This is a genomic window from Dehalococcoidia bacterium, assembly GCA_025054935.1.
Lineage (GTDB): Bacteria > Chloroflexota > Dehalococcoidia > SpSt-223 > SpSt-223 > JANWZD01.
The window spans coordinates 57,672-139,411 of record JANWZD010000010.1 but is presented as its reverse complement, the minus strand read 5'-3'; the positions used below and the strand labels follow the sequence as shown (position 1 = coordinate 139,411).

Below are 81,740 nucleotides of genomic sequence, written 5' to 3'. Positions count from 1 at the left end.
GGTAAAGGCGCTCAAACAGTCGCTTGTCCAGCCGCAGTACATCGCTCAGGCCAATAAGGGTGTTTTCTGGGTTGTGCTTACGAATGGCCTTGTCTATCAAATCTACAAGCTCAACGAACCGGTTTCGATGGCGAACAAGCTTGTGATGGAGATCGATCTCCGCCAATATGGCGATATGTCGTCTCGTGAAGCGATGATACGCCAACTTGAGCTTCTTTCGAAGGAGCGAGTCGTCTCGGGCGATCTAAGGAGATATACTGAGCTTGTCTTTGCCGTAGAGATCGTTCGAGAGGGCATTCAGCGTCTCCTGAGAGAGCCTACTAGATCGTTCGTACGAGCGGTCCGATCATCGGTTGGCGAGGAGCTTTCAGAAGAACAAATTCGAACCGTTCTGCCGTACCTGATCATTTCTCAGCAAAAAGACAACATCGAGCGTAGTAGTTCCTCTGACGAGAAGATAGTCAATAAGCGGGAGGAGCGGCCTGAAGGGGGCTGGTCGAAGGACACGCTGTTCAAGGGCAAGTCACCACGCATCATAGAGATATACGAGCAGTTGGTGTTGCGATTGAATCGGCTAGAGAATACGGAGATTGTATACACTCAGCAATATGTCCGTTTCTCTGTGGTCGGCGAAGGTTTGACCACACCGAGTGGACGCACCTTCGAAACCTTCCTAACAGTAGTGCCGAGGAATTCCAAACTCTTGTTGTATCTCAATCTGAACTGGGTCGATGTGCCGAAACTTCGGCCTTCGGCAATGCGTGATGTATCAAACATTTGGCATGATGGGCCAGGGGAGGTTGAGTTTAGCCTGGCGAGTTACGACCAACTCGACGATGCTGAGCAGCTCGCTCGCCTCGCCTATCGCCGAGTGCGGGGGGCATAGCTCAGCGGGAAGCCGGTCGCCTCGCCGTCCCGCCTCGGCTCTGCTACTATCCCGGCGGGAGAGGCGCCCATGCAGTTCTTGCGGAACTTCTACGCTCGGCATCCGAATCTCGTGATGTGGTTCGTGCTCGCCGTCGGTATGGTGGCGATGCTCGTCTGGTCTGCCAAAGACGTGGGGCTGCTGCCGACCCAGATGGCCGCGCTCATCGTCAGCACGATCCTCCTCGCCGGTCTGTGCGTCTGGATCATCAACTGGGAATGACCTCTCTCTGACAGCCCCTTCGGCGCGCTCCGAGCGTCCGCCCGGGCTGGCGTTCTGCCCATCCAACGGGATCGTTTCGTGAACCGACTGCGCGCGCTGCTGGTCTTCGTCTTACTGCTGGGCTCGGCGTGCGCGATCGAGGAGCAGGGGCCGGAGGCCGCGCCGACCCCCGCTACCCCCTGCCTGCCGCCGAGCTGCGTCGAGTTCTTCATCGATGGGCTCGATTACGCCTTCAACCCTCCGACGATCACCGCGCGCGCAGGAACCGTCCGCTTCGTCCTGCGCAATGTCGGCCAGAAAGTGCACAACTTGAAAATCCAAGGCGGCGCCGTCGAGGCACGAACGCCGAACCTCGCTCCCGGCGCGACCGGCTTCGTCGACGTCGTCCTCGAACCGCGGCGCTACGACATCTTCTGCACGATCGCCGGTCACGCCGAGCGCGGGATGCGGGGGACGCTCATCGTCACGCCGTGAAACGAGCAGACTGCCGTCTTGCCGACATATCATCCCCCTCGGCGCACAGAGGGCAAGGCATGTCTGGAGAGCATGATGATTTACGAAGGCGGCGCAGTCGATATCTGGTGCAGCCCGTTCACTCCGCCCTTGATGAAGAAAATCTTTCGCGATGCTCCCGAGCTTGCCGAGGAGATCGACCGCTACAACCTCCACGAGAACGTCCGGGGCTGGAGCGTGCCGGAATTTCTCGCCCTGATGGACAGGGCGAATGTGCTGATGGCCGGCATTCCGGCCTATCAGATCTGGTCGTTCGAGCGGCGGGAGCAGCTTGTCGATATCCGGCCGGAAGAGGTCGCGGATCTCGTCCGCCAAGCGCCCGACCGGCTGTATGGCTACTACGGGATCAATCCCTACAAGCGGATGGCCGGGGTGCGCGAACTGGAATGGGCGGTGCGCGAGCTTGGCTTCAAGGGCGCGCATCTCCTGGTCTACGGCTTCGACATGCCGATTAACCATCGCGACCTCTATCCCTACTATGCGAAGTGCGTCGAGCTCGACGTGCCCGTCGTGATCCAGGTCTGCCACTGCGCGCAGACGATGCCGAGCGCTCACGCCCGGCCGATCCTGCTGGACGACATCGCCCTCTACTTCCCTACGCTCAAGATCGTCGGCGGCCATACGGGGTGGCCGTGGACAAGCGAACTGATCGCGATGGCATGGAAGCACCGCAACGTCTATCTCTCGGCTTCGGGGTTTGCGCCGCGGCTGTGGAGCCAGGAACTGGACACCTTCATCAACTTCCAGGGGCGGGGCAAGTGCATGTGGGGAGCCGACCTGCCGATCCTGACCTATGAGGCGAGCGCGCGGCAGCTCGCGCAGAAGCAGTTCCGCGACGATGCGCGTCGGCTGCTCTTTCGCGACACGGCTGACGCCGTGTTCAAGCTCGGGCTTGCCGAGCGGCGCGCCGGCACTTCCGCCGTTTGACCAGATGAGCGCGCCGTGGTATGGTTGTCCAATCAGTCGATCCCGAGAGCCGTTGGGAGCGCGCACATGGGCGAACAAGCATGGGTGTGGGTATTGGCAGCAGGGGTAGCGCTGCTTCTTCCCCTCTTTCTCCGCCGAACCCAGGAGACCCCTGACACCACCCCGGTCGAAGTGCCCGTCGACGAGGAGCGCCGCCGCTAGGGAGCGCGGCGCCGCTCTTTCTCGCGTCTCGTCTTGCGTCGGCCGTGCAGAGCCCGGCGCATTGACGCCGTGATCTCAGCCGGCAGCCAGCGCTTCCGCCATGGTTGCCCGCGCAGCCCGTCGTGCCCGAACCGCTCGCGCGAGGTCTTTCAGCACCGGCACGGTATCCCCCCAGCCGAGACAGGCATCGGTAATGCTCTGGCCGTAGACGAGCGGCTTTCCGAGGTCGACGTCTTGGCGGCCGCCAACGAGGTGGCTCTCCAGCATCACCCCAATGATCGCCCGATTGCCTTCGGCGATCTGGCCGGCAACATCGGCGGCGACGGCAGGCTGGCGCGAGGGGTCTTTGCCGCTGTTGCCGTGGGAGCAGTCGATCATGATCCGGGGCGGCAGCCCGCTCCGCTCGAGGAGGGCGACCGCGGCTGCAACATCTTCCCGATGGTAATTGGGGCCGCGCGTGCTGCCGCGCAGGATGATGTGGCACGCATCGTTGCCGCGCGTCGCGACAATCGCCGCCACCCCTTGCTTCGTAACCGAGAGGAAGTGGTGCGGCAGGGAGGCGGCGCGCACAGCATCGACCGCCAGCTGAATGCTGCCGCCTGTGCCGTTCTTAAAGCCGACCGGCATTGAGAGCCCGGAGGCGAGTTCGCGGTGCACCTGACTTTCGGTCGTTCGCGCGCCGATCGCGCCCCAGGCAACAAGGTCGGCGATGAACTGGGGGGTGATGGTGTCGAGGAATTCGGTGCCCACGGGCATCCCCATCTTGGCAAGGTCGAGGAGGAGGCCGCGGGCAAGGCGGAGGCCGTGATTGATATTGAAACTGCCGTCGAGATGCGGGTCGTTGATCAGCCCTTTCCAGCCGACGGTCGTGCGAGGCTTTTCGAAATACACCCGCATGACGATCAGCAGTTCCTCGGCGAGCTCGTCGGCGACGCCTTTCAGCCGGTTGGCATATTCGCGCGCGGCAGAGACGTCATGAATCGAGCAGGGGCCGACAACAACCAGCAGCCGGTCATCCTCGCCGCGCAGGATCCGTTCGATCGCGTCGCGCGCTTCTGCGACGGTGATGGAGGCTTCCGGCGTCACCGGAAACTCTTCGATCAAGATCGCCGGCGGAATGAGCGGTTTCAGCTTCTCGATGCGTAAATCATCGGTCTGGCGGTACATCGCAGCTCCTCAAGCGTCGTCAGGTAGAAAGGGGGCACGTCGTTGTCCCGCCGTTAATGCAAAGGACCGCGGTTCAGAAGGCCCGCGGTCCGGAGCGTCGTTGCGTGATGGCGAACCGGGGCCTCGCTTGGCCTCCAGCTCGCCTCTCTCGATTTACGACCGAGACAGGCGGCCGGAGGCCCGGGGAAACGCGAAGTATCCCCAAAAGCCGCGGCTGCGCTGTCCGGTCATCATCGCCAATAACCGTAGCACAGGCAGGCCGAGATGGTCAACCTTTCGCCTCCCGCGCGCCGTTTCGGTGCGGGCAAGGAGAGCAGCAGCTTAGCGCCGTTTTCTCGCGCCGCCGACGGTGCTCAGCGGGCGAGCGCGCGATACAGATTCGCTGCGGGCGCGGTCGCCGCTGCCCGCTCCGGACGGATGGCGCGCAGCAAGGCGAGGTCGATCTCGGCGAGCGCGTGGCCTTCATGCGGCCCGGCAAGGTGCGCGCGGAGCGCGCCGTCTGGCCCGGCGATGCAGGCGCCGCCGCCGAACTGGAATTCGATCCGCTCCGCCGCGTCCTCAATGATTTCGGCCGACGGGACGCCGCTCAGCCAGTAGACCCCGTGCAGATAGGCTAGCGTCTGCTGAATTGCCGGCGTCGGCGGGCGACCTGGCCCCGCAAGCTGCGCAGTCGGATGACAGATGATCTCCGCCCCTTTCGCGGCTACGGTCCGCACCGCTTCAGGGATGAGGAACTCTCCCTCCACAAGACAGGCGAGGCGTCCGAGCGGCGTCTCAACGACGGGGAAGAGCGCGTCTGCGCCGAAGGCGGCGAGGTACTCGTCGACAATGTCGCGGAGGAGGGTGATGCCTGCAGAGGTCGGCGCTTGGGTTTTGGGTGAGCGGAGCACCAGCCCCGTGGGACCGATGATATAGCCGGTATGGAAGTAGCGGCCCGGAAAGGCGGGGTGTTTCTCCACATGGGAGGAGGCAACGTAGAGCCCGTGCCGCGCGCAGACATCGCGCACCGGCGCAAGCGCTGGGTCGTCGGCGAGCTGGAGCGCAACGTCATCCCGCTCGATCGGGCGCGCAATGCCTCGATGCCGGAGCGCCGTGCCGATCCCGCTCAGCGCGAGCACGGGAAGAACGACCAGGCGCGGCGGACGATCGCTCAGCTCAACGAGACGGTCGAGCAGGCGCGCAATTCGGTCGGCGTTGCGCCGGATGATATCGCGTGGGTGCTCACGGTCGCTGAAGCCGTAAAGCGGGGTCTGGACGACGGCGGCGGTGTACGACTGCAGGTCGGTCATTGGTGCTCCTCAGCGGCGGCGCGCCCTCGGCTGTCTCGCGGGAGGGGGCGGTTTCCCTCGACGAGGCGGGGCAGCTGCTACGTGAAAGGCCGCAGCCCGGGGGCGTTGCCGTGCCAGTAGAGATACGGCGTGCCGTCGCGCTCAGCGATCGTCGAGAGCCCTTGGGCGTGGTCGACTGGCACCCACGGCTGATCGCCGAGCCGGGTCAGCCAGATCGAGTAGCGAGCGCGCTCCTCATTCGTCAGGGAGGAGCCGGGTGCATCAGCGGGCGCGGCGAAGAGCGCAACTACGAGCGCGCCCTCGCTCTCGCGCACCTCGACACTCAGCCGAAAGCGGTGTCCCTCGCCTACCGAATACTCTCCAAGCGGGATTCGCTCTGCCATCGTCGACCTGCTCAATCCGGAACGCGCCGAAGCATAGGATGGCGGCATCCTAGCCGATCGTGGCCGGCAGTGCCCATCGGGCCGGAAGCGTGAGAGGCGCGAAGCGGAAGAGCATCGCTGCGTTCGGCGGCGCCGTGGGCGGAAGGGGCCTAGAGGCAAGCGTCAGCAGCGCGCCGCTCAGCACACGCTGCGTCGCCATCCATCGAGCTGAGGGCACGCTCAGAAGGACGAACGCTCCCGTCCAACCGATCCCTTGAGCCGTTGCCAGCCTCGTGTGCGCTTTCGAGCATTATGCGATATATTCATAGCGAGTACTCCGGAGGAGACATGCCTCCGGAAGAGGAGGGAGCAATGGACCTCGGAACGCTTCTCCTAATGCTCGGCCTGTCCTACGCGCTCGGAGTGCTCTGGTATGACCTGCTGCCCGGCCAGCTGCCCGAACGGGTGTGGCGTGTAGCGGCGTTTCCTTTCATCGGGATCTACGTCGCGCACAGCCTGCTCCAGCCGGCGTTCAATGTGGACCCGAGTTTCGGGGGACTCCATTTGATCACGACAGTGATCGGTTCGCTGGTTGGGGTGATCATCGACGTGGTCATCACTCGGGCGCGCCGGCCAAGCATGGTTTCCGAGCCGGAGCTGCGCCGCGCGCCAGCGGCGAGCTAACGCGCGCAGCTCGCCGGCGCTTTATTTGAGCGTTCCCACGCGCTGCTGGGGGAGCGCTGGAGTAGAGCGCGGCTCCTTCTGCACCTGCAGCCTGCCCGGAACGTCTTCTCAGGCGCAGCGGTATTGATGAGCGCCGGGGAGGCGCGGTTCTGGGATCACGCGACTACAGCGCGCCGGCGTTCCTCGAGATATTCCGGCGCGCTGTTGACCAAGTCGAGGTCGTGGCGCTCACCAAGCAGGTTGCGGGCAGCGAGGATCCCTGTCTCGACAGAGTGGTCGCTGTTGTTGTAGCGGAACGTCCCGTAGCGCCCCACAATCTGCAAATTTTCGAAGCGGCGGAGATACCGTTTCAGAACGTCGAGGTGCCGCTGATAGCCGAGGGTGTAGACCGGATAGGCGCGGACGGCCCGCACGACAAAGCCGTCGAGCACCTCCTGCCGGTCGAAGAACCCCAGCTCCGCGAACTCCTTGACGGCAAGCTCAATGAGGACGTCATCCGGCGCAGTCCAGAAGGCATCTCCCCGGTTGCAGAAGAGTTCGCACACGAGCGATGTTGTCCCCTCGGGCGCCATCGCCGGGCTCCAGTTGCGCGGCTCGTGGATGCGGGCGAAGGGGATAGCCGGGTCGTGGATGTAGAGCCACGTGTCTGAGGTGACCTGCGGCCGCCGCAGCATCAGGTTGACCGTGATCAGTTCCCGGAACCGCAGCGCATTTGCTGCCGCAATCACCTCTGCCGGCGCAGGCGGCCGAAAGGCGCGGGCGAGTTGCGTGATCGGGATTGAGGAGATGAAGGCGTCGCCTTCAACACGCAGGTCTCCCCGCTCGGTCCGGACAGTGACGCCAGTCACGCGCTGGCCGTCGTGATGAACGCGCACGACGCGGCTGTTGAGCGCGATCTCGCCGCCTCCGGCGCGCACATCCTCTGCCATCCGCTCCGAGAAGCGGCCGATGCCCAGCCGCGGATAGGAGAAGCGCTCGACGAGGCTCTCGATCTCGCCGCGGGAGCGGGTGAGGGCATCTTTGATCGCCGTCGTCAGCGAGAGCCCCTTGCTGCGCTGCGCAACCCAGTCGCCGGAGACTTGGTCGCAGCGCAGGCCCCACACCTTTTCTGAGTACGTCTTGAAAAACTGCTCGTAGAGGGTCCGGCCGAATTGATTGATGTACGCCTGTTCCATCGTCGCTTCGCCGTCAATCCGCAGCGGACGCAGCGTGACAGCGAGCGCATCGGCGAGGGCGCGGATGCTCCGGCGCAATCCCATCCCTGCGAGCGCGTTTCCGATTCTGAGGGGGTAGTAGAAGTACTTCCCCTCGAAATAGATGCGGCTGACGCGGTCAACCTCGATCAGTTCGTCGCCGACGACGGCGACGAAGAACTGATGGATGGCGTCGTTCTTCGTGAACCACCGATGGCCGCCGATGTCGAAGCGGAAACCATCGCGTTCGATCGTTCGCGCTAGACCGCCGACCCACGGCGAGCGCTCGTACACGGTCGGGGGAATTCCGTTGCTGGTGAGGACGTGAGCGGCGGCAAGTCCTGCAGGGCCGGCGCCCATGATGATCACGCGATCTGGCAACCGTCCTCCAACTGATGGCGTCGGCGCACTGTCCGGCAGTATACCTCAGTCGGGCCGGCTGCGCCTATCGCCTTCCCCGGCGTGCTTTGCTCCGGTCAGCACGCTCTCCTTCCCCCCTCTGGGAGAGCAAGAATGGACCTGCTGCCGCGCTCGCGCAGCGAGCGCGGCGGCCGGCTGGGCCTCGCACGCCGAGGACGCTCAGATCAGAATGATCTCGCGCTCGCGCGTGCCCTCGCGGACGATCACGGCGCCGTTCGGCTTCTCCTGCACCGCAATCGCGAGCAGCCCAAGACGGACGAAGCGGAGCACCAGCTGATCGACCGTCGTCTCCCGGGCTGCCGCAAGAGCGCGAAGCTGGGCGACGACATCGGGCGGGAGGGTGACCGTGACATTCCCCGTCTGGCTGGCGGCAGCGCGCGCTTTTGGGGCAGGCGCCGGAGGAAGAGGAGAGGGGCCGACCCGCAAGACGCGGCGTACCCCTTCGTAGTCGACACCGAGCGGCCGAACGAGCCGAGCGCCTGCGCCTCCCGGGTCGCGGAGCGCTGCCAGCAGGAGGTGGATCGGCTCGATGGCAGGGGCCCCCCGGGCGCGGGCATCGTCTTCGGCGAAAGCGAGTGCCTGCTTCAGCCGGCTGGTCAGCCGCGAGGAGCGGAGGATCCGTCGCCAGCGGGGGGTGAGCGGCAGGTCGGGAAGGCTGGTTGCGGTGTCATCGTCGCTGATCGGTCCGCCGCTCGGTGCCCCGCTCCGCCCGCTGCTCGCGCTCGCTGAGTGGCCTGCGGTGAGGAGGGCCTCTTCGAGGGCGCGCGCGCTCGTGTTCAGCTCTCTCAGCACTGCCTCGACAGTGGCGTCGCCCAGCCGGATGACGCCGAGAAGCACGTGGTCGGTGCCGACCGCCGGCGCGCCCGCGCGCGCTGCGACCGCCACCGCCGTATCCAGCGCCTGACGTGCTGCTGTCGAAAGTCGTTCCGACCGGTCTTGCATTGCGACGACCTCCCTCAGCTGAAGATCCCGATCGCTCGCGCCGCGATCACGGAGAGGATGACGATTGAGGCCGAAGCCTGCAGCATCACCAGCATTTTGGTGCGTCATGAAGAAGCAATCGTATCCGATGGGCCGAGGGTCGTGCTGACCCAGCATGCAAGAGCGAGGTAGTCGCAGTAGTTGGGGACCCAGCTTTGGGAGCCGGGCACGGGGGCGCTTCCTGAGGAAGAGAAGATCGACCCGCCGACGTTCCGCTCGGGGTCGTTCCCTTGCCGGAGCGCCGGCATCGAGCATCCAGCTCCAACCGGCGAAGCGGAGGACAGAGGTAAGTCAAAGAAGCGCCGCGTCGACGAGTACGCGCCCCGCTTCTGGCTGGCGGCTCTGGTCGACGCCGAGCGGCAGCTCAGCCAGCGTCACCAGAAAGATAGTAGTGAACAGCCACGCGATCCCCTCCGGGAGGCGGGCAAAGCGCTGCGCCTGCGGGACGGTGCGGGCGATGAGGACGGCAGCAGTGGCGCCAGCCATCACTGCCACCGCGCCGAGGTGAACGAGCCAGGCGAGTGGCGAAAGCCGATAACCGTCGCGAGCACGGTCTCCCAGGAGAAAGACTGGAGAAGGGCAAAGACGAAGAAGGCGAGCCCCGCCCGCACGCTGTCGGCGCGGAAGGGGTGACGCCGTTCAATCCAGGGCCTGGTCGGAGGCGAGAGGCGCCGAGATCAGCGGCCAGCGGCGTTGACCTCCAAGTCGAGCCCCTCAAGATAGCGGATGACGGCGCGGGTCAGTTCGCTCGGCGTCGACGAGCCGGCGGTCACCCCCACGCGGCGCACTCCAACGAGCCATTCAGGGCGAATGTCCTCCACCGTGTCGATGCGGTAGGCCGGCTTCCGCCCGAGCTTCTGAACGACTTCGACGAGGCGGTTGGTGTTGTTCGATTTCTTATCGCCGACGACAAGCACGAGGTCGGCCTGCTGGGAGAAAAAGACCGCCGCCTCTTGGCGCTGCTGGGTGGCCAGGCAAATCTCGTTGTGCACCTCGGCGTGGGGGTATCGCGCGAGGACCGCCGCGATCACTTCCTCGGTATCCCACTTCGAGAGGGTGGTCTGGGTGGTGACGGCGATTTTGTCGGCAACGAGGTCAAGAGCGTGGACATCCTCGACCGTTTCGACGAGATGAACCGCCTCTGGTGCTTCGCCGATCGCCCCCTCAGGCTCGGGGTGCCCGCGCTTGCCGATGTAGATGATCTGGTAGCCCTGCGGGGCGAGCTGGCGGATGAGGGCGTGGGTCCGTTCTACGTCTGGGCAGGTGGCGTCGACGCAGTGGAGCCCTTTGGCGGCCGCGCGCTCCTTGACGGCGGGGGAGACCCCATGGGCGGTGAAAATCACCGTCCCCTCATTCACCTGCTCAAGGAGGGCGAGCCGGTTTGGCCCGTCGAGCGAGATGACGCCAAGGCGCTCCATCTCGGCGACGACATGCTGGTTGTGGACGATCTGGCCGAGGATGTAGATCGGCCGCGGCGTGGCCGGGTCGGCAGCGACCCGCTTCACCAGCTGGATCGCGTCGACGACGCCGTAGCAGTAGCCGCGCGGAGTGATCTTGATAACGTCCATGAGGCTCCTTCCGCTTCTCTCCCAATTCAGTATAGGCGGCCGCTGCGATCAGGGGCGGCCGCGCGGTTGACAGCATCGCGCGCCCCACGCTAGCCTTGACCCGATACTTGATGATTCTGACAGAGAAAGCCCGGAACTGTTTATTTTGTGAGACGGCTCCATGGTGCTGATGGCGGCTCGGCCGGCGCTCGCGCCCCTCATCGACCAGTTTGGTCGGCGCATGGAGAGCCTGCGGCTCTCGGTGATCGATCGCTGCAACTTCCGCTGCGTCTACTGCATGCCCGAAGAGGGGCTGCCTTGGCTGGCGAACGCGAAGCTGATGACGTTCGACGAGATCGAGCGGCTTGCGCGGCTCTTCGTTGCGCTCGGCATTCGGGAGATCCGGCTGACGGGGGGCGAGCCGACCTTGCGCGCCGGCCTGCCGGACCTCGTCCGCCGGCTCGCTGCGATCGACGGGCTAGACGACCTCTCGCTGACGACGAACGGCGTCCTGCTCAACAAACTGGCGGGTCCGCTCGCCGCGGCGGGGCTGCGGCGCGTCAACGTCTCGCTCGACTCGCTCAACCGCGACCGCTTCCACCACCTGACCCGCCGCGATGCGCTCGACCGCGTCCTCGAAGGGCTGCGTGAGGTTGAGAAGTATCCCTCGCTTTGGCCGATCAAGGTGAACGCCGTTACCATGCCCGACATGAGCGAGGAAGATATCCTCGCCTTCTGCGAACTGGCGCGCAGCCGCGCCTACGTCGTTCGCTTTCTTGAATATATGCCGCTCGATGCCGAGGGCAACTGGGAGATGGCGAAGGTGCTTCCCGGCGCGACGGTCCTCGCGATCATCCGCCGCCATTACGCGCTCGAGCCGATCGAGGCGGCGCCCGGCTCGACCTCTCGCCGCTGGCGGTTTGCCGACGGGAAAGGCGAGATCGGGTTCATCAATCCCGTGACTGAGCCGTTTTGCGCCGACTGCAACCGGCTGCGGCTCACTGCCGACGGCCAGCTGCGCACCTGTCTCTTCTCGACTGGCGACTGGGACCTCCTCGGCCCGCTTCGTGCCGGGGCGAGCGATGAGGAGCTGATCGCGATCATTCGGGAGGCGGTCCGCCACAAAGAGAAGAAGCATCGGATCAACGAGGGGGCCGCATTTGTGCGGCCGAACCGCTCGATGTCGCAAATCGGCGGGTAGCTCGCATCGGACGAGCCGGGCGTCAGTGCTCTCCGCGGATGTCCGGCTGCTCAGGAGGCAGCGGTGACGCTGCGCCGCCGCAGCCAGCCGGCGAGCCGCCATCCCGCGAGCGCAAGCAGCGGGATCGCCCACCAGAAGAAGACGACGACCGCGACCACGCCGCTCGCCGCCGCCGCCAGAAAGCGGAGCGAGGCGCCCCACGCGGCGGCGGCCGCGTCGAGCGGGTTCGCGTAGCCGTTCTGCGGCCGCACCGCCGGCGGATAGAGCCCGACGTTGATCGTCGCCATCTCGACCCGGCGCTCAAGGTAGGTGAGCCGGCCTTTGATCCGCTCGATTTGACCGCGGACGGCTGTCAGCTGCTGCTGGACCTTCAGCACTTCATCGATCGACTGGGCGCGCCGCATCAGTTCGAGATATTGCGCCTCGGCAGCTTCGAGGTTCCGCAGCTGCGCGTTCAGGTCGGCATACTCTTCCGACACGTCTTGCGAGGTCGTCTTCTCGGAACGCACCTTATCGCCGACGCGCCGCAGCTGCTCCATGACGTTGCTGTAGTGCTCTGCTGGAACACGTAAGGTCATCGTCACGACGGGCGCATCGCCTTGGGAGGCGGCGTTCGAGCTGGCGACATAGCCGCCGGCATCTTGGACGAGACGCTGGACGCGCGCCATCGTCTCGAGCGGGTTTGCCACCTCGAGCTGGATATCGCCGGTGAAGATAATCCTGCGGAGGCCAAGGATCGCTTGCTCGCTGGGCAGGCTCGTCTCGCCGGTGCTGGGCCTGGCTTCTGTCCCGCGCGGAGCAGTGCTAGGGGAAAGCATCCTTGGCGCCGCGCCTGCCGCCTCGGGGCTTGGCGCCTGCGCGGAAGGAGCGGAGCGCTCGGCGGGCAGGCATCCTCCCGCCATGATCAGGAGACCGAGTGCCGCGCTCGCAATTGCCCATCGCGTTGGGTGTCCCATCCTTCCCCCTCTCGCACGATGCTCTTTGCTGTGTGAAGACGGGCGAAGAGCGGGGTCAGTTCCCCCTTCGGGGCCCGGGGCCGATTGAGGGTGATGAAGAGGCGGTGATACGATTGCAGTAGGGCCATATCGTGGCGCTCGCGTTGGGTGAGGAGAGCGTGCCGGTTATTGTCTCGCACTACTCCCCCGATCTCGACAGCATCACGGCGACATGGATCGTCCGTCGCTTCGGGGGGATGGCAGATGCGCAGTTCGCCTTTGTGCCGGCGGGGTCAACCCTTGGCGGCGCGCCGGTCGACTCCGACCCGGAGGTGATCCACGTCGATACGGGGTTTGGCCGCTTCGACCATCATCAGCCGGAGGCGGCTGACCCCGCTGTCTGCGCTGCGCGCCTCGCTGCGGAGGCGTACGCGCCGGCAGACCGCGCCCTCCAGCGCCTCGTCGCGTGGGTGGTGGAAGTCGACAATGGCCGCGAGCCCCCGGAGCAGGCGCTGCATCCCTTCGGTGTGACCGCGCTCATTCACGGCCTGAATCGGCTGAGCGGCGACCCGTCTTGGGTCATGGAGACGATGCTGCCGCTCCTCGACGCCTGGTACCGCGCTGCCCAAGACCACGTCGCCGCTGAAGAAGAGATCGAGCAGGCGACCTGGTTCGAGACCCCCTGGGGCCCTGGTGTGGCGCTGAGCGAGCGCCGCGCGAGCGCGCAGCAGCTCGCTTACGCCCGCGGGGCAGTGCTCTATCTCGCGCGAACACCCGAGGGATGGCACCGCTTCACGGCGCCGGCGTGGTCGACGGTGGACCTCAGCGAGACGGCGGCGCTGCTGCGCGCTCGAGAGCCGGATGTCGATTGGTATCTCCATCCGAGCCATAAGCTCTTGCTGAATGGAAGCCGCAAAGCGCCGCCACGCGCGCTCTCCCGGCTAACGTTGGACGATCTCATCGCGATAGTGCGTCTGCCGGCGGAGGCCAAAACGTGAGCGCAGGGGCGACCCGAGCGCGCAAGGAGCGGGAACGTGTCGACCGCCTGCTTGTTGCGCGCGGGCTTGCGCCGACGCGCGAGAAGGCGCAGGCGCTGATCCTTGCGGGAGAGGTAGTGGCGGACGGCGCGGTTGTCACCAGCGCCGGGACGCTCCTGCCGCGCGATGCTCAGCTGACGGTGGTGGCGCCGCCCCCGTATGTGAGCCGTGGCGGCCAGAAGCTGGCGGGGGCGCTGGCCGCGTTCCCGATTGATCCTGCGGGGCGGGTCTGCGCCGATGTCGGCGCCTCCACCGGCGGCTTCACCGACGTGCTCCTCCAGCGCGGCGCCGCTAAGGTGTATGCGATCGATGTCGGTTACGGGCAGCTTGCTCCGACGCTTCGCGCTGACCCGCGGGTCGTTGTGCTCGAGCGGACGAACGCCCGCGCTCTGCATGCCTTGCCGGAGCCGGTCTCGCTCGTCACGATCGATGTCTCGTTCATCTCGCTGACCAAGATCCTGCCCGCGGTGCGCCACTGGCTTGCGCCGACGGCTGACATCATCGCGCTGGTCAAACCGCAGTTCGAAGTAGGGCCGCGTCAGGTGGGGAAGGGTGGGGTCGTGCGCGATCCGCAAGCGCGCGCAGGGGCGGTGGTTGCTGTGGCGGAGGCGGCGCGGTCGCTCGGACTGCGGGTGCGCGGGGTCTGCCCTTCCCCGCTGCCGGGGCCGGCAGGCAATCGCGAACTGTTTCTCTGGCTGGCAACCCCAGAAGCGCCAGAGCTTCCCGCGGTGCCGGAGGCGGCGCGCCGGGCGGCAGAGCGGGAGGAGGCGGTGATCGCGTGAGCCGGATTGGGCTGGTCTATCAGCCGCGCACGCCGGCCGCCCTCGAGCTTGCCGAGCAGACGCGGCTGCGGCTGGAGCGCGAGGGCCACCATGTCTGGAAGGCGTCAGCGTGGGCAGAAGAGGAAGTGCTGGCCCAGCTGCGCGACACCGCGCTGCTGATCACCTTTGGGGGCGACGGGACAGTGCTGCGCATCGGCCGCCTCTCGGCGCCATTTGAGGTGCCGATCTTGACGGTCAACTTCGGGCGGCTCGGCTTTTTGACCGAAGTTCCGCCGAGCGAGATCGAGAACGCGCTTGAGGCGTATTTCGGCGGGCGGTTCTGGCTCGAACGCCGTATCCTCCTCGAAGCCCAGATCTTGCCGCCCGCCGGGCGCGATGCGGCGCCGTGGGACGAGCATTATCACCGCCGCTTCTCGGCGTTGAACGAAGTCGTTGTCTCGCGCGGGGGGGCGGCGCGGGTGATCCGGCTTTTGATCGCCATCGACGATGCCCCCTACACGACGTACATCGCCGACGGCGCAATTTTTGCCACGCCAACCGGCAGCACTGCGTACGCCCTCGCTGCCGGCGGCGCGATCCTCGATCCCTCGCTCGAGACGTTGATGATCACCCCGATCGCGGCACATCTCGGCCTGCAGCATTCGGTGGTCCTGCCCGGCGACAGCACCGTCACGGTCGAGGTGCGCAGCGACCACGGCGCGTATCTGTCGGTCGACGGCCAGCACGATGTCTTGCTCCAAGATGGCGACCGCGTCCGAGTAGCGCGCGCTGAAGCGCGGGCTTCGCTCGTCCGCCTTGGGCCGCGGTCGGCGTTCTATGCCCAGTTGGGGGAGCGGCTGACGCGTCGCTTTCTTGAGCCACGGGATGACCATGCTCGTTGAGCTAGAGATTCGTGATTTCGCCATCGTCGAGCGGCTGCGGGTGCCGTTTCAACCGGGACTGAACGTGCTGACCGGCGAGACGGGCGCCGGCAAAAGCATCATCATCGATGCGCTCAGCGCGGCGTTGGGCGCGCGCATGGGACCGGATGTCATCCGGGCTGGCCAAGCGGCGGCGCGCGTCGATGCCGTCTTCGATCTCAGCGGTCTCGAGCGGAGCGTGCGCGATCGGCTGATGACGGTGCTCGCGGAGCTCGGCCTCGAGGCTGAAGAAGATGTGCTCGTCCTCAGCCGCGAGGTGCAGGCCGCCGGCCGCTCGCTTGGCCGAGTCGGCGGTCGGCTGACGCCGGTCAGCACTCTCCAGCGGATCGGTGAGCTGCTGGTCGATATCCACGGGCAGGGCGACCACATCTCGCTCTTCCGGCCGGCCACGCAGCTCGATCTTCTGGACCGCTATGCCGGCGTCGGGGAGCTTCGCGCCGAGGTTGCGGCCGCGGTCGCTCGGCTGCGCGCGATCCTGCGCGAGCGCGCCGCCCTGCTCGCCGATGAGCGGGAGATCGCCCGGCGGATCGACCTCCTGCGCTTCCAAGTCGAAGAGATCGCGAGCGCGGCGCTCCGCCCGAACGAAGACGATGAACTCGAAGCTGAGCATCGGGTCCTCGCTTCGGCCGAGAAACTCGAGAAGCTTGCCGGCGCTGCCTACGATGCCCTCGACCGAGCAGGTGAGGCGCTCTCAAACGCGCTCGCCGACCTGCGGCACGCCGCCGCGATCGATCGGGCAGCGCAGCCGCTCGAAGAAGCCGCAATCCACGCTGCCGAAGCGCTCGACGATCTCGCCCGTCAGGTCCGCCTCTATCAGGAGCGCGTTGAGGCGGACCCGGCGCGGCTCGCGGCGGTTGAGGAGCGCCTGCGGCTGCTGATGGACCTGCGGCGGAAGTACGGACCGACCGTTCGCGACATTCTCGACTTTGGGACCCGCGCTGCCGCCGAACTGGCCGAACTCGAGCGCCGGACAGAGCGGAGGGATGAACTCGGAGCGGAGGAGGCGCGCGAACGCGAGCGGCTCAGCTGCGTCGCGCAGGAATTGTCGGCTCGCCGCCACGAGGCCGCCGACCGTCTCGCTCGGGAGGTGGAAGCAGAGCTGGCCAGCCTCGGCCTGCGGCAAGCGCGCTTCGCTGTCGAACTGCGCCGTCTGCCTGACCCCGAGGGGATTGTGGTCGAGGGCGCGGCCGTCGCTTACGACGAGAGCGGGGTCGACCGGATACAATTCCTGCTCTCGGCAAACCCGGGCAGCCCGCTTCGACCGCTCGACCGGGTTGCCAGCGGGGGAGAGACGGCGCGCATTATGCTGGGGCTGAAATCGGTGCTGGGCCGCCTTGACCGCGTGCCGACCCTGATCTTCGACGAGGTCGATGTCGGCATCGGCGGGCGTACCGGTCGGGTTGTGGGGCAGAAGCTGTGGGGGCTGACCCGCGGCCATCAGGTGATTTGCATCACCCATCTGCCGCAAGTCGCCAGCTTTGCCGACCACCATCTTTCCATCGTAAAGTTGACGGACGACGGCCGAACAGGAGTGCGGGTCGAGGCGCTTGACCCTGCCGGGCGCAAACGGGAACTGGCGCAGATGCTCGGCGGCGTCGCGGCCGCGATCCAGAACGCCGAGGAATTGTTGGAGCGCGCCGAAGAGTGGAAGCGCGCGCAGACGGTGCGAACGTGAAAGCAGAACGGGCAGTTATCGCCGACGTCCCCCAGATTCACCGCCTGATCTCTTTCTTCGCCGACCGCGGCGACCTGCTGCCACGAACGATGCACGAGCTGTATGAAACCGTGCGCGATTTCCATGTCGTTCGGGTGGATGGGAAAGTCGTCGGCTGCGCTGCCCTGCACATCAACTGGTCGGACCTCGCGGAGCTGCGCTCTGTCGCCGTCGCCGAGCCGTATCAAGGCCGGGGTATCAGCCGTCTTCTCGCGGAAGCGGCGCTTGCCGAGGCGCGCGCCCTCGGCATTCGGACTGTCTACGTCCTCACCTATCGGCCCGAAGTGTTCAGCCGCTTTGGGTTCAAGCCGGTCGATGTCGCCCAGTTGCCGCGCAAGGTGTGGAGCGAGTGTCAGAAGTGTCCGAAATTCCAATGCTGCGACGAGATCGCGATGACCTGCGATGTCTTCGGCGAGCCGGCGCAGCGCGCTGAACGCGCGGCGGCGCTTCCGCTCCTGCCAGTGATGCCGGTTCAGCGCGCGTGAGCCGCGAGCGTCTCGTCGAAGCGACGACCGTCCACCAAGGCAAGCTGCTCTCTGTGCGCGTGGAAACGGTGGCGCTCCCGAATGGCGCGCGCGTCGGGCGCGAGATCGTTGTCCATCCCGGCGCCGTCGTGATGGCGCCGGTTGACGAGGCAGGGCGGCTGGTGCTTGTCCGCCAGTACCGCCGCGCTGCCGACCGCGAATTGCTGGAGTTCCCCGCCGGCACGCTTCAGCCGGGGGAGGTGCCGGAGGCGGCCGTTGCGCGCGAGCTTGCCGAGGAGATCGGGCGGGCGGCCGGCCGCGTCGAACGGCTGGGCGCGTTCTATGCTGCGCCCGGCTACTCGACAGAACTGCTGCATTGCTTCCTGTGCCAAGATCTGCGTGCGGTGGATGCTGCGCCGGAGGCTGACGAGGCGATCGAGGTGGTTCCCGTGCCCCTGCACGATCTCCTCGCCCGCGTTCGGCGAGGCGAGATCGAGGATGCCAAGACGCTCGCCGCACTGATGCTGGCGCTGCCGCGTCTTCAGGGCAACTCTGAGTAGCGCCGGCGAGCTCGGCGAGGAAGGGCGCGTCTGTCCCGCACTGTGCCTCTCGCGGGCAAGCCCGCCGGAGAAGGGGATTGCGCTTCGCCAGCCGCGCATTCCATCCTCATATTCATAGGGGTACGTTGCACCTCGAAGGTGCGCGAGGCGAGTCGCGACGAGCCGCCTTCCCGCAGGGAGGGGGACGAGCCGGCCGTTCACTGCCGCGCCTTTTCCGACGTCCTAGTAGTGGACCCATCACAGCCGAGGGAGGTGGGTATGCGCTGGTTGAGAGGCGTTGTTCTTGCTGGTCTTGCGGGCGCGCTGTTTGCTCCCGCACCAGCGGCGGCGGGCGATTTTCGTTCCGGAGAGAGCATCGTCATCAGGGCGACCGAGACGATCGATAGCGATGTCTACCTCGCTGCCGCGACCGTTCGCATTGAAGGAACGGTGCGGGGTGATGTCTTCGCGGCGGGGCAGACCGTCGTCATCAGCGGCCGGATCGAGGGCGGAGTGACTGCTGCCGGGGGCACGATCGAAATCAGCGGGCAAGTCAGCCGCGGCGTGCGGGCGGCGGGCGGAACGGTTCGGGTCGATGGGCAGATCCAGCGCGACCTTCTCGCCGCGGCGGGCAGCATTGAGCTGACGCCCTCGGCGCGGGTCGGCGGCGACTTGGTCGTTTCGGCCGGCGGGATCACCGTTGGCGGAACGGTGGACGGGTCGCTCTTTGGCGGCGGCGGCGAGGTGCAGCTCACGGGAACGGTTCGCCGAGATGTTGACCTTACGGTCGGCGCCTTTACTCTCGGTCCGACCGCTCGGATTGGGGGAAGCCTCCAATACCGCAGCGAGCGTGACGCGACCATTCAGCCCGGCGCGCAGGTGACCACGAATCGGGGACGCACCGCGATTGCGGCGCCGGCGCCGCCCTCGCCGGCGGAGGTCGTGCTTGGCATCATCTGGAACATCATTCGGGCGTTCCTTGGCGTGGTGACCGTTGGTCTCGGATGGCTGCTCGTTGCTCCGCGCGGAGTGCGCGCGACCGTCGAGCAGCTTGAGCGGGCGCCGCTTCCGAGCCTCGGCGTCGGCGTGCTTGTTGTGCTGGTGGCGCCAGTTGCTCTTCTCCTTCTGCTGCTGCTCGCGCTTCTTCTCGGATTCGGACCGCTGCTCATTGCAGTGGCCGCACTTCTCGTCTTGGGATTGGTCATCGCTGGGGCAATCATTTCTTTCTGGCTCGGCCGAACGATCCTTCGGCGCGTCGGCCAGTCTCGCGCAGAGTGGGCCGGGCTTCTTCTCGGCGCGGCGATCCTCGCCGTGCTCGGCGCGGTGCCCGTCGTCGGCTTTGTCGTCGGGCTGGCGGTAGCCCTCTTTGGGCTCGGGGCGGCGCTCTTGGCAGCGTTCCGCGCTGGCCGTGGCGGCGTCACGCCAGCTGCGGCTAGCGCACCGTAAGCCCTCCGAGCTCGATCGCCTCTTGGCCCTGACTGAGCGCTCGGGCGCCGGTACTGGGGTCGTAGAGGCCGAGCACAATCCGATAGAGGCCGGGCGGCATGACGCGCTGGGGCACGATCCAAATGTCGTCGCGGAGCAAACGCCCCGGCTCCCACCCGCTGGTTGGGGAGTCCCCGCAGTGAGGCGGCGCATCAAGTTGGCCGCGCACTCTTCCCTCTGCGTCGACGAGATGGACGAAGACCGTCCAGTCGCGGGAGGGGCGCTGCTCGGCGCGCCAGTAGAGCACAATGCGCGGCACTGCGCCGGACCGGAGAGCGCCGAGGGGCAGTTCGACTGCTTCGAGGATCAGCCCGTCATCGAAGCGGTCGCCCCGAGGCTGCGCGTAGCTGGGGACAGCAGCAGGGAACAGGATGCCGCCTGAGCCGCGCCGCAGCAGCAGGAGGCCATCGCGCTCGAACAGGGGGCCCCACCCCTCCTCGCAGAGGACTTCCTCTAACCCTTCCTCATAGGTGAGGGAGCCGGGCGGGGCATAGCGCTGGGCGCGGGTGTCGAGGGCCACGAACTCGGCATCTGCATAGCGCGGGAAGAGGAAGATCTTCTCCCGGGCGGAGAGGTGAGGGACGAGCCCCGTTTGGGCGCTGACGCTGGCTGTCGGCGGGATCAGGCGCAGCATCTCCCGCGCCAGCCGAAGGTGAGCCGTGTCTCCCGCAAGGCCGTTGTTCAGTCGGCGCGCCGCGGTCTCGGGCAGACGCATGCCGGCCATGACGGCCATCGCGGCGAGGCTCGCTGCGGCCGCAAGCGGCGCGAGGCGGGGGAGCCGGTGCCGCATCCAGGCGAGGCCGTCGGCGGCGGCGAAGGCGAGCGGCGGCAGCAGCGTCACGGGGTAATGGCTGATCAGCTCGGTTAAGGGGCGATACTGCCCGAGCAGCAGATAGGCGAGGTTCGGCAGGGCGAGCAGCAGCGTCGCCGGCGCGGCGAGCGGCAGCCCTCCCCAGCTGACGAGAAGCTCGAAGAGAAAGAGAAGTTTGCGCGGAGCGAGCATTGTTGTCACAGCCGCAAGCGGGTTCGTGAGCAGCGACGCGCCGATTGCATCCGGGGTATCGCCAAGAGCCCCGAACCGCCAGAAGTAGAAGTACCGGCCGCTGTCGCTGAATGCCGGGATGACGACGAGGACCGCGAGCGCGGTCCACAGCAGCCCGACCCCGGCGAGGAGAAGCGCGTCTCGCCAGCCGGCGCGCCAGGCCGCCCACAGCCCGAGGCCGGCGGCGATAATCCCCATGTCCTCTCGCACCGTGAGGAGGACGAGAGCGGCACCGTAGAACGGCAAGCGCCGACGCGTCAGGAGCCCGCCGAGGGCAACGGCGAGCAGCAGCGGCGCAAACGCGACTTCATGAAAGTCGAACGACGCCGTCGCGAACAGGGTCGGGTGGATGAGATAGCCGACGGGAATGATCAGGGCGGTCCATCCTCCCACTCGGCGCAGGGCGTACCAGCCGATAGGCAGCGCGGCCGCCGCAAGCAGGATCGCCTGGACGACAAGCAGTCCCGGGGCGTTCGCGCCGACCCATGCGAGGGGCACCAGCAGCAGAAGGATGAGCGACAGATGCTGGCCGAGGAAGTTGCGCGACTCGCTGAGAGTATTGGCAAACAGGCGGCCTTGGGAGGAATTCCAGACGACTTGGTCGAAGATCCCGAGATCGAACGCGCCGCTGTTGAAGGTCGCGTGGCGGTAGAGCGAGAACGCGGCAAAGCTGAGCGCGGCGAGCGCTGTCGCAGCGATGAGCGCCCGTCCCGGCCAGCTCGCGAAGGGGGAGGCAGAGGGAGAAGAAGGCACGGTGCTGCCTATTAGGCGGGGTTGAGCGCGGGCGCGGCGTCGCTGCAGCCCGGCGTCTGCCCGAGGATCGAGCGGTAAAACGCGACTGTCGCCGTCGCGATGCGCTGCTGAGTGAACCGGTCGAGCACGCGTCGCCGCCCGCGCTCGGCGGCTGCCGCGCGGAGCGCCGGCGAGTCGATCACCGCCTGCAGCTGAGCGCGCAGCGCTGCCACGTCTCCTTCCGGCACAATCCAGCCGGCATCGCCAATCACGTTCGGGATCTCGCCCGAATTGCTGCCGACGACGGCGACGCCGCTGGCCATCGCTTCGATCAGGACGCGGCCGAATTGCTCCTTCCAGTTGGGGAGGGTGCGCGAGGGGAGGACGAGCAGGTCGAGGGTGCGGTAGAAGGCGGGGACTTGGTGGGAGGGCCAGCTTCCCAGCAAGCGGACGCGCTCGCGGACACCGAGGCGATCGATGAGGGCGCGGAGCGCGGGCGCTTCATCGCCCGCGCCGAGGAGGTCGAGCTGCCAGTCGCCGCGCAGCCCGGCTGCCGCCTCGATCAGGAGGTCTACTCCCTTCCCTCGCCAGAGCCGGCCGACATAGCCGATCCGGACCGGCACAGCGTCGCGTGGCGGCCGAAATGGAAAAAGGTCGGGGTCGACGCCGAACTGCGGAAGCACGGTCAGCGGACCGCGGTAGCCACGGCGCCGGAGGATCGCTGCCGCTTCGGCGTTGCCGGCGATCGCGCCCGCCGCGTGCGCAAGTGTCCAGCGGCGAAACCATTCGAACGGCGGCGGGTAGCGGCGGTCGAGGTTCTGCCAGGTGAAGAACAGCGCCGGGATGCCTCGCCGCCGTGCGGCCCAGAGAGCATGGACGGTGACAACGTCGTACGGCTCTTCGTCGATGTGGAACAGGTCGGGCTGCGTTTCATCGAGAAGCCGTCCGATGCCGGGATAGAAATGGAGGTGGTGGTTGCCGTTCAGCAGAGGCGAGAGGACAATCAAGCGGTAGTTGCGGTCATTGCCCGGCTCAAGCGGCTCGCGCCGCCGCCCGAACTGCCAGTAGGGCGGAACAGCGAGCGTCACCTCGACCTCCGGGAGCGACGCCATCGCTTCCAGTTTTGTCCGGTAGGCGGCGACATAGCACGCCTTCGAGAGCATGAGGACGCGCAGGGGCCTTGCACTCATTGTCGGACGGCAGTCAGATGGACGACCGCGGCACCGCGCTCGACCCGGCTGAGCACGCGCGCTTCGACGACCCCAGCAGCCCAGAGCGCAGCCATCAATGCCTGAAACGGCAGGCCGCCCAGCCGCAGCCGGCGAAACCAGGGCTCTCGAGCGACATAGGTGAGAATATCTTTCACTTGGCCGATCGGGTGCATGCTAAACCGAAGCTCCGTCACGTGGAAGCCGTGGCGTTCGACCATCCCAATCACCTCCTGACGGTCGAACCGCTGGACATGATCCCCATGGCGCACCTTCAGGTCGCCGCCGAAATGGAGCTTCCAGAGGATCCAGAACAGCGTGCCGGGCTGGCCCTCGCAGGGAACGAGGGCATGGAACACGCCCGCTGGCTTCAGCACGCGATGGATTTCGCTGAGCGCCTCCTCCGGTCCGGCGCCGGGGATGTGCTCGAGCACGTCGAACAGGATGACGGTGTCGAACGACTCGTCGCGGTAAGGGAGAGCCGTCGCGCTTGCGAGCGTATAGGCAACGCCGTCGCGGTAGCGGCTCGCGAGCCGGATCGATTTCGGCCCGAGGTCTGAACCGTGCGGCTCCAAATCGGGCCGCAGGCTGGCAATCGTCCGGATAAACCGGCCGGCTCCACACCCGACCTCGAGGAGGCGCCCGCCGCGCGGACCGATCGCTTCGAGCGCATGGCCGAGCGCGGTGTTGCCGCGCGGCACGGTCTTATGGCCCCAGATGAACGGCTCGCGATAGGGCGGGATCGTGGTCACGGCGGCCGGAGTGTAGCCGATGCAGCGCTGTGCTTGGCCAGCTGGAGCGCGGCAGAGAAGAGGGGACGGAACGCGGCGCTGCTTGCCGTCCTCGGCGCGTCGCGCTTGACGAACGGGGAGCGCCTAATGGTGCGCAGCCCGCTCCTGAAGGAGAGCGCCCCGCTCAGTTGTGGCGAGCATAGGCAGGGTAGGGGTCCGCATGGTGCGCGACTGCGCTGCGGAGTGCGCTCGGCTCGGCGGCGAGGCGGCGGTCGCCGACCCAAAGCTCCTGCTCGCTGACGAGGTGCGGCTTGGTCAGCACCAGTTCCGGGGTGACCGGCACTTTCGGCGGGCGGAGATGGCGAACGAGGATCCCGATCAAGGCGGCGACCATGGAGTAGACGACGAACCCGCCGACAAGCCAAAGGAAGAACGATGTCACCTGAGCGGCGGTCGCCGGGCTGGAGAAAAGGTGCTGGTTGGCCAGCACGAGCGGCACGACGAGCAGGTAGGGGAAGACATTCGCGATCGTGATGCAGAATGCGACCACGATCGCGCCGCCGAGGCCGAGCCGGGCGCGTCCCCGCGCGCGCATGCCGCCAATGATGGGCGCGCCGATCAGCAGGAGGGGGGAGAGCAGGGGGATGAGATGGAGGAAGAGCCCGTGCGTCATCACAAACGCCGTTAGGGACCCATGAGCGGCTGCCGCAAAGACCAGCCGCGCGCGGTGCTTATCGATCACCCTCGCCTCTCCCTCGGCCGCGTGCTGCGAGAATCATACCCCCTGCTCCTCAGCTGGGCGCGAGCCCAAACTCGCGGATGGTGAACACCGCTCGATAGCGATAGCCTCGCCCCGCGAACAGCTCGGCTGCGCCCTCGTGGCGGTCGAGCAGCGCGCCGACCAGTTCCACGCTCCCTCCTGCCCGTTCCACCGCCTCGACCGCCCAGAGGAGCGAGCCGCCGGTAGTCGCGGTGTCGTCTACGACGGCGACGCGCATGCCCGGCGCGAATGGCCCTTCGATTTGCTGGCCGGCGCCGTGCGCCTTCGCTTCTTTCCGCACCATAAACCCCGGCAGCGGACGGCCCAGCTGATAGCTGACCGCCGCGACTGCGCCAATGAGCGGCACTGCCGCGGCGACCGGCCCGCCGATAGCGTCGATCGCCACGCCGTCAACGAGGTCGAGCAAGGCGAGGGCGGCAAGATAGGCGCCTTCGGGGGAGAGCGAAATGCGCCGCAGGTCGACGTAGTAGGACGACCGCTTGCCGGACGACAGGACGAACTCTCCGCGGGAAATAGCGTGGCGTTCGATCAGGGCGTGAAGGCGCGCGCGCGCAGTCGGGTCCATCGTCGCTCCTTCTCCGGCAGCACGAGTCAGTGCGCGATTGACTATACTGCCGGCACGTGAGTGTCATCCTGCCTTCCCTGCTGGCGTGGCTCCTTGGCGCTGCGGCGTTTCAGGCGTCTCCCTGTCCTGCCTCGGGCTGGCTTCGCCTCGAGCCGGCGGGCGCGCCTGCAGGCGAGCGCGCCCGCTTTGTCGCCGATGTCGATTCGCCGGACCCGTCCTGCCGCGCTCTTGTGCGGAGCGAGCCCTTCGTTATTCTGCGCTCCCCTGCGGGCGAGGCGGAGGTCATTCTGCGCCCGAGCGGGGAGATCTTTGCGGCGGACGTAACGGTGCCGCCGCCGCCGTGGTCAGCGACCCTCTACGTAGTCGGCACCGGCGACCCGCTCGCTGCGGTGGGGTCCCAGGGGATTACCAGCCCGACTGACCTGTGGTATGTCGTTCGGCGCGCTCCGGGCGCGCTGCTGGTTATCGCGTTGGCGGTTGGGCTGGGGATAGCTGCCGTGCTTGGGCTGCCCAGCGTGCCGCGTCGGCACGGGAGAAAAGCGCAAGCGCCCCTGCTGCGTCGGCGCCGCTCACCAGCGGCGGGTCAGGCGGCTCCACCAGCGGCGCACCGCCAGGAACAGGGAGCCGCCGGGAGGGTCGCCGTAGTCGATCGGCTGCCCGCGCCAGCGGCGCTCTCTGTCGAGGTAGCGCGGACCGCGAAAGGCGATGAGGTAGGCGCTGATGAAGCAGCCGACGGCGACAAGCGTGCACAGGATGCCGAGAAGCGGAGCGCGATAGTAGGCGATGTAGGCCGCGATGGTGAAGATGATCGCGAGAAGCATCAGCCGGCTCGTCCCGCTCAGCCGACCCCAGAATGAGGTGGCGCGAGACGCTCCGGGGGTCCATTTTCTCGTGTCATGAGACGCGCGGGAGGAACTCGCAAAGGAACGCGACGGCGCGGGCTCCTCGCCAAGATCGCCAGCTTTCGCGAGGATCTCCTCGATCTCCTGCTCGATGCGCCGACTTACGCCCCGGTCTCGCCGCTCCGTCACGCGGCTATTCTAGATCACCCCTCTCTCGGCCGCAAAACGGTGCTGGCGCCGAATGGTAGACTTTCGCTATGCGAGTGACAGTGCGGCTCTTTGCGGGCGCGCGGGAGGCAGTGGGCGCGCCGACAGCGCTTCTTGAACTGCCGGCGGGCACAACGGCCGGAGAGGCGGTGGAAGCGCTGGTGCGCGAGTACCCTGCGCTGCGCCGCTTTGCCGCAATTTCGCGGCTCGCGGTTGACGGCGAGTATGCCTCGCCGGAACGCCCGCTTTTTGATGGAGCGGAGCTTGCGATCTTGCCGCCGGTCAGCGGCGGCGCGGAGCTGACCGATGACACTGACTGACCGCTTGCGCCATATCACGCGTGAGCCGATCTCTGCTGCTGCCTTGGCGGCAGGGCTTGCTGCTCCGGAGCACGGGGCAGTCGTCACCTTTGATGGGGTTGTGCGCGGCTATTCCCGGGGGAAGCGCATCCGGTATCTCGAATACGAAGCGTATCCTGAGATGGCCGACCGGCAGATCGCTGCTATCCTCGCGGAGGCACGGGAGCGCTGGCCCGAGACAGAAGTGAGAGCAATCCACCGCACCGGGCGGCTCGAGATCGGCGAGGTGAGTGTCTCGATCGCGGCCGCTTCGGCGCACCGCGCCGAGGCGTTTGCTGCCTGTCGGTTTGTCATCGATGCGATCAAGCAGCGGGTGCCGATTTGGAAGAAAGAAGTCGCCGAGGACGGCGAGGAGTGGATCGAAGGGGAGTAGCTAGCGCGATCGTCCCCGGAAGCTGCTCACAAGGCTGTTCCAGGCGGAGCGCACCGCTCGCGTCAACCCAGACCCACCGCTCGAGGTGTCGAGCGTCGCGATAAGGTCACTGACGAGCCGCGCCTTCTGCATCGGGCAGAGATCCTTCGGTTCGAGGGTCGTTTGCCGGCGGTTGCGCGCCTCGCGGTCAAGGTGCTCCTGGATGATCTTGATCGCTTCGTCAACGACCCGCGGTTCGTGCGTTGTGGGCTGCATGCTCGCCTCCTGATCGCCTCAAGGCAATCTGCGCTTCGGTGTCCTCTGCGTTGCTGCCCGCCCTCCCCGTGCTGCCGGGTTGCGCGGACGAGCCTCGCCGCCGTTTCGGCAAACTGTCCGCAGTCGATAGTACCCCGGAGCAGCCGGGTTGTCAAACAGTGCGCTAACAGTTCTCCCGCCCCGCCGGGGCGGCTGCTGCTCCAGCGCGCTCGCCTGCCGGGAGCGGTATCTGTCGCTAAGGAGCGCAGCACCGTATACTCCCCGCTGTGCTGTTCGCTGTTCAGCTGACCGAGGACGACCTCGCGGCGCTCGCGGCCGAGCAGCGCCGCTTTCAGCGCCGCCGCTCGACGGCACTCCAGATCTTCGGCCGAACCACGGTTGCAATCTGGTTTCTCTTCTTTGCCGGGCTGGCGCTCATCGCGGCCGCCACTCTCGCCCTCCTGCCTGGGGCCGGCATCCAAACGCACACTCTTCTGATCGTCGGGGGGGCAGCGCTGCTGTGGCTGCTGCTCTTCGCTGTCGTCCTTCCTCAGCTGCGCCAAGGAACCGTGCGCGGCGTCATTCGCGAGGAACTGAGCCGGGACGGCGCGCCTCACTTCCAGCTTGAGGTCGAGGAGGGCGGGATGCGAGTTCGTTCTCGCTACGGCGACCTCCGCTTCGGCTGGGGCGACGTTCGGACGGTAATCGAGGCAAGCGAGCGGCTCTTCTTTTTCGTTCCCCTTGACATTGTTCCGTTCGGGCACGCGATCGTGTTCCCGCTGCGCGGCTTGAGCGCCGAAGAGCGGGCGAACGTGTTCGCGCTGTTAGAGAGGCACCGTTCCCGCTTCGCGGAGAACGAGCCGGCTGACATCGGGACCCGCTAGAACGGAGCGGCAGCGACGCAGGACCTGCCGGCTGCCCTTCTCCGACGCTTCTCCCGCAGGCACGCTCTCGCCGCGATGGCCGCTCCCCTTCTCGGCTGGTCAGATTGCTATACTCGCCTCGTGAGCGACCTCGGCACGATACTTGTCGAACGCCTGTTTCATGCCTTCCCTGCTCCCGGGGCGCCGCTCCCTGTTCTCGCGGGCATCGACCTGACGATCGCCTCCGGTGAGTTTGTCGCAATTTTGGGTCCAAGCGGCTGCGGGAAAAGCACCTTGCTGCGGATCATGGCGGGGCTGCTCGTTCCCTCGTCGGGATCGGTTTCGATTGACGGTCTCCCCCCTGAGGCGGCGCGGCGCCGCAAGGCGATCGGCTTTGTCTTTCAGGACCCGTCGCTCCTGCCGTGGCGGACGGTCGAGGCCAACATCGCCCTTCCATGGGAGGTGAACCCGCACGGCGGGCGGTCGACGCGCGCGGAGCGCCAGCGGCAGGTAGCCGCAATGATCGACCTCGTCGGACTGCGCGGCTTTGCTCACTATCTTCCGCATCAGCTCTCTGGCGGCATGCAGCAGCGCGTCGCGATTGCGCGCGCCCTTGCGTTCAGCCCCTCGGTCTTGCTCATGGACGAGCCGTTTGGGGCACTCGACGCGATCACGCGCGACGGCCTGCGCGATGAGCTCCAGCAGATCTGGCTCGTCCGCCGGCCGACGGTCGTCTTCGTGACCCATAGCATCGCGGAGGCGGTCTATCTCGCTGACCGCGTTGTTGTGCTGACGGGGCGGCCTGGCCGAGTGCGCGCGGTTGAGCCCGTGCCGCTGCCGCGGCCGCGGGACGACTCGACAGAGGCAAGCGCCCTGTTTGTTGCGCTGACAGCACGATTGAAATCCTTGCTACGATCGGCAGCATGACGACGAACGCGCCGTCTCGGCTCGACGATGAACTGATTGTGGTTCGTCCTCTGCAAGAAGGGCGGCTGACCGTTGCCGTCTGGGCGACGACAACAGCAGTGTTTGTCGCGCTGGTCAGCGCGTGGGAGGGGATTGTGCGTCTGGGCGGCGTGCCGGTCTACCTCCTCCCGGCGCCGACCGTCATCCTCGAGCGGCTGCTCTCGCGCTGGACACTCTTTGTCGGCAATGGCGTTACGACCCTGCTTGAGGCGCTTGCGGGGTTTGGCGTGGGGGGACTGGTCGCGTTCGTCCTTGCCACCGCGATGGCGCATTCGCGGCTTGCGGAGCGTGTGCTGTATCCGATCGCTCTTTTGATCAAGGTGACGCCGATTGTCGCCATCGCGCCGCTCTTTGTTATCTGGTTCGGCTTTGGTCCTCTCCCCAAGATCTTGATTGCCGCGCTCATCACGTTCTTCCCTATGCTCGTCAACGCGCTTGCGGGGCTGCGCGCCGCAAACCCGGCGGCGCTTGATTTTCTGCGCTCTGTCGGGGCGTCAACGGTCGAAATCTTTCTGACCCTGCGCGTGCCGGGGTCGTTGCCCTACCTCTTCGCTGCCGCGCGCGTTGCAGTCCCTCTCTCTCTGATCGGCGCTGTTGTCGGAGAATGGTGGGGAGCGAGCGAGGGGCTCGGCCGGATCATCTTTCTCGCCAACACCAATCTTGATATGCCGTCGCTCTTTGCCGCCGTTGTCGTGCTGACGCTGCTCGGGGTGGGGCTGACGAGCCTTCTCTCCCTTGCCGAGCGGCGGATGCTCCGCTGGCACGAGTCGGTGCGGGGATGAGTGAGCTGCGGATCGTCGGGCTGCGCGGGATCCCCGAAGTGCAGCCAGGGGCCGATCTCGTTGCGCTGATCCTTGCCGCAGCGGAAGCGACCGGGGTCGGCTTCGAGGACGGCGACATTCTGGTGGTGACGCAGAAGATCGTCTCGAAAGCGGAAGGGCGGCTTGTCCGGGTGGAGGACGTCGTTCCGTCGCCCCTTGCCGAATCGCTTGGCGCGCGCTGGGGCAAGGACCCGCGCCGGATCGAGGTGGTGCTGCGCGAATCCGCGCGCATTGTCCGGATGGACCGCGGCCTGATCATCGCTGAAACGCGGCACGGTTTTGTCTGCGCTAATGCGGGGGTCGACGAGTCGAATGTGGCAGGAGAAGGAGTGCTCGCGCTGCTGCCGCTTGACCCTGACGCGTCGGCGGAGCGGATTCGGGCAGGCATTCGCGAACGGACCGGCGCTCAGGTGGGGGTGGTCATCTCCGACACTTTCGGACGGCCGTGGCGCGCCGGCTTGACCGATGTAGCGATTGGCGTGGCAGGGTTTCTGCCGCTCGATGATTTCCGCGGTCGGTGCGACCCCTACGGCCGCGAACTGAAGGTGACTATGGTTGCGGTCGCCGACGAGCTTGCCTCGGCTGCCGAATTAGCGGCGGGGAAAGTGGCTGGCATTCCGGCAGTTCTGATCCGCGGCTATCGCGCTCCGGCGGGCGACGGCAATGCGCGGCAGTTGGTGCGCGCTCCAGAGCATGACCTCTTTCGGTGACCCGGATTCTCGTTGAGGGGATGGGGCGATGTCGCTTGAACTGTATCTGGTGCGCCATGCCATCGCTGAGGAGCGCGACCCTCTCCGCTGGCCGGACGATCGGCTGCGGCCGCTGACCGCCAAAGGGATCCGGCGGTTTGAAGCGGCAGCGCGGGGACTGCGCCGGCTGGTTCCGAGCGTAGAGGCGCTGCTGACGAGCCCGCTCGTCCGGGCGCGCCAGACTGCGGAGATCCTCGTCGCCGAGGCAGACTGGCCGGAACCGCAGGTGCTTGAAGCGCTCGCTCCTGAGACCCCGCCGAGCGAGACGATCGCCGCACTGGCGGCACTCTACTCTCTGCGGCGGATTGCCGCGGTTGGCCACGAGCCGCATCTCTCCGAACTGGCGGCTGCCCTCCTTGTGGGGGAAGGGGCCGCTCCGTTCCTCGCCTTCCGCAAGGGCGGCGTCGCCTGCATCGCGTTTGACGATGGCGCTCACGCTCGCGGGGGAACGCTGCGCTGGCTCCTGACGCCGAAGATGCTCCGCCTCCTCGCCCGCTCGTGATCTGCGGCCGGCGAGCACGCCGGGGCTCTGCCAGCGGGCGCCCCGGAGGTTATTCCCCCCGGAACGGGACGACTTCTCCATTGAGCCGGGTATCGGCGTACACAATCGGCGCAAGCCAGCTGAGCCCGCCGGTGCCCGGGCGCAGGTCAGGCGGGCGCGGCGCGTTCGGATTGGTCGGCGCCGCGGTTGGGGTGGCAGTCGGAGCGGGAGAGGGCGTTGGGGTTGGGGTTGGGGTTGGCGCCGTGACGGTGAAGCTGACCACGACGTCGGGCGCAGGCAGATAGATGCCGTTCCCCGGCTGACTGAGTGTCAGCGAACAGACGCCCGGGGCGATCACGGTGATCGTCGTTCCCGACGCGGTGCAGACGGCCGGCGTCGTGCTGACGATGGAGACGGGGAGCCCCGAAGAGGCGGTGGCGCTGAGAGTGAAGGGGCCAGCGCCCAGCGGCCGGTCGCTGGGAGGCGAAGCAACCGTGATCGACTGGCTCACTCTGGCGACAGTGATGGTAATGGGGGGCGACGAGTCGAGGTCGCCGAGCCCCGGGTACCGGACTGTGAGCGGGAACTCTCCGCCAGAGAGGAGATAGCCGGCAGGGATAGTGGCGGTCAGGGTGGAACTGTTCACCCATGTCGTTCCGACGTCGATCCCATTCCAGCGGAGGGTGCTGCCCGGGATGAAATGGGAGCCGGTGATCGTGAGGATGACGCTCGGGCTGCCGGCAGGCACTTGGCTCGGGCTGACCCCGGTCACGACGGGCGCGCTTGCCTGCTGGTAGGCGCCGCTGCTGCAGTGGGTGGCCGGCCGGCGGGCGCCGCGTTGGTCAACGCCGCCGACAGCCTGGCAGAAGGCGGCAACGCCGCTCGCGCGGGCAATGCTCGTGGTTCCCAGCGGGATCGTCGGGGTTGTCCCCCCGTAGTCGCCGAGCGTTCCAAGGGCAAGGTCATCCCGCGGGACGACCTGCGGCGGTGAGCTGCCGCATCCGGCTGCGCCGGCACCGCTCTCCCAGTTGCCGCCGTCATTGACGATTACACCGGTGCCGGCAGCGCAGCGCGGTCCCGGACCGGCAATCACGCTGTTCGCGAGGCGGACTGTCGCCGTCTGGGCCGCGATTGCGCTGCCGACTGGGGCGGCGTTCTCCACGAGCGTGAGGTGGTGCAACCGGATGATGCTCTGCTGGTTGTGGCTGATCTGGCTGCCGGCGATCGCTCCGCCGATCCCCGCGGTATTGCTGACGAAGGTGCTGTTCTGGATGGTGGCCGTGTTCAGTCCGCCAGCAAAGTCGATGGCGCCCCCTGTGGTGTCGGGAACTCCCGCGACGACGGCCGAGTTGCTGATGAACGTTGAGGCTTCGATGGTGAGGGTCATGTCGATCGCCCGGATCGCGCCGCCTCCCAGCCCGCTGGGGGAGGTCAAGCGGTTCCCCTCGAACCGGCTGTGGCGGATCGCGGCCGTCCCGGACTCGAGGTAGAGCGCGCCTCCCCAGGAGTCGGCGCGATTGTCGAGGAAGACGACCCGCTCGAGGGTAACGGTCGCGCTGCCCAAGGCAAGGATCGCGCCGCCATTCTCGGCTTTGCCGTCGCGAAGGGTCAGGTTGCGCAGCGTGAGCGACCGGTTGCTCCCAACGCGGAACAGCCGCGTTCCGCCGCTGCCGGTCAGCGTGACGTTCTGGCCGCTGCCGTCGATGACGAGAGGGCTGTTCGCGGCAGAGATCTCGATCTGGGCAGGAACGGCGATGGTGCCGCTGCAGGCGAAGGTGACGACCCCGCTGGTCGCCACTGCTGCGCCAAGTCCGCCTGGGCCCCAGAAGTCGCCGCAATTCGTCACTACGCCAGCAGCGCGCGCGGGCGCCGGCGGCATCGCTCCGCTGACTATCACCGCGAGCAAGAAAACAAGAGGCCGTCCTACCTTCATCGCTGCTCGACTCCCGGGCGCCTTTTGGCGCCGAAGCAGTTGTAGGACCGCGCAAGCAAGGGAGCAAGCAGTTAGGGCGGGAGCGTTGAGGAAGTTGCCGGCGCGGTTGGGGTAAGGCGCGCATTAACAAGAGGAGGGCAGGCCAGTCGGCCTGCCCTCGGGCGCAACAGCGCTCGTTGCTGGCTAGCGAGAGCGTATCCCGAGCTGTTCGAGATCGTAGTCGAGCCGCTGCTCGAGGAGACGCGTCAGACGGAGAATCCGCTCGCGCCGGCGAGCCCAGCTCTCGGCGCGGCTGGCAGCGGCGAACTGTTCGATCGCCTCGTTGATGATCCGCCGCGCCTCCTCCGGCCCAACTTGGTCGACGAACTCAACCCGCTCAACCGGCTGGGTTTCGTTTCCTCTCTCTCGCTTGCGCTCCTGTTCTGCGTTCATGTCGCTCTCCTCGGTGGCTGAGACGATCTCTGAGCGGAGATCGGAGGGGCGAACAGCCTTCCGCTAGGGTCGCTTTGAGGCGGCGGCTCGCTCCAGACGTTCCTTCAGCTTCACCTTTGCTTGGTGCTTTCGGCGCTTCCGGGCGATCTTGCGCCGCTTTTCGCTCATCGGACTCAAGGCGGCTTTTCCTTTCCTCGTCTCGTTCGTTCCCCAACCAATTTTAGAGAGGCTGGCCGTTCCCCTTCAATGCCGTCTCCCCTGTGCTCACCTCATGATACGAACGATGCCTGCTCTGCGTTCCACCTGGGGCAGCTACGGCCGAAGCGCCACCTTGAGGACCCCCGGCGCTTGCGCCCGCTGGAACGCTGCCAGCGCCTCATCGAGAGGATAGATGGCGGTCAGCAAGGGGGTCACCTCGATCCGGCGGTCGGCAAGTGCCCGAATTGCTGGCGCGAACGGGCCGCAGCGTGACCCGACCACCGTCACCTCGTTGATCACGACTGGCGCGAGGTTAAGGGGCAGGGCCTCGGCAACCGTGCTTTTCAGCACGATAGTGCCGCGTGGGCGGGTGAACTGGAGCGCGTCTTGAAATCCCGCTGCCGTGCCGGTGCAGTCGACGACGATGTCGGCCGCAATCGCCGGAAGCTCGTCGCGCCGGCAGGCATCGATGCCGGCGGCGCGGAGGATTGCCAATTTCTCCTCATGGCGGCCGACGACGGTCAGCTGCGCGCTGGTAGCGGCAAGGACGCGCGCAACGAGCTGGCCCAGCTTGCCGTCGCCGAGCACAAGAACGCGGTCGGTTGGCCGCACCTGCACCCGGTCGACGATCTCGAATGCGGCGGCGAGCGGCTCGACGAAGAGCGCCTCCTCGTCGGCGATCGTGTCGGGGAGACGGTGCAGATTGGCGAGGGGCAGGCAGAGGAAATCGGCGAATGCGCCGTCGCGGCCTTGAATGCCGAGCACTGTTCGCTGCGCGCAATGGGATGCATCCCCAGCGGCGCAGCGCGCGCACGCACGACAGCTTGCGTTGATCTCGCCGACGACTCGCCGGCCGATCCACCCTGGCTCGGCAGCGGCGACAACTTCACCGACGAACTCGTGGCCGAGCACGCCGCGAAATTGGAGATAGCCGCGCGCGATCTCGAGGTCGGTATTGCAAATTCCCGCAAGGCGGACGCGGATCAGCGCCTCACCCGGCGGGGGGGCCGGGTCGGGATAGTCTCGCTTGAGCCGGATCTCGCCGTCGAACAGCACGGCGCGCATCGGTCCTCCTCCGTCGAGCGCGGCCTCGGGAGATTGTAGACTCCCGGCGATGAAGCGCGAGGCGACGCTGCGAGGCGCGGCAGGCGCCGTCGGGCCGGTGATCGTCGCGCTTGCGGCCGCCGGCGCTGCTGCCTCCCCGCTGCTCCAGCCGGGGTATTACGAGGGGCACGACGGGGTGGCGCATCTCTTTCGCGTTGCCATTCTTGCCGAGGAGATCGGCCGGGGGGTCCTCTACCCGCGCTGGGCAGCTGACCTCGCGCTTGGGTACGGCTACCCCGTCTTTCATTTCTACGGTCCGCTCGCGCACTACGCCGCGTGGGCGGTCTCCCGCGCCGGCGTCGCCTTGCCGGAAGCGGTTAAGGTCGTCTATGCGCTCCTCTTTTTCCTGTCAGCGCTCGGCGCCTTCGCTCTGGCGCGCGAGGTTGCCCCGACGGCGGGGCGCTGGGGGGCGGCCGTCGCGGGCGCGGCATACGCGCTTGCGCCGTATCTACTAGCAGACGTCTATGTTCGCGGCGCATTCGGCGAGGCTGTTTCCCTCGCCGCCTACCCGCCGCTGCTCTGGGGCGTTCATCGGCTGGCGCGCGGTTCGAGCCGGCGCGCTTGGCTAGCGACGGCAGCAAGCACAGCGTTCGCGGTCGCGACGTATAACCCTCTCGCCCTTGTCGGGCTGCCGCTTGCCGGGGCCTTCGCCCTCTGGTGCGGCGGCTGGCGCGGGCTCTGTCGCGCCGGGCTCGGTCTCGCTCTTGGGCTCGGTCTCGCGGCGTGGTTTTGGCTGCCGGCGCTCGTCGACCAGCGCGTCGTCACGATCGGCAATCTCAACTACGCGCGCGAGAACTTTCTCGCGCTCGGCCAGCTCGTCCAAATGAGCTGGCAGTATCGGCACGAACAGTTTCCTTTTGCGATCGGGTTGGTTCAGGCAGCGGCTGCCGGCGCGGGCACGCTCGGCATGCTGCGGCTGCGCGGCCGGGAGCGACGCGTGGCCCTCTTCTTCCCTCTTGCCGCGCTGACGGTGGCGGTCAGCATCAGCGCTCCGGCCGCGCCGCTCTGGGAGGCGCTGCCTCTCCTCTCGCTCATCGCCTATCCGTGGCGGCTGCTGGCGTTTGTCGGGCTGCTCGGGGCGGTCGCGTCCGCGGGGGGTGTCCTGCTCGTTCCGCCGCTCGCGCGGCCGGTTGCTGCCGGGGTGAGTATTCTCCTCCTCGCGGTGACGAGCGTAACGGAGACGCTGCCCGAACCGATCCCGCTGCTCGCAGAGGAGGTGACGACCGCGGGCTGGCAACGCCGGGAGCACCAACTCGGCCGCATCGGGACGACGACAGGAGCGGAATATTTGCCTCTGTGGTCAGCTCGCGGCCCTGGTGCAGCGAGCGACGTGCCGCGAAGCGTCGGCGCGCCGACGATCGAATCTGCTCGTCTTGAGACGGTAGCGGGCCTTGACCTGTCGCTGACGGTCACGTCGACCCAGCCGACCGTCCTCCGCCTCCACAGTTTCCTGTTTCCCGGCTGGACTGCCCGCGTGAACGGGGCGCCGGCGGCGGTTCGCCCGGAGACGGCGCTTGGCCTTGTCACAGTCGACCTTCCCGCGGGCCGATCTCAGGTCGAATTTCGCTTCGTGGAGACCCCCATCGTCGTCGTGGGCTCGGTCGTGACGACCGTCTCGTTTCTCCTGCTCGCCGTCGCGCTGCTGTGGCCGTGCCGTCGTCTCGCCGGGGCGGCTGCGGGTGCAGTCATCCTGCTCGCGCTCGCCATTTTCGGCTATCGCCCGCTGCCCGTCGCGCCTCAGGGGGGCGGGCAGGAGCTCGCGCCTGGCCTCTGGTTGCTCGGAGCGACTGCCGCCCTCAACGGAGAAGAGATCGCCGCGCGCCTTTACTGGCTGGCGACGCGGCCGCCCGAGCGCGACCACCGCTTGGTGCTCGCCCTGCGCGACGAGCGAGGCGCTATCGTCGCCGAGCGGGCAGGTCCCGCCCGCTATGGCCTAGAGCCGACGTCGGAATGGCGCGCCAATGAAATCATCCCCGATCCTGTCTGGTTTAGGCTGCCGGCGTCGCGGCCGGCCGGCCGCTATACGCTGACGGTCTCGCTCGACGACGGCCCGCCGGTTGCGGTGGCCGCGGCGCAGCTGCCCGCGGCGACGACCGCAACGCCGCCCCCGCCGGTGGCGGTCTTCGGCGGACAGCTGGCGCTTGAAGCGGCGACTGTGCGCGTCGCTGGACGCTCGCCGGCGGAAGGGCCGGCCGCGCCGGGTGATGAACTTGTCCTCGAGACCCAGTGGCGAGCGGTGCGCTCGCCGGACGACGACTATGTCTTCTTCGTCCATCTCTATGCCATGGACGGTCGCCGATGGTGGCAGTCCGACAGCCGGATTGGCGGCGGCGTGAGCGCGCCGACGACGTGGCAAGCGGGGGACAAGCGGGTCGATCGGCGGCGTGGCATCCTTCCGCTTGACCTCCCGGCGGGTGTCTACCGAGTAGAGGGTGGCTGGTACGAGCCTGGCGGCGGTCCCCGGCTCGAGACATCTAGCGGGTCGACTGTGGTTCTGGCGCAGGTCGCTGTCGTCAGGCCCGTCGCCCCTCCTGCTCACCGGCTCGAGGTGCCGTTCGGAGAGTGGGCGCGGCTCGAAGGGTGGGATGTCGATCGGCAGGGCGGGGAGCTTCGGCTCGTCTGGCAGGCGGTTCGGCCGCCGACGGGGCGGTACCATGTCTTTGTGCACGGTCTCGATGAGACGGGCCAGATCCTCGGCCAGTCTGACGGGCCGCCTGCCGCAGGGGCGTTCCCAACCGATGCGTGGCCGATCGGCGCGCTCATCGAAGACCGTCGCCCGCTTCCCCCTCATCGGGGAACGCTCCGCCTCGGTCTCTACGATCCCCACACTGGCCAGCGGCTCGCGACGCGCGGCGGCGATTCGATCGTGATCCGCCCTTAGCCCGGCAGTGCGGGCAGGGCGTCGAGAATGGCGGCGGCGTGGAGGATCGCCTGACGGAAGTCATCGAGCCGGATATTCTCGTTCGGCCCATGAGCGCGCGAATCCGGGTGGGAACAGCCCGATGTCGCCACCGGCAGTCCGAGCAGGTCGGTGAAGGCGGCCATCGGCCCGGCGCCGGTCATCGTCGGCGAGATGACGGGAGGACGGCCGTAGACTGCTGCTGCGGTGTCGATGACGAGACGGACGAAAGGCGCATCGGGGTCGGAGCGGGCGGCCGGCTCGCCGTCGGCGGAGAGGATTTCGATGTCGTCGAAGCCGTGCGCATCGAGATGGCGGCGCAGCTTGGCCGCGAGATCGGCCGGGCGCTGACCGGGGACGAGGCGGAAGTCAAGCTTGGCGCGCGCCTCATGAGGGAGGATGGTCTTCACGCCGGGGCCGGCGTAGCCGGCAGAGAGCCCGTTGATCGTCGCCGAGCAGCCGAAGAGGAGCCGCCGCCGCAGCGCTCGTCCCTCGAGGCCGTCAAGAAAGCGAGGGAGGCCGAGGTTCGTCAGCAGCGCCGCCGTCTCGTCCGGCAGCGCATCGGCGAGCGCCAGTTCGCGTTCGCGGGGCGGGATGCAGTCGTCCTCCCAGCCGTCGACCAGGATCCGCTCGTCGGGACCCTTGATCGACGCGAGTGCCCAGACGAGCCGCCACGCGGGGTTGGGGACGATCGGCCCGTAGGATGAGTGGAGATCGCGGTTGGCGCCCCTCGCCCGCAGTTCGACGACGAGCACTCCCTTACAGCCGAGCGTGAGCAGCGGCGCGCCCTCCCAATCGACGCCGCCCGTCTCCCAGATGCAGCCGTCGGCGGCGAGACGGTCGCGGTGGTCGGCGACGAACGCCGGGAGATGGGGGCTGCCGATTTCCTCTTCTCCTTCGACGACGAAGGTGACGCCGGCGGGAAGCGTTCCCCGCACGGCGCGGAGGGCGTGGACGGCGGCGATGCGGGCGGCAAGGTTGCCTTTGTTGTCGGCAACGCCGCGCCCGAAGAGCCGCCCCTCGCGTCGGGTCGGTGTCCACGGCGGGCTCTCCCAGCCGTCGCCCGGGTCTGCGGGCTGGACGTCGTAATGGTTGTAGAACAACACCCGCCGCGGACTTGCACCTTCGCTTGTGCCGAGGAGGATCGGATTGCCGGCCGTGGCGCCGCGAACGACGTCGAGCCCGGCATCGGCAAGGGCAGCTTCAACAAGCGACGCCATCGCCTCGATCCCCTCGCCGTGGGCGGAGACACTCGGCTGGGCGACGAAGCGCTCGAGAAGGCGGACAAAGCGCTCCAAGTGGGTGTCGACATACTGAACAAGCGTAGGGTCAAGGGGCATCGCTCTCCTTCAGCGCCCGGCGCTTCCTCGTCTTTCGGTCTGCGCGGATTTTGGCGCGCGCTTCGTCGATCCGCGCGAGGGCAGCCTCGAGCGCTTGATGGACCGAGAAGATCTCGAGGCGCAGCTCGTGGCCGAACGGGCTCACGGGGTTGATGGCGCGGACGAGCGCTTCGGCGCGGCGGGCGGCGCGCTTGGCGTCCGCTTCGACATCGCGCAGTTGGTCTTCGAGGTAGTCGTGGGTGTCGGCCATCGGAGGACCTTCCGCTGCAGTGCCTGCAGGCGGCGGAGCATCAGCCGCGCGCGAAGCAGCAGCAAAAAGCGAGGGTGGAGGTGGCGGGCGAGGAAATCGGCGAGGACGGGGTTCGCGCAAAGAAGCGGCGCGCGCCAGCGGGCGAGCCGCTCGAGCGGGGTTTCTTGGCGGCGCGGGAACCATGGCCGGGGCGGCAGTGCAAACCGCTCGAGAGGAACCCACCGCTTGCCTTGCCGCTGAAGTACGACCCCGCCGGCTTCCTGGATTAGGAGCACGCCGGCGGCAGCATCCCAAATCTTGGGGCCGCCGAAAAGCGCCCATTGGAAGTTGCCGGCGGCGGTGAGCGCCATCTCGGTCGCGATGCTGCCCAGCACGCGCGGCTCGCCTGGCCCCTGCCGGAGAGGCGGGTCGAGGCGGAAAAGCCACGGCCAGCTTCCCGGAACTGCAATGATTGTGGCGGGCTCGGGGCGTTCGTTGGCGCGCACGGCGAGCGGCCGGTCGTCACAGAACGCGCCTCCGCCGCGCCGGGCGTGATAGACAGCAGGGCCTTCCGGGCCGGCAGGAGTGTAGATTGCGGCTGCGACCGGGACGCGGCGATAGAGCACGCCGATAGACACCGCCCAGAAGGGCAAGCCGGAGGCAAAGTTGGCGGTCCCGTCGATCGGGTCGACAACCCAGAGGATTGCCGGCAGGCTGTGGCTGACGCCGGGGGTGCCCTCTTCGCCAAGCACCGCGTGGGTGGGAAACCGTTCGGCGACGAGCGCGCGCAGCCGCTCCTCGACAGCGTGGTCGGCGGCGGTGACAGGGTTGCGCCGGTTCGCCTCTTTGAACTCGACGCGGAGCGAGGAGGAGAGCATCCCCCTCGCGAGCTCGCCGCATTCGGCAGCCCAAGCGCGCGCAGCATCGGCGATCGCGTCGACGACCGCCTGGCGGAGGCCGAGCGTCACTCCTCGCCCGCCCAGTAATACAGCTCCCAATGGGGAATGACGCGGGGCATTCGGCCGGTGCGGCAGACAATCTCGATCCGGCCGAAGAAGCAGGCGATCTCGTCAGGCGCGAGCAGGTCGCGCAGACTGGTCTCGAGCTCCCGCCGCCGGGCGGGGTCGGTCGCGAGCTCTTCCATATCCTCAAGCAGCGAAGCCGGGATCGGGTCGCCGACGAACTCGATCAGCACGGTCCGATTCTTGAAGTCGGTATGGAAGGTGAGGCCGTTATCGATCGCCCAGATCTTGCCGTCGGCGGCGAGATGACAGTGCTCGCCTTTCCGGTCGGCGTTGTTCGTGATGATGTCAAAAAGCGCGATCGGGAAAAGATCGTCCCGCCGCCGCTTGCGGACGCGCCAGAAGTCGTGCCGCTCATCGGGCTCGCAATAGACTTGGAATGACCCGATGCCGTACGGCCCCTCACGGATGACGGTCGGAGGCACGAGCCCCCAGCCGAGCGCCTCCGAGGTGAGGTAGGCCGCGACTTCCCGCTTATAGAGGGTGCCGTCGGGAAAATCCCAGAGGCGGCGTTCGCCGCGCACCGGTTTGTAGATCGCCAGCCGCTCGGTCGTGCCGTCGTCGATGGCGACGGCGAACGTGGCGTTCGAGCCAGCGGGCACGCGGCCAATGCCGACGATCTTGCCGGTCTTCAGCCATTCAGGCGCCTGATCAAGCCTCGAACCGGTCATGCCACATTGTACCACCGGCGGCCCCCGCGATTCGTCATCCCCTGCCGCGGCTGGACTGGCGAGGAGCGGGAGCGCCCAAGCCAGTGCGCGAAGGGGGGCGGCACGGCGTCCTGTTCTCCTCGGAGGATCAGCAAGCCGTGCCGGCTGCTTTCCGGCAGGAGGCGCTGGCCGACGAGCGCCGCCTCGCCGTCACAGGGCGACCGGATTGCGTGTCGGAAGGGGCATCCCTATAATGCGCGAGCGGTCGGGCTGCCGCTCGAGAGGCAGCCCGTTAGCTGTGGGGAGGGCGACGTCTGTGAACATCGGGAAGGCCTTTAGCTACGTCTTTGAAGACCCGCAATGGCTTCAGAAGGTGCTCGTCGGCGCCCTATTTCAGCTGCTCTCGTTGGTGCTGATCGGCATTCCGTTCGTGCTCGGCTACAACGTCGAGATCATCCGGAATGTTCATCGCGGCAACCCGAACCCCTTGCCGGAGTGGACAAATCTCGGCGAGAAGTTCACCGAAGGGCTGAAGCTCTTCGTCGTGTTTGTCGTCTGGGCGCTGCCGCTCATTGTGCTCTACTGCTGCCAGATTGTGGTCTCGTTCGGTGTCACCGGCGTAGCAGGGGGCGGAGGACGTCAAGCGGCGGATGCGCTTGGCGCCTTGGCGGGGGTCATTTCGTTGGCCTTCAGTTGTCTGATGGGCCTGTATGCCCTCTTTCTCTTCATTATGCGGCCGGCGATCGTGGTCCAATACGTGCGGACAAGCGAGATTGGCGCCGCCTTGCGGTTTGGCGATGTGTTCGGCATCCTCCGCCGGATTCCTGCCCCCGTGGTGATTACCGCTCTGCTGGGGATTGTCACTGGGATCATCGCGTACCTTGGTGTCATCGCCTGCTTTATCGGGATCTTTGTGACGTTCGCGTATGCCTATTACGTTAACGGCCATCTCGAGGGGCAGGTATGGCAGGAGCTTGAGCGGGCGCCCGCAGTCTAGTTTCAGGCGGGCGGAGGCGACCCCTGGCGAGCGCCCGACGCGCTCCCCCTTGGGGGCGGCTGGAGGAATGGCAGCGCGGGCCGTGCACCGCGACCCGTTCGTCTCCCTCGCGTCAGCCGGTGGTGCGGCTGCTCGCGCCCGACGAAGGGAGAGGCAGGCAGAGAGCGGCGGAACCTTCATGCGGTGGCCGCCGTTGGTGAAAGTAGCTCGGCCGAGTCGGGCTCGTAGCGGAGGTTCCAAGCAGTGCAGTCAGAAGCAATTTCGCCGAACGATCGTCTCTGGGCAATTCTCAGCTATATCTTCACGCCCATTGTAGGGATCATCGTGCTTCTCCTCGAGGACTATAAGAACCGGCCGTTCGCGCGCTATCATGCGGTGCAGTCGATCGGCTTTGGCATCGCCATCATCGCCTATTTCTTCCTTTTCACGATCGTCTATACCATCCTGACTGCGATCACCTTCGGGATCCTTGGGCTGTGCCTCTGGATCTTCTACTTCGCTCCGCTCATTCCGATGATCTACTACGCCTATCAAGCATCGCAGAACCGCTATTTTGAGATCCCGGCGCTCACCAACTTCATGGTGCAACAAGGGTGGCTGACCCGGCCGCCTGCAGCGAGCGTCTGACCAGCCGTCCGGCCTGTCCTGCGCTCCTAGCGCATCTCCCGTTGATGCTCGGCGAAGAACGCGCGCGCTATGCGGGCGACAAGCGCAGGGTCTTCCATCGGGAGCGCGTGCGAGCGATCCGGCACCGTGACAACGCGGGCATTCGGGAGCGCGGCCGCGAGATCGGCGGCGATCGCCTCTGAGAAGAGTCGCGAGGTGCCCGCCCGAACAAGAAGGACAGGACACGCCACCGCCGGAAGGTGCGGCCACGGATTGGCCGCCGGGCTTGCCTCGTAGCCGAGCGCTTCGACCCAGCCGGGGCATTTGAGTTCGATGCTGCCGTCGGGCTGGTCGCGAAAGCCGTGCTCAACGTAGAGGGCGAGCACCTCGGGCTGCCACGAGGCGAATGCCGGCTTCGTGCGGTAGTGCGCGACCGCCGCCTCGCGCGATGGCCAGCGGTGGCGGCGGCGGCGTGCCTGCTCGGCGAGCGTCGCCGTTGCGGCTGACGGCAGCCATGGCGCCGCCGCCGTTTTCGGGCGGATCACCGGCTCGATCAGCACCATGGGGCCAAAGCGATCCGGAGCCATGCTGGCCGCGAGGAGGGTGGAGATTGCGCCCACCGAATGCGCAAGGACAACGGGACGGCGCAGCCCCAACGCCTCTACGACCGCGACGATGTCGGCAGCATGATCGAACCGGCTATACCCCTGCTCAGGGGTGTCGCTGTCGCCGTGGCCGCGCAGATCGAGCGCGTAGGAACGGTAGTCGGGCCACAGCTGACGGAGCGTGACATCCCAAATCCTTCCGTGGAACGAGTTGCCGTGGACAGCGAGGAGCGGGGCGCCGCTGCCGCCCCAGTCGTGGACGGCAAGCGTGATGCCATTGGCTGGTACGCGCCGCTGCTGGGGGGTCGGCAGGCTCACCCGCGAGGGATGCCGGCGCGGCTGCGCCGACTGCTTGCGAGATAGTCGAGCAGCATCTGCTCGTTGCCGAATGCCATCTGTCCAATCAGCTCGGCGGGCTCGAGCCAGAGAACGCGGCCTTCGAACGAATCGCGCTGCACCCCGCCGATGATCGAGGCGGCATAGGCGAGGCAGACCGAGGAGAGCCGTTGGTTCGGCGCGGGTCCGGAGTAGACGCCGACCAGATGATCGATCGCGATGTGGAAGCCGGTCTCTTCGAACACCTCGCGAAGGAGGCCGTCTTCTACGCGCTCCTGCCAGCGGAGGAACCCTCCCGGCAAGTTGAAGCCTAGCCCGTCGCTCCGCTGGATGGTGAGGATTCGGCCATCCCGTTCGATAAGAGCTGCGGTGGCGGCAAATGGCGGCAGCGCGCCGAAGGTCAGCCGGCTGAGCAGCCAGCCCGCCGCTTGCGCAAGGCGCCCCTCAATCCCCTGACGCATACCGGGATGGTATCCGCCAAAGCGATGGCTTTCCAGCAGATCGGCCGGCAGCAGCGCGTTTCGCCCGGCGATCCTTCTAGCATCCAGGCAGGCAGTCTGGTAGACTAACGCAACAAATTGGGGTCGGAGCTCCATCGATCCCTATCCCTTGGGGTCTCTGGTATGTATCTCGTCCAAGCGCCGCTGCAGCCGCCGCCGATAGTCCGCGTCCCCCCGGTCGGTCCCGACTTGATCGACGACACTGTCGAGATCCTCAGCCGCGCCGAGATCCCCGCGAGGCGGAGCGACTTTCTCGCCTTCGTTGCGGAGCATCTTCCCTCAACGATCGGGGCAGGAAGCCGGGAGCGATTTGCCCGCTACCTTGCCCGTCCCTACGTTCAGGGCGAGGAGGTCGACCGGTCGGCGCTTCTCCTGCTCGGCAGCCCGCTCCGCGACCAAGCGAAGCGGCAGCTGGCGCTCGTGTGCCTTGCGGAAGTGGAGCCAGCGCTCGCCTGCTTTTTGGATGAGCGGCTGCCCGACCCGACATGGCGCTGGTTTACGCCGCGCCGTCTGCGCGCTTGGCTGGCGGAGCGCCGCGGCAAGGATGACCCGACCTCGGCCTCGCGGCTGCTGGCGGTGCTGCGCTCAGCGGGATACCTGCGGCCGTTCGACCGGGCCTGGGTGCTTGAGCCGCCGGCGCCTTCGGCCTCGGTGCTGCTCTATGGGCTGCTGCGCGAACTGCGCGCCCCCGGTCAGACGACCCTTTCTCAGATCTTTGAGTCGCGCGTGGTAGCGCGGACGCTGGCGCCGGCCGGTGCGGTCTATCGAATGCTGGAATGGGCAGCGCACTTCGACTTGGTCCGTCGGGGAAGCGGCAGCGAACAGGTCGTATGGCTGCCGCGCTCTCGCGAGCAGACGGTCAGCCGGCTGGTCGATATCGCCCTCCCGGAGCCAGCGCTGCTCTAGGGGTCGACGTCGAGGAACGGTCCTCCGAGGTCGATGTGCCATGCCGCGACCGGCTCGCGGTTGTGGCGAAAATCGCGCAAGTCCCGCCGCACGATGCGCGAGCGCGAGATCCCTCGCGCTTCTGCCCAGGCAACAAGGCGATCGAAGTCGGTGCTGACGATGTGGCGGTACCGCCGGCCGTCCGCATGCTGAAACGGGTCGTCCCAGATGCCGCCTTCGAGAGCGTAGAAATAGCCGAGACGGCGTTTCGGGAAGCGGACGGCGGTTTCTCGCGGCGCGGAGCGGCCCGAAACTCCTGCCTCCTGGAAGGTTGCCATTTCGTTCAGGATGCGGAGCGCGTTCTCAATGATCGGAAAGGCCAGCGCTGCTCCTGTTCCTTCCCCGAGCCGCAGATCCAGGTTCAGCAGCGGCGCCTTCTCGAGGTGCTCGAGGATCGCGCGGTGGCCAACTTCGACCGAACTGTGCGCCGCGATCAGGGAGAAGCTTGCGTGGGGGGCGAGGGCGACGGCGATGAGCGCGGCGGCGCCGGAGATAAAGCCGTCGATGACGACAGGGACGCGGCAGGCTGCGCCGCCGATCATCACGCCGACCAGCGTCGCGATCTCAAGTCCGCCCACCTTTGCCAGCACATCGAGAGGGTCAGCGGGGTCGGGCTGATTGACAGCGATTGCGCGCTCGATGACGGCGATCTTCTTGCGAAGCTGCTCGACAGTGATCCCGGTGCCGCGCCCGGTTACTTCTGCGACCGGCCGGCCCGTCATCACTGCGGTGATCGCGCTCGAGGCAGTGGTATTGCCGATCCCCATATCGCCGGTTCCGAGGAGGTCGACGCCGCCCTGGTGAAGCTCGGTGGCGATGGCGATGCCATTGACAACCGCCTGCTCTGCCTCCTCGCGCTCCATTGCCGGCCCGTGGACGAAATTTGCGGTCCCGCGGCGGACGGCGCGACGCAGGAGGCCGGGCTCCTCCGGCACCTCTGCGGCGACACCGGCGTCGACGACAATCACCTCGGCGCCTACTCCGCGCGCGAGGACGTTGATCGCGGCGCCGCCTCGCAGGAAGTTCAGTACCATCTGGGCGGTTACCTCGCGCGGGTAGGCGGAAACGCCCTCCTCTGCCACCCCATGGTCAGCCGCGGCAGTAACGATCGCCTTGCGCCGGATGGCTGGCGGGATCTGCCCGGTGATCCCGACGAAGCGGATAGCCAGCTCCTCGAGGCGACCCAAACTGCCGGGCGGTTTCGTCAACTGCTCGTGACGCCGGCGGGCCCAGTTCATTGCGGCAAGGTCGGGCTCGGGGATGGCGGCGATAGTCTGGCGGATGATGTCGTTCATGACCCCTACTCCTCGGTAGGCCGGCCGGGCGGCCGGGAATCCATTGCCGGGCATTCTGGCTCGCGCCCAAGGCGCATACAGCTGCGGGACAGCGCCGGCCTCGCACCGGCTTTCCCCGGCAATGTGCGGGCCGCAGTATAGCAGCCGTAATGGGGAGGAATCCAACCGAGATCGCCGAGCGGTCAGCCGCTCTGCTAGGCTTCTGGTCGCGTTGGCGCGGTCGATTCTTCGCGGTTGGCTGCTCGTTCTTCTCGCTGCGCTCGCGATCGCTGCGGCAGTGCTCGTCCAGTCTCTCCTGCCGGCGGGGCCGCTGCTTTGGGACGAGGCCTATCATGCGCTGTGGGGCGCCCGGATCGCTGCCGATGCGCGCGCGGGCGATGTTCTCGCCCTCCTTTACGACAGCTATCGGCAGGTGTATTGGCCGCCGCTTTACTCGTGGCTGGCCGGTCTTGTCATCTTCTTTGCCGGCTATTCGACCGAGTTGGTGCGCGCCATCGGCCTCGTCGCGCTCATCGGAACGGCGCTGCTGCTTTACGCCGCAGCGCGACCCTTCGCCTCCGGCAGGGCGGGCGAGGTGGGCGGCGTTGCGGCCGGCGCTGTTCTGCTGTTCTCAAGCGCCGCTCTCGAGCTTGCGCCCCAGGCAATGCTCGAACTCCCCGCGCTCTTCTTCCTCGTCCTCGGGCTCTGGCTGTACGGCTGGCTCTGGCGATCGCCTGCTCCTCCGCCCGCTGCGTGGGGAGGCCTCGGGGCGACGATCGTGCTCACCTTTCTCGCGAAGCAGAACTACGGCGTCCTTCTCGGGCTTGCCGTTGCCGGCGCCTTCCTTGTTGAGGGGGAATGGCTGCGCCGGCAGCCGAGCGCAGCGGCACGCACGCGGCGGCGCGGCCACCTCCTCGCGGCGGGCACAACCGCTCTCCTCCTGCTCCTCTGGTTTGCCTATCCGCAGAAAATCGTCCAAACGCTCCAGTCGCTTCGCAACACGCCGTGGGGACCCGATGCCTCGACGCTTGAAGGCGTTCTCTTCTACCCCCGACAGTTTGGCTGGCTTGCGGGCTCCTGGCTGATGGCGGGGGTGTGGCTGGCAGCGCTTGGCGCCGTGTTGCGCCGCCGCGCGCTGGCTGATGGCCGGATTTGGATCCTCGTGGTACTGATCGCCTTCCAGCTTCTCTTCGCGCAGCTGTCGGCAACGAAGATTGCGCGCCATATCCTTCCGCTCGTTCCCGCCTTTGCGATCCTCGTCGGAGCACAGGCGGCGCGCCTGAGCGCGCGCTGGCCGCGGCTGACGGCGGGCGCCCTTGCGGCGCTGCTCGGGGTTCACGCCGCGATGGTGCTTCCCGGGTTGCGGCCGGTGGGAGACCCCGCGGCGCGTGCGGCGCTGGCAGCTGCGGTCGACGCGGTCGGGCCTGCGACAATCGTGGTGGGCAATATCGATCTCCCGTACTCCCCTGCCACCCTCGATTGGGAGCTGCTGCGCCGGGGGGTCCTCACCGTCGATGGCGCCGGCGCGCTCACCCTCGCGAGCGAGATCCGCTTTGCCGGCGGAGTGTTGCCGCGCCTTCCCGAAGCGGTGCGGCAGCCCCTTGGCCGCTTGCCAACTCGGTGGCCCGGCGAACGCGGCGCGGCGACGCTCTATATCGGCTTGCCGTTAGATGCGCCGGACCTTGAACTGCGGGCTGGGGGGCTCTCTACCGCGGTCGTTGGCGCAACAGGGCGCCGTCCGTTTGAGCGGGCGGTCGCGCTGGTACCGACTCCCAGCCCTCGCTTCCCGGACGCGACGCCCGAAGCGCTAGAGCAAGCGCTCGCGCGCGCCGGGTTTCGCGTCAGCGCGTCCCGGGCTGTCGGCAGCACTGTCGTCATGACGCTGGAGCGCTAGGGGGCGGAGACGAAGCCAGTGCGTCCGAGCGTCACCGTTTCGTGCACTTTGAATGTCGAAGCAGCGCGCGGCGCGACCGCCTCGATCCGCGCCTGCTCGCTGGCAATCTCGATCATCATCGCCGCGCCGGTGAAGCCGACCATCGCAAGGAGGGCGATCACGAGCACGACCCACAGCCCGAGCCGCTTCATCGTTGCTGTCTCTCGTTCATCTGGTACAGTTTTCGGCGCGACCTCGCTCATTCAAGAGGCTGGCACGCCGAGCGTGCCGAGGGAAGGCTGCTGATGACCGCGCTTCCTCCCAAACTGGCGGAGATTGTCGAACTGTTTCAGGCAGCGCGCGGGCGGGAAAAGCTCGAGCTGCTCCTTGAGTTTGCCGAAGCGATGCCGCCCCTTCCGGAGTGGCTCGCGACGAATCGCGACCAGATGGAATTCGTTCACGAATGCCAGACGCCCGTCTATGTTGCGGCGGAAAACCGAGACGGGCTGGTCTTCTACTTCGATGTGCCGAAAGAGGCGCCGACAGTCCGCGGGTATGCGGGGGTGCTGGCGGAAGGGCTGCGCGGCGCGACGCCGGAACAGGTGCTGGCGCTGCCAAGCGATTTCTTCCTCCCCATGGGCTTGGCAGAGGTGGTGAGCCATCAGCGGCTGAACGGCATGTCTGCCATCCTCGCCCATATGAAGCGCCTTGCGCTTGAGCACCTCCCGGCAGACAAGCGCTCCCGGCCAAACGGCGCCTCTTTCTGATACAGTGCGCACAGGCGCATATCTCATCAGTCGGAGCGAGAATGGACCACCAGCGACTTCAGGAGATCCGTGAGTTCATCGGCCAACGGCCGCCTGCCGTGAATTCCTTCCTGATCACTCTCCGGAGTGACGGCACCCCCTTTATCCGTCAAGTTTCGACCTTCATCGAGGGGTGGACCATCCAAACGGTCTCTAATGCCGCCAATCTTAAGGTGCGGCATATCCGAAACAATCCGGCAGTGAGCTACCTCTGGGTACAACAGCGTCCGCAGTTCGGCGCCAAGAACGTTTGGGTCAACGGCGTCGCCGAGATCGTGTCGGACCCGGCCGAGGTTCAGGCGTTTCTCGAGCGGCGCGCCGCTGCCACGGGCACGCCGGTTCCGCCGGCAGAGTTCGAGCGCGTCGTCATCCGCGTTGTTCCGACCTTCCTGCGCGCCGAGGGGTTTGCGGCCGGCCCGCGTCCTGAGGTGTTTCGGAACTTCGCTGCCTAGCTGCAGCGGCTGCCCCTCCTCGGCTGATGGAGGGAGCGGCGAACTGGGGGCCGCCGCCCTCCTCATCCGGCGGCGGCGTCCGTATCGAGCGCGCTCGGCGCTCGGCTAATTGAGGCGGCTTGTCAGTTCGGCGAGCGGCGCGCCGGCCTCGCGGGCACAGTAGGGGCAGATGCTCCAGCGGAGATGAAGCGCGCGTCCGCAGCCGGCGCAGATCTTCTTCAGCCGGGTCCGGCAGTTAGGGCAGAGCAGAAAGTCGTCTTCAACGCGCGCCTTGCATTTCGGGCATGCGCCCTGCTCTTCGATCTCCGCGAGCAGACTTTCCTCTTCGAGCGTTCGTTCATACTGTTCGGCGATCGTTTCCCGAGGTCGGAGGAGCAAATAGAGAACGAGGCCGGGAATATTGAAGATCACGACGAGAAGAACGGCAAAAAACGCGGTAAAAAGGTTGCGGCTTCGTGATCGAATGTCGCGCAACGTCCAGATGATCAGCGCAACCCAGAAGGCAAAGAGATAGGCGACGATGAGGGCGACGACAAGGGTGATGAGAAAGCCGATGTCCTGCACGGCATCAGAACTGTAGCAGTTCTGCGGTTTGACTTCAACTGCAATGGATTCTTATACTCGTGGAAAAGTTGCAGCGACGAGCGTGACTTCTCCCTCTGACTACGTTGATGTCGCCGTTGTTGGCGCCGGACCGGCCGGGGCGGTGCTCGCGCGAGGAACGGCAGCCGCCGGCCTGAAAACCGTTCTGCTCGAGAAAGAGCGCCTCCCTCGCTATAAGACGTGCGGCGGAGGAGTGCAGCATCGAGTTGCCGCCCTCCTGGGCGAGGACCTCACGCCGGTCGTGCGGGTCGCCGTCGACCGGATGGTGTTTACCTATCGGCTTGGCCGCCCGATCGAGCGCCGTTCTCCCGACCCGGTGGTCTATATGGTGATGCGCGATGAGTTTGACGCGCATCTTGTGGAGCGTGCGGCAGCGGCAGGCGCCGAAGTCCGCGACCGGACGCGCGTGGACCGTGTGGACTGCTCGTCGGAAGGGGTCACCTTGAGGACAAGCAGCGGCACAGTCCGGGCGCGCATCGTCGTCGGCGCTGATGGCGCGAACAGCCGTGTCGCGCGCGATGTCGGCTTAGCCGGCGGCGTCGACCTCGATCTCGCGCTCGAAGGGGAGTTCATCGCGCCGGCCTGGGCGCGCGACCGCTGGAAGACGACGGCCCTGCTCGATCTTGGCTCGCTGCCCAGCGGCTACGGCTGGCTTTTCCCCAAAGGCGATGGGCTCTCTGTTGGCGTTGGCGGGCCGCTTAGCGACCGCGCGCTCTTCCGCCCGTACTACGAGCGGCTGCGGCGGTTTCTCGGCCTAGACACGGTGCCGATGACGCGCTTCAGCGGGCATCACTTGGCACTGCGGCGGCCGGGCGCGCCGATCGTGGCCGGCCGCGCGCTTTTGCTTGGGGATGCAGCCGGGCTTGTCGACCCATTCACCGGCGAAGGTTTGCTCGGCGCAGTACTGAGCGCCCGCCTCGCGGTTGACCCCGTTGTCCGCGCGGCCGGCGGGGAGATCAGAGCGCTTGCTGACTATCAGCGGGCGGTCGACCGCGAACTGATGCCGGAGCTGCTGGAAGCGCGGATTGTGCTGCGCGTCTTCGACCGCATGCCCCACCTTGCGCACCGCTTGATCGGCATGGGCCCGCTTGTCTGGCGCAACCTTGTGCGCCTGATGCGCGGCGAAAGGAACTACCGACGGCTGGGCGGCGGCACGTTTCGGATCGGCTGGCGGCTGCTCGACCGGCTTCTGCCGCCTGCCGCAGCATGAACCTCATCGAGACGGCGCTGCTCCTTCTGCTGGGGCTCTTTGCCGGCGCGTACGGCACGGTCGTCGGCGCGGGAGGCGGGTTCATTATCGTCCCCGCCCTCGCCTGGGTGCCGGCGTATGCGGAACATAGCGCCGAGGCTATTACCGGCGTCTCCCTTGTCGCTGTCGTCTGCAGTGCGGTCTCGGCCGTGATTGCGTACAGCCGTCAACGCCGGATTGACGTCGGGGTTGCGCTCACGCTCGGCGTCTTTGCGCTCCCGGGCAGCGTGCTTGGTCGCATCCTTGTGAGCCGGCTCGATCGCCGGCTGTTTGAGGTGCTGTTTGGAGCGCTGCTGGTCGCGATTGCAGTCTACCTCGTAGTGCGGCGTCCGCCTCAGCATGCGCCCGCTGGGACGAGCCCTCCGCCGTGGGGAGTGGTGCGCCGGCAGTATGTCGTCGGCGCTCATGTCGAGACGGTTGATGTCGACTTGCGCGTCGGGGCGCTCGTCAGTTTTGTGATCGGCGTGCTCGCGGCCCTTTTCGGCGTCGGTGGGGGATTGATGATGACGCCCTCGATGGTGGCGCTGATGTCGATCCCGGCGTCGATTGCCACGGCGACCTCCCAGCTCTATCTCCTGACCACTTCTGCAATCTCGGTGGCGGCCGATATCCTCAACGGCGGCGACTCTCCCCTCGACCATCTCGACCTCGCGCTTCCCCTCGCGCTCGGCGTGGTTCTCGGCGCCCAAGCGGGCGCCGCGCTCTCCCGCCGGCTGAGCGCGCGCTGGATCATCCGCCTCCTCGCAGCAGCGCTGGGGATGGTGGGCGCTCGCCTGATGTGGGCCGGATTGGGGAGCTGAGCGATACAATTGCAGGAGCTGACAGGCTGTCTGGGGGCGGAATGATCGAGATCAATATCGACCCGACAATGGTGACCCTCGGGCCATTCGCCATCACTTGGCACGGGTTTTTCTCGGCCGTTGGTCTGTTCATCGGGGTATGGGTTGCGGCCCGCCTCGCGCCGAGCGTGGGTCTGACCGCGGATGACATTTACAACGGTGCGCCGTGGGCGGTCGTCGGCGGCATTATCGGCGCTCGCCTCTTCCATGTTGTCGATCGCTGGGACTACTACGCTCAGAACCCGCTCCAGATCCTCATGATCACGGAAGGGGGGATTGCGATCTATGGCGCCGTCGTCGGCGGCGTCATCGCCGGCTATCTCTACGCCCGCTTCGCGAAGTTGCCCGTTCCTTGGTTTGCCGACGCGGCAGCCGTCGGCCTCATTCTCGGCCAAGGCATCGGGCGCATTGGGGACATCATCAACGGGGAGCATTGGGGACGCCCGGCCGATGTGCCGTGGGCGGTCGTCTACACCCATCCCCAGACGCTCGGTCAGATCGGCGTGCCGGTCCACCTCGCGGTCGGCTACGAGATGGTGCTCGATTTTGCGCTCTTCGGCCTGCTGCTTGCGCTCTGGCGGAAGCTGCCCGGGGGGGTTATCTTCTGGCTCTATATCGCGCTGTACTCGGTCATCCGGCTTGTGACCAGCTTCTACCGCATCGATACCGCTCCCTGGCTGTTCGGGCTGACGCAGCAGCAGGTGCTCGGCATTCTCGGGATTGCGCTCGGCTTCCCCTTGGCGTTCTGGACGTATCAGCGTGGCAAAGGCGCCCCTCTCCCCGAGCCGAAGAGCGCGGCGACGAGCGCGCCCGCTTCCGCCGAGGCTGCCGGCGGGCCAACCTCTTCTCCGCCGCTTGGGTGACCGGAGACGCGGACAGCTCGAGGACGGCGCTGCTCACGCGACGCCGGTCCGGGGGGCAGCAAAGGGACGCGGCGGAGGGTGGCGGTCCGAAGGCGGGAGCGCGGCGATGTCCTGCTCCATAGCGCGCAGCGCGTTCCAGAGGGCAGAGGGCGGCATTCCATGATCGACGGCGCGGCGGACAGCGCCGCGGATGATATCGGGAGCAAGGTCGAGCACAAGCTGGAAATGCGGGGCAACTAAACGGTCGATCGCGCCCTCGTCCGCATTTCGGCTGAGGGCGTGATACGCAGTTGCGAAGCGGACAAACGGCGGTTCGGTCATCAACCTTCCTCCACAATCCCGTTCGGCGTGAAGGAAGCGGAAGTTATCGGGAAGGAAGTCCCGCTTTGGCGCGCCGGGGAGAGGACGATTTGGCTAGCCGCGTTCGCTGCGAGGAAGCGCGGCCTTCGCGGACGAGATGGCGCAGCCGCGTCACTGCCCAGACAAGGCGCGTGTAGGGCGGGGTCGCCGCGAGAAGAGCGCGAGCAGTCGGCCGCTGGCGAGGACGGAGCGCTTTCGGGTCGGCGAGATAAAGGCCGGGGAGGCCGTCGACGATCCACTGATGGAACGCGGGATCGGGTAGGAAGCCGGCGGCCCGCCGCGCATGCTGGAAGAAGAAGAGCAGCCGGGTCCGGCGCTCTGCCTCGGTGCGGTAGGGGGCGACGAGGTTCACTTCGCCCACGCTCGCATCTTCTTCCTGATCGATGAAGTAGTCGAGCAGGATATGGAGCCCGCCAATCCAAGGGACGTACGCCTCGACGACCGCGCGGACGGCGGCGCGGCTGGGCACGCCGCGCGCGGCAAGCCGCAGAAGGGCGAACATCCCGAGCGTTGAGCCGCAGGCAGCGGCGAATTCCCACCACGACAGTCCGGGGCGGCGGCGCGGCGCATACCACTGCTCCATCGCCGCCATTCCCGCGGCGCGAGGGCGCAGATGTTTGTACTCTTGGAGGTCGGCATAGCGGTGAACGAGCTCCGTGAGCGCCTCCGCGACGGCAGCGTAGCCCGGGAGGCGCCGGCGGGCCCGACGCGCAGCGGTGACTAAGGCTGGCAAGTAGCCGCCGTCCTCGCAGCGGGGATGGAGAGCGTAGTAATCGGGGCAGGGAGGCGCAAGCTGCACGGCGTCGAGCATGGCCTGATGGAGGCGGCGATAGTCGGCGCCCTCCTCCGACTCCCCGCGGTCGCAGAGCGTATCGAGGTAGTCGCTGATCGTCTGAAGCGCAACGATGGCGCTCAGCAGCGGCCCGTGCCGGTCGACCAAGGCAGCGTAGGCGGCGCCTCCCTCGCAGTGGAACCGCTTGGTTGTCATCGCCTCGAGCGCGTGCTGGCGCAGGGCGGGGTCCGGGATCGCGAGGGCGCGCGGCAGCCAGAGCCGGTCGAGGCGCCGCGCGGCGCCCGGAATGCCGCGCAGGAGGTAATCGGCGGTGAGGGACGCGCGCTTCAGCGTTTGCCGCTCTTCAACTGCACCGGGCGGTCGGGAGCGAAAGCGAAGATCGCGAGCACGGTGAGAATGACGGCGAGCCCAGCAATCTGGATCGCCCAGACGATGCTCATCGGGCCTTGCGCGTAGGCCAGCGCGGCGGCCGCCGCGCCGAGCGCGAGGAGGGCGGCCAAGAGGTAGAGTAGTCCTTGCAACATCTCGCCTCCGTCATGGGTCAAGGTGGCGGGGAGGCATTCAGCTCCGCAGCGTTGCGCCGAAGCGCTGCGCCAGCTGCTCAACCAGCCCGGTGCGGATGCGGGACACCTCCTCCTCCGTCAGGGTGCGGTCGGGGGCGCGGAAGCGCAGGGTAAAAGCGAGCGACTTCTTCCCGGCGGCAAGCGGCGCCCCGCGGTAGACATCGAACAGCCGGACTTCCTGAACGTAGCGGCCGCTCGCGAGGAGGGAGCGGATCTGCTCTGCCTCCACCGGCTCGTCGACCACGATGGCGAGGTCTTGGACGACATCGGGAAAGCGCGATACGGGCTGGTAGATGGGGATCGTGTCGCTAACGAGCGCCCGCACTTCCAGCTCGCCGTAAACGACCCGCCCGCTCAGGTCGAACGCGGCGCACACCTCCGGAGCGACCTCGCCCACCGTGCCAATCAGGATGCCGTCGCGCCGCACCTCGGCCGCGCGGCCGGGATGGTAAAACGGGTCGGACGAACGGGCGAAGCTGAGGGAGAGCCGCTGCCGTTCACCGATCGCCTCGACGATCCCTTTGCCGTCGAAGAAATCATACGGCTCATTCACGCCGAGCCATGAGCTGCGGCCGCGCGGACCAGCGAGCGCGAAGGCGAGCAGCGGCCGCTCCTCCGGCAGGTCGTTCTCCCGGGGAAGATAGATCAGCCCGATCTCGAAGAGCGCGAGCCCGTCCTCTTGGCGGCGACTGTTGTCGGCGATCGTCTTCAGCACGCTCGGCCGCATACTCGTTCGCAGCACCGACTGGTCGCTGGTCATCGGGTTGAGCAGCGCGATCGGCTCGGGCACCGGCCCAGCGCGGGTGAGCAGCTCGCGGCTGACCAGCGGGTAGGTGATCACCTCTTGAAGTCCGGCCGCTACCATCAGGTCGCGCAGCCGTTCACTCGTTGCCATCACGGGGTCGGGGGGAGTGGCCGGGACCTCGCCGCGCAGTCCGGTCGCCGGGAGCTCGTCGTAGCCGATAATGCGCGCGACTTCCTCGACAAGGTCCTCGGTCAGGTTCAGGTCGCGCCGCCAAGGAGGCGGCGTAATCAGCAGCTGCGCTCCGTGACGCTCGACAGTCGCGCCGAGGGAGCGGAAGATCTGTTCAATCCGCTCGAGCGGCCAGGTGACCCCGAGAACGCGCGCGACATCGGCGCTCGAAAGAGGCCGGGGTTCGAGCGGGACGCAGCCAGGATAGACGTCCAAGAACCCCGCAGCGACGCGCCCGCCCGCGATCTCGGTGAGGAGCCGACAGGCGCGCTGGAGGGCGGGGATGGTCAGTTCGGGACTGATCCCCTTCTCGAACCGGGTCGAGGCCTCCGACCGCATCCGCAGGCGTCTTGCCGTTCGCCGGATGGTGTAGTTATGGAAGTTGGCCGACTCGAGCAGGATCTCGGTGGTCCGTTCGGTCACCTCGGTGTCGAGCCCTCCCATCACGCCTGCGAGCGCGATCGCCCGCTCCGCGTCGGCGATCACGAGCATCGAGGGGTCGAGTTCCCGTTCGACCCCGTCGAGCGTTGTCAGCCGTTCGCCCTCTCGCGCGCGCCGCACGATGATCGTGTTCTGGGCGATCGTCGCCGCGTCAAAGGCATGCATCGGCTGACCGAACTCGAGCATGACATAGTTCGTGATATCGACGACGTTGTTGATCGGCCGCATTCCCGCTGCCTCGAGCCGCTCCCGCAGCCAGCGGGGCGATTCACCGATCTGAACGCCGCGCACGAGGGCCGCGCTGTAGCGCCCGCAGAGATCGGGGTCATCGATCCGGACCGAGAATTGAGCGGCGATCCCGGGCTCGACGACCGGGTGGTCGAGGGGCGGCGCTTGGACAGGGGAGCCGGTCAGCGCCGACACTTCCCAGGCAACGCCGAGCATCGACAGCAAGTCCGGCCGGTTGGGGGTAGTCTTGAACTCGAAGATGACATCGCCGTAGAGGTCGCTCAGGGGGGTTCCCACCGGGGCGTCGGGCGGCAGGATGAGGATGCCGCTGTGGTCGTCGCCGAGCCCGAGCTCCTTCGCCGAGCAGACCATTCCTGCCGATTCGATGCCGCGGATCTTGGCTGCTTTGAGCCGCTTTCGCTCTCCTGTCGTGCCGTCGATGAGCAGCGTGCCGACCGGTGCAAACGGCACGCGCAGGCCGATTGCCAAGTTCGGCGCCCCCGTCACCACCGTCTGCTGACGCCCGCCGAGGTCGACCGTGGCGAGCAGGAGCCGGTCGGCGTTGGGGTGAGGAGCTAAGCGCACGATCTCGCCGACCACCACCCCTTCCCAGTCGGCGCCAATCCGGTGAATGCTCTCGACCTCGTCGCCAGCCATCGTCAGCCGGTGCGCCAACTCATCTACGGGCACGGTCCACTGCACGTACTCGCGCAGCCATTTGAGAGAGACTTTCATCGTCATGGGTCCTCGCGGCGCTCCGAGTTTCGCTCCTCTCCCGACGGCGAGAGGGGAGATGGCTTCCGGGGGCACAGGAGAGCAGGGACAGCGCTTCGCGATCGAGAGGGACAGCTGGACATCATGCGAACTGCCGCAGAAAACGGATGTCGTTGGCGTAGAACAGCCGAATATCGTCGATGCGGTGGAGCAGCAGGCTGAACCGCTCGACCCCTCCGCCGAAGGCGAAGCCGGTATAGCGCTTTGGGTCGATGCCGGCGTATTCCAGCACGCGCGGATGAACCATTCCTGCGCCCATCACCTCGATCCAGCCGCTTCGCCGGCAGAAGGAGCAGCCCGCCCCGTCGCACACCCAGCAGTCGACGCCGACATCGACACCCGGCTCGACGAAGGGGAAGAAGTCGCATCGGAAGCGCACCCGCCGCCGCTCGCCGAACATGCGCCGAACGAAGGTGTAGATCGTCCCTTTCAAGTCGGCCATCGTCACGCCTTCGCCGACGGCCAGTCCCTCAAACTGGAAGAAGACCGACTCGTGCGTCGCGTCCGTCGCCTCATACCGATAGACCCGCCCCGGAACGACGACGCGGATCGGAGGCTGCTGGCGTTCCATGATGCGCACCTGCATTGGCGAGGTGTGGGTGCGCAGCAGCATCGGCCGCTCCGATTCCTCTTCTGGCGTGATCCAGAAGGTGTCCCACTGGTCCCGCGCCGGATGGCCGCGCGGGATGTTGAGCGCTTCGAAGTTGTAGTAGTCCCACTCCACTTCGGGGCCGGTGACGATGTCGAAGCCGAGGGAAGAGAAGATCTCGGTGATCCGGCGGATCATTTGGGTGGTGGGATGTAGCGCGCCGATCGGCACCGGACGACCGGGCAGGGTGACGTCGACGGCTTCGGCGGCGATCGCTGCTGCCCGTGCCGCTGCTTCGATCGCGCGCTGGCGCTCTGTGAAAGCGGTCTCGAGCGCGCTCTTTATCTGGTTGGCGGCAGCGCCTACTTTCGGGCGTTCCTCTGGCGGCAAACTGCCTAGCTGGCGCAGGAGGTCGCTCAGTTCGCTCTTCCGTCCGAGAAATCGAATGCGCCAGCGCTCGAGCTCCTCGCTCGTCGCCGCCGCGCTGAGCAGCGTCCGCGCTTCCTGTTCGAGGGCCCTCAGCCGATCCAGCATCGTTGCTCTCCGAGAGATCCTGCATTTCTCCGCGCTGCAGCGTGGGTCGGACAAGCAGCGGTCCTCACGTATCAGCCGCGTGAGGGCACGTTCACTCCACCCAGGAGGATGGTCGCCGGCGCATCGTCGTCGCGATGCTGCGCGCAGCGATTGTAGGCGGAGGACCTGCTCCGGCTCAACCATCCCGCTGCCGCGTGCGGGCCGCCGAGATGCCTGACTGCGCTGCGTCTCTCTCCGCATTTCCCGCGAGCGGAGGCTCCGCGTCGCTGTCGCGCGCTGCGCGTTCTGGTATACATTCATCGCTGGCAGAGGGAGGAGCGACGCCGTGCTAGACTGGGCCACTTGCTCGGGGGAGGGTCGATGCCGTTGACGCCGCTGGCGACCCAGCTGGTCGGAAGCTACAGCAAGCCACCTTGGCTCTTTGCCCGCGAGCGCTACCCGTTCTTTCGCGAAGAGGATGCGTGGCGGCCGCCTCCTGAGCTGCGTCGGGAAGCGCAAGACGATGCCACCCTTCTTGCCATCTATGACCAGGAGGAGGCAGGCCTAGACATCATCACTGATGGAGAGCAGCGGCGCGGCCGGTTCGACCTCTACTTCCTGCGCTATGGCGGCATCGACACGGTGCGGATGGGGCGGCGCGAATTCGGCGCTGACCGCGACACGTCTGGCTCCGATGTCCGCCCGGAATTCGGCGCGGCGTGGCACGACCCGAACCGCGCGCTGGCGCCGCGCGTCTTTGCGCCGGTGCGCTGGGAACGCCCCCTCGCTGTCGAGGACCTGCGCTTTCTCCAGCGCCACACCGACCGCCCGACGAAGATGACAGTGCTCGGGCCGCTCACGTCCGCCTGCCGGGTAGCGAACGAGTACTACGACGATTTCGCTGAACTCGTTCTCGACTTCGCGGTCGCTGTCAATGCGGAGCTTCGAGCGCTGCAGGATGCCGGTGCCCAGCTGCTGCAGCTGGACGAACCAGACCTCTTCCTGCGCCGAACGCGCACGCTGCCGCTTGCCGAGCAGGCCATCAACCGAGCGCTAGAGGGGATTACGGTACCCACCGTTGTCCATCTCTGCCATGGCTACCCGACGAGCGCGATCAACAAACGGGTCAGTCAGTTCTACGGCGAGTCGCTCGCCGCGCTGGCGAAAACCCGCGCTTGCGCGATCAGCCTTGAGTGGGAGGAGCCCGGCTACGACGAGACGATCCTGAACGCGTGCGGAGACAAAATCGTTGTTCTCGGCGTGCTCAACTTGGGCGTCGAGGCGGTGGAGACCGTCGACCACGTGCTGGAGCGGGTGCGCGCGGCGCTGCGCGTCGTGCCGCCGGAGCGGCTGTCGCTCGCGCCTGACTGCGGTCTCTGGCATCTGCCGCGCGCAGTAGCGTTCCGCAAGATCCGAACGATGGCGCTTGCCGCCCAGGCGATACGAGCAGAAGTAGGACTTTAGCTGAGGCGCGAAGGAGGCCTTGTGGAGTTCGATCTCCGCGAATACGACGGCTTTCGTCAGGAAGTGGTCGAGTGGTGCCGGCAGAAATGGCCGCCGGATGGGCTGGCGCCGCCGATCCGGGTCGGCGGGCGAGCCGAGAAACAGTTTTGGGACGAGGCGGCGGAGTGTCAGCGCGAGCTGGGGCAGCGCGGCTGGCTGACCGGCGCCTGGCCGGTCGAGTACGGCGGCGGCGGCTGGCCGAAGGTGAAGCAGGCGCTGTTCAACGAGCTCGCCGCCTACCACCGTATCCGCGGCACGGGCAATGCCAATCTTGGGGTCTCGACGATTGGGCCGACGATTATGCTCTACGGCTCGGAGGAGCAGAAGCGCACCTTCCTGCCGATGATCGCGCGCGGCGAGATCCGCTGGTCGCAAGGCTACTCCGAGCCTGATGCAGGGTCGGACCTTGCCTCGCTCCGAACGCGGGCGGTCGCCGACGGCGATGAATTCGTCATCAACGGTTCGAAGGTCTGGAACCACTCGCAGCACGCCGACTACATCTTTCTGCTGGCGCGAACGGACCCGGACGCTCCGAAGCACAAAGGGATCACCCAGTTTATTCTGCCGCGCCATACCCCGGGGGTAACCGTCCAGCCAATCCTCGATGCCTACGGCAACGAGCGCTGGACCCTGCTGACGTTGGAAGATGTCCGCCTGCCGCGGAGCGCCGTCGTGGGAGAGGTGAACCGCGGCTGGTATCAGACGGCGACCTCGCTCGACTTTGAGCGTTCGCAGATGGCGTGGGTCGGGCAAGCCCGGCGCCTCCTCCATGATCTGATCGCCTATCTCAAGGACAAAAAGAAGCATGGGGAACCGATCCTCCGCGACCCGTTCGTTCGCGATGCGATCAGCGCGGAGCTGGTCAATCTCGAGATGGCGCGCTGGTTCGGCTACCGCATTGCGTACTTGCAGGATCAGGGGAAGGTGCCGAACGCAGAGGCATCGATGTCGAAGGTGTTCGCGACAGAGACCCAGCAGCGCATCCAGCGCCTTGGGGTCAACCTCCTCGGTCCGTTGGGCCTCCTCTCGAAGGGGTCGCCATGGGCGGAGCTCGACGGGCTGTGGGACGAGGAATACTGGAGCGCGCCGGGGACAACCCTTGCGGGCGGCACCTCGGAGATCCAGCGCAATATCATCGCGACCCGTGGCCTCGGCCTGCCGCGCTAGGAGGAAGCGTGCTCGAGCTTCAGTTGAATGAGGAAGAAGCGTTCATTCAGCGTGTCGCGCGCGACTTTTTGCGCGACCGCGTTCCAACGCGCGAAGTGCGCGAGGTCGAGCGCTCGCCGCTCGGCTACGACGAGGCGGTCTGGAAGGAGATCCAAGACCTCGGCTGGGTAGGGCTGCCCTTCTCCGCCGAGGTGGGCGGCGCGGGCGCCCGCTTCACCTCCGTCGCGGTGCTGGCGGAGGAGCTCGGCCGCGCCTGTTATCCCGGACCGCTCCGCGCTGTCTGGGCGTATGGGCTCCTTTTGGAGCGCCTCGGCGATGACGGCAACTTGCGCGCCCTCGTCGCCGGGCGGCAGGTCGGCGTGCCCGCGCTCTGGGAGGCGGACGGCCCATTCGACCCGGAGGCGACGGCGGCGACTGTCGACGCGACAGGCGCCCTTGCCGGCACGAAAGTGCTTGTCGCCTACGCCAATGCCGCGAACCGGCTGCTGGTCCTCGCGCGGCAGGGGGAGGCGCTCCGGCTTGTGCTCGTCGATGCGGGGGCGGTGCAGCGGGTTGAAACGCCCTCCTCCACCGGCGACCGCCTGTTCGCGCTTCAGTTGGACGGCGCCCGCGCGCTCCAAGTCTACCCGGCCGACGGGCGGCAGGTGCTCGCCGATGTGCTCCCCAAGCTCGCCGCAATTGACTGCGCGTGGATGGTCGGGCTGGCGAGCAAGGCGTTCGAACTCGCTGTCGACTATGCCAAGACGCGCGTGCAATTCGGCCGTCCGATCGGCGCCTTCCAAGCTGTTCAGCACAAGATCGCGGATCTCGGCATCGATGTCGAAGGCGGGCGCTTCCTCGCCTACCGCGCCGCGTGGGCTGTTGAAAAGGCGCCCGAGGAGGCGGAACTCGCTCTCCACTACGCCAAAGCTTGGCTGAACAGTGCCGCCGAGCGCATCATCAAGGAGAGCTTTCAAGTGCACGGGGCGATGGGTATGACGTGGGAGTATGACCTTCAGCTGGCGCTGCGCCGGCTGAAGTTCTCCAGCCTCTCCTATGGCGACACCCACTACCATCGCGAGCGCGTGCTCGCCGCTCACGGGGTGTAGGCGTGAGCAGGGCGGAACGACCAAGATAATCGGCGGCGCGCTCGCCCGTACGGCGGGAGGCAGCCGAAGCGACGCGGCTGGCCGCCCTCTAGCGGTGGACGCTCGGGTCGTGCTGGAAGGCCCGGGTGCGGATAGTAAAGACGCCGTCGCCGGAGAGAATGCCGCCTCGGCTGAACAGCCGACCGTACTGCCAGTTGGAGAGCCCCAGTTCAGGACGGCGCAGCGCATACTGGCCGTCGACCCAGCGCGTGAAGCCGTTCCCGACGAACGGCGCCTCAATGGCTCGGTAGAAGGCGGCATGCGCGTCCGGGCGGGCGCTCACGAGCGACGCGATGAAGCGCGGGCTGTACTGGTTGAACAGCCGGATCGCCTCCTCGACCGACTCGACCAGCACGAGCGACACCTCCGGGGTCTCGTCCCATTCCCACTCGGTGCTGAGCGCAGCGAGAGGAATGATGTCTGCCAGCGGCTCCTCCCGTGGCCCGTCGGGACGGGAGACGGTGACCACGCGCTGAAACCACTCAGGAGGAACGGCGGTTTCGGCACCGGCCACGACATGGAGACGCGCTCCTTGCCGCCGCTCTCCCGCTCGGCGGAGCGCGTCGAGAAACACCGGGACGAGATCGGGGCGCGCGCGGACGATCGCGCAGACATTAAGCGTGTTGCACACCTTCCGGTCGAGCGAGTGATAGACCGCTTCGGCGAAGGCGGCCGGGTCTGCAGTTTCGTCGGCGACCAGCCAAGCGCCTCCGGTTCCGTGAAGGCTCACGGGAATACCGTGCTGGCGAGCGACCGCCCCAAGCTGAGCGACGGCTGGTCCTGACCCGCGCGCGACCGCGAGCGCGATCCGGGTGTCGGAGAACAGCGCCCACCCCGCGGCGCGGTCAGCGCTGTCGATCAGCTCAATCACTCCCGCCGGCAGTCCCGCTTCGGCAATAGCGGGATGCACTGCCTGCTCCATCATCGCGCGCGCGGTGCCGAGGGCGTCGCTGCCGATGCGGAAGACTGCGGTGTTGCCGCTCCGGAGCACTCCGGTGGCGTCGGCGAGGACGTTCGGGCGGCCTTCGAAGACGAACCCGACAACGCCAAGGCCGTCGATCACCTGCTCAACTGTCCAGCCCTCGTGCTCGATCCGCTCGATCACGTGGCCGCGCCGGCTCGGGAGGTCTCGCCAGAGGCGTAGTCCGGCGATCATGTCGGCGCGCATTCGCGCGCTCACCGCCAGGCGTGTGGTCGGCCGGCCGCGCTCCCGTGCGCGCTGGACATCCTCAGCGTTGGCGGCGGCGATGGCAGCCCAGATTGCGTCATCTTCCAGTCGGCGGGCGAATGCCTCGTAGAACGCTGTGATCTGCGCGTCTGTGGCCGCGCCGAGGGCGAGGAAGGCAGCCGTTGCCCGGTCGATCGCTGCGCCGACCGCAGCGGCAATGGAAGCGGGAATGTGCAGCAGCTCGCCGTCGGCGACGACCAGCCGGTCGCCGGGACGGAACTGCGCGGCAAGCTCGGCCGGAACGGTAACAAACCGGTTCCCGCCCCAGAGGATTGGCATGCCGGGGGAGAGGGTCGTCAACACGGTGTCGTCGGTCAGCATACCAGCAGTATGCCAGGCCTCTCCCGACGACGTCACGAAGGTTGCTGCCGGTAAGCGCGGCTGGCGGCGAGATGACGTTTCCCGCCGCCCGAAGACAGCGCCTCCCGGCGCCTCGCTCTTCGGCCAGCTGCGGAGAGGAAGCGCTGGCAGGGCGCGCAGAAGCGGCCGTGGGCGGGGCTGCAGGCTGACGCTGCGGGAAGCGAGGAGCGGCCCCGTTGTGCCGGCATTGCTTGAGCCTGTCAACCGTCATTTGGTACGATTTTCAAGATTACGCACGCCCGCGGCCGCCGATGTTCCTGCCCCTTGGGTCCCGTCGGAGTATGCGCGGGCGGAGGAGGAAGGAATCGACATGGCTTCTGTTGTCTCGATGAAAACCCTTTTGGAAGCTGGTGTCCATTTTGGGCATCAAACGCGCCGGTGGGATCCGCGGATGAAGCCGTATATCTTCACCGAGCGCAACGGCATCCATATCATCGACTTACAGCAAACGGTTACCAAACTGAACGAAGCGTATAACTTTGTTCGCGATGTAACGGCTGCCGGCGGAAAACTGATTTTCGTCGGAACGAAGAAACAGGCGCAGGACGCGGTCAAAGAGGAGGCGATCCGGGCGGGGCAGTTCTACGTCAACTATCGGTGGCTCGGCGGCATGCTGACGAATTTCCGCACCATCGAGCAGCGGCTCGCCTATTTGGTGCGGCTGCACGACCGAAAGCTGAAGGGCGAGTTCGACTATCTTCCGAAGAAGGAGGCGATCAAGCTCGAAGAGGAGCTGGCAAAGCTGCAGCGGCTGCTGGGCGGGGTCCTTGAAATGACCTCGCTGCCGCAAGCGCTGTTCATCGTCGACCCGAGCAAGGAACGGATCGCGGTGGCGGAGGCGCGCCGGCTTGAGATCCCGATCGTTGCGCTGGTCGATACCAACTGCAATCCAGAAGAGATTGATTATCCCATTCCCGCCAACGATGATGCGATCCGCGCCGTCAAGCTGCTCACCAGCAAGATTGCCGACGCCTGTATCGAAGGCCAGCGCATCGCGCAGGAGCTTGAAGAAGGTGCCGACATCTCTGCGCTCGCCGAGCCGGAGAAAGAGCGAGGAGAAGCAGAGGAGGAGGCGTAGCCAGTGAAGCGCCGCGCGCGGCGCGAGCAGCAGCGTTGCGGTACGCTCAACCCGAGGCAGATCTCGAATTGAACCGCTGATGGAGGAACGGTGGAAATCACCGCCGCGATGGTAAAGGAACTCCGCGAGAAGACCGGCGCGGGGGTTATGGAGTCGAAACGGGCATTGATCGAGGCCCAAGGCGATATGCGCCGGGCGGAAGCGCTGATCGAAGAGTGGGCAGGGGGGCGCATTGCAAAGCGCGCTGGCCGGGCGACCAACCAAGGCGTGGTTGAAGCGTATGTCCACGGCGGTCGCATCGGCGCCCTGGTCGAACTGAACTGTGAGACCGACTTTGTCGCTCGCAACGAAGCGTTCCGCGAACTGGCGCACGATATCGCGATGCAGGTTGCGGCAATGGACCCGCGCTATCTGAGAGCGGAGGAGATCCCTCCCGAGACGCCGGGGCGGCCGGAAGACCTCGCCCTGCTTGCGATGCCGTTCATCAAAGACCCCAGCAAGACGATCGACGACCTCGTCAAGGAGATGATCCGGAAGACGGGCGAGAACATCCAAGTGCGGCGTTTCGCCCGGTTCGAACTGGGGGCGTAGGGGCGTGGGCTCACGGCCTCGCTATCGCCGCGTCCTGCTCAAGTTGAGCGGCGAGGCGTTAGTCGGCGAAGGAGGGTATGGCATCGACCCGGCGATCGTCCGCGACATCGCCCAGCAGATCCGCCGGGTCCATGACCTCGGGGTGGCCATCGGGATCGTCGTCGGCGGCGGCAACATTTGGCGCGGCGCGACCGCGAGCGCGGCGGGGATGGACCGCGCCACCGCCGACTATGCCGGGATGCTCGCGACCGTGATCAACGCGCTCGCCCTGCAGGATGCGCTTGAGAAGCTGGGCGTCGCGACGCGGACGATGACCGCCATTGATATCCACTCGGTCGCTGAGCCGTACATCCGTCGTCGGGCGATCCATCATCTGGAAAAGGGGCTGGTGGTGCTCTTCGCCGCGGGCACCGGCAACCCCTTTATGACCACTGATACCGCGGCGGCCCTCCGCGCCTTAGAGATCGGGGCAGAGGTGCTGCTGATGGCGAAGAACCGTGTCGACGGCGTGTATGATGACGACCCGCGGAAGAACCCGAATGCCCGGCGCTATGACTATCTCAGCTATCTCGATGCGCTCAACAACCGCTTGGCGGTGATGGATAGCACCGCCCTCTCTCTCTGCATGGATAACAATCTCCCGATTATCGTCTTCAACCTGCAGGCGGAGGGGAGCATCGAACGGGCTGTCGTCGGCGAGGAAATCGGCACACTGGTCGCCGGACCGGCATAATACGGGATGCGGCGCCGCCGCAGCTGGACGGAGGAGTGTTGTGATCGAGGACGTCATTGCCGACGCCGAGCAACGGATGCAGAAGACCGTCGAGTCGCTGAAGCGCGAACTCGCTACTATCCGAACGGGTCGCGCCTCGCCTGCCTTGATCGAGCGCTTGCCGGTTGACTACTACGGCGTTCCGACGCCGCTCCAGCAGTTGGCCCAGATCACCGTCGCCGAGGCGCGCACCCTCGTCATCACGCCCTACGACCGGGGCGCATTCGCGAGCATCGAGAAAGCGATCCAGAAATCCGATCTCGGCTTGAACCCAACGAATGACGGCCGAGTGATCCGTATCGTCTTTCCGCCCCTTACCGAGGAGCGCCGGCGCGATCTCGTCAAGCTCGTGCGCAAGTATGTCGAGGAACATAAGGTTGCGCTGCGCAACATCCGGCGTGATGCCGATAAGACGATGCGCGAGCTGCAAAAAGAAGGCGGGATCTCGTCGGACCAAGAGAAGCGAGCGGAAGACCGTCTCCAAAAGCTGACGGATCAGGCATCCGCCGAGATCGAAAGGATTGGGAAGCAGAAAGAAGCTGAAGTGCTCGAGGTCTAGCGCAACAGATGGCGCCAATCGCATAGCGAAAAGCTGGCGATGACTGAAGCGTCCGAGCTCTTCCTCCCAGCGGCATCATAGTGGGGAAAGTACGAAGATGAAGGCAACGCGCCCTGACCAAGAGCCGGCGCTCGTTGAAGAGAATGAACGAGCGCCTGAACCAGTAATCCGGCCCCTTCCTCGCCATGTTGCCATCATCATGGATGGCAACGGACGTTGGGCAAAACAGCGCAATCTTCCGCGTCAGGCGGGGCATCGTGCCGGCACCGAAAATATCCGCCGGATCATCGAAAGTTTTGCCGAGCATGGCGTCGAGATGCTGACACTCTACGCCTTCTCGACTGAGAACTGGTCGCGTCCTCCCGAAGAAGTCGACTTTCTGCTCAACCTCATCCCGGAAGTGCTCGAGCGGGAAACCGCGAAACTGCACGAAAAAGGAGCCCGGCTGCGCCATCTTGGGCGGCTCGACGTGCTGGCACCAGATATTCAGCGCGCCGTCAATGACGCGATCGAACTGACACGGAACAATACGCGGATTACGGTCAATCTCGCCTTTAACTACGGCGGTCGCGCCGAGATCCTCGATGCTGTCCGCTCGATCATCGCGGCCGGGATCGACCCGAACGAACTGACGGAGGACCGCTTCGCAGCGTACCTCTACACCGCCGGCGCTCCAGACCCCGACCTCGTCATCCGCACCGCCGGCGAAATGCGTCTCTCGAACTTCCTCATCTGGCAGACGGCATACGCCGAGTACTACTCCACGCCGGTCTACTGGCCGGATTTCGGGAAGGATGACGTGCGCGAGGCGCTTCTCGCCTTCAGTCGGCGCAAGCGCCGGTTTGGAGGCCTCGACCCTCAATAGGAGCGTGATGCTCGGTCTTCGGGTCGCCAGTTCTCTCGTCTTGATCCCCATTCTCGTCGTGGCGGCGTGGCTGGGCGACCCGTGGACGACCATTGTCGTTGCGACATTTGCGGCGGCGGCGGCGTATGAATTCATGACGCTCGCCGAGCGCGCGGGGTATGAACCGCTCAAAGCAACGGGGATCCTCATCGCGCTGCTGTTCGTCGGAGCGACCAGCGTTCAAGCGAACTTCCTGCAGAACACCGGCCGCGAACTGATCCCGATCGCCCTCACCATCGCGCTCATTGCGGTGCTCGCGGTTCGGCTGCTGCGCAGACAGGCGACAACAGCGTTCGGCGATTGGGCGATCACCCTGGGCGGCGCGCTCTGGACAGGCTGGCTGCTTGCACACTGGGTGCTGCTCCGCGACGTCGAGCCCGACGGCCGCAGCTGGGTGATCGTCGCGCTCCTCCTGACCTTCACCTCCGACACCGCGGCTTATGCGGTGGGCCGGACGCTCGGCCGACATCGGCTTGTGCCCGCAATCAGCCCGAAGAAGACCTGGGAGGGCGCGATCGGGTCGCTTATCGCCACGCCGCTGGCTGCGGCCGGCCTGATGACGCTCCTCGCGCTGCCGCCGTTCGCGGCGATCGGGCTGAACCCGCCGCTCACGCCTCTTCTCGCTGCTGGCATCGGCGTCGCCGTCTCACTTGCGGCCCAGCTCGGCGATCTCGTCGAGTCTGCGATCAAGCGCTCCGCCCAGGTCAAGGATGCGAGCGGACTCATTCCGGGCCATGGCGGGGTGCTCGACCGAATTGACAGCCTGACATTTGTCGTGGTGGTCGTATACTACCTGGGACCATTACTCACACGATAATGCCATTGCGAGTGTTCGTTGATGAGTATGCGCCGCCGGGTCGCCGTTCTTGGCTCAACCGGCTCCATCGGAACCCAAACCCTTGACGTCGTTCGCGCTCATCCCGATCGATTTGCGATCACTGCGCTTGCTGCTGGGCGGCCGACGGCTCGCTTTCAGGCGCAGGTGATGGAATTCCGGCCCAAGCTTGTCGCAACGCGAGACGTCCCCGGCTGGACGTGCGGTGAGGCGCGCCCGGCGACGCTGGTCGAGATCGCGACGAGCGACGAGGTCGACGTGGTGGTCATGGCGACGCCGGGCAGCGCGGGCATCGCCCCGACCGTTGCCGCGCTCACCGCAGGCAAGGCTGTCGCCTTGGCGAACAAAGAGGCCCTTGTCGCTGCCGGAGCGCTAGCAGTCGCTGCCGCGCAGCGCAGCGGCGCGCCTATTCTCCCCATCGACAGCGAGCACAGCGCGCTTTGGCAATGCCTTCACGAGCGCGAACCGTGCCGGCCGCCGGTCTCCTGCCTGCCCACTGTCGAGCGGCTGATCCTTACCGCCTCGGGCGGTGCCTTCCGCGACCTCCCCGCCTCACAGCTTGCTTCCCTGCGCGCCAAAGATGCGCTGAATCATCCGACGTGGGCGATGGGGCCGAAGGTCACCGTCGATAGCGCAAGCCTGCTCAATAAGGGGTTTGAGCTGATCGAAGCGCACTGGCTGTTTGGGCTGCCGTTTGAGCGGCTGTCAGTCCTCCTCCACCGCGAAAGCGTTATCCATTCGCTCGTCGAGTTTATCGACGGCTCGGTGAAGGCCCAGCTTGGCGTTCCGGATATGCGCACCCCCATTCAATACGCGCTCACCTTTCCGGAGCGCGTTGCGAATGCCAGCCTGCCGCGGCTTGACCTTGCCGCGATTGGACGCCTGCACTTCGATGCGGTTGAGCCGGGCCGCTATCCGCTGCTCGACCTTGCTCTGCAGGCGGGGAGAGCCGGGGGCGCCTACCCGGCAGTCCTAGGCGGCGCGGACGAAGCGGCGGTCACCCTGTTCCTGCATGATCGCGTTCGATTTGGCGACCTCGCGCCGCTGGTCGCCGCCGCGCTCGATGCCTACCGGCCGAGCGGCGAGCTCACCCTCGAAGCAATCCTTGACGCCGACCGCTGGGCGCGCGACTTTGTCTATCGTCATGCGGCCGTTGCTGCCTGATGGAGATCGAGATCAAGCTCCGCCTGCTCGCGCCAGTCCCGCCGGAGCGCATTGCCGCCCTCGACCTCGGCCCGTACCAGCTCGGCGAGGTGCGCGTTCACCAGTTGCATGATCGCCTGCTCGATACGCCTGACGGTGCCCTCGCTGCAACACAGCGGGCGCTTCGGATCCGCCGTGACGGCGCCTCCCTGCTGATCACCGTCAAGGGCCCTCCCGCGGGAACGGGCCATCTCCATCGCCGTGATGAGATCGAAGCGGTGGTGGAGCGCGACCCCACCGAAACCGGTGTCTGGCCCGACGACGTGCGCTCCGCTCTCGTTGGGGTCGACCTTAGTTCGCTTGAGGAGCGGGTGACCGTGGTCAATCATCGTGTCGCCTGGCAGGTTGAGCGGGAGGGGCGGGCGGTTGCCGAGCTGGCGCTCGATGAAGGCGCGGTGATCGTCGCGGAGGTTCGCGAGCGTTTCCACGAGCTTGAGGTCGAGCTGCGCCCCGGGGGAACGCCCGAGGATCTCTCCGCGCTCGAGGCGCTTCTCCGCAAGCAGCTCGACGTCGTCCCGGAGCCGCGGTCGAAGCTTGAGCGCGGGCTTGCGCTCCGGCAACGTCTCGCCCTTCCGGGCGGGCAGCAGCTGGCAGCGTTGGGGGCCCAGTCGCTCCGGAAGAACCTCGATCGGCTGCGGCGGGCGGAAGGCATTGCGCGGGAGGGGATCGACCCGGAGGGGGTCCACGACCTTCGGGTGGCGACCCGTCGCCTCCGGACGGCACTGCAGCTGCTGGCGGAAGCGGGCATTGCACCGAAACGGCTCGACCGGCACCGTCGAGCGCTCCGCGCCCTTGCGCGGGCGGCTGCAGCGGTGCGCGATGCTGATGTCCAGCTTCAAGCGTTCGCTGCTGAGGCGCCGGCCGAGTTCGTGCTCGCCGTCGAGCAGCAGCGGGCAGCTGGGCGGGCTCAGCTGCTTGCCGCGCTCGACAGCCCCGAGACTGCGAGCGCGCTGGCGCGGCTCGATGCCGAGATCGCGCGGCTGCGCGAGCGCGGAGAATCCCCGCCCCCTCACGACGGTTCTCCCAGCTTGGCCCGTCACTTTGTCGGCTCCCTCCTCTGGCGCCGCTATGAGGCCGTGCTCGCCTATGAGACCGCGCTTCCCGTTGCGACGCCGGAAACTCTCCATCAGCTGCGGATCGCTATTAAGCGGCTCCGCTACGCGGTCGAATTTTTCGCTGAAGCGCTCGGCGCGGAGGCAAAGCAGATCCGCTCTCTGCTTGCCGAATTTCAAGAACTGTTGGGGGCACACCAAGATGCGTATGTCGCTCTTGCCCTTGCCCGCTCCCTTGCTGACCGCAGCAGCGATCGAGCGCCGCTCGAGGCGTTCATCGCCCGCTGCCGCGCAGCTGCCGCGGCCTTGGCAGAGCAGGTCCAAGCGCGCTGGCATGAGCTTGGCGGCCCCGCCTTTCGCGACCTGCTCGGCCGCGCGCTTGCTTCCGCCGCCCCATCTCGCGATTGACGGATTCGAGCGCTGATGAGCGCGCGGCTCGGGCTTGCGGCACTCGCCGTTGCGCTGCTGGTCGCTCTCTTTCCAGTTGCGCTCTCCCAGACCGCAGACGGCGCCGAGGCGTTCGCGCGTGCCGAGGGGGTCGAGGTCATCCTTCGCGAGCGCGAGTCGGTCGGTCCGCTCTTTATTCCTCCACCCGATGACCTCGCCGCGATTCGCCCTCAAGCCGCTCAGATTGTGGTCAATTACATTGGCTTCACACCGCAGGCGCAGGCTGCCTTCGACTACGCAGTCACCATTTGGCGGGCGCTTCTTTCATCGGAGACGCCAATCACAGTTGAGGCAACGTTCACAGGGGGGTTCGAACCCGGCGCTCTCGCCGCTGCGGGAGCGAGCGCCTACTTCGCGAACTTCCCGGGCGCGCCGCGCGGGCAGACATTCTATCCCGCTGCGCTCGCAAACCACTTTGCGAGCCGCGATCTCGACCCAACCCGCGTCGATATCGTCGTGCGCTTCAATGCGGAGTACCGCGATTGGTATTTTGGAATAGATGGCCGAACGCCAGCCGACAAGATCGACTTCGTGACGGTCGTCCTCCACGAACTGGCTCACGGCCTTGGCTTCGCGGGGTCGGTGCGCCAGTATGAGGGGGTCATTGGCTATGGGTTCGGTGTCAACGAGTGGCCGGCCATCTATGACCGCTTCACCCAGAATGGCGCCGGCCAGCCAATCCTCTCCTTCCCGAACCGATCCCCTGCCCTTGCTGCGCAGGTGACGAGCAACAATGTGTTTTTCTCGGCGCCGGCGACCAACGCCGCGAACGGCGGCGCGCCGGCGAAGCTGTACGCGCCGAATCCTTGGCAGCCTGGCTCAAGCTACTCGCATCTTGACGAGGCGACGTACGGGCGAGGCAATCCGAACGCGCTGATGACGCCGGCGATTGGGCGCGGCGAGGCGATCCACAATCCCGGTCCGATTGCACTCGGCATGCTCACCGACATGGGCTGGACGACATCCGCGAGCGGTGGAGTGCCCCCGACCTCGACGCCGACCGTACGGTCGATCCAAGTGGTGGCGGTGCTGGTGCGCGATGGGCGGACCCCGACGCCGACGGCGACCGCTTCTCCAACCCCGACAGTCACGCCGCTGCCGACGGCGACCGTTTCTCCGACGCCGACAATCACTCCGACCGCGACGTCAACAGCAACCCCCACCTCGACCCCAACGCTCACCCCCACCCCAACTGCAACGCCGACGCCAACACCGACCCCCAGCTGAGAGGGGGCGCGCTCGGGCGCCGGTTCGTGGTAGAAAGCATGCAACGGGCGCCGACAACACTCTGGCTGAAGGTGGATTGTGCCGCGAGCGAAACGGATTGATCATGTCAGCATCGCTGTCCCGTCGATCGACGAGGCGCTCACTTTTTTTGAGGCGGTCTTCGACGTGCAGCGCGATCGGGTCAAGTTTTTTGAGTCGCAGGACTTTTTCGGCGCGATTTTCCGCGTCGGCGAGAGCAAGTTCGAGCTGCTTTCGCCCAAAGGGGAAGACAGCTTTCTGCACCGCTTTCTGCAACGAGGCCCTGGCGTCCATCATGTGACGGTACAGGTGGAGAGCCTTGCCGCAATGCGCGAGCGCCTTGCGGAACGGGGGATCCCTACCTTCGGGCAGAAGACCGAGGGCGGCATCGAGGAAGCCTTTATTCATCCGAAGCATGCCTACGGAGTGCTCTTCCAACTGCTCGAGGAGGTGTGGGAAGATATCCCCGAGCCGGCCTAGGCGCTCGCTGCAGGTGCAGGGAGAGGGGTGCTTATCCGGGGTACCGGATGCGGTGAACTGCAGGGAGCGCCCTCGCCTCCCGAGCGCCGGCGGCGCTGCGCGCAGTGTCGCGGGATGGAGCGCCGCTTGCGAGCGGCGCGTTCTCTCGACAGCTCGTGAGGGGAGGATCAGCGCGGCTGAAGGTCAAATGAGATGACCTTCCAATCGTCGCCACTCCGGCGCAGTCTGAGCTCGACTGTCCCGGAGCGTCCGGTTTTGAATTGGGCGCTGCCGCTCCAATCGGCGATATCGTTGTTGATATCGCGTCTCGTCCAGTTCCACGACTCGGGGACCGCCTGGCCGCGGGTGATCAGCTGCTGGAATTGACTGACGTTGCCGACTTCCCGTTGGAGCGCCGGGTCCATCTGGCTGTAGGCCTGTTGCCAGTTGCCGTCACGCAGGCCGGACATGAAATTGTTGGCAGCGGTTTCGACTGGCCCGAAGGCGGCGCCGATGCCGAATGCCGCCAGCCCGCCGGTCACCGCAATGCCGCCGACGCAGAGCAGGCACAGCACGACCAGCGCGCAGCCGCCGCCGATCAGGAGATTACGGTTGCGGTTGGAACGCGGGGGCGCGGGTGGGGAAACGCCGGGGGGCGTTGCACTGGGCTCGCTCTGCATCCTCTTCCTCCATCGCCTGGCCGCCCCCTCGTCGTAGAAGCGACCTCTCTTCTCTGCCACTCGAAGCGGCAGTGTCGCCGAGTTTACAACGCGCGCGATCGAAATCGGTTCTGCCCGGCAATCGCGGGGAGGGGGTCGCGGAACTGTCGTCGATAGAGGTCGGCATAGAGGCCGCCGGCTGCCAGCAGTTCGGGGTGACGTCCGCGTTCGACGATGCGGCCGCCGTTGATCACGAGGATCAGGTCGGCGTTGCGGACCGTGCTGAGCCGATGAGCGATGACGAGGCTGGTTCGCCCTCGGAGGAGGACGGCAAGCGCTTGTTGGATCAGTGCTTCGGTGCGCGTGTCGACCCGGCTCGTTGCCTCATCGAGGATGAGGATGCTGGGGTCGGCGAGCACGGCGCGCGCGAAGCTGATGAGCTGACGTTGGCCTTGACTGAGGGAGCGTCCTGCTTCGCTCACCCGGGTCGCGTAGCCGGCCGGCAGCCGCTCGATGAAGCGGTCGGCGAAGACCGCGCGGGCGGCGGCGCGGATCTCCTCGTCCGTCGCGTCGGGCTTGCCGAAGGCGATGTTCTCGGCGATCGTGCCGCTGAACAGAAACGGGTCTTGGAGGACAATCCCGATGTTGCGGCGAAGGTCCTCGCGCCGGAGGTCGCGGACGTCGATGCCATCGATCCGAACAGCACCGTGCGTGACATCGTAAAAGCGGGGAGCCAGCGACGCGATCGTCGTCTTTCCGGCGCCGGTCGGTCCGACAAGCGCGACAGTCATTCCGGGCGCCGCCTCGAAAGAGATCTCATGCAGCACGGGACGGTCCGGCGAATAGCCGAACGTGACGCGATCGAAGACAAGTTCGCCTCGCAGGCGGCCGACGGGGCGCGCGAGGGGAGGGTCGGCTTCTTGTTCAGGCTGGTCTAGAAGCTCATAGATGCGCTCTGCGCCGGCGAGGGCCGGCTGAACTTGCGCTGCCAGCTGGCTCAGCATCTGAATGGGACGGAAGAACTGTTGGACATAGAGCAAGAACGCTGCGACCACGCCCACTTGGATTTCGCCGCGCAGCGCGAGGAAGCCGCCGTAGCCGATGACAATGGCGATGCCGACCGTGCTCAGCACGTCGATCGCGGGCGAGAAAGCGGAAGTGATGGCGACCGCTTGGAGGTTGGCGTTCCGGTTGGCAGCATTCAACTCGCGGAACTGGCGCACATTTTGCTCGGTGCGGTTGAACGCCTGCGCTTCGCGGATGCCGGTGATGTCCTGCTCCAGCACGGCAGAGACCGCTCCCACCGTCTTGCGGGTGACCCGGTAGGCGCGGCGGGCGCGCCGGGTGAAGACGTTGGTCGTCAGCGCCATGATCGGCAGGATCGGCGCGCAGGCCAAGGCGAGGCGCCAATCGAGCACCGCCATCGCGACGAGAGTTCCGACCAGGCCGAAGAGGACGCTAAGCACTTGGCTGAGGCCGGGGCTGAGCAGTTGGTTCAGCGTGTCGATGTCGTTGACAAGACGGCTCTGGAGGTCACCGGAGGCGTGGGTATCAAAATAGGCGATCGGGAGGCGTTGGATCTTGGCGAAGACCTCGCCCCGGAGCTTGGCCATGACGCGAGCGCCGAGCCCGCCCACGGTGAGCAGTTGGCCACGCACGGCGAGGAGGCCGAGCAGATAGCTGCCTGCGAGCAATCCGACGATGACGATGAGCCGGCCGATATCTTGGTAGAGCAGGATGTCGTCGATAGCCAAGCCGACCAGCCAAGGACCGGCGGCGGTCGCCGCGCCATTGATCAGTGTGAACACCAGCAGGCCGAACAGCTGGGGGCGGTACGGTGCCAGTTCAGCGAGCAGGCGCCGCAGCACAGCTTGGCGGTGACGCGCCCGCACCTCGGGAGTTTGGGCGATTTGGTCAATTCCACCCCACATCGGTGCCTCCTCCTACCACCGCTTCAGGCGCATCAGGCCGTAGCTGCGACCCGAGGATGTCGTTATAGAGCTGGCTGTCGGCGAGCAGTTCTTCATGGGTCCCGCTCGCGACAAGGCGGCCCTCTTCCAGCAGCAGGATCCGGTCGGCGTCGCGGACCGTGCTAACCCGCTGGGCAATGACGAAGACTGTGCTCTGCTTATCGCGGATGAGGGCATCGAGCGCAGCTTGGATCTTCGCCTCGGTTGCGGCATCGACGGCCGAGGTGCTGTCGTCGAGGATGAGCAGTCGTGGACGCACGAGCAGGGCGCGCGCAATCGCAATCCGCTGCTTCTGGCCGCCCGACAGCCCCACGCCCCGGTCACCGACGACCGTCTGGTAGCCCTGAGGCAGCTGGTCGATGAACTCAGCGGCTTGCGCTGCTTCGGCGGCGGCGCGGATTTCTTCGTCCGTCGCATCGGGCTTGCCGAAGGCGATGTTCTCGCGGATGGTGCCGCGAATCAGCTGAGTTTCCTGCAGGACGATCCCGATCTGCGAGCGCAGGCTGGCAAGTGTGACATCGCGAAGGTCGTGCCCGTCGATCCGCACTGCTCCCGACGTCGGGTCATAGAACCGCGGGAGAAGATTGACCAACGTGCTTTTCCCCGAGCCGGTTGCGCCGAGGATCGCAACGGTCTGCCCCGGCTCGACGACGAACGAAATATCCTCCAGCACGGGGCGCTGGTCACCCGGATAGCGGAACCAGACGTGATCGAACTCAACCCGCCCTTGGATTGGCGGCAGGTCGATGGCCCCGGGCTTGTCCGCAACCTCGATGTTGGAGTCCAGCACCTCAAAGATCCGAACCGCCGACGCATCGGCGCGCGCCGCGGCGATCGACAGGAAGCCGAGTGAGAGGACGGGGAAGAGCAGAAAAGCGAGATAGCTGTTGAACGCGATCAGTTCTCCGATGGTGAGAGCGCCATTGATGACGTCGATGCCGCCGACAAGCACGACGAGAACCCCGCCGAGGTTGCCGAGGAAGAAGACGAGAGGGAAGTTGAGGGAGATCATGTGCAGCGTGCGCAGCGAGGTCTCTAGCAACTCGCGATTGCGCGCGCCGAACCTCGCCTCTTCGACGCGCTCGCGCGTGAACGCGCGGACGACCCGAACACCGGCAATGTTCTCTTGGAGGATGGAATTCAGTTCGCCGACCTTCTGCTGCAGCTGTCCAAAGAGGGGGCCGGCTTTGGCCAGAAACCCGAAGACAAGGAGGAGAACAAGCGGGATGGGCAGCAGGGCAAGGATAGCGAGCTTCCAGTTCAGCGCAACGAGCACGGCGACGCTCCCAAGTAAGAGCGTCACCGCGCTGATCGCTTGGAGAAGGCCGGCGCTCGCAAAGAGACGGACCTGTTCGACATCGCTCGTGATCCGGGTGAGCAGCTGGCCGGTCTGGATCGAGTCGTAGAAGCTGAAGCTCTGGCGCTGGATGTGGGTGAACAGCGCGTCGCGCAGTTCGTAGGCGAGCCCCTGTGCAGCGCGTTCAGAGCCGTAAGTCTGGGCGAAACTCGCCGCGCCGCGGATGAGCGCGATGGCGAGCATACCGCCGGTTGTAAGGAGGAGCAACGTCAGGTCGCGGGGCTCCAGCCCGCGGTCGATCGCCAGCCGCACCAGCTGCGGGCTGGCGAGCGTTGTCACGGTGACAAGGACAAGCCCGCCAAAGGCGACCAGAGTTGATCGCCAGTAGGGACGGAGAAATCGCAGGGAGCGAGGCAAGGCTTTGGGAAGGCCAAGCCGCTCAGGACGCCCTCCCGCCATTGGCCCCCGTCCGCGGAGGCCATGGCCCATCATCATGGGGTTCCCTCTTTGCTGCTCAGGTGGGAAGAGACGGCCTGCTTCGACTCGCGATGGTATCGCGCTCGGCGCGCGAGGAAACCGGCGATCACGAGGAGCGAGGGGAGCGCGATCAGCACCGCGGGGCCAAGGAAGCGCAGCGGTCCGGGAGGCGAGACATCAAGCGCGAGCGGCAGCTCGCCGCTGCCCGCGCTCCCCTCGACTCGGATGAGGAGCTGCCAGCGTCCGGGGCGGTCGAGAGGGACGGTCACTGCGTAGAGCAGGCGGTTCGCGACGAGCCCGGTTCGGGCGGAGAGGGGGGGACCGAGCGGCTCGCCTTCGCGAGCGGCGCGAACCGAGACAGCAGCATCGAGAACGGGGAAGCGGTGCTCATCCTGCACGAGGATGGTGAGGAGGGCATCCCCCGCTTCGAGGGGGGAAGGGCTGGTGGCGACGGTCAAGCGGTAGCTGCCCACTGGTGCGTCGGCGACGCGGATCTCCCCGAGGCCGTTGGCGCTCGCCTCGGTCACCCCGAGGGCGAGCGCAAGCGCAGCGACGATGATGGCAAGAGCAGACGTGCTCAGCAGAGGCCGGCTGCTCACGCGAGCGCGGCCTCCTGCGCCTCGCGCCGGCGCGCTGCTCGTTCTTCGGCATGCATCGCGGCGCCGAGCACTACAAGCGCGGCGATTGCGTACAGCAGGCTGCCGGCGACCCACATCACCAGCCCGCCCACGATTTGGTCGTCGCGCGAGGAGACGCCGAACAGCTGCGGTCCCACCTCATAGCTCGGGTAGATGATGTTGGGGGTGAAGGTGAACCAGATGCCGAGCGCATTGGCGGCCATGAAAGCGAGCGCAATCGTGACGAGGCTCAAGAAGCGGCGGCGCTGGTTGCGTCCGTTGACGGGGTCGACCGCGCCCCACCAAAAGAGGATCGCTGCCCAAAAGAACGTCAGATGTTGGAAGTCGTGAAGCACGGTGATGCGGATCGCGGCGTCGTAGAGCACGGGCACATGCCAGCCGAAAAAGACGAGGAGGAAGACGAGGAGCGCCACGGGCGGTGTAACGAGAGCTGACCCAATCGCGTAGAGCGGTCCATCACGGGCAAGGAGGGGGGCGATATCGCGCCCGAGCTGACGCGGCAGCCCAAGCAGGAGCGTCGGCACGGGGCGCCCCATCAGCACGAGCGGAGCGGAGATCTGGGTCAAGATCAGGTGCTGCGCCATGTGCGCGCTGAGGAAGAAGCTGCTGAAGACTGCCAGCGGCGAAACGAGAGCAAACACGAGAGAGAGCCAGCCGGCAATGGCCGCGGCGAGCTGTCCGCCGCTGATGTGGCGGGTCAGCCCCCCGCGCGTTGCGAGCCGACGCGCGCCGCGCCAGTAGAGAAGGGCGAGGAGCGCCAGCCCTCCGATGACGAGCGGGTCGAACGACCACGAGAGCAGGGCGGCGAGATACGGGTCCATCGAGGACTCCTTTGCCGGGCGGGGCGGCGAGCAGGGGATCAGTTTCTCAAAAGTGTACCGTGGGGATGCTGCTGACGGGAAGGCGGTGTGCTATACTGCGTGTCAGGACTGACATTAAGGGGGCACCGTGCATATCGATCCGGCGCTGCTTCGGCTCGCCGAGGGCGTTCGCCTTCGGATTGTCGCGACTATGCTGCTTGGTCTCCTCGGCACCATCGCGGCCATTGCCTCGCTCGCGTTGCTCGGTCAGGCGATCGGCGTGCTGTTCGCCGGCAGCGGGCTCGCTGCAGCGATGCCGTTTGTCTTCGCCGCTGCGGTTGTTGTCGTCGCTCGGGGTGGACTTCTTGCCGGGAAAGAGATCTTGGCCGCTTCAATCGCGGGGCGCGTCAAGGTGCGCCTGCGCACTCGGCTCTACCGTCATCTCGTCACGCTCGGCCCGGGATACCTCGAGCGCCGGCAGACGGGCGACCTGCTCTCGCGAGCGGTCGATGGCGTCGAGGCGCTCGAAGTGTATTACGGCAAGTATCTTCCTCAGCTCGTCGTTACTGTCCTCGCCCCTCTGGGGATCATGGCTTTTCTCTTCACCCTTCACCCCATGCTCCCGCTGATCCTCGCGGCCTGCATCGTTCTCGCCCTCGTCGCTCCGGCGGCATTTATGAAACTGACGGGGCGGCTCGGCGGGCTGTTTTGGATGCGGTTCGGGATGCTCTCCAGCTTGATGGTGGACAGCCTCCAAGGGCTGCCAACGCTGAAGGCGTTTGCGCGGAGTAAGGACCGCGGCCGCGAGATCCGCGCCGCAGCGGATGCGGTGGCAAAGTCGCTCGGCGGCTTGCTCGCAGTCAACTTCGGAGTTGCGGGCGTGATGGACCTCGTGGTGACTGGCGGGGCGACTGCTGCGGTCGTCTTCTCTGCCTGGGCGACAGCGAATGGCGCGCTCGGACCGGGCGCTCTCGTCATCGTGCTCCTGCTCTCGAACGAAGCGTTCCGCCCCATCCGCGAACTGGCCGGCCTGTTTCATCAGGGACAGACGGGCGTCGCCGCGGCCCGGGGCATTTTCGCCATCCTCAATGAGCAGCCAGAAGTGACGCCTCCCGCTGCGCCGCGTTCCCTTCCTGCGCGTCAGCCGGCGATCACCTTCGAGCGGGTCAGCTTTGCCTACGACCGGGGGGCGCGCCCCGCGCTCGTTGACGTCTCCTTCCGGGTCGAGCCGGGCGAAACTGTCGCTCTGGTCGGCCCGTCTGGCGCCGGCAAGACGACGGCGCTCCACCTGCTGATGCGCTTCTTTGACCCGACGAGCGGGCGCGTGCTGCTGGATGGCGTCGACCTCCGCGAGCTGGCGCTCGACGATCTCCGCGCGCGATTTGCCTATGTCGGCCAAGATACCTACCTCTTCCACGGCACGGTGGCAGACAATCTTCGGCTCGCCAAGCCCGAGGCGACGATGGAGGAACTGCGCGCGGTAGCGGAGGCGGCCAATGCGCTTGACTTCATTGAGCGCTTGCCCCACGGCTTCGAGACGGTCGTGGGCGAGCGCGGAATGCGGCTCTCGGGCGGTGAGCGTCAGCGGATCGCGATCGCGCGGGCGCTGCTCAAGGATGCTCCTATTCTCCTGCTTGATGAGCCGACAAGCAGCGTTGATGCTGAGAACGAAGAGAGCATTCAGCAGGCACTGCGGCGGCTGGCAGAGGGCCGAACGACGATCGTCATCGCGCACCGCCTCTCAACTGTCGCCGATGCTGACCGAATCCTCGTCCTTGAGCAGGGGCGTCTCGTGGAAGAGGGGCGGCATGCCGACCTGCTCGCTGCCGGCGGCGTCTATGCCCGGCTTGTTGCTGCAGGCCAGCTTGCGGCGCCCCAAGAAGTTGGAGGAGGCGTGCGATGACTGAACGCCGTTCGCTGCCGGTGCTGCTTCGGCTTCTCCTTCGGCTGCGCGACCGCTGGCCGCTGATGATCGTCGCGCTTGGGATTTCAACGCTCAATCAGGGCGCGGGATTGGCGCTCGCGGCCGCAACAGCGCTGCTCGTCGGCGCGATCGCGACCGGCCAGACGACCGAGTTCGGCACGGCGCTGACCGTGATCGCCGCGCTCGCCCTGCTGAAGGCAGTCCTGAACTGGCTGGACCAGTGGTATCTCCACTGGGTTGCGGTCGGGCTCACGGCTGCCCTCCGCGCTGATGCCTACCATGCCCTCGAACCGCTGGCGCCGGCGTACACCGTGAAGCGGCGCAGTGGCGACATTGTCTCGATGGTGATGGCCGATGTCGACCAGATTCAGCCGTTCTATTCGCGGGCGCTCGTTCCTTCGACGATTGCGGCTGTCCTCTCGGTCGTGGTGCTGGGAGTGCTGGCGGCTGTTGCGCTGCCGCTGATGCTCGTCCTGCTTCCCTTCCTCGCGCTGATTGTAGTCATCCCGATCGTCGGCTGGCGCGTCGGCATCCCGCTCGCTCGGACCGTTCGCGAGCGGCAGGCGGAAGTGGCAGCCCACATCGTTGATGGCATTCAAGGTCTGCGCGAACTGATCGCGTTCGGCCGTGCCGACGCTCGGGCGGGAGAGGTGGAAGAGAAGAGCCGCGCACTTGTGCGCGCGCAGATCAAGAACGCCGCGTTCACGGGCAGCGTCCTCGGCGCGACCGATGTGGTGGTCGGCCTTGGGGGAGTAGCAGTGCTGCTGACGGCGATGGCGCTTGTCGCAACTGGGCAGCTGGCCACCTCGCTGCTTCCGCTGGTGTTGATGCTCGTCTTCACCGCCTTCCGCGCCGTGCTGGATGTCGCGGATGTGGCGAAAAATCTGAACCAGATCACGGCGGCGGCGCGGCGCTATTTCGAGGTCGTTGACGAGCCGGTGCTGGTCCGCGAACTGGTGCATGAGTCGCCTGGCCCGCTGACGCCGGCAGTCGAGTTTGATCGGGTGACCTTTGCCTACTACCCCGATGAGCCTCCAGTACTGCAGGAGGTCTCTTTCTCAATCCAGCCGGGAGAGACGGTTGCGCTGGTCGGTCCCTCAGGAGCGGGCAAATCGACGTGCGCCAGCCTCCTGCTCCGCTTCTGGGATCCGCAATCCGGCGTGATCCGGATTGGGGGCGTCGACATCCGTCAGCTGCCGCTCGATGATCTCCGGAAGCGGATCGCGATTGTCCAGCAGGAGAACTACCTGTTCAACACTACGATCCGTGAGAACATCAAGCTCGGGCGGCCCGACGCGACCGAGGCGGAGATGGAGCAGGCAGCGCGCGATGCGAATATCCACGACTTTATCCTCTCGCTGCCGCAGGGGTATGACACGGTGGTCGGGGAGCGGGGTGCGAAACTGTCGGGCGGGCAGCGCCAACGGATCGCCATCGCCCGGGCCCTGCTGAAGAATGCGCCGATCCTCATCCTCGATGAGGCGACGAGCAACCTCGACACCGAGAACGAGCGGCTGATCCGCGAGGCGATCGCCCGCCTGATGGCGGGGCGGACGACCCTCGTGATCGCCCATCGCCTCTCAACGATCCAAGCGGCTGACCGGGTGGTGATGCTGGACCGGGGCCGGGTAGTTGCGAGCGGCCGGCACGAGGAGTTGCTGGAGCGGGAAAGCGCCTACGCGCGGCTGCTGGCGAGCCAGCGGGCGGTCGGCGCCTTGACCTAGCCTGCTGGCGAACCGGACCGCAAGGAAAGGTAGAATACGGTGATCCAGCAACCGGACGCGCGGGGCAGGAGCGCTGCCCGCGCGCCGACAGGACGGCTCTGTGACGGCGCTGCCCCCCGAACCTGAGATCACTGCGCTCTTGCAGGGCCAGCATGGCGCGCCTGCTGCCGTGCTGGGGCCGCACCCCTACGAGGAAGGGAAAACTGTCATCCGCGCGCTGCTGCCGGGGGCGAGCGCCGTCCGCCTTGTTCAGGATGACGGGATCCCGGT

86 protein-coding genes, 2 pseudogenes and 1 riboswitch (1 of these 89 only partly in view) are annotated in these 81,740 nt (G+C 66.7%); of the genes and pseudogenes, 47 read left to right on the top strand and 41 right to left on the bottom strand.

Features of this window, described 5'->3' with window-relative positions; genetic code table 11:
- The 5 genes from NZ773_11835 to NZ773_11815 form a co-directional block, all read left to right on the top strand.
- Positions 1-886, top strand: an 886-nt coding sequence (locus NZ773_11835; protein ID MCS6802613.1) for a hypothetical protein, incomplete at its 5' end; no start/stop codon positions are given.
- Positions 887-955: 69 nt separating this feature from the next.
- A complete protein-coding gene (locus tag NZ773_11830; GenBank protein ID MCS6802612.1) occupies positions 956-1,147 on the top strand; it encodes a hypothetical protein in 192 nt (63 codons plus the stop codon).
- A gap of 78 nt (positions 1,148-1,225) precedes the next feature.
- Entirely contained in the window at positions 1,226-1,621 is a 396-nt protein-coding gene (locus NZ773_11825) for a cupredoxin domain-containing protein (GenBank protein ID MCS6802611.1), read from the top strand.
- Between the two features lie 72 nt (positions 1,622-1,693).
- Positions 1,694-2,587 (top strand): amidohydrolase family protein, encoded by an 894-nt coding sequence (locus NZ773_11820; protein MCS6802610.1) that lies wholly within the window; start codon positions 1,694-1,696, stop codon positions 2,585-2,587.
- A gap of 66 nt (positions 2,588-2,653) precedes the next feature.
- Positions 2,654-2,788, top strand: a complete 135-nt coding sequence (locus NZ773_11815; protein ID MCS6802609.1) for a hypothetical protein — start codon at positions 2,654-2,656, stop codon at positions 2,786-2,788.
- A 75-nt stretch (positions 2,789-2,863) separates the two neighbouring features.
- Here the strand turns inward: NZ773_11815 and NZ773_11810 are convergent, their stop codons facing one another.
- The 4 genes from NZ773_11810 to NZ773_11795 all read right to left on the bottom strand — a co-directional run bounded on the left by NZ773_11810 (position 2,864) and on the right by NZ773_11795 (position 5,826).
- A complete protein-coding gene (locus NZ773_11810; protein MCS6802608.1) occupies positions 2,864-3,955 on the bottom strand; it encodes a 3-deoxy-7-phosphoheptulonate synthase in 1,092 nt (363 codons plus the stop codon).
- 353 nt (positions 3,956-4,308) lie between these two features.
- Positions 4,309-5,244: a hypothetical protein gene (locus tag NZ773_11805; GenBank protein ID MCS6802607.1), complete on the bottom strand. Its 936-nt coding sequence runs from the start codon at positions 5,242-5,244 to the stop codon at positions 4,309-4,311.
- 77 nt (positions 5,245-5,321) lie between these two features.
- A complete protein-coding gene (locus tag NZ773_11800) occupies positions 5,322-5,627 on the bottom strand; it encodes a hypothetical protein (GenBank protein MCS6802606.1) in 306 nt (101 codons plus the stop codon).
- A gap of 49 nt (positions 5,628-5,676) precedes the next feature.
- Complete coding sequence (locus NZ773_11795; GenBank protein ID MCS6802605.1) at positions 5,677-5,826, bottom strand: hypothetical protein; 150 nt, start codon at positions 5,824-5,826, stop codon at positions 5,677-5,679.
- A gap of 152 nt (positions 5,827-5,978) precedes the next feature.
- Here NZ773_11795 and NZ773_11790 point away from each other — a divergent pair, with 152 nt between their 5' ends.
- A complete protein-coding gene (locus tag NZ773_11790) occupies positions 5,979-6,290 on the top strand; it encodes a hypothetical protein (protein ID MCS6802604.1) in 312 nt (103 codons plus the stop codon).
- 155 nt (positions 6,291-6,445) lie between these two features.
- Here the strand turns inward: NZ773_11790 and NZ773_11785 are convergent, their stop codons facing one another.
- The 6 genes from NZ773_11785 to NZ773_11760 all read right to left on the bottom strand — a co-directional run bounded on the left by NZ773_11785 (position 6,446) and on the right by NZ773_11760 (position 10,452).
- Positions 6,446-7,864, bottom strand: coding sequence for an FAD-dependent oxidoreductase (locus NZ773_11785; protein ID MCS6802603.1), 1,419 nt, complete (start codon positions 7,862-7,864; stop codon positions 6,446-6,448).
- A gap of 198 nt (positions 7,865-8,062) precedes the next feature.
- Positions 8,063-8,953 carry a Clp protease N-terminal domain-containing protein gene (locus tag NZ773_11780; protein MCS6802602.1) on the bottom strand — a complete coding sequence of 297 codons (891 nt, stop codon included), beginning with the start codon at positions 8,951-8,953 and terminating at the stop codon, positions 8,063-8,065.
- Positions 8,950-9,132 carry a hypothetical protein gene (locus NZ773_11775; GenBank protein ID MCS6802601.1) on the bottom strand — a complete coding sequence of 61 codons (183 nt, stop codon included), beginning with the start codon at positions 9,130-9,132 and terminating at the stop codon, positions 8,950-8,952. The genes NZ773_11780 and NZ773_11775 overlap by 4 nt, the downstream gene beginning before the upstream one ends.
- A gap of 43 nt (positions 9,133-9,175) precedes the next feature.
- Positions 9,176-9,379, bottom strand: coding sequence for a hypothetical protein (locus NZ773_11770; GenBank protein MCS6802600.1), 204 nt, complete (start codon positions 9,377-9,379; stop codon positions 9,176-9,178).
- Positions 9,370-9,495 (bottom strand): hypothetical protein, encoded by a 126-nt coding sequence (locus NZ773_11765; protein MCS6802599.1) that lies wholly within the window; start codon positions 9,493-9,495, stop codon positions 9,370-9,372. The genes NZ773_11770 and NZ773_11765 overlap by 10 nt, the downstream gene beginning before the upstream one ends.
- Positions 9,496-9,561: 66 nt before the next feature.
- Positions 9,562-10,452, bottom strand: a complete 891-nt coding sequence (locus NZ773_11760) for a 4-hydroxy-3-methylbut-2-enyl diphosphate reductase (protein MCS6802598.1) — start codon at positions 10,450-10,452, stop codon at positions 9,562-9,564.
- A gap of 169 nt (positions 10,453-10,621) precedes the next feature.
- Here NZ773_11760 and moaA point away from each other — a divergent pair, with 169 nt between their 5' ends.
- A complete protein-coding gene (moaA, locus tag NZ773_11755; GenBank protein MCS6802597.1) occupies positions 10,622-11,632 on the top strand; it encodes a GTP 3',8-cyclase MoaA in 1,011 nt (336 codons plus the stop codon).
- A gap of 50 nt (positions 11,633-11,682) precedes the next feature.
- On the opposite strand, the gene NZ773_11750 is transcribed toward moaA, so the two are convergent.
- Positions 11,683-12,450 carry a DUF4349 domain-containing protein gene (locus NZ773_11750; GenBank protein MCS6802596.1) on the bottom strand — a complete coding sequence of 256 codons (768 nt, stop codon included), beginning with the start codon at positions 12,448-12,450 and terminating at the stop codon, positions 11,683-11,685.
- Positions 12,451-12,746: 296 nt separating this feature from the next.
- On the opposite strand from NZ773_11750, the gene NZ773_11745 reads away from it, so the two are divergent.
- From NZ773_11745 to NZ773_11715, 7 genes and pseudogenes are all read left to right on the top strand, one after another.
- The gene (locus tag NZ773_11745) at positions 12,747-13,565 is read left to right on the top strand and encodes a chromate resistance protein (GenBank protein ID MCS6802595.1); all 819 of its coding nucleotides are present in this window, start codon (positions 12,747-12,749) and stop codon (positions 13,563-13,565) included.
- Positions 13,562-14,386, top strand: a complete 825-nt coding sequence (locus NZ773_11740) for a TlyA family RNA methyltransferase (protein MCS6802594.1) — start codon at positions 13,562-13,564, stop codon at positions 14,384-14,386. The genes NZ773_11745 and NZ773_11740 overlap by 4 nt, the downstream gene beginning before the upstream one ends.
- Positions 14,383-15,267, top strand: a complete 885-nt coding sequence (locus NZ773_11735) for an NAD(+)/NADH kinase (GenBank protein MCS6802593.1) — start codon at positions 14,383-14,385, stop codon at positions 15,265-15,267. The genes NZ773_11740 and NZ773_11735 overlap by 4 nt, the downstream gene beginning before the upstream one ends.
- On the top strand, positions 15,251-16,981 hold the full coding sequence (gene recN / locus NZ773_11730; protein MCS6802592.1) for a DNA repair protein RecN: 1,731 nt from the start codon (positions 15,251-15,253) through the stop codon (positions 16,979-16,981). Before NZ773_11735 ends, recN begins: the two co-directional genes overlap by 17 nt.
- Positions 16,978-17,427 (top strand): annotated as a pseudogene (locus NZ773_11725) (N-acetyltransferase). The gene recN and the pseudogene NZ773_11725 overlap by 4 nt, the downstream one beginning before the upstream one ends.
- 74 nt (positions 17,428-17,501) lie before the next feature.
- Positions 17,502-18,044, top strand: coding sequence for an NUDIX hydrolase (locus tag NZ773_11720; GenBank protein MCS6802591.1), 543 nt, complete (start codon positions 17,502-17,504; stop codon positions 18,042-18,044).
- 258 nt (positions 18,045-18,302) lie between these two features.
- Entirely contained in the window at positions 18,303-19,469 is a 1,167-nt protein-coding gene (locus NZ773_11715; GenBank protein MCS6802590.1) for a polymer-forming cytoskeletal protein, read from the top strand.
- Here NZ773_11715 and NZ773_11710 read toward each other — a convergent pair.
- The 6 genes from NZ773_11710 to NZ773_11685 form a co-directional block, all read right to left on the bottom strand.
- Entirely contained in the window at positions 19,456-21,303 is a 1,848-nt protein-coding gene (locus tag NZ773_11710; protein MCS6802589.1) for a DUF2079 domain-containing protein, read from the bottom strand. The two genes, NZ773_11715 and NZ773_11710, sit on opposite strands and share 14 nt — an antisense overlap.
- A gap of 11 nt (positions 21,304-21,314) precedes the next feature.
- Positions 21,315-22,472 (bottom strand): glycosyltransferase family 4 protein, encoded by a 1,158-nt coding sequence (locus NZ773_11705; protein ID MCS6802588.1) that lies wholly within the window; start codon positions 22,470-22,472, stop codon positions 21,315-21,317.
- Positions 22,469-23,242 carry a class I SAM-dependent methyltransferase gene (locus NZ773_11700; GenBank protein MCS6802587.1) on the bottom strand — a complete coding sequence of 258 codons (774 nt, stop codon included), beginning with the start codon at positions 23,240-23,242 and terminating at the stop codon, positions 22,469-22,471. The genes NZ773_11705 and NZ773_11700 overlap by 4 nt, the downstream gene beginning before the upstream one ends.
- Positions 23,243-23,405: 163 nt before the next feature.
- Positions 23,406-23,963, bottom strand: a complete 558-nt coding sequence (locus tag NZ773_11695) for a hypothetical protein (protein MCS6802586.1) — start codon at positions 23,961-23,963, stop codon at positions 23,406-23,408.
- Between the two features lie 49 nt (positions 23,964-24,012).
- Entirely contained in the window at positions 24,013-24,567 is a 555-nt protein-coding gene (gene pyrE, locus NZ773_11690) for an orotate phosphoribosyltransferase (protein ID MCS6802585.1), read from the bottom strand.
- Positions 24,568-25,136: 569 nt separating this feature from the next.
- Positions 25,137-25,598, bottom strand: a complete 462-nt coding sequence (locus NZ773_11685; protein MCS6802584.1) for a hypothetical protein — start codon at positions 25,596-25,598, stop codon at positions 25,137-25,139.
- 68 nt (positions 25,599-25,666) lie between these two features.
- Here NZ773_11685 and NZ773_11680 point away from each other — a divergent pair, with 68 nt between their 5' ends.
- A complete protein-coding gene (locus tag NZ773_11680; protein ID MCS6802583.1) occupies positions 25,667-25,936 on the top strand; it encodes a MoaD/ThiS family protein in 270 nt (89 codons plus the stop codon).
- On the top strand, positions 25,923-26,348 hold the full coding sequence (locus NZ773_11675; GenBank protein ID MCS6802582.1) for a molybdenum cofactor biosynthesis protein MoaE: 426 nt from the start codon (positions 25,923-25,925) through the stop codon (positions 26,346-26,348). Before NZ773_11680 ends, NZ773_11675 begins: the two co-directional genes overlap by 14 nt.
- Here NZ773_11675 and NZ773_11670 read toward each other — a convergent pair whose 3' ends face one another.
- A complete protein-coding gene (locus NZ773_11670; GenBank protein MCS6802581.1) occupies positions 26,349-26,603 on the bottom strand; it encodes a hypothetical protein in 255 nt (84 codons plus the stop codon).
- Between the two features lie 266 nt (positions 26,604-26,869).
- Here NZ773_11670 and NZ773_11665 point away from each other — a divergent pair, with 266 nt between their 5' ends.
- The 5 genes from NZ773_11665 to sixA all read left to right on the top strand — a co-directional run bounded on the left by NZ773_11665 (position 26,870) and on the right by sixA (position 30,483).
- Complete coding sequence (locus NZ773_11665; GenBank protein ID MCS6802580.1) at positions 26,870-27,466, top strand: hypothetical protein; 597 nt, start codon at positions 26,870-26,872, stop codon at positions 27,464-27,466.
- Positions 27,467-27,586: 120 nt separating this feature from the next.
- Positions 27,587-28,372, top strand: coding sequence for an ABC transporter ATP-binding protein (locus tag NZ773_11660; GenBank protein MCS6802579.1), 786 nt, complete (start codon positions 27,587-27,589; stop codon positions 28,370-28,372).
- The gene (locus NZ773_11655) at positions 28,369-29,193 is read left to right on the top strand and encodes an ABC transporter permease (protein ID MCS6802578.1); all 825 of its coding nucleotides are present in this window, start codon (positions 28,369-28,371) and stop codon (positions 29,191-29,193) included. The genes NZ773_11660 and NZ773_11655 overlap by 4 nt, the downstream gene beginning before the upstream one ends.
- Positions 29,190-29,942: a coenzyme F420-0:L-glutamate ligase gene (cofE, locus tag NZ773_11650; protein MCS6802577.1), complete on the top strand. Its 753-nt coding sequence runs from the start codon at positions 29,190-29,192 to the stop codon at positions 29,940-29,942. Before NZ773_11655 ends, cofE begins: the two co-directional genes overlap by 4 nt.
- Positions 29,943-29,970: 28 nt before the next feature.
- On the top strand, positions 29,971-30,483 hold the full coding sequence (gene sixA / locus NZ773_11645) for a phosphohistidine phosphatase SixA (protein MCS6802576.1): 513 nt from the start codon (positions 29,971-29,973) through the stop codon (positions 30,481-30,483).
- Between the two features lie 49 nt (positions 30,484-30,532).
- On the opposite strand, the gene NZ773_11640 is transcribed toward sixA, so the two are convergent.
- The 3 genes from NZ773_11640 to NZ773_11630 all read right to left on the bottom strand — a co-directional run bounded on the left by NZ773_11640 (position 30,533) and on the right by NZ773_11630 (position 34,090).
- A complete protein-coding gene (locus NZ773_11640; protein MCS6802575.1) occupies positions 30,533-32,395 on the bottom strand; it encodes a hypothetical protein in 1,863 nt (620 codons plus the stop codon).
- Between the two features lie 183 nt (positions 32,396-32,578).
- A complete protein-coding gene (locus NZ773_11635; GenBank protein ID MCS6802574.1) occupies positions 32,579-32,827 on the bottom strand; it encodes a hypothetical protein in 249 nt (82 codons plus the stop codon).
- 312 nt (positions 32,828-33,139) lie between these two features.
- A complete protein-coding gene (locus NZ773_11630; protein MCS6802573.1) occupies positions 33,140-34,090 on the bottom strand; it encodes an alcohol dehydrogenase catalytic domain-containing protein in 951 nt (316 codons plus the stop codon).
- Between the two features lie 49 nt (positions 34,091-34,139).
- Between NZ773_11630 and NZ773_11625 the strand changes: the two genes are divergently transcribed.
- Positions 34,140-37,010, top strand: coding sequence for a hypothetical protein (locus NZ773_11625; protein MCS6802572.1), 2,871 nt, complete (start codon positions 34,140-34,142; stop codon positions 37,008-37,010).
- Here the strand turns inward: NZ773_11625 and NZ773_11620 are convergent.
- Genes NZ773_11620 through NZ773_11605 form a run of 4 tightly spaced genes read right to left on the bottom strand, consistent with a single transcriptional unit; the run spans position 37,007 to position 40,290 of the window.
- Positions 37,007-38,368, bottom strand: coding sequence for a M20/M25/M40 family metallo-hydrolase (locus NZ773_11620; protein ID MCS6802571.1), 1,362 nt, complete (start codon positions 38,366-38,368; stop codon positions 37,007-37,009). The genes NZ773_11625 and NZ773_11620 overlap by 4 nt on opposite strands.
- Complete coding sequence (locus NZ773_11615; protein MCS6802570.1) at positions 38,358-38,513, bottom strand: hypothetical protein; 156 nt, start codon at positions 38,511-38,513, stop codon at positions 38,358-38,360. Before NZ773_11615 ends, NZ773_11620 begins: the two co-directional genes overlap by 11 nt.
- Positions 38,510-39,565, bottom strand: a complete 1,056-nt coding sequence (locus NZ773_11610; protein ID MCS6802569.1) for an inositol monophosphatase — start codon at positions 39,563-39,565, stop codon at positions 38,510-38,512. The genes NZ773_11615 and NZ773_11610 overlap by 4 nt, the downstream gene beginning before the upstream one ends.
- Positions 39,562-40,290: an SCO1664 family protein gene (locus NZ773_11605; GenBank protein MCS6802568.1), complete on the bottom strand. Its 729-nt coding sequence runs from the start codon at positions 40,288-40,290 to the stop codon at positions 39,562-39,564. Before NZ773_11605 ends, NZ773_11610 begins: the two co-directional genes overlap by 4 nt.
- Before the next feature lie 295 nt (positions 40,291-40,585).
- Between NZ773_11605 and NZ773_11600 the strand changes: the two genes are divergently transcribed.
- Together NZ773_11600 and NZ773_11595 are read left to right on the top strand one after the other, a co-directional pair.
- Positions 40,586-41,266 carry a DUF4013 domain-containing protein gene (locus tag NZ773_11600; protein MCS6802567.1) on the top strand — a complete coding sequence of 227 codons (681 nt, stop codon included), beginning with the start codon at positions 40,586-40,588 and terminating at the stop codon, positions 41,264-41,266.
- 243 nt (positions 41,267-41,509) lie between these two features.
- Entirely contained in the window at positions 41,510-41,893 is a 384-nt protein-coding gene (locus tag NZ773_11595; GenBank protein MCS6802566.1) for a DUF4870 domain-containing protein, read from the top strand.
- A 26-nt stretch (positions 41,894-41,919) separates the two neighbouring features.
- Here the strand turns inward: NZ773_11595 and NZ773_11590 are convergent, their stop codons facing one another.
- Together NZ773_11590 and NZ773_11585 are read right to left on the bottom strand one after the other, a co-directional pair.
- On the bottom strand, positions 41,920-42,795 hold the full coding sequence (locus NZ773_11590; protein MCS6802565.1) for an alpha/beta hydrolase: 876 nt from the start codon (positions 42,793-42,795) through the stop codon (positions 41,920-41,922).
- Positions 42,792-43,274 (bottom strand): NUDIX hydrolase, encoded by a 483-nt coding sequence (locus tag NZ773_11585; GenBank protein MCS6802564.1) that lies wholly within the window; start codon positions 43,272-43,274, stop codon positions 42,792-42,794. The genes NZ773_11590 and NZ773_11585 overlap by 4 nt, the downstream gene beginning before the upstream one ends.
- A 162-nt stretch (positions 43,275-43,436) precedes the next feature.
- Between NZ773_11585 and NZ773_11580 the strand changes: the two genes are divergently transcribed.
- The gene (locus NZ773_11580) at positions 43,437-44,219 is read left to right on the top strand and encodes a hypothetical protein (protein ID MCS6802563.1); all 783 of its coding nucleotides are present in this window, start codon (positions 43,437-43,439) and stop codon (positions 44,217-44,219) included.
- 281 nt (positions 44,220-44,500) lie between these two features.
- Here the strand turns inward: NZ773_11580 and cobT are convergent.
- Positions 44,501-45,553: pseudogene (gene cobT / locus NZ773_11575) on the bottom strand (nicotinate-nucleotide--dimethylbenzimidazole phosphoribosyltransferase).
- 27 nt (positions 45,554-45,580) lie between these two features.
- Positions 45,581-45,713, bottom strand: a riboswitch (cobalamin riboswitch).
- A 51-nt stretch (positions 45,714-45,764) separates the two neighbouring features.
- On the opposite strand from cobT, the gene NZ773_11570 reads away from it, so the two are divergent.
- Positions 45,765-47,426 (top strand): hypothetical protein, encoded by a 1,662-nt coding sequence (locus NZ773_11570; protein ID MCS6802562.1) that lies wholly within the window; start codon positions 45,765-45,767, stop codon positions 47,424-47,426.
- Here the strand turns inward: NZ773_11570 and NZ773_11565 are convergent.
- Positions 47,423-47,668: a hypothetical protein gene (locus NZ773_11565; GenBank protein MCS6802561.1), complete on the bottom strand. Its 246-nt coding sequence runs from the start codon at positions 47,666-47,668 to the stop codon at positions 47,423-47,425. The genes NZ773_11570 and NZ773_11565 overlap by 4 nt on opposite strands.
- A 42-nt stretch (positions 47,669-47,710) precedes the next feature.
- Between NZ773_11565 and NZ773_11560 the strand changes: the two genes are divergently transcribed.
- Positions 47,711-48,172, top strand: a complete 462-nt coding sequence (locus NZ773_11560) for a SufE family protein (GenBank protein ID MCS6802560.1) — start codon at positions 47,711-47,713, stop codon at positions 48,170-48,172.
- A gap of 41 nt (positions 48,173-48,213) precedes the next feature.
- Positions 48,214-48,663 carry a pyridoxamine 5'-phosphate oxidase family protein gene (locus NZ773_11555; protein ID MCS6802559.1) on the top strand — a complete coding sequence of 150 codons (450 nt, stop codon included), beginning with the start codon at positions 48,214-48,216 and terminating at the stop codon, positions 48,661-48,663.
- Positions 48,664-48,768: 105 nt separating this feature from the next.
- On the opposite strand, the gene NZ773_11550 is transcribed toward NZ773_11555, so the two are convergent.
- On the bottom strand, positions 48,769-49,227 hold the full coding sequence (locus NZ773_11550) for a zinc ribbon domain-containing protein (protein MCS6802558.1): 459 nt from the start codon (positions 49,225-49,227) through the stop codon (positions 48,769-48,771).
- Between the two features lie 82 nt (positions 49,228-49,309).
- Here NZ773_11550 and NZ773_11545 point away from each other — a divergent pair, with 82 nt between their 5' ends.
- The 3 genes from NZ773_11545 to lgt are packed head-to-tail and all read left to right on the top strand — an operon-like array spanning position 49,310 to position 52,217.
- Complete coding sequence (locus tag NZ773_11545; protein ID MCS6802557.1) at positions 49,310-50,476, top strand: geranylgeranyl reductase family protein; 1,167 nt, start codon at positions 49,310-49,312, stop codon at positions 50,474-50,476.
- Positions 50,473-51,315, top strand: a complete 843-nt coding sequence (locus tag NZ773_11540; GenBank protein ID MCS6802556.1) for a sulfite exporter TauE/SafE family protein — start codon at positions 50,473-50,475, stop codon at positions 51,313-51,315. The genes NZ773_11545 and NZ773_11540 overlap by 4 nt, the downstream gene beginning before the upstream one ends.
- A gap of 41 nt (positions 51,316-51,356) precedes the next feature.
- Entirely contained in the window at positions 51,357-52,217 is an 861-nt protein-coding gene (gene lgt / locus NZ773_11535; GenBank protein MCS6802555.1) for a prolipoprotein diacylglyceryl transferase, read from the top strand.
- A gap of 33 nt (positions 52,218-52,250) precedes the next feature.
- Here the strand turns inward: lgt and NZ773_11530 are convergent, their stop codons facing one another.
- From NZ773_11530 to pheS, 5 genes are all read right to left on the bottom strand, one after another.
- Positions 52,251-52,538, bottom strand: a complete 288-nt coding sequence (locus NZ773_11530) for a hypothetical protein (GenBank protein ID MCS6802554.1) — start codon at positions 52,536-52,538, stop codon at positions 52,251-52,253.
- 43 nt (positions 52,539-52,581) lie between these two features.
- Positions 52,582-53,622, bottom strand: a complete 1,041-nt coding sequence (locus NZ773_11525; protein MCS6802553.1) for a tetraprenyl-beta-curcumene synthase family protein — start codon at positions 53,620-53,622, stop codon at positions 52,582-52,584.
- Between the two features lie 74 nt (positions 53,623-53,696).
- Positions 53,697-53,894, bottom strand: a complete 198-nt coding sequence (locus NZ773_11520; GenBank protein ID MCS6802552.1) for a hypothetical protein — start codon at positions 53,892-53,894, stop codon at positions 53,697-53,699.
- Between the two features lie 37 nt (positions 53,895-53,931).
- Complete coding sequence (pheT, locus tag NZ773_11515) at positions 53,932-56,310, bottom strand: phenylalanine--tRNA ligase subunit beta (GenBank protein ID MCS6802551.1); 2,379 nt, start codon at positions 56,308-56,310, stop codon at positions 53,932-53,934.
- 121 nt (positions 56,311-56,431) lie between these two features.
- Positions 56,432-57,472, bottom strand: coding sequence for a phenylalanine--tRNA ligase subunit alpha (gene pheS / locus NZ773_11510; GenBank protein ID MCS6802550.1), 1,041 nt, complete (start codon positions 57,470-57,472; stop codon positions 56,432-56,434).
- A gap of 360 nt (positions 57,473-57,832) precedes the next feature.
- Here pheS and NZ773_11505 point away from each other — a divergent pair, with 360 nt between their 5' ends.
- The 3 genes from NZ773_11505 to NZ773_11495 are packed head-to-tail and all read left to right on the top strand — an operon-like array spanning position 57,833 to position 61,209.
- The gene (locus NZ773_11505) at positions 57,833-58,915 is read left to right on the top strand and encodes a 5-methyltetrahydropteroyltriglutamate--homocysteine methyltransferase (protein ID MCS6802549.1); all 1,083 of its coding nucleotides are present in this window, start codon (positions 57,833-57,835) and stop codon (positions 58,913-58,915) included.
- 21 nt (positions 58,916-58,936) lie between these two features.
- Positions 58,937-60,121, top strand: a complete 1,185-nt coding sequence (locus NZ773_11500; protein MCS6802548.1) for an acyl-CoA dehydrogenase family protein — start codon at positions 58,937-58,939, stop codon at positions 60,119-60,121.
- An 8-nt stretch (positions 60,122-60,129) separates the two neighbouring features.
- On the top strand, positions 60,130-61,209 hold the full coding sequence (locus NZ773_11495; protein ID MCS6802547.1) for an acyl-CoA/acyl-ACP dehydrogenase: 1,080 nt from the start codon (positions 60,130-60,132) through the stop codon (positions 61,207-61,209).
- Positions 61,210-61,297: 88 nt separating this feature from the next.
- Here the strand turns inward: NZ773_11495 and NZ773_11490 are convergent, their stop codons facing one another.
- The gene (locus NZ773_11490) at positions 61,298-62,797 is read right to left on the bottom strand and encodes an aldehyde dehydrogenase family protein (protein MCS6802546.1); all 1,500 of its coding nucleotides are present in this window, start codon (positions 62,795-62,797) and stop codon (positions 61,298-61,300) included.
- A gap of 349 nt (positions 62,798-63,146) precedes the next feature.
- Between NZ773_11490 and rpsB the strand changes: the two genes are divergently transcribed.
- The 10 genes from rpsB to NZ773_11440 all read left to right on the top strand — a co-directional run bounded on the left by rpsB (position 63,147) and on the right by NZ773_11440 (position 72,002).
- Entirely contained in the window at positions 63,147-63,914 is a 768-nt protein-coding gene (gene rpsB / locus NZ773_11485; GenBank protein MCS6802545.1) for a 30S ribosomal protein S2, read from the top strand.
- 90 nt (positions 63,915-64,004) lie between these two features.
- On the top strand, positions 64,005-64,505 hold the full coding sequence (locus tag NZ773_11480) for an elongation factor Ts (protein MCS6802544.1): 501 nt from the start codon (positions 64,005-64,007) through the stop codon (positions 64,503-64,505).
- A 4-nt stretch (positions 64,506-64,509) separates the two neighbouring features.
- The gene (gene pyrH / locus NZ773_11475; GenBank protein MCS6802543.1) at positions 64,510-65,238 is read left to right on the top strand and encodes a UMP kinase; all 729 of its coding nucleotides are present in this window, start codon (positions 64,510-64,512) and stop codon (positions 65,236-65,238) included.
- Between the two features lie 40 nt (positions 65,239-65,278).
- The gene (gene frr, locus NZ773_11470; protein MCS6802542.1) at positions 65,279-65,836 is read left to right on the top strand and encodes a ribosome recycling factor; all 558 of its coding nucleotides are present in this window, start codon (positions 65,279-65,281) and stop codon (positions 65,834-65,836) included.
- Between the two features lie 97 nt (positions 65,837-65,933).
- Positions 65,934-66,701: a polyprenyl diphosphate synthase gene (gene uppS / locus NZ773_11465; protein MCS6802541.1), complete on the top strand. Its 768-nt coding sequence runs from the start codon at positions 65,934-65,936 to the stop codon at positions 66,699-66,701.
- A 7-nt stretch (positions 66,702-66,708) separates the two neighbouring features.
- Positions 66,709-67,557, top strand: coding sequence for a phosphatidate cytidylyltransferase (locus NZ773_11460; protein MCS6802540.1), 849 nt, complete (start codon positions 66,709-66,711; stop codon positions 67,555-67,557).
- A 27-nt stretch (positions 67,558-67,584) separates the two neighbouring features.
- On the top strand, positions 67,585-68,739 hold the full coding sequence (gene dxr, locus NZ773_11455) for a 1-deoxy-D-xylulose-5-phosphate reductoisomerase (protein MCS6802539.1): 1,155 nt from the start codon (positions 67,585-67,587) through the stop codon (positions 68,737-68,739).
- Positions 68,739-70,238 carry a CHAD domain-containing protein gene (locus tag NZ773_11450; protein ID MCS6802538.1) on the top strand — a complete coding sequence of 500 codons (1,500 nt, stop codon included), beginning with the start codon at positions 68,739-68,741 and terminating at the stop codon, positions 70,236-70,238. Before dxr ends, NZ773_11450 begins: the two co-directional genes overlap by 1 nt.
- A 15-nt stretch (positions 70,239-70,253) precedes the next feature.
- The gene (locus NZ773_11445) at positions 70,254-71,504 is read left to right on the top strand and encodes a hypothetical protein (GenBank protein ID MCS6802537.1); all 1,251 of its coding nucleotides are present in this window, start codon (positions 70,254-70,256) and stop codon (positions 71,502-71,504) included.
- A 78-nt stretch (positions 71,505-71,582) separates the two neighbouring features.
- Complete coding sequence (locus tag NZ773_11440; GenBank protein ID MCS6802536.1) at positions 71,583-72,002, top strand: VOC family protein; 420 nt, start codon at positions 71,583-71,585, stop codon at positions 72,000-72,002.
- Positions 72,003-72,169: 167 nt separating this feature from the next.
- On the opposite strand, the gene NZ773_11435 is transcribed toward NZ773_11440, so the two are convergent.
- From NZ773_11435 to NZ773_11415, 5 genes are all read right to left on the bottom strand, one after another.
- On the bottom strand, positions 72,170-72,661 hold the full coding sequence (locus tag NZ773_11435) for a hypothetical protein (protein MCS6802535.1): 492 nt from the start codon (positions 72,659-72,661) through the stop codon (positions 72,170-72,172).
- An 83-nt stretch (positions 72,662-72,744) separates the two neighbouring features.
- Positions 72,745-74,571, bottom strand: a complete 1,827-nt coding sequence (locus tag NZ773_11430; GenBank protein MCS6802534.1) for an ABC transporter ATP-binding protein/permease — start codon at positions 74,569-74,571, stop codon at positions 72,745-72,747.
- On the bottom strand, positions 74,555-76,402 hold the full coding sequence (locus NZ773_11425) for an ABC transporter ATP-binding protein/permease (GenBank protein MCS6802533.1): 1,848 nt from the start codon (positions 76,400-76,402) through the stop codon (positions 74,555-74,557). The genes NZ773_11430 and NZ773_11425 overlap by 17 nt, the downstream gene beginning before the upstream one ends.
- The gene (locus NZ773_11420; protein MCS6802532.1) at positions 76,399-76,983 is read right to left on the bottom strand and encodes a hypothetical protein; all 585 of its coding nucleotides are present in this window, start codon (positions 76,981-76,983) and stop codon (positions 76,399-76,401) included. The genes NZ773_11425 and NZ773_11420 overlap by 4 nt, the downstream gene beginning before the upstream one ends.
- The gene (locus NZ773_11415; protein MCS6802531.1) at positions 76,980-77,843 is read right to left on the bottom strand and encodes a cytochrome c oxidase assembly protein; all 864 of its coding nucleotides are present in this window, start codon (positions 77,841-77,843) and stop codon (positions 76,980-76,982) included. The genes NZ773_11420 and NZ773_11415 overlap by 4 nt, the downstream gene beginning before the upstream one ends.
- A 127-nt stretch (positions 77,844-77,970) precedes the next feature.
- Between NZ773_11415 and NZ773_11410 the strand changes: the two genes are divergently transcribed.
- The 3 genes from NZ773_11410 to glgB all read left to right on the top strand — a co-directional run.
- Positions 77,971-79,725: an ABC transporter ATP-binding protein/permease gene (locus NZ773_11410; GenBank protein ID MCS6802530.1), complete on the top strand. Its 1,755-nt coding sequence runs from the start codon at positions 77,971-77,973 to the stop codon at positions 79,723-79,725.
- Entirely contained in the window at positions 79,722-81,470 is a 1,749-nt protein-coding gene (cydC, locus tag NZ773_11405; GenBank protein MCS6802529.1) for a thiol reductant ABC exporter subunit CydC, read from the top strand. The genes NZ773_11410 and cydC overlap by 4 nt, the downstream gene beginning before the upstream one ends.
- A gap of 100 nt (positions 81,471-81,570) precedes the next feature.
- A protein-coding gene (gene glgB / locus NZ773_11400; GenBank protein MCS6802528.1) for a 1,4-alpha-glucan branching protein GlgB crosses the window boundary here: on the top strand, positions 81,571-81,740 show its beginning. Its footprint extends 2,017 nt past the window's final position; the window shows 170 of its 2,187 coding nt (coding positions 1-170); it begins with the start codon at positions 81,571-81,573; its stop codon lies off the right edge, out of view.

Bases quoted from the DNA above. Each gene is read 5' to 3' on its own strand.
- NZ773_11830 (MCS6802612.1), top strand. From the start codon at position 956: ATGCAGTTCTTGCGGAACTTCTACGCTCGGCATCCGAATCTCGTGATG.
- NZ773_11820 (MCS6802610.1), top strand. From the start codon at position 1,694: ATGATGATTTACGAAGGCGGCGCAGTCGATATCTGGTGCAGCCCGTTC.
- NZ773_11815 (MCS6802609.1), top strand. From the start codon at position 2,654: ATGGGCGAACAAGCATGGGTGTGGGTATTGGCAGCAGGGGTAGCGCTG.
- NZ773_11810 (MCS6802608.1), bottom strand. From the start codon at position 3,955: ATGTACCGCCAGACCGATGATTTACGCATCGAGAAGCTGAAACCGCTC.
- NZ773_11805 (MCS6802607.1), bottom strand. From the start codon at position 5,244: ATGACCGACCTGCAGTCGTACACCGCCGCCGTCGTCCAGACCCCGCTT.
- NZ773_11800 (MCS6802606.1), bottom strand. From the start codon at position 5,627: ATGGCAGAGCGAATCCCGCTTGGAGAGTATTCGGTAGGCGAGGGACAC.
- NZ773_11795 (MCS6802605.1), bottom strand. From the start codon at position 5,826: ATGGCGACGCAGCGTGTGCTGAGCGGCGCGCTGCTGACGCTTGCCTCT.
- NZ773_11790 (MCS6802604.1), top strand. From the start codon at position 5,979: ATGGACCTCGGAACGCTTCTCCTAATGCTCGGCCTGTCCTACGCGCTC.
- NZ773_11780 (MCS6802602.1), bottom strand. From the start codon at position 8,953: ATGACGCACCAAAATGCTGGTGATGCTGCAGGCTTCGGCCTCAATCGT.
- NZ773_11775 (MCS6802601.1), bottom strand. From the start codon at position 9,132: ATGCCGGCGCTCCGGCAAGGGAACGACCCCGAGCGGAACGTCGGCGGG.
- NZ773_11760 (MCS6802598.1), bottom strand. From the start codon at position 10,452: ATGGACGTTATCAAGATCACTCCGCGCGGCTACTGCTACGGCGTCGTC.
- moaA (MCS6802597.1), top strand. From the start codon at position 10,622: ATGGCGGCTCGGCCGGCGCTCGCGCCCCTCATCGACCAGTTTGGTCGG.
- NZ773_11750 (MCS6802596.1), bottom strand. From the start codon at position 12,450: ATGCTTTCCCCTAGCACTGCTCCGCGCGGGACAGAAGCCAGGCCCAGC.
- recN (MCS6802592.1), top strand. From the start codon at position 15,251: ATGACCATGCTCGTTGAGCTAGAGATTCGTGATTTCGCCATCGTCGAG.
- NZ773_11715 (MCS6802590.1), top strand. From the start codon at position 18,303: ATGCGCTGGTTGAGAGGCGTTGTTCTTGCTGGTCTTGCGGGCGCGCTG.
- NZ773_11705 (MCS6802588.1), bottom strand. From the start codon at position 22,472: ATGAGTGCAAGGCCCCTGCGCGTCCTCATGCTCTCGAAGGCGTGCTAT.
- pyrE (MCS6802585.1), bottom strand. From the start codon at position 24,567: ATGGACCCGACTGCGCGCGCGCGCCTTCACGCCCTGATCGAACGCCAC.
- NZ773_11680 (MCS6802583.1), top strand. From the start codon at position 25,667: ATGCGAGTGACAGTGCGGCTCTTTGCGGGCGCGCGGGAGGCAGTGGGC.
- NZ773_11675 (MCS6802582.1), top strand. From the start codon at position 25,923: ATGACACTGACTGACCGCTTGCGCCATATCACGCGTGAGCCGATCTCT.
- NZ773_11670 (MCS6802581.1), bottom strand. From the start codon at position 26,603: ATGCAGCCCACAACGCACGAACCGCGGGTCGTTGACGAAGCGATCAAG.
- NZ773_11655 (MCS6802578.1), top strand. From the start codon at position 28,369: ATGACGACGAACGCGCCGTCTCGGCTCGACGATGAACTGATTGTGGTT.
- cofE (MCS6802577.1), top strand. From the start codon at position 29,190: ATGAGTGAGCTGCGGATCGTCGGGCTGCGCGGGATCCCCGAAGTGCAG.
- sixA (MCS6802576.1), top strand. From the start codon at position 29,971: ATGTCGCTTGAACTGTATCTGGTGCGCCATGCCATCGCTGAGGAGCGC.
- NZ773_11640 (MCS6802575.1), bottom strand. From the start codon at position 32,395: ATGAAGGTAGGACGGCCTCTTGTTTTCTTGCTCGCGGTGATAGTCAGC.
- NZ773_11635 (MCS6802574.1), bottom strand. From the start codon at position 32,827: ATGAACGCAGAACAGGAGCGCAAGCGAGAGAGAGGAAACGAAACCCAG.
- NZ773_11630 (MCS6802573.1), bottom strand. From the start codon at position 34,090: ATGCGCGCCGTGCTGTTCGACGGCGAGATCCGGCTCAAGCGAGACTAT.
- NZ773_11625 (MCS6802572.1), top strand. From the start codon at position 34,140: ATGAAGCGCGAGGCGACGCTGCGAGGCGCGGCAGGCGCCGTCGGGCCG.
- NZ773_11620 (MCS6802571.1), bottom strand. From the start codon at position 38,368: ATGCCCCTTGACCCTACGCTTGTTCAGTATGTCGACACCCACTTGGAG.
- NZ773_11605 (MCS6802568.1), bottom strand. From the start codon at position 40,290: ATGACCGGTTCGAGGCTTGATCAGGCGCCTGAATGGCTGAAGACCGGC.
- NZ773_11585 (MCS6802564.1), bottom strand. From the start codon at position 43,274: ATGCGTCAGGGGATTGAGGGGCGCCTTGCGCAAGCGGCGGGCTGGCTG.
- NZ773_11580 (MCS6802563.1), top strand. From the start codon at position 43,437: ATGTATCTCGTCCAAGCGCCGCTGCAGCCGCCGCCGATAGTCCGCGTC.
- NZ773_11565 (MCS6802561.1), bottom strand. From the start codon at position 47,668: ATGAGCGAGGTCGCGCCGAAAACTGTACCAGATGAACGAGAGACAGCA.
- NZ773_11560 (MCS6802560.1), top strand. From the start codon at position 47,711: ATGACCGCGCTTCCTCCCAAACTGGCGGAGATTGTCGAACTGTTTCAG.
- NZ773_11555 (MCS6802559.1), top strand. From the start codon at position 48,214: ATGGACCACCAGCGACTTCAGGAGATCCGTGAGTTCATCGGCCAACGG.
- NZ773_11540 (MCS6802556.1), top strand. From the start codon at position 50,473: ATGAACCTCATCGAGACGGCGCTGCTCCTTCTGCTGGGGCTCTTTGCC.
- lgt (MCS6802555.1), top strand. From the start codon at position 51,357: ATGATCGAGATCAATATCGACCCGACAATGGTGACCCTCGGGCCATTC.
- NZ773_11530 (MCS6802554.1), bottom strand. From the start codon at position 52,538: ATGACCGAACCGCCGTTTGTCCGCTTCGCAACTGCGTATCACGCCCTC.
- NZ773_11520 (MCS6802552.1), bottom strand. From the start codon at position 53,894: ATGTTGCAAGGACTACTCTACCTCTTGGCCGCCCTCCTCGCGCTCGGC.
- pheT (MCS6802551.1), bottom strand. From the start codon at position 56,310: ATGAAAGTCTCTCTCAAATGGCTGCGCGAGTACGTGCAGTGGACCGTG.
- pheS (MCS6802550.1), bottom strand. From the start codon at position 57,472: ATGCTGGATCGGCTGAGGGCCCTCGAACAGGAAGCGCGGACGCTGCTC.
- NZ773_11505 (MCS6802549.1), top strand. From the start codon at position 57,833: ATGCCGTTGACGCCGCTGGCGACCCAGCTGGTCGGAAGCTACAGCAAG.
- NZ773_11490 (MCS6802546.1), bottom strand. From the start codon at position 62,797: ATGCTGACCGACGACACCGTGTTGACGACCCTCTCCCCCGGCATGCCA.
- rpsB (MCS6802545.1), top strand. From the start codon at position 63,147: ATGGCTTCTGTTGTCTCGATGAAAACCCTTTTGGAAGCTGGTGTCCAT.
- uppS (MCS6802541.1), top strand. From the start codon at position 65,934: ATGAAGGCAACGCGCCCTGACCAAGAGCCGGCGCTCGTTGAAGAGAAT.
- NZ773_11460 (MCS6802540.1), top strand. From the start codon at position 66,709: ATGCTCGGTCTTCGGGTCGCCAGTTCTCTCGTCTTGATCCCCATTCTC.
- dxr (MCS6802539.1), top strand. From the start codon at position 67,585: ATGCGCCGCCGGGTCGCCGTTCTTGGCTCAACCGGCTCCATCGGAACC.
- NZ773_11450 (MCS6802538.1), top strand. From the start codon at position 68,739: ATGGAGATCGAGATCAAGCTCCGCCTGCTCGCGCCAGTCCCGCCGGAG.
- NZ773_11445 (MCS6802537.1), top strand. From the start codon at position 70,254: ATGAGCGCGCGGCTCGGGCTTGCGGCACTCGCCGTTGCGCTGCTGGTC.
- NZ773_11435 (MCS6802535.1), bottom strand. From the start codon at position 72,661: ATGCAGAGCGAGCCCAGTGCAACGCCCCCCGGCGTTTCCCCACCCGCG.
- NZ773_11430 (MCS6802534.1), bottom strand. From the start codon at position 74,571: ATGTGGGGTGGAATTGACCAAATCGCCCAAACTCCCGAGGTGCGGGCG.
- NZ773_11425 (MCS6802533.1), bottom strand. From the start codon at position 76,402: ATGATGATGGGCCATGGCCTCCGCGGACGGGGGCCAATGGCGGGAGGG.
- NZ773_11415 (MCS6802531.1), bottom strand. From the start codon at position 77,843: ATGGACCCGTATCTCGCCGCCCTGCTCTCGTGGTCGTTCGACCCGCTC.
- cydC (MCS6802529.1), top strand. From the start codon at position 79,722: ATGACTGAACGCCGTTCGCTGCCGGTGCTGCTTCGGCTTCTCCTTCGG.